The organism is Ferruginibacter profundus (assembly GCF_054783275.1).
The window spans coordinates 1,323,283-1,438,625 of sequence record NZ_BAAGQW010000001.1 but is presented as its reverse complement, the minus strand read 5'-3'; the positions used below and the strand labels follow the sequence as shown (position 1 = coordinate 1,438,625).

Below are 115,343 nucleotides of genomic sequence, written 5' to 3'. Positions count from 1 at the left end.
TGATATCATTTATGTTAAAGAAGAATACCGTGCGGCTGTTGAAAACGTACTGGAGCCTTATTTAAACTACTACGTTGTAAATAATTTAGAAGAAGGCTTGCAGGCCATCCATCTGTTAGACAATAATAAAAAAGGTAAAGCCAATTTCTTTTTACAGGATAAGTTTACCGGTATTGAAGAGCAACATCAGCCGGAAGGAACGATACCTGCATTAAGTGTGGTGGAGATAGATGGAAAATACGCTAACCTTGCCAAACATTTACTGGGCAATGTTTTTATTGCTGAAAATGAAGAAGCGCTGCGTAACAGCAACGGTGCCGTGGTATTGGAAAAAACCGGTAAATACGTAAAAGGTAAATACTCATTAACCGGCGGCAGCGTGGGTTTATTTGAAGGTAAAAAAATAGGCCGTGCTAAAAATTTAGAAAAACTGGCCGAAGAAATTACTGCACAGGAATTGATAGTGCATAATTTAAAAGAAGTCATTCAAAGCCGCCACAACGAAGTGATTGCCTTTAATGAGCAGTTGAAAGAAAATGCCATTAAGCAAACACAGCAGGATATTAATAATTTAACCAACCATGTTTTTTCTTTACAAAACAAGTTGGAAAATTTGCACCACTTAGAAGAAACCAGCAGCAAAAGGATAGAAGATTTACAGGAGCAACTGGAAGCTAACCATGATGCTATTGCAAGCACCCGTGAAGAACTGGAGAAATTTAATACGCAATTAGAAGAGCTGACGGATAAGATGCAATTGATTGAACAGGATTATGCATCGGCAGAGCAGGAATACAATTATGCCACTGCAACCTTTAACGATAGCAACCTGCAGTTTACCAAGCAGCAAAGCAAAGTGGTTTCTCTAAAGCAGGAATTTGAATTTAAGAGCAACCAGTTAAAAGACCTGCAGGTACAGATAGAAAGCAGCAACATACAATTAACTGAAGCAGCAACCAGTATTGCGGATACAGCAGCGGCATTGCAGGAATTGGAAACACTGGTGATCACCATGCTGCAGAATAAAGAAGGAGAAGAGAAAAAATTAAATGAAGCAGACCAGGCCTACTACAATTTAAGGAACGCTTTAACTGAAAAAGAAAGTGAACTGCGCCACAAACAAAAATCCAAAGAAGGTATTGATACTTTACTGAATGAGATAAAGGATAAACTGACTGAATTAAAATTACAGTTAGCCGGGATGAAAGAAAGACTGAACGTGGAATTTAAAGTAGACCTTGATGCTATCATCGACGAACCAAGAACAGGCGATACACCATTAGAAGAATTGCAGGAAAAAAATGAAAGGCAACGCAAGCGTTTGGAAAATATCGGCGAGATAAATCCTACAGCGATTGAAGCGTACACCGAAATGAAAAAACGTTATGAATTTATCCTGGAACAAAAGAATGATTTGGTGACAGCCAAAGAAAGCCTGATGCTGACGATACAGGAAGTGGAAGCTACGGCTAACCAGCAGTTCCTGGATACTTTTAATGCGGTAAGAGATAATTTCCAGAAAGTATTTAAAGCACTATTTACCGAAGATGATACGGCAGATATGGTATTGGTAGATCCTGAAAATTTAGCGGATACCGGCATTGAAATTGTGGCTAAACCAAAAGGTAAACGTCCGTCTTCAATAGGGCAATTAAGCGGGGGAGAAAAAACATTAACAGCAACGGCGTTGTTGTTTGCCATCTACTTAATTAAGCCTGCACCATTCTGTATTCTAGATGAGGTGGATGCACCATTGGATGATGCCAACGTAGGCAAGTTCACCAACATGATAAAAAAATTCAGTGAGAACTCACAGTTCATCATTGTAACGCATAACAAACAAACCATGAGCGCCGTAGATGTAATTTATGGTGTTACCATGCAGGAAGCCGGCGTGAGTAAACTGGTGCCGGTGGATTTCAGGAGCCTTAATTAGGGAATGAATAATTTATTAATGGATAATGGATAATTTTTTTTAACCCCGAAAGCACTTTCTAAAAAATTAAGCTTTTGTACTAAAGACTGTATCCATTATTTTATTATCAGGTTATATTACCTACTATTCTCCTTACATTAAAATTATACAGCTGGTTTTATGCCAGCTTTTTTTATTGCAAAAACAATTTCTCAATCACGGTAAGTGTGCCTGGTTAAATACATATCTCCTTACCTCAACATAGTGCTGAAAATATAAAGCTGCTGCCGGAGGAAAAATTATCCATTATTTCATTATCCATTATTAATTAGAGTATATTTATTATTATTTAACTTTTAAAATAAACATCATGGAAGGAGCAATTGTTTCTTTGGTTCTTGGTGCTATTGCCGGCTGGCTTGGCGGGCAATTGTTTAAAGGTAGCGGCCTTGGCCTTATTGGTAATATCGTTGTGGGTATTCTCGGCGGTATTATCGGTTACTGGGGCCTGGGTAAGTTAGGTGTAAGCCTCGGCACTGGCTGGGTAGGTTACATCTTAACTGCTGCTATCGGCGCCGTTGCATTACTGGCCTTGCTAAACCTTGTTTTCAGGAAGAGTTAAACCTTATCAATTCTAATAAACCTTATCGTAAAAAGGATACTCATTACTGAAGTATCCTTTTTTATTTTTATACAGCATACATGGCCGGTGTCCGCATCCGCGGTCGATGTGGACACTGAACACGGGAGAAAAATCCGGGGTAGGGGCCGTCATCTATGGCCGTTAGCCACACCGACCACAACACAAACCGGTGCCGGTAGCTTTCAGAAGCTTTGTCAGAGCAATGCATATTTTTTCAGTAAATAATAAATAATTAATTTTCTTTTCAATAGCAATTCCCTCCTGAAAAGCGGGGTTTTTTATTAATGGCAAATGTTTTACTTTAGTAGTAATTACATGAAAAGAATTGCTTTGTATATCACCCTTGCTGCCTGGTGCAGTTGTTCACCTTCATCAAAATTTACCGATGACTGGCAATACCAGCGGGGAGCTGTGTTAACGGATATAAAAGCAATATCCCTGGAAGGATTTATGGAACGCTGGATGCAGAATATTAAACTTAAGCCCGGTTGGTTTGATGCCAACCTCAATGAAATGCATAAAGACACCCTCTATACTTATTTCAAAAAGGCAACTCTTAAAACTCCATTATACTATAAAGTAAGAAACGATGATCTGGGTACTGTAGATTATACTGCAGTAGACGGGGAGTTGATTTTTGAAAAATTTAAAAATGAAATTGTACCGCAGGAAGATAAAAATTTAGTAAAGCGTTTTACCCATATGTCCTTTGATGAATCCAAACGCCGCTACAACTGGCATTACAATCGGCAGAACAGGGAGATCATCATTGACTGTTACTGGAAAGAACATTGGGGGTTTAAAAAGATCATCGATAAAAAATATACAGCGGTGTACAGTATTGATAAAAAAGCCTTTCATCCATAACAAGGATTATCAGTTGCAATAACTAATTCTTAACCGGTATAATTCAAATTTAAATAACGGGAATGGTTTAATTTTATACAAAATTTTTATGATCAATAATGATTGATTGCATACAAGGCATCATTCTCTATTCACCATTCACATTATACCATGATTCGCACTATCTTACTCCTTACCGCCTCCAACATTTTTATGACCTTTGCCTGGTATGGCCATTTAAAATATACCGGGATGCCATTATGGAAGGCTGTTGCCATCAGCTGGGGCATTGCTTTTTTTGAATACTGCTTAATGGTGCCTGCCAACCGTGCCGGCTTTGCCAATGGCTTTAATGGTTTTCAATTAAAAATTACACAGGAAGTAATTACACTGGTTGTGTTTGCCGTGTTTGCGGTACTGTATTTAAAAGAACCCTTTCACTGGAAATACCTGGTAAGCTTTGCATTGATACTGGGCGCCGTGTACTTTGCCTTTAAAAAATAATCCTTTACATTTTATACAACTGTTTTTTATTCCCGTTCAGCAGTAAGTTTTTACAGCCCGGCAACATTGGCATTATTACGGGCCTTATTGGTATTAATTTGGTTGCATTATTCTGTGTAACAAAAATCAATCACCGTAAAAACTTTCGTATGAAAAACAAAAAACCGCTGCTTTTTTTATCGCTGTTTCTTTCAACAGTAATTATTGCTTTTGTTTCCTGTAAAAAAGAGGTATCTACCGAAAATGGTTTAACAACAGGGCCTGTACCAGCCGGCAAAGCCGAAATGAAAATCATGCTTACAGATGATCCGTCTGTAATTTTTGATTCCATCTTTATTGATATACAAAGAGTGGAAGTAAAAGTAGAAGATTCTACAGGAGCCGAACACTGGGATACTCTCAGCATCAGGGCAGGAGTGTACAATATCCTTAACTTCCGGAATGGATTAGATACCCTGCTGGCAGTTGGTTTTGTACCCAATGGCGAAGTGGAAAAGATCCGCATTACGTTAGGCACAAGAAATTCGGCCGTATTAAATGGCGTTACCATTCCGCTTACCAACATTGCGCCGCAGATAACGGTAGAAGTGAAAGGCGATGTGGACCATCTCGACTTTAATCATTTACGCATCTGGTTAGATTTTGACGGGCATGGTTCCATCAGGTTTCATAACGGAAGATGGGAACTGAAATTACAAATAGGTCATTTTGGCCACCACAGTTCAGGCGAACTGGAAGGCGAAATAAAACCATCAGCAGCACTGCCGGCAATGGTTGCTGTAGTAGACGGAACAGATACGTTAAGGGCTGTTCCCGATCATGAGGGTGAATTTAAGATACGTGGTATTAAAGCCAGTACAGTAAAAGTGATCATCAATCCGTCGAACGGGTATAAAGATTCAGTGATCAGCAATGTTATAATCAGGCACAACGACGATACCAACCTGGGGAAGATTGTTTTGCATAGGTAGTTCTTATAAGTATCAACTTAGGGCCGGTGATTCTTCACCGGCTTTTTTTATAGTACCAGCCTGCCTATTTTACCATTGCCTGCAAAAAAAACAGCTTTCCCTTTTTTGGCTTTGCGGCAAACATTAAATCCTTCCTTGCTTATCCATGCCCATGTTTTGCCATTGTCTTTGCTGTAATCCACGCCGTTGATGCCGCAGGTAATCCAGTTATCGGCATTCAAGAATTCAACACAACTTCTGTAACCATGCGGTGCAATAACAGGTACCGAAAAAGTATTGCCGCCATCAGTGGTAATGCAACAGTTTTGGGTGGTAGAATCTTTGGTGGTAAAATCGCCGCCCACAATAATTACCGTGGTTTTCTTTTTTACACGTTTTACACCTATAGAATTGGCGCCTGTGGTTTCCTTGCCCTGTATAATGGGCAATTCAATTTTTTTATCACGGATAAACATACGGGAATGTACACCGCCGGTTACAAAAACTGCTTCCTGTAAATTTAATGCAGCAACATTGGTGCCACTGGAAGCAAAGCAGGCTTCGCCTTTTTCTGCCGTAGGAAAATATTTATCGGGCAATGCACGCCAGGTTTTGCCGCCATCAAAAGTACGGGCAATAAAAATTTTATTATCAATCGGGTCGCCAATTACAATGCCACTCATTTCGTTCCAGAATTCCATGGCATCTAAAAACATGCCGGTGGTTTTATTTTCATACACCACATCCCATGTTTCGCCGCCGTCTTTTGTTTTTAAAATATAAGCCGGTGTATCAATACCCATGATGATGGCATTTTTTGCATCAAAGGCTTCAATATCCCTGAAATCAGTTTTTTCAAAACCTTTTACGGTCATCCACGTAAAGGTATCGCCACCGTCAATACTTTTGCCCACGGTGCCCTTGCTGCCGCTAACCCATATCACTTTATCATTCACCACGCTCAGCCCACGCATCGAAGTCTTTTTATCAGACACCAATACCTGCACGGTTTGTGCAATGGAAAAACTAACAACAAAACAAAATAGTAAAAGCAACAATGTTTTTTTCATAACAGCGAAAATAATTTATAAAGTTGAAGTATCAGTATGAGTAATGGCATTTAAACTATCATGATAATCTTTTGAAATGGCTTGTTTTTTCCTGATGGCCCGCCGGCTTAAATATATGGCAATAACAAAGGAAGCCAGGGCGCCGGCAATATGCAATAAAGAATTGCCTAAAAATAAAAAATAATCAAAAGTACCATGGAATACAACCGGCCAGAAAACAGCCTGTATAAAATACCAGTTTCTTTTTACAGGATCAAACTTTGCAAAGCCGGTAAAATATCCCATCAGTACACCGAATGTGGCATGTGCAGGCACGGATAAAAACATCCTGGTAATACCGGTGCCAATACCATGTTCCATTACATAGCCGATATTTTCCAGGGTAGCAAAACCCATACTTACCATCACGGCATATACAATGCCATCAAAAGGGTCGTCGAAAGCCCTACGGGGATAACAGAACAAACGCAATACTATAAACTTGCTGCCTTCTTCGCTTAAAGCCACTACAGCATAGGCAAATATGGCTACCGAAACATAAGAGGCGCTACCTAAATGCTCTGCAGAAATACCAAATGTTTTCTCTATAATAAAGGCGGGGATAATGCTCAGCATGCCTAAAATAAAACTCAGCAACAGCAACCACAAGGGCTCTTTGTTGTATTTATCTTTAAGGTAAATAAAAATGCAGATGGCAAGCCCGGGGGCAATGGCTAAAGCTAATAAGCCCATAATAGAGAATGTTTTTTAGTGTATCAGGTTAAACCTTGCCTGGCTTTTAAAAAGGCCGCTGTTTAAAAGTGGCCCCGTGGCTACTTCGTCACTTTGGGTCTTTGTGGCAACCGTCTTTCGCAGCAAAGTGGCGAAAAATAATTCTTTTGTCATTATAAACCTGGGTTTAAACGTAGTAAATTCTCAAACTTTAAGTCTACTGGTTTTTTAGTTACTTTTGAACAAGTTAAAATAAATTTACGATTAGCCAAAAAATTGCCGGTACATGAGTTATAATTATCTTCCTTTAGATAAAAGCCCTTTGAATTTTCAACAGGTAAAAAACCTGTTAGCTTTTAACCAGTTGGTATCTATTACATTTGATGCACACCACCGCATTACCGAATGCCGTGATTACCTGGATAAAAAATTAGATACCGATGATGCATTGTTTTACGGCATCAATACCGGCTTTGGATATTTACAAAATGTAAAGATCGATAAAACGCAATTGCAGCAACTGCAAAGCAATTTAATACAATCGCATGCCTGCGGGCTGGGGGAGGAAGTGCCGAAAGATATTGTAAAGCTGATGGTGATGCTGAAAATAAAATCGCTCAGTTACGGCCATAGCGGCGTACAGATTGATACCGTAAAAAGATTGATGGAAATGTACAATGCCGATGTGTTTCCCGTAATTTATACGCAGGGGTCATTGGGTGCATCGGGCGACCTGGCACCACTCTCTCATTTAAGTTTACCATTGATTGGCCTGGGCGAAGTATGGCACGAAGGCAAAAAAATGCCATCAGCTGAAGCACATAAAAAATTCGGCTGGCAACCCATTCAATTGCAGAGTAAGGAGGGCCTGGCACTCATCAACGGTACGCAATTTATGAGCGCCTATGGCATGCATAATTTATTAACTGCCGAGCGGTTATTAAAATGGGCCGATATCATTGCCGCTATTTCTTTTGATGCTTTTGATTGTACGATGGAACCGCTGCATCCCAAAATCCATTCTATACGCAGCCATAAAGGCCAGGTAGATACTGCCGCCAGCATCAGCAATATTTTACAGGGCAGCGCTATTGCGGCACAAAAAAAGCAACAGGTGCAGGACCCCTATTCTTTCCGTTGCATTCCGCAAGTGCATGGCGCAACCAAAGATACTTTTGATCATGTGCTGGGTGTGTTCATCAAAGAAATCAATTCTGTAACCGATAACCCCAATATTTTTCCTGAAGATGATTTAATTGTGAGTGGCGGTAACTTCCACGGTCAGCCGTTGGCGTTATGTTTGGATTTTTTAGCCATTGCGATGAGTGAGATTGCGAACATCAGCGAAAGAAGAACCTACCAGTTGATCAGCGGACAACGAAACCTGCCTTTATTTTTAGTGAAAGATGCCGGCCTCAACAGTGGCTTTATGATTCCGCAATACACGGCTGCCGGCATTGTAAGTGAAAACAAACAATTGTGTACACCGGCTTCGGTGGATTCTATTTCTTCCAGTAATAACCAGGAAGACCACGTGAGCATGGGTGCTAATGCGGCCACCAAATGCAAAAGGGTAGTGGACAATGTGGGAAAAGTATTGGCGATTGAATTACTGACAGCCGTGCAGGCATTGGAATTTCGCCGGCCATTGAAAAGTTCTGCGGTGATTGAAGAAATTGTTACGGCATTCAGAAAAGAAATCAGTTTTAATGCAGCGGATAGGATTTTGCATGAGGATATGGTGAAAGCAATTGATTTTATTCGGTCTGAACGGTGATTTGGGTAGATTAAAAAGATTAACAGGATTGTTTGAACGGTGATTATAAAGGAGTAAAAGACTGATAGGGTTACCATTATCATCAGATCCTTTTAATCAAACCCATCCACCCAAATCCCTGTTCAGACAAAAGAGAGTTAAAAAATTAATACTGTTAGTTATGCCACAGTTTAAATTTGAAAACATCACAAAGAAGATAATTGGCGCTGCCATGAAAGTACACTCCACTTTGGGCAATGGTTTCCAGGAAGTGATTTATCAAAGGGCAATGGAAATAGAAATGCGAAAAACAGATGTGTTGTTTGTAAGAGAATTTAACATGCCCATATTTTATGATGGCGAACAAATAGGAGAGCGAAGGGTTGATTTTTTTGTGGAAGGTATTATTAGTGTAGAATTAAAAGCAAGAGAAGTTTTGGAAAAAGTACATTACGCACAAGCCAGAAATTATTTAGAAGCCTATAATCTTGAAGTAGGATTATTATTGAATTTTGGTAACGTGTCCTTAGAATTCAAACGACTTGAAAATCCAAAATATAATCCCAACCTGCAATCTCAAAAATCTGTTTTAATCACCCCAAATCCCCGTTCAGACAAAAAGCAAGCAATATGAAAAAATATTTCTCCATCATTTTACTCCTTTGTATCAGTAGCTCTGCCCTTGCCCAACCCAAAATATGGCCCGCCGCAAAAGCCAACAACTGGTACAAACAACAACCCTGGTTAGTAGGTGCCGATTTTTTACCCAGCACCGCCATCAACCAGTTAGAAATGTGGCAGGCACAAACCTTTGATGCTTCCACCATTGATAAAGAACTGGGCTGGGCACAAAATATCGGCATGAATGTAATGCGGGTGTACCTGCATGACCTGGCATGGAAAGCAGATGCTACCGGTTTTAAAAAACGGATGCATATTTTTTTAGACATTGCTGCCAAACACAATATCAAAATACTCTTTTGCATATTTGATGATTGCTGGAACCCCGATGCAAAAATCGGCACACAACCCGAGCCTAAACCAGGCGTACACAATTCAGGATGGGTGAGAAGCCCTGCGCAGGCCGTACATGATGATCCCACGCAATGGGGTTACCTGCAGGAATATGTAAAAGATATTTTAACCACGTTCAGAAATGATAAAAGAATTTTAATGTGGGACCTTTACAATGAACCCGATAACAGCGGTTACGGGTTAACGTCATTGCCGTTGTTAAAAAAAGTATATGAATGGAGCTGGGCAGTGCGGCCATCACAACCCTTAACGTCGGGTGTGTGGTCGATGGATTTTCCTGAAGTGAATAAATTTCAGCTGGAACATGCTGATGTCATCACCTTTCACAATTACGATGATACGGTAACTATGAAAAAAGCGATCGATAGTTTACTGAAAATTGGCCGTCCGCTTATTTGTACCGAATATATGGCAAGAAAGAACAACAGTACATTTCAAACGCACCTGCCCATTTTAAAACGCTATCATGTAGGTGCCATCAACTGGGGTTTGGTAAGTGGCAAAAGCAATACCATTTTTCCATGGGGTAGTAAAGAAGGCAGCCCCGAACCCACACCCTGGTTTCATGATGTATTTAGAAAAGACGGAACGCCGTATGATGTAAAGGAAACAGAATTGATAAAAGCTGCTACAAAGAATAACACAAAGACACACAAAAAATAACACGGTATTACACAAAGAAGCCTCCGTGCATCACTGTGAAAAAACGCTGTGCATCTCTGTGACAAAAAACAATAAAAGAGTGGCGTACAAGTATTCTATATTTTTTATACTCCTAATGTCGCTGTATGCTGCAAAAGGCCAGGGGAAATATTATCCTAAAGCGCAATGGTATACTTCTTCTCACAAGTTGTTTCAAGTGAAAGCTAAGCCGAAAAAAGTAACCGAATTTTTTTATAATGGGGTAGACAGCCTTACGGGAACAGACCTGAAAAAAATCGGCTCCTACGATGAGTTTATTTATGATACTGCCGGTAATTTGCTATCCCGTAAACTTTTTTTTGATGATAATTTCTGGAACCAATTCACAACAAACTTTAGTTCAACAGGGTTAGTTTCTGCATTTCAGTCAAAATCAAAAGCCGGTATTGAAAATGGAATTCTTATGAAAATAGCACCAGCCGGCGATGGGAGATATAAACAAATAATTTATCGTAATAATAAACCTGGTCAGGTTATTTTTTATACGTTTAAAAATAAGGGCGACGATATTTTGTTGGTTGAACAGAAGAAAATAGGCGATCACACAACCACTAATATTTCCAACCTGCACTATAATGGAAACCAATTACTAAGCGATTCTGTAAAAGTGGTAACAGGAAAAGATACTTACAGTACACAAAAAAAATATTTTTATGGTAAAGACAATTCATTAGACAGCGTTATTACCTATTCAGGAAAAGAAAGAAAGCGTTTGCTGTTCATAAAAAATGAACATGGCGATCCATTAGCCGAAATAGAAATTGAACACAATGATACAACGGAGTATAAGACCTATATTTATCTTTACGATGCAAAAGGAAACTGGATAAGAAGAGTGGAAGAAGATCGTTTGTCTTTTGGACAAACCGTTTTTCAGAATCAGAAGTTTTCGATGATAAGACGTGAAATAATTTATTAATTAAAATGCAATCGTCTGAACGATGATTTAGAAGGAGTAAAAAGATTAACAGGATTAATACAAAAATAAATCCTGTAGATCAACCTCCATCCACCCCAATTCCCATTCAGACAAAAAAAGTTAATCATAAAATATTTAGATCATGAATATAACAAATCAAATCAATCCATTACCATCCACCCCAATCCCCGTTCAGACCCAACACTACGACGCAATAAAATACGCCACCCCAACCGGCAACACCCTTACCTGTAAAGGCTGGATACAGGAAGCTGCCTTGCGTATGCTCTTAAATAATTTAGACCCGGAAGTAGCCGAACGCCCCGAAGATCTGATCGTTTACGGCGGCCGCGGTAAAGCCGCAAGAAATTTTGAAAGCCTTGACTTAATAATAAAAGCGCTAAAAGCTTTGGAGGAAGACGAAACCTTACTAGTGCAAAGCGGCAAACCTGTTGCCATGTTAAAAACACATAAAGATGCACCAAGGGTTTTGATCAGCAATTCGCAACTGGTACCTAACTGGGCCAACTGGAAACATTTTGATGAGCTGGAAAAAAAAGGCCTGATGATGTACGGGCAAATGACTGCCGGTAGCTGGATATACATTGGCAGCCAGGGCATAGTACAGGGCACTTACGAAACCTATTCAGCCATTGCCAATAAACATTTTGGCGGTACATTAAAACATACACTCAATGTAACCGCAGGATTAGGTGGCATGGGTGGTGCACAGCCATTGGCCATAACCATGAATGAAGGTGTGGCATTAGTGGCAGAAGTAGAGGAGTGGCGCATCGACAAAAGACTGGAAACAAAGTACCTCGACGAAAAACATACCAATATAGACGATGCCATAAATGCAGCTATGCATTACCGCAAAACAGGCGAAGCCAAAAGCATTGGGGTATTGTGCAATGCCGTGCATTTGTTAGACCGGCTGATACAAAGAGAAATTATACCTGATACACTCACCGACCAAACCAGTGCCCATGATCCGTTGATCGGCTATGTACCGCATACCCTGACCAACGAACAGGCCAACGTATTACGTGAACAAAACAAAGAAGAATACATCCGCTTCAGTTACGAGAGCATGCACCTGCATGTACAGCTGATGATAGAATTAATGGATAAAGGTGCCATTACATTTGACTATGGCAACAATATCCGTGCAAGAGCAAAGGAATACGAAGAACGTGAGTTGTCAGTGGTGAATCGTGAGAAGAACCCTGGTACTGAGGTTCCACTCAGGGCTCACGGCTCACGTTTCACGTTTGGCCGTTGTTTCGATTTTCCGGGATTTGTACCGGCATACATACGTCCTCTCTTCTGCGAAGGCAAAGGCCCTTTCCGTTGGGCAGCACTCAGCGGTGACGCTGCTGACATTGCAGTAACGGATGAGGTGATACGCAATTTATTTCCGCAAAATAAATCTTTGATACGCTGGTTAGATCTTGCAAAAGAAAAAATCGCTTTCCAGGGATTGCCGGCACGCATTTGCTGGCTGGGCCAGGGCGAAAGAGAAAAAGCAGGCGCTGCTTTTAACGAACTGGTACGCACCGGCAAGGTAAAAGCCCCCATTGTAATTGGCCGCGATCATTTAGATACCGGAAGTGTGGCCAGCCCTAACCGTGAAACTGAAGCCATGCTGGATGGCAGCGATGCTGTTGCCGACTGGCCGATATTAAATGCATTGGTAAATACAGCAGGCGGCGCTTCCTGGGTGTCCTTACACCATGGCGGTGGTGTGGGTATGGGCTATAGCATACATGCAGGCATGGTGATAGTTGCAGATGGCACCGCTGATGCAGCCGCAAGGCTGGCACGTGTGTTACGTAACGATCCGGGTATGGGGGTGATACGTCATGCAGATGCTGGTTATGATATTGCATTAGATACGCTGAGAAATAACAACCTTGATTTCAGAAGCAGGTTACAATAAATTTTTAATGCTGCGCTTTATGGCACAATAATTTTTATGGAACACCAGACATTTATACTGAAAGGAAAAAACATTGCCACATCAGTAAGCGAATTTGTGCGCCACTATTACCAGGAAGCTTTTTTAAGCGAATACCTCGGTGGTTTTTTAATGGTGTATGAAGACTACAGTTTATTAAACGGCAATGATATCATGATCTGCCTGCGCTTAGATAGCACCGCCAGTGAGGAAGGCATTATCAAAATTGAAATGATTTCCGGCGGAGGAAGCGATAACCTGGTAACAGGCGCACTGTTTGGCAGTGAGAAGAGACGGATAAGGCATTTTGCTGAAGCACTGAATGTATTTTGTGCGGAGAAAAATATTGTGCTTGAAACCTGATCAGAGACAACAACAAAAAATAAAAACAATGCTATGAAATATGTACTCTTTGTATGTTTATCGTTTACAGGCTTAGTAGCCAATGCACAAAAGGTAAATCCTGCACTCGCAAAGTCTGCAGCATTTTATAACAAAACAATGGTGCTGATAAAACCTGTGTACAAAAACTATGTTACGCAAACTGCCAAAGCGTTCAGCAACCGAAAGCCGAATATCGACAGCCTGAAGCAAACCATGAAAACGCCGGCCAATTCCATTTTCAGCGATCTTACCGCTGTTGATATAAGTACTCTTGTGCAATTGGTAATGCAGGCAATGGTAGCGGAGAATGAAGCGGATATAAAAAGTATAATGGCAAAAATACAGGAGATCAATAAAAAGAAAGAATCCTTACGCCAGGAAGATGAACGTATCAGGGAAGCTGCTAAAACAGCGGAGTATGCCGGTATAAAGAATATGGCAACCAACATGGACAAGAACCGCCAGCAAAAAGAAACACAACGCAAGACCTCCGATAGTACTAAAATAAAAATACCCATCTATACAGCCGAACAGGCAAAACGTTTGGCTGCAATACAAAAAGAAAAAGATGCCATAAGTGAAATGGGAGAACAGGATCAATTACAACTACAGCAATTAATGGAAAAGAAGAGCCAGTTGGAAACGATGATCAGCAATACCATGAAGGCGGCGGGGGAAACACAGAATAATATTAGTAGTAATCTTAAAGGTAGTTGATGCGGAGAATGAAATTCATATGATGGCGAGTGAAGCTTTGGGTAACCCTTACTGGCCCCCCTCACTGGCGACAGTCTTCTTCCGCAGGAAGGCGACTGGTGTCTACTGATCTTAGCGGTTTTAAACCGCAGCATACATTTCAATAAAACAAAAGCAGCCTGCCACCAGCACCTGCCATTCCTACGGAACTTGTACAGCATCGTATATATTTTTTTACCCACCTCATGTCCTCACTGGCGCCAGTCTTCTTCCGCAGGAAGGCGACTGGCGTCTACTGATCTTAGCGGTTTTAAACCGCAGCATACATTTCCATAAAACAAAAACAGCCTGCCACCAGCACCTGCCATTCCTACGGAACTTGTACACCATCGTATATATTTTTTTTACCCACCTCATGTCCCGATGGGACGGTGGTAATGTATAAAAAATATTTACTTACCTGCACTCCTCACTGGCGCCAGTCTTCTTCCGCAGGAAGGCGACTGGTGTCTACTGATCTTAGCGGTTTAAAACCGCAGCATACACTTCAATAAAACAAAAGCAGCCTGCCATCAGCACCTGCCATTCCTACGGAACTTGTACAGCATCGTATGTATTTTTTTTACCCACCTCATGTCCCGATGGGACGGTGGTAATGTATAAAAAATATTTACTTCCTCACTGGCGCCAGTCTTCTTCCGCAGGAAGGCGACTGGTGTCTACTGATCTTAGCGGTTTAAAACCGCTGCATACACTTCAATAAAACAAAAATAGCCTGCCACCAGCACCTGCCATTCCTACGGAACTTGTACACCATCGTATATATTTTTTCTACCCACCTTATGTCCCGATGGGACGGTGGAGATGTACAAATAGCATTTACTAACCGGCACCTCCATCATTATTCCTCACTGGCGCCAGTCTTCTTCCGCAGGAAGGCGACTGGTGCCTGCTGATCTTAGCGGTTTAAAACCGCAGCATACATTTCAATAAAACAAAAGCAGCCTGCCACCAGCACCTGCCATTCCTACGGAACTTGTACACCATCGTATATATTTTTTTACCCACCTTATGTCCCGATGGGACGGTGGTGATGTACAAATAGCATTTACTAACCGGCACCTCCATCACTCACTGGCGCCAGTCTTCTTCCGTAGGAAGGCGACTGGTGTCTACTGATCTTAGCGGTTTAAAACCGCTGCATACACTTCAATAAAACAAAAATAGCCTGCCACCAGCACCTGCCATTCCTACGGAACTTGTACACCATCGTATATATTTTTTCTACCCACCTTATGTCCCGATGGGACGGTGGTGATGCACAAATAGCATTTACTAACCGGCACCTCCATCATTATTGCTATTCAACCATACCTGTACTAATCATAAAATCCACTAACCCCGCCCGTTAGCCCGGGCTGTTTACAAAAAATGCCGGCAATAAAAAATCCATACCTGTTTTTTCAAAAATTTTATGTTATTTTACTACAGTAAAAGCTGTAAATTTATCATCTAACAAATACTGCAATGACGGATAAAAAAATACACGAAGGCCGCAATATAAAACGCTTTAGAGAAATGCTGGGCATAAAGCAAGAGTATATGGCAGCCAAATTAGGCGACGACTGGAATCAAAAGAAAATTTCACTGCTGGAAAATAAGGAAAGCATTGATGCAGGCATACTGCAACAGGTTGCTGAGGTCCTGAAAATTCCTGTTGAAGCATTTCAGAATTTTGATGAGGAGCAGGCGGTGAATGTGATTGCAAATACTTTTACCAACAGCGATAATGCCATTGGTTTTGTCATCAATAACTACAATCCCATCGACAAACTCGTACAACTTCACGAAGAAAAAATAGTCTTGTATGAACGTATGATAAAAGAGAAAGACGAAATGATGATAAAATTGGAAAAACTTTTAGCAGAGCACAAAAAATAAACCATGCAAACCCGGGGCAAAGCCGTGGTTACTCCGTATCAAAGCCGTACCAAAGCCGGTAGAAGCCGGTAAATACTTCTTGCCAACACTATAGTTGGTCCTTATCCGCCCTTTCTGGTGCAAATATTCTGCCCCTGCTGATTTTAGCGGTTTTAAATCGCAGCATACACTTTAATAAAACAAAAACTGCCTGCTACCAGCACCTGCCATTCCTGCGGAACTTGTACACCATCAATATAATTTTTTCTACCAACCAACCTATCGCCCTGAAGGGACGATGCTTGAATGACTCACTGGCAACTGTATGACCACCTTAAAAAGCAATCAGTCTAAACCAGCATCAAATAAAATCCTCAACTTTTAATTATATATTTACTTCGTGTTACCCAACTATAATAAATATTATTGCTACCAGTAACACTGCCGTATGTTAACCACCAGGTAATGCAATACAAAATGAAAAAAAAATTTTTACTATCACTGCTGTTGTATTTAATTTTCTTTTGCACAGCGGCACAGAGCAGGTTCCGGCAAACTTTATCTAATCGTTTCACAATAGACTTTCCTGTTAAGCCTCAATTCAAAGACACTTTAGGCAAAGATGTGTACTATTCTATAGGCGATTCGGCCTGCTACACTGCAATAGTAGCGGATGATGAAGAAACGGGGGATATGCTCCACTCAGAAAAAGACCTGTATGAATACTATGAAGGGATTATTGAAGGGATATTGAAAGCAGAAAAAAGCAAACTTGTTACTAAAAGCAATATTCAATGGAATGGTGTTAAGGGTATGGAAATTGAATGTTCGTTACCGGTAAAAACCAATATTTACGATCTTAAATTCAAAAGATTTTTCTTTTTCAATAGAAAACTAATTGTTCTGGATTATTCCACATTTGCTCAATACCGTAATGTAACTGAACAGGACAAAGCAAACTTCTTCAGTTCTTTACAACTGGTACAAAAAAACACGGCCGTAAGTCAATACAGTGCCAATGTAAAATCAGGTACGCATTCAACGGCCTATGCTTTGGGTAAAATTACCGGAGTGCTGGTAATGCTTTTAATTTTAGGGTTTATAATCTACAGGGTTGTAAAAAGATAAACTCACCGGCGCCAGTCTTCTTCCGCAGGATGGCGACTGGTGCCTGCTGATCTTAGCGGTTTAAAACCGCAGCATACACTTCAATAATATAAAGCGCCTGCCCTCAGCACCTTTCGTTGCTATACAACCTGCAAACTGTCGTTGTAATTCTTTCTGCCCGCCTTTGGTCTTGATGGTATCGTTACAACCTGCAAAAAAAAGTAACGCAGCTGCTGATAACTGTCATCCCGAAGCTTTCTTCCAATTCGGCTTTTCTCAATACATTTATGCGGTGCCACAATTGCTTTGCAGGCTCCGTTAAAATACCCGGGTAAATGAAAAGTAAAATATTAAACCTGCTGTTGATCCTTACTTCGCTATTAGGTTTTTTACAGTGGGGTAAAGGCAACAAACTATTTTTGTTGCAGGCCGAAGCGGAGATCATTACAAAATTATTCACCCATCCGCTTACTGTGCTGCATCCCTTAACCATACTGCCCTTGCTGGCACAAATACTGTTGCTGGTAACTATCTTTCAAAAAAAAGTAAGCACCACCTTAACCTATTTTGGCATTGGCGGATTAAGTATGTTGCTGCTGCTCATGTTTGTAATAGGGGTAATGAGTGTCAACCTGGAAATCATATGGTCAACCCTTCCTTTTTTAGCAGTGGCGGTGTATACAATCGGTTACCACCGGCAAATAAAAAAGCAGCATGGGTAAAACCATAATGGACTCAGTACTTTTTACTCAGCTGGTATTTTTTACGGTAATGCAGGGTTACAAAGGTTTCAATAATAAAGATGGAAAGTAAAAATATTCTTGCCGTAAAAGAACCCAGTAAACGGTGTACTATAAACGAAACAAAAAAGCAACCTACCACCACAAGGGATGACACTATTTTATAACGGTACAGCGGCCCGGGTATCTCGCTGCTCACCTTATTTTTTTTACGGGCAATGTATACCCACAGCCATACCTGTATAAGGCCGGCCGCCATTACATTTATGCAATAAATAAGATAAGGCTGAAAAAAAATATACTTGCTCATAAACGCAGTGGTAAACGGCATACATACAATGGTAAATAAAAACCAGCCATTAATATTCAGCAGCTTGCGGTTATAGTCGGTTACAAAACCAAACATGGTATGGTGTACCCGCCAGTAATTGCCCACTACAATAAAGCTGATAATAAATCCGATAAACTCAGGCAGCATTTCGCCCATGGCATGCCCAAAGCCCGAATTAAAACCGTCTTTATCGTGCGGTAATGCCGGTACTTTTATTTCTATCACCAGCAGGGTAATGGCAATGGCAAAAACAGCATCCGAAAAAAGGGCAATACGGTCCAGTTGAAATTTAAGGCGTTCTTCATGTAAAGGTTCATGGTTCATGCAGCGTTGGTTTTATAAAAAATAAATATAAAGAAATCCACTCACCGGCACAAGTCTTCCTGCAAACAAAGCGGGCAGGTAAATTTTGCTGTTTAGTGCAGGGTATGCCTTAACAATTCAACTCCGGTTTGGCTGGCGGCACCTGTTTTACTGATACTGATCATTGTGTTGTACCCATATGGTCATTGAAAAAAGAAAACTGTACCAATACTTTTATACCGGTTTTTCATAGGATATTGGATTAAAACGGGGCCGGATTTTTATCCTTTGCCCCCTTTTTTTCTTTGCTGGTAACCATTGCTACGGCCACCACCGGTAAAATATTTTTTTCTTTTTTCAGCAGCACAACTCGTTGTGTATGCCAATCGCAATATCTTTGAATCCTCAACCCGATTCATCGCCACTATATGTTTACCCACGCACTAAAAAATATCCTGCTTGCCATTGCAGTAGCCACCACCATTACCGTAACCGCACAAAAAGTTACAGAACCTCCTTTAACCCGGCCCGAATGGGCAAAGCCTTATGCACCCTTTCGTATTGCAGGCAACCTCTACTATGTAGGCACTTACGACCTGGCCTGTTACCTTATCACTACCAGCAAAGGAAACATACTCATCAATACCGGGCTGGCCTCATCTGGTAGCGTAATAAAAAAGAATGTGGAAGCGCTGGGGTTTAAATTTTCACAGATAAAAATTTTACTCAACACACAGGCTCATTACGATCATATGGGCGCTATGGCGGCTATTAAAAAGCAAACCAAAGCTAAACTGATGATGGATGAAAATGATGCAGCTGTAGCAAAAGACGGTGGCAGGTCTGATTATGCATTGGGTGCCGGCGAAAGCACTTTTGCACCTGTAACACCCGACAGGGTATTGCACGATAGTGATATCATTAAGCTGGGCGATATGCAGTTGATGCTGTTGCATCACCCGGGGCATACCAAAGGTTCCTGCAGTTTTTTATTTACGGTAAAAGATCAGCAGCAGTCTTACAAAGTGCTTATTGCCAACATGCCCACTATTGTTACCGATAGTTTGTTCAGCCATATCAGCACTTACCCTTCAATAGCAAACGATTATGCTTATACGCTGAAAGGAATGAAAAATATCTCCTTCGATTTATGGCTGGCTTCGCATGCCGGCCAGTTCAACCTGCATGATAAACATAAACCCGGCGATGCTTATAACCCTGCGGCTTTTAAAGACCAGGCGGGTTATGATGAAGCCTTAAAAGATTTGCAAAAAGACTATGATGAAAAGATGAAAGAGGAGAAGAAGTGATAGTAGAATATTGATAATGTTTTAATGGGGCAGTAGTATTGGTGACAGGATATAGTGTATTATACTACGCATTTACCTGGCATAACGGGCGCAGCCACACTGCCGGCAATTTTATTTACATTTACTGCACTAAAAAACATGCTATGATATTTAAACAAACGCCATTAAGTGGTGTAAGCCGCAACAGGCTGGTGCCGGCCGTGATGCTTTTAGTGGCAGGCATATTATTTGTTGCATGTCATGGAATAGATAAAAATACCGGTCATATACAAACAGGTGCATCGGGCAGTAAAGAAAAAATACTATTGGACAGGCCCGGTTATGCTTTAACCTATCCCGCCGACTGGCGCATTGATTCCTCTTCCAAACTATATGATATCGATAGCCACTTTACTTTGCATTCCCCGGTAGAGAGCGGGCTGGTTACCTTCTTTATATTCAATGTACTTAAAGATGAAAAGGAAACACTGGAAAAGCATGTTAAAGCACAGCTATCCACAACCATGAAGGATGGTACAGTTTCATATTTTACCAGCTGGGGCAATTACCAGGGGCACGGGGCAAGCCTTAAAGGCAAACTGGATGGCCTCTATAAATCTGAACTGAAAATATTTGTATATGGTTCTGAAACCTGTTCTTTTTTGATTGTCTCTATTTGCGCCGATGGTTACCGGGATGAAGTGCTGCCGGGATTAACGCAGATCACATCTTCTTTTAAAATAAAACATACTAAAGTGGTGGTGCCGGCAAATCACTCGTAGGTTTGGTGAAACGGGAATGGTGAATATTGAATGTAGTGGGGGTAAGGCGATAATTTTTTAGGGCACCTCATTTTGTGCAGGGCTAAAAAAATACCGCAGCTGCTGTATCAACTGCGGTAACAAAAGCAATTATTTAAAAAGAGAATCTTAATTAGCCTGCGCCATCATAGCCTGGCTGTCTTCGTAATTGGGGCCATATAAACCGGGTACTTTATTGCCGCTGGCCCTTAAATGTGCCACCAGCTCTCCTCGGTGATGGTACAAATGATTGAATAAAAAACCTCTCGCCACTACAATCTTAGGCATCGGGGGCATAATGTCCTTACCACCCATTTGCATATGCCATACATTCATAAAGGCAGATTCATCGGCGTTCTCCAGTACTTTTCTTGCAGCTGCTACATTCTCTTCAAATTTAGCAACAATATTTGCTGCCTTGCTGATATCGCCTTTATCATATTTATAACTGCCCATATCAAATACGTCCCGGTTAAATGTGCCTTCGTACCAGTTGTATACTTCTGCAATGTGAGAAGCCAGTTGCCCGATGGACCATAAATGTGGTTGTGGCCTGTATCCCAATGCCGAATCAGGTATGGCCTGTAATAATTTACGGGTGCTTTCAGCTTCATGCTCAAACTCACCCAATAGCGCTTGTTTAATCATTGTTTTTATTTTTAGTGGTTATAAATGTACTGTTTTTGGTTTGCTTTTTTATTATCCTTTTATTAAGAAATAATGCTGTAAAATGCAACCAAGCATTAGTAGGCATATTGATACATTTGGTTGCATACAATTGCTGCGCTTGCGCTTAACCTACATTAATTTTTAGTCTGTACACCCGGCTTATCTTTGCAAAAAATAAATACAATATGGAATTAGGCGTAGGTATGTTTGGCGATATACAACATGATAAAAATGGTAATCTGCAACCTGCAGGCCCACGGTTGCAGGAACTGATTGAAGAAATAAAACTGATGGATGAAGTAGGGCTGGATTTTTATGGCATTGGCGAACATCACCGGCCCGATTATGCGGTATCCACACCCGAAATTATTTTAGCCGCAGCAGCAACCGTAACTAAAAAAATAAAATTAGGCAGTGCTGTTTCTGTCTTAAGTTCGGCCGACCCTGTAAAATTATACCAGAGTTTTGCTACGATAGACCTCATCAGTAACGGCAGGGCAGAGCTGGTGGCAGGCCGCGGTAGTTTTATAGAATCCTTTCCTTTGTTTGGTTACGACCTTAAAGATTATGATGGCTTGTTTGAAGAAAAATTAGACCTGTTGCTGAAAATAAATAACGAAAATCCTGTTACCTGGAAAGGGAAATTCAGGCCGGCATTAAACCAGCAGCAGGTATTGCCCCGTGCAGTAAATGATCACTTAAATATATGGGTGGCAGTAGGCGGCACACCCGAAAGTGTATTGCGTGCCGGTAAAGCCGGTCTGCCGGTAATATTTGCTATCATTGGCGGTAACCCGGCTCAGTTTAAATCCTTGTTTGATTATTATAAAGAAGTGTACCAGCATTTTAAACACGATATGAAAAAATTCCAGGTGGGTGTACACATGCATTCTTTTTTTGGAGAAGATAGTACACAGGTGGCGGAGGAATATTATCCCTTATACTCTTCGCAAATGGACAGGATTGGCCGCAGCCGTGGCTGGCCACCTTACCAGAAACAACAATTTGACCTGGGCAGAACAAAAAACGGCGCTTTAATTATTGGTGATGCCAATGAAGCAGTGGATAAGATTCTGCAAATGCAGGAAATGTTTGGGTTAACCCGTTTTTCTGCACACATGGATGTAGGCGGCCCTTCGCATGCAGCCCTGATGAAATCAATTGAAATATTCGGCACTAAAATAGCACCCAAAATAAGAGCAGCTTTAAAAAAATAATCAAGAAACAGGAAGTTGCCTCCGGCAACAGAGAGCGGAACGCAGATTTTTATGATTAGTTATGATCTGTCTGAGAAAATCATCATCATCATAAAAATCTGCGTACCACAAAAGCACCGAAGGAGCCCTGTTAAAATCATTCTTCCCAACAATTTCTCTTTCATTGCTATTAAATTTAACTTTATGCAAAGCAAAAATTATAATGCAATTCGAAAAATTTCAGCAAAGCCTAATCCATACTTCACCACCGGCAGATTGTTCTGTTTATTTACTGGCCATGTGGCATGATGCCCATGGCGATTGGGATGCGGCGCATCACCTGGTAGATCATTTGAATGATGCTACCGCATGCTGGGTGCACGCCTATCTCCACCGTAAAGAAGGGGATAATGGTAATGCCGGTTACTGGTACCACAAAGCCAATAAAAAAATGCCTGCCATCAGCCTGCAGCAGGAGTGGGAAAATATTGTAAAAGCATTATTGTAAATGATGCAGCTGTAATAAAAAATATAAACCGGCATTCATAACAGTTGTTTTGTAATGCAGCATTATTTTTGACAGGGAATAGTTTAAACCTGCGGCTCTTATCATCTTTCAATTAATATTATGCCAACAATTAACTGGGGAATCATCGGTTGCGGCGATGTGACCGAAATAAAAAGCGGGCCTGCATTTAATAAAGTGCCGGGTTCAAAACTGGTGGCGGTAATGCGGCGCGACGCTGCTAAGGCCGCCAGTTATGCCCAACGCCACCAGGTACCCAAATGGTACAGCGATGCACAGCAGTTAATTAATGATCCCGAAGTAAATGCTATCTACATTGCCACGCCACCCGATTCACACGAAGCGTATGCACTCGCTGCCATCAATGCAGGCAAGCCTGTGTATGTAGAAAAACCAATGGCGTTAAATGCAACCGCCGCAAAAAATATGGCCACTGCTGCAGCAGCAAAAAATATAAAATTAGCAGTAGCCCATTACCGCAGGGAGCAGCCTATCTTTAAAAAAATAAAGCAACTGATTAATGAAGAAGTGATAGGTGATGTACATCTTGCACGCATTGAATTATACAAACCTCCCTTATCGCCGCAGGAGCTTACTACCACACACCACTCGTGGCGGGTAAACCCTGCAATTGCCGGTGGTGGCCTCTTTCACGACCTGGCGCCGCACCAGCTGGACCTGATGTATTATTTTTTCGGTGCCGCAGAAAAAGTTACCGGCATTGCCACCAACCAGGCAGGCAATTATACAGCCGACGACCTGGTAACAGGCTGTATCTTATTTAAGAACGGTGTGGCGTTTAGCGGCACCTGGTGTTTTAATGCTGCGGCCACTACAGATAATTGCGAAATTATCGGCAGCACCGGCTCTATATATTTCAGTGTATTTGGCGGCAACACCATTACGGTAATTGCGAAAGGCATCAGGCAGATTTTTTCTTTTGATACACTGGAACACGTGCAGCAGCCGATGATAGAAAAAGTAGTGCAATATTTCCAGGATGAAGCACCCAATCCCTGCAGCGGGGATGAAGGAGCCGCCGTAATGCAGCTGATGCAGGGCTTTGTGGCCCGGTAAATGCCTTGTTTATTTTTTATTACTTACTTGCAATAAAGATGGTATCTGTTATCTTTGAAAATATAACAGCCAAACCAGTTGCCGTCCCATTTTTACAATACCATTTTTCACTTACGCCATCACGAAGAAATTATCCTGTACAACAGGGTGCTCAATTTTGTGCCCGAAGATGATGCCCTGGTAAAAGAACTACTGGCCATAGAATACGATACTGAAGTATTGAATTATCCCTTTACAGCACCACCGTTTAATGCAACAGCCGCCTTGTGGGCAGCAAAAACCACGTATACTATTTGCCAGTTAATATTATACCGGGAAAATAAAGCCAGTGAGCTGCCGCAGTTATTACCCTTGTATCCGCATGCTATTGATGCAGGGGCCATGCTTTCTGCAGATCTATGCCTGCGTTTTTTACCACAGGTATTAAAGGATACTAAAAATATTGACCCCGATGATGCCCTCATCACATTGGCAGAAGAACAGTTGCAGCAATGGCATTATTCAGGTATCGGGTATCCGTTAAAAATAACAGCAATCAATTTTGATGGTATCACTGATAACGAATGTGTATTGCAATTATACATCAACAGGGTAATTCAAAAAAAAGACCTGCAAAGGGCGCAATTACCTTTATTATACGAAAAAATTAAAGCTGCCATGGGGATGTACAGCTCCCGCTTTTGGAAAGAATTAAACACAGCGACTACAATATGAACAATACAGAAAAATTAAACGAGGTCTTAAAGTTTGTCAAGCATTCTTTTATTGGTAAAGATGAAATCATAGATCTTTTAGGTGTTAGTTTGGTTGCCCGTGAAAATGCGTTTTTACTGGGCCCTCCTGGTACGGCTAAAAGTGCTATCATCCGCATGCTGTCGCAATGTGTGGAAGATGGAAAAAACTTTGAATACCTGCTCACCCGTTTTACAGAACCCAATGAGATCTTTGGCCCTTTTGATATCCGCAAATTAAAAGAAGGCGAACTGGTGACCAATACAGAAGGCATGATGCCCGAAGCGGCAATGGTTTTTTTAGATGAAATATTTAATGCCAACAGTGCCATATTGAATAGTTTGCTGATGGCATTGAATGAAAAGATTTTCCGCAGGGGAAAAGAAACCAGGAAATTACCGGCGCTGATGTTTGTGGGTGCCAGTAATGGCTTGCCCGAAGAAGAATCGCTCAATGCATTGCTGGATCGTTTCCTGATCAGGGTAAAATGCGATTATGTAGATCCGGATAAACTGCACGAAGTACTATTGGCCGGATGGGACCTGGAAAATAACCGGCAGCAGGAAAAACCGGTGATTGCTTCTGACGATATCAGGCAACTGCAGGCAGAGTGCCGCACTATCGACCTTACCGCCATCCGCAAAGAGTATATCGACATTGTACACTCCTTGCGCAATACCGGCATTAAAGTGTCGGACAGGCGTGCCGTAAAACTGCAAAACCTTATTGCAGCAAGTGCTTTGCTGTGTGGCCGTAAAGAAGCGATACTCAGCGACCTGTGGGTGCTGAAATATATCTGGGATACCGAAGAGCAGATTGAAATACTGGAAGGCATCATCAATAATATCATTGAAAAGGAAACTACCGATAAAGCACACCCGCAGGCAATCTTTAACAAAGCACCTAATCCCGAAGAAGTGATAAAGGAAGTGCAGTACCTGGCGGATAAATGGGATAACGGGCATCTGAGTTTTGAAGAACAGAATGTGGTGAAAGATAAATTACGGTACATGCAAACCCGTTGCGGATGGATAAAGAATGTGGAGAAAAAGCAATTCATACAAACTCAAATTGAAAGCTTATGGCAGAAGATACTGCAAACCATATAGCCTGGTGGATGAAGCTGCGTTTGCAACACAAGGATTACCTGGGGCAGGTAAGGCATTGGGATAACCTGAAAATGGCCGCTGATGAAGAATTTATCTGGATAAAGGATATTACAGCAACACAGCTGGAAGCACATGAATTGCGGTCGATACCTTTTGCGGAATTATTTTACAGTAAAGACAATTTGCTGTTTCCCAAAGGAAGTTTATTGCCTGATTGTAAACAACCTTCTTTTTTGTGGACACCTATTGAAAGAGCATTGGCGGTAACACTTGAAGGATTTAATCATAACTTTTTTGGTGTACACCAGCAACAAACTATACAATTAGTTCCGGTTGATGAAGAGCAGCAGGCTTCAGCGCTTCTGGCAACTGTTGATACAGCGGGAGAATATATTGTGAATGCTGCAGCAGTACGATTACAGCATTTGCAATGGGTATTGATCGATAACAGCAACGCATTACTTATCGGGGAACCTTTACTGCCATTGAACGGAAAAGCCTATTGGCAAAAAGGACCTTTTATTTTTCCTGTGGGGTTTGCATTTGAATTTCCCATACTGGAAAAAACTGTAGCACAAAAAATTGATGCAGCCGGTAATGATCTTATATGGTGGATAGATGAGCATAGCTATTGCGTAATACAAAAAGATAAATTGCAGCCATTATCCATTGCATCGTGGCGGCAAACAATACAGCAGGCAATTACAAAAGAGTAATATTTTTTAAAAGCAACATTGCAATGAATTTTTCAGATTACTACCAGTGTTATAATGACTATTTCTGGACCTGGGAAGAGGATGCGGAAGTGTTGTCCATTCCCGGTGGTAGTACTATTGCCTACAGGGAGCATGTAGCCACTATACTTACTGATATTGCGGAACAGGGGCTGCCGCCATTCGGCTCATTTTTGCTGGCCATGATTGCTACTAATAAAACGGTGGATGATTCTTTGCAACTGGTTAGAAGCAGGGTGGCTGATAGTATAGAAAAAAAAGACAACGTGGTTTTCCTGCATATAGATGCTGTAGACCATGCTTTTACTTTTCTGCGGATGCTGGAAAGAATTCCACCGGAATATAAAACCGGAAAAAGGCGCCACATATTATTGCAAACCATTTTCAGGAACGCACACAACAGGCTAAACCCTAGTACTTCAAAAGGTATAGCCACCGGCTTAAAAGATAATATTAAGGGGCGCACCAGGTTATTAAGAAAAAAAGATTTTGATAACAGGATACTCTTAAAAGATTTTAATGTAATTGCCTTATTGATCAGAACATTTCCTACAGTGCAATCAATTATTGATGCCATGGGAGAGTTGCCTGAACTGGAAGAGTCGGATATGCCGTTACTGGAAGACATAACAGTATCGGATACCCACTATGAGGATTTTGTGGAAGAGTTAATGAGCAATCCGCAAACCTTCCAGGCCGGTGCACTTATAAAGCCCATCTGGGCAGGTTTTAATATTCCTATTTTTAATGCACACCCCAGCGAACAGCCATTGGGTGGTGTTTCAGATCTGTCTAATAAAGGCGATTTTGACAAACTGCTGGTATCTGAATTTGCCAACGATGATCTTATTTTTATGAATCGTATTGCCAATAACGAAGCCTTATACCTGCATCGTGAAATGCCGCCTGTAAAAGATAAGCTGCACCGCACTATTTTAATTGACATCTCTTTAAAAAACTGGGGTACTCCCAAAATACTGGCCTATGCCAGTTATATTGCTATTGCCAGGCACCCCAAAGCCTTAACAGAAAGCAGGGCATTTGTGGTGGGCAATTATTGCACACCTGTAGCCTGCAATGATGCAGGGGCAATTATTGATGGCTTACAAAAAGTGGATGCCGGTTTGCATGCAGCAAAGGGCCTGGCTGCATTTTTAGAAGCGAATAAACAGGATAAGCAACTGGAAATATTTTATATTACCACGGCGGCGGCATTGCAATATCCCCAGGTACAGTTGCAACTGGCCACCTACCAATCCTTTTTTAAATACCTCATCACTACTGATGCAGCAGGAGAAATAAATTTTTACCGTAAGAAAAATAATGTACAAAAGCATTTGCAAACTATCCGTTTGCCGCTAAATAAATTATGGGCAAAAAAACTACCGCAACGGGAAGTGCCGGAGACTGTTATAGTACCCAATGATTTTCCGCCATTGTTGCTGTCTACGCCCTACGGGATAAAAAAAATATTGCCGCTTGATGAAGAAGTGTATTGCGTGGCTAACCGTTGCCTGTTACGGCGCAGCAAAGCAGATCATACAAAATCAGGCAAAGGGTGGCAGATGGTATTGAAAAATGTTCCTGTAAATGCGTTGTATGAAATTGGAAAGCAGGAGAGCGGTGAAATATTTTTCCTCATTTTTAATCTTCAAAATAAAGAACTGAGTATAACCAACCTGGATACGCAACAAACTGCCAAAGCTTTATTCAAGGAATGGAAAGGCAAATACCTTAAAGAGTTTTTGTTTAACAAGTATGGAAAATTTATGCATCTTATAACTAACCCGGATGCATTTGTATTTATACCGGATTTTACTACGGGGATTATTACAATTGAAAAAGCACAGCTGACCAGTAATATTTTTGCATTGGATTATCCTGCCAGGCAAAAACAGATCAGCGATTTTCCGTATATCTACTCCAATTCAAGTATTCTAACACATATTGAAGATGTATATATCAATGGAGAAAATTATTTAGTCATCAACGGGCGCCAGTTGCAGATAATGCATGGGGAGCAATTGTATTTTACGCCTCATAATGTTAATCAAAACAGGTCCAAACAATCTGTACGCAAGAACAAGCGCCAGTTTGAGTTTGCCGATGGCAGCACCATTACCATTGATCCCGGTGGTTATTTTATCCTTACCAGCAGCAACAATAAAATACCGCAAATATTTTTCTCTTCCATTTTAGACTATCCAATGGGCATGGCTACGCAGAACAACTTTGCCGGAAATGAATTTTTTAATGATGCAACAAGGGGCCAGGTGAGCGTAGTTTTAACACGCAGAGGCGAAAGCCCGATAGCGGCTATCAGGATCATGAAAACTTATACCGGAATTGGCCTGGCAGCTGCAAAACATATTGTTGATAGTGCCAATGGATTAATTTCAAAAAACATGGATATTGCCGATGCCAGGAAAATGGCTGAAGAATTAAAACAACTGGGCAGTGTTGTAAGCATCTCAAAACCTCAAAGTGCAAAACAGGCCATACAATCGCCTGTAACGTTTTACCAGGAAAATATTGCTACATTTATAGGGCACATCATTAATTATGCAGCTACAGATTAAACCATACCATACCAATACCTTTCCGCTTGCAGGCATTTTGATAAAAAACAAAAGCCTGCAGCACTGGCTGCAGCAATTACAAAACCTGGATGCGGATATACAACAGTTACCGGTATACGCTATACCCGGCACCACAGCCAATACCCTTTGGGGATGTTTTGTGCCATTGCCGCAAAATAGCCGGCAACAAAAACCGCTTAATGCCAACGAACCCTGCCAGCTGGTATACAATACCCTGTATATACCGCAATATGCCACGCTATACCCCACATTACATGCAGCAGAGGTAAGCAAACTTTTTTCTGCTACGCCGCATATCATGCACCCGGAGTTTGGTTTAGTGGCACTGGATACACCCATCGCCTGGAGTGAGCTGCTGGCATTGCCCGCTACAGCTGCAGTAACTATTACCACGCCCGCAGCCGGCGCTTTCATTCCCGAAAATATCCGCCGGCTCGAAATACAACCACTGCCGCCCGAAGAACTGATCAAAGCAATGGAAGCAACTGCTTTTCCTGAAAAAAAATCGTTTAATGATAAACCGCTTAACTGGGCAGAAAAAATAAAACTGGGCCTTTTAAAAACATTATTTAGCAGCAGCCCCCGGCAAGGCAATACAGGCGAAAAGGATGGAAAGGAAAAGACAGGCTTAATGAAAATGCTGGAAAAGATCGGCAATAAAATTTTACCTGCCGATAGTAAATGGGTGAATAACCTGGTGCAGAACCTGGAAGACCTGGAAAAGCGCAATCAATCAGAAATGGAAAAGCTGATGGCATTGTTTAAAAACAATCCTGACGAAGCGCTGAAATATGCTATTCCCCTGGATAATGAAGGTACTAACCGTGGTGGCAATGCCGGGCTTTTTGAATTGAACAGGCGATGGGGCAATTTTGATCTGTTCGGTCGTTCTTCTCAAAGTGGCGGCAGTGGCAATCTGGTTTTCGGTATGGATTCCTACCAGAAATTACAGCAGCAGTATAACAAAACTGCAGAGGACCTGGTGGCAAAAAAAGACTACCAGAAAGCAGCCTTTGTGTACATGAAATTGCTGAAGAATAATCACATGGCAGCCAAAACACTGGAAGATGGAAAACTCTATCCTGAAGCAGCATCGGTCTATTTAAAATACCTGCAAAATAAAAATAAAGCTGCTGTATGTTACGAAAAAGGGCAGATGTATACCGATGCGATTGGCTTGTATAAGGAACTGAAAGAAAATGAAAAAGCAGGAGACCTGTACCTGCTGCAACAAAAGAAGCCCGAAGCATTTGAGCAATACCAACTGGTTGCCGATGAACACATCAGTTGCGGCCGCTATGTAAAAGCATCATTATTGTACCGTAATAAAATGAATAATGCCGCACCTGCGCAGGAACTACTTTTAAAAGGCTGGCGTACTGATAAAGATGCCTTCAACTGCATTAATAATTACTTTAAAAATATTGAAGACCCTAAATTATTATTGCAGGCCATAGAAAATGTATATGCCAAAGACACTACTGATCATAATAAACCTGTTTTTTTAACAGCCTTAAAATATGAACAGCAAAAAGATGGCGCTGTAACCAATCGCACTACAGAAATGGCCTACGAAATTGTAGCCCACCTGGCGGTAACCAATCCTGATATTGTTTCGGAATTAAAAAATTTTAATGACGATCAATCCTTAGTAAAAGATGTGCTGCGCTATAAGGCACAACGGAGGCATGGATAAATAAGAACGGGTTGCTATTTGCTTTTGTAAGCAGATTACATTAATTTGTACAACCTAAACTTTACACATGAAACAACTGCTTTCAGCAATCAGCCTGGTATTTTTTATTGTATCAACTGCTGCCGCACAGGAAACTGTGGATATGGCGATGATGCAAAAAATAAAAGACGAAGAAAAAAATAATTCGCAGGTAAAAATGATAGCGCATAACATCACTGATGTATGCGGCCCACGCCTTACCAACTCTCCCGGTTACAACCGTGCGTTAGATTGGGTTACCCAGATCTGCAAAACATGGGGCTTACAAAACGCCGGCCGTGAGGCATGGGGCGAATTTGGAAAGGGTTGGAGTAACGAGCAGGGAACTCTTGCATTAAAAGCACCATACTACGAAAGTATCATTGCTTATCCTGTGCCCTGGTGCAAGAGTACCAAAAAAGCAGTGAAGACAGAACTGATCATGTTGGATGCACTGGACTCTGCCAATATTGATAAAGCCGGTGCAGCCATTAAAGGAAAAATTGTAATGATAAAACCCGGCGGCACCACCATACCCGATGCCTTTAAAGCCTACGCCACAAGGTATGGCGATAGCAGTTTAGATAATCTGCCTGATGAATACATGATAAGCCGTAAAGAGATTGAACAATTTCTGCCGCTTATTAAAAGCGCTTATTATTCTTCACTATACTTAGAGAAAAAGGGTGCTGTAGGTTTACTCCGCAGCAGCAGGGGCTCACACGATGGTACGGTGTTTGTAGATGGCGGCACCGGTTATGCCACCGGCTACCAGGCAACCTTACCCGAAATGAAAATAAGCGTGGAGGATTATTTTAAAATGATGCGCCTGCTGCAGGATAATAAAAAAGTGGAACTGGAAATGAATGTACAGAATACTTTTTATGATAAAGACCTTACGGGCTACAATGTGGTAGCCGAAATTGCCGGTACTGACCCTGCATTAAAAAGCCAGGTGGTAATGCTGGGCGGCCACCTGGACAGCTGGGCCGGTGGTACCGGTGCAACAGACAATGGTGCAGGCTGTATTGTAATGCTGGAAGCCATGCGTATTTTAAAAACACTGGGTGTGCAGCCCAAACGCACTATCCGCATTGCTTTGTGGGGTGGCGAAGAACAGGGTTTGTATGGTAGTTTCGGGTATGTAAAAAAACACTTTGGCAATCCCCAGGATATGCAATTGAAACCGGAGCAACAAACCATTTCGGCCTATTATAATCTAGATAATGGCAGTGGTAAAATACGGGGCATCTATACTCAAAACAACCCGGCAGTAAGAGAAATTTTCAGGAGCTGGCTGCTTCCTTTTGCCGATATGGGCGCCAATGGTGGGGTAACCAACAGCAATACCGGCAGTACCGATCATATCAGTTTTGATGCGGTGGGTATTCCCGGTTTTCAGTTTATACAAGACCCGTTGGAATATGAAACCCGAACACACCATAGCAATATGGATACCTACGATCATTTAAATATTGCCGACCTGCAACAGGCAGCCGTTATTGTAGCTGCATTTGTATACAATACTGCTATGCGTACGGATATGCTTCCCCGTAAGCCATTGCCAAAAGCTGAGCGTTTTGTGTTTGATTTTGATTTTCCGATATAGGCGTGAGGCGTGAATGGTGAATCGTGAGTGCAGAGCTTCTGAATGTTGGTGTCTGCTTTCACGACTAATGATTCACGCCTTAGGGTAATACGCCTTATTTTTCAATCAGTTAACCTGGTATGCTAAAACTATTTGCTTTATTATTATTATTATCTGCTTCTGTAAAAGCGCAAACAGTTTTTAAAACACCATCAGGTGCTAAGTATCATCTGGCTACCTGCCGTATGGTAAAAAATGTATCAGAAGAAATCAACGTAAGCAAAGCAAGGGAGTTGGGATTGCAACCATGTAAAATTTGTAACCCTCAGAATATTTATAGTTCAGGTATTACACCGCATAAAGCACAAGGACAAAATACTACCGTGCAATGTAAAGGCTTTACAAAAAGTGGCAGCCGCTGCAGGCATATGACGGGTATTGCCAATGGCTATTGCTATCAACACCAACCCGGGTAGCTGATAATGGTATAATTGTTGATAAATAAGGGCATCAGGATATAATCAGCAGCTAAAACTGACGTTATATACCTGATATTTGCATTTATCTGCCTGGCACTTATGCATGTACAAAAAAGTATCTTGAAGCATAGTGCACAGTTAAGTATAATCTTATGAAAAAATCAATTTGTTTAATTGCAGCACCGGTACTGGCAATTCTTTTTTTTGCAACCGGGTGCAATGAAGATGCAAAGGCAAAAGTTGTTGCAAAGAATGAGCCGGTAGTTACACCCGTTGTAACAAAAGCAGACAGCACGCCCGTAGTAACAGAAAACAGCCAGAAGAGCAGCATCGATACAGCCGACTACAATGCCAGGATGAAGGCGTTGAGCAATTACGACAGCACCGGCAAATGGCCTGTAAAAACACCTTATCCTTTAGCAGGCGCTTTATTACCCTACAACAGGATCGTTTCATTCTATGGTAATTTATATTCCAAAAAAATGGGCATATTGGGCGAATTACCGAAAGACAGTATGCTAAAAAAATTACAGGGAGAAGTGGCGCAATGGCAGGCAGCTGACCCTGGTATACATACTATTCCTGCATTGCATTATATCGCTATTACTGCACAGGGGGCAGCAGGTAAAGATGGCAAGCATCGTTTGCGTATGCCTTTAAGCCAGGTTGATACCATGCTCAGCTGGGCAAAATCAATTGAGGCATTGGTTTTTGTGGATATACAGGTAGGGCATAGTACGGTAAAGGCAGAAGTACCTACATTAGAAAAATACCTGGCATTACCCAATGTACACCTGGGCATCGATCCTGAATTTTCGATGAAGGGTGGGGAAGTTCCCGGCTCTAAGATCGGTACGTTTTCATCGGACGATATTAATGATGCCATCGATTTTTTAGCAGAGCTGGTGCGTAAAAATAACCTGCCTCCGAAAGTGTTGATTGTTCATCGTTTTACACAAGGTATGGTTACAGGGTATACTAAAATTAAAACGGTACCGGAAGTGCAGGTGGTAATGGATATGGATGGTTTTGGCTCCAGGATCTTAAAAAAAGGTACTTACCTCAGGTATATTTATAAAGAACCGGTACAGTTTACAGGCTTCAAATTATTTTATAAGAACGATAATAAAACGGATAAGATGTATACTCCCAAAGAGTTGTTACAATTTACTCCCAGGCCCAGCTATATTCAATACCAGTAAAGCGCATCAGCCTTCTTCGAGGCCATTTTTAAAAAAGATGGCTTCGGCATTATGAATGATGATATCAAGGGCGGCTTTGTTGTAAAACCGGCTCTGGTACAGTGTTTCCTGCATGATCTCTATATCTTCAATATCCTGCCGGGTAGCTTTGTATTTTATTTTTTCAAGCCCGTCTCTTAATGCATTGCGCACATACATCCTTACTTCTGTAAAAGCAGTTTTATGGTTGAGTATTTTTTCGGCATCTGTCTTTTTCCAGTTTACATCGGTTAGAAAACGTTCTGTTGTTTCCATATTACGGTAAATATTGGCATTAGCACCTTTGGTACCGCCTTTAACGCAATGGTACACGGTGCGTATTAACGATTCGTATCCCATTGCTCCCATAATTAAAAGTTTAACACTAAAGGTACACCTGATAAACCATTAAGCTGTTTTTAGTTTGTGCCATGCGGCGCAATGCCCGCTTTACCATTATTGCCCATGCCCCCTGATAAAAACTATTACTGCAGTGCTTACCACTTTTTAAACTGAGCCACTTTTTGCAAAAGGCGAGGCTTTTGATTTACGGAAATTTGTAGTACTTTATACGTCTTAAATTTATTATCATGAACGAACAGTTAGAAGAAATAAGGGAGCAGCAGAAACAATCCTGGAATAAATTCTCTTCGGGCTGGAAAAAATGGGATCAGCTTACCATGGAGTTTCTGCACCCGATGGGGCAAAGTATTATTGCTTCCATACAGCCATCGGGTAACAACAGGATACTGGATATTGCTTCCGGTACAGGTGAGCCCGGCTTAACAATTGCGGGTATGCTTAATGGTGGTAAAGTTGTAATGACAGACGTGGCAGAAGATATGTTAGCTATTGCAAGGGCAAATGCTGCACAACGTGGCATTACCAATATAGAAACTGCAGCCTGCGATGTTTGCGAACTGCCATTTGAGAATGATTATTTTGATGCAATCAGTTGTCGTTTTGGTTTTATGTTCTTTCCCGATATGCAGCTGGCCGCTAAAGAAATGGCAAGGGTATTAAAACCCGGTGGAAGAGTAGCCACATCGGTATGGAATGTACCGGATAAAAATTTTTGGGTAACTGCAATGATGGGTACCATTGCTAAAAATATGGAAATGGCACCACCGCCACCGGGAGCACCGGGTATGTTTCGTTGCAGTAAACCGGGGATGATGAAGTCGATATTTGAAAATGCAGGATTTGATAATATACAGGAAGAAGAAGTTGCTGCTACGTTAAATGCAGGCACGGCAGAGGTGTACTGGAATATGATGACAGAAGTGGGAGCCCCGATTGTTGCCGCATTAAGCAAGGCCGATGATGCCATGCGGCAAAAAATAAAAACCGAAGTATTTGAGCTCATCAATAGCAAATATCCCGAAGGAAAAGTGACTGTGGAAGCAAGTGCTATTGTGATCAGCGCAATAAAATAAACGGTGTATTTATTTTGTTACTGTATCCGGCTTTTCATTAGGCCCTCTGAAAGCCGTAGGGTCAATGCTGAAATGACGGGTATAGATATGCGTTTGCTGAAACTGGTTTTTTAAACGGGTTGCCGTTTGCTGGAATGAGGTGCCTACTGCCGTATGAAAATCATTTAGTATTAAACCATTTGCTTCTTTCATCATCATTTCCGGATCATCCAGGTAATAATACAACACGGCTAAATTAAAATAACTGGAATAGCGTATTTTTCTATCGTGTTTTTTGGATGTACTGTAAGTGTTTTTAATACCTTCAAAATAATCAATAACCGGTTTTAGTTTTTCGCGGGCCCCTTCAATGGAGGTACTGGCATTCATACTAAACAATACTTCATTCATTAATTGAAAAGCCTTTCTGTCATCTTCATATTCAGGATGTTTCCTGCTACCGATCACCCACATAAAATCATCTGCCGTAACTTCTGCAAAACCAAAATTATCGGTAATGCGGTCGCTCAGGTAATGCATGGCTTTATTTACGCAATTGCGGTACAGTTCTTTGGTTACTGCTAAAGAGTTCAATACAAAGTATCCTTCTGCCAATGGTTTCAATGCAAATTCAGGACTGGCATAAACCTGTTTGTACTGGCGGTTGGCCAATACTTCATCCATAATATGGGTGCCTTTATAATCGGCAATTTGTGCGGTTGCAGCAAAAGTATACACCACTTCCTGGTAGTACATGGTCTTAGTGCCGGTTACAGCACCAAAACGGTCTCTGGTAACCAGGGAGCGTTCTTTAACCGATACCGATTCCGGCAACAGGTCTTCAAGTTTTACCTGTATATTCAAATGCCCTTCCTGGGGTAATTTGCGCCAGCCTTCTAATGTAACTGTATTGGCAGGGTCGATATCCTGCATAAAAGGCTGCATCATTTTAGTAGCCGTTACTGCAACATTATAGGTACGGTAGGTGCTGTCTAACCTGATATTGGGCAGGGAGCGGAACTGTACTTTAAAATTAAAGCGGTCAAGATCCACTTTTTTTTGAGCTGTAAGTAACACGGGTACAAGCAAAAACAGCAGGAAGTAGTATTTTTTCATGGAACCTGGAATTGGTATGGGGTATTAACGTAAAAAGCTGCGGAATATTTTTCGGCATGCCCGGCCTTTACGGTATAAAGAAGGCAATTTATAGAGAAAGCTTACTATTATTGCACTGCAAAATGCCTTATAAAAAACGGATGGAAAATAACGAGGACGATCTTACAACCGGTATTGCAGCAGGTACAGGAAAAACAAAATGGTTTTACCCGGGCAGAACGGCAAGGGAGCTGCTGATTATGCTTGGTGGTATCATTATACTGGTACTCTTTTTTGTATTGCCGGCCAACAAAACATGGCTGCAGGATAAGATATTGGGGTACTGGAATGATTACCGGGTGCAACACAAACAATTATCTGTTGAAAAAAGAAAGACAGAACGATTTACTGCCATGTACACCTATTCAAAACAAATTGCCGGCTTATTTGAACAAAAAGGCAATAGCAAAAATGTACTGGTGCTTGTTCCCACAGAAGGATATTTTAAAAAATACGGCATTACCTACCCGGTGCCCGAGCCCGTTACCTTTTATTATTTCACCAATCTTAAAACTGTGTGGGCAAAAGATACCGCAGCCATAAAAGCCACCTGGTTGGTAAGTGTACAACATAATAAATTCAGTATCGATAGTATTACCAGTGTACAACAATTAAAAGACAGCATCAGTGCGTTTCAAAAATTTTAATCCTCTATGAGCAGTATACTGGTTATTCTTTTATTAACTTTTTTACAATTACTGGCCGGCTTTGGCCTGCTTACTTTATTCCGTATCATTTTAAAACCTGCTTTTTTTCTGCCCCTGGCAATACTGTTGGGAATAGCCGTTTTTTCAGTGATCCCTTTTATACTGCAGCTCTTTTATATTCCCATTACACCATTGAATGTATTGGCCTTGTTGCTGGCAGCTACACTTGCTGTTAACATAAAATTTATGGCAGGGGTAAAGATGGCGGGTACAATGTTTGCATCGGCACGTTTTCGCCTTACGTTTTATGAGATCCCTTTTTTGTTAGCCATTGGCTTTATCATTTTTGTAAGTGCGTGGCGTTGCTTTTATTATCCGCCCACACCAAATGATGTAACTACCGGCGCCGAAGCCATTGCAGAGTTTACCGTACGTGAAAAAACAATGCTTAACAGTGTTTTTTTGCTGACACAGAACGGCAATACGCTTAAACCCCCGTTCATTACCTGCCTGCAGATCATTTATAAGTTTGCCGGTTTTCCTTTTGGCCAGGTGTGGCTTATCAACGTGTTTACCTGTTTTATCATTATACTGTACCATATTATCGGTACATCACTGCACCGGGTAATCGCAGGTGTGCTGGTTATTTTTTTTATGGCCATACCGGAAATGTATGCGTATACTTTTATGTTATTGTACGATTACAGTAATGCAGTGTTCTTCTTTTTGTCGGTATTTTTTATGATCAGCTATTTTAAAACGCAACAGCTAAATGAATTAGCCTTTGCAGGTTTACTGATGGGCATTGCAGTATATACCAGGCCCGAAACATTATTGCTATGTGGTGCCATGCTGCCGGTTATCTTTTTAAATAACCTGAAGCACAAAACGGGGGGTAAAAAAATATTGCTCGCCGGTTTTAGTTTTGTGCTGCCCGCTGTTCTGTTCTATCTTACCGCAGTATACATTTATATCAATCATTATCTTCCTGTAAGTTATAGTATTGCCGCACAGGTAAATCCGCAGTTAACCAGTCTTACATCGGTGTGGGACCGTTTTGTACAAACCAATGATAACCTGCTCTTCAGCGAACAGGGCATTATTCATTACAGTTATTTTATTTTTATTTTCCTGGCCTTATTTGCTGCGGAACTGATTGTAAAAAGAAAATGTAATGGCATTGCACGAAATTACTTGTATGCAATTGCGGTGGTTTTTGTTTTCTTTCCATTACTAAGCCATGTATTACCGGGCGTATCGATTGATAATACAGTAAAGAGGGCCTTTTTTAAATTATTTCCCCTGATGTTGTTGTATATAAGTAATAACGAACTTTTAATGCAATGTTCAGATTATATCGGCCGATGGGAGCGTGGGGAACAAAATGCAGTGCAATAAAAGAGTTAAGCTTTACTGATGCGGTACATAATGCCCGAATCGGTAATGGCATACAGTTTACCATTAAGTTCAGCAACATCCCTGATCCTTTCTTTTTTATCTTCCAGTAAACTTTCTTCGCCGGTAACCTTATGATCTTTGATCTGCAATCTTACAATACGGGTGCTGGTAAGGCCACTGATAAAAAGATTATTTTTCCATTCGGGGATCGAATCGCTGGTATAAAAGGTCATGCCACTGGGAGAAATTACAGGGTCCCAGTAATAAGCCGGTTGTTCCATGCCTTCTTTTTGCTGAATAGCATCGCCAAAAACTTTGCCATCATAATTTATTCCGTAAGTAATAACGGGCCAGCCATAATTTTTACCCGGCTTAATAAGGTTTAATTCATCGCCGCCACGGGGACCAAATTCCACTTCCCACAAATCTCCGTTTACAGGATCAATGGCAAGGCTCTGCGGATTGCGATGCCCGTAAGAATAAATTTCAGGTTTGGCATTGGTGCTATCAATAAAAGGATTGCCGGGAGCCGGTTTACCTTCTTTGGTGATCTTTAAAACTTTGCCCAGGCAGTTCTTGATGGATTGAGCTTCCATTCTCGATTCCGGTTTTCCCCTTTCACCAGTGGTTAAAAAAAGATAGCCTTCTTTATCAAATGCCAGGCGTGAGCCATAATGTTGTATGCTGTTCCACTCGGGTAAAGCACGAAAAATAACCACCGGATTTCTGATCACAGAATCATTGGGCAACAGTTGTCCTGTAGCAACAGCTGTGAGGTTGCCGTTGCCGTATTTTTCGGAATAGACCCAGTAAATAGTGTTGTTCTTTTTAAAAGCAGGATCTAACACCACATCAAGCATGCCGCCCTGGTCAGCATCATTCACTGCCGGAAAGCCCGTAATTTTTTTTAGTATTTTACCATCGCTGTCATGTAAAGTCATGAAGCCGGATTTTTCGGTTACCAGCAGTTGCCCGTTGGGCATTGGTATAATTGCCCATGGCCTTCCTAAATGTTCTGCTACGGTTTCTACTTTATAAGGGGTAATGGTTTTAAGCGTATCTGCCCGGGTTTGACCGGCAAATGCCGGCTTGTAATGTTGTTCGCCCGGTTTTACGGGGTCGGCCATCCCCCTGTTGCGGTTGCAACCGGTAATGGTTAAAAAAATAAATAGTATTGGTACGTAAGAAAAAGTTTTAGTCTGCATAAAATGTAAGTCGCCATAACAGGCTGTAAAGTCGCAAAAGTAAGGAACTTACCTAATTTTCTATCCTGTACCCTCTATGCTTAATGGTATTTTAATGTCATTTTTTTGTCTTGAAATGTAACAGGGCAGCTGTTTATCAACATTTTCATTTTAATTAAATAAAGCATAATTATTTATAATTTTAAATGATTGATTTAACTTCCATCTGCCATTAATTATGGGGAGAAAAAGAAAAAATATTTTTACTACACTGTTGCTTCTATGTTGCAACATGTTTTTTATTATCAGCTGCGGCAATAATTCCGGAACAGCAAAAATCAACACGCCGGATAGTGTTGGTGAATTTGCAGCGTCTGAATACACAGTTACCAATGGCAATGTTTCAACAACTATTTCAACTGATACCGGAAAATTAGCCCGGCTGATCAGTTTTAAATATTATCATCCCCGGAGTGTAAAATTTCTTTATAGTTTTATTGATAATTCAGGTACGGCAGGCAGGAGTGTGCCCGGCCCTTCGGATTATACACTGCAGGCAGTTTTGTATTTTGATGCTGCAACCTTTAAGAACATTGTTGCAGATTACATGAAACCTGATTGGGTTTCGCCCCGTTATACAAAAGAAGAATTTAATTTTTCCTGGCTGGATACTATTGTAAAAAAAGAATTACTGCAAACAGATTCCTCTTATCACGGGCATACCGATCTGTTCTGGAACGAACCCAATGATCCCAATTGCCATGTGTGGATGCTGCACAATAAATTATTACTGCACCGGTTTACCCAATAGTAAACAACCGGTGCAATACAATTCAGCCTGTTATTTTTTACTGATCCTGAATAAAACCCCGCCATCAGAAACAGCATATAATGTTCCATTCACTTCAGCTACATCACGTATCCTTTCTTTTTGATCGGCTAATAAACTTTCTTCACCCACTACTTTATTATTTTCAATCACCAGCCTTATGATATGCATACTGCTGAGGCCGCCGATAAATAAATTGTTCTTCCATTCGGGTATCGTATCACTGTTGTAAAATATCATGCCGCTTGGAGAAACCACAGGGTCCCAATAATACACCGGTTGTTCAAGGCCGGCTTTTTGCTGGATGCTATCGCCAATTTTATTGCCATCGTATTCTATACCGTAAGTAATTAATGGCCAGCCGTAATTTTTACCCGGTTTAATCAGGTTCACTTCATCACCACCTCTTGGCCCAAACTCCACTTCCCATAAATCGCCTGTGGCAGGATGTAAAGCCAGGCCCTGCGGATTGCGGTGGCCGTAAGAATATATTTCGGGCTTTGCATCGGCCTGGTTAATAAAAGGATTGCCTGGTGCCGGTTTACCCTCTTTGGTGATCTTAAAAATTTTACCCAGTCCGCTGTTAAGCCATTGTGCCTGCTTTCTTCCCGGCAGGATGGATCTTTCGCCGGCACTTACAAAAAGATTGCCGTCTTTATCAAACACCAGGCGGGAACCGTAATGCAATTCGCTGTTAAGTTCCGGCGTGGCACGAAAAATAACCACCGGGTTTTTTATCACGGTATCTTTTTCGGGTAATACTCCTTTGGCTACAGCAGTAAGGTTACCGGTATCACGTTTTTCTGAAAATGACCAGTAGATGATGCGGTTTTTGGTAAATGCAGGATCGAGTGCCACATCTAAAAGTCCGCCCTGCGCTTTATCATTCACCGGGGGAAAGCCGGTGATCTTTTTAACCAGTTTACCTTCTGCGCTATAGATCATCATAAAGCCTGATTTATCGGTTACCAGCAATTGCCCGCCGGGCATTGGTGTTACTGCCCAGGGCCTGCCAATATGTTCTGCAAGCCTTTCTACTTTATAGGGCGTGGTGGTGGTAACGGCTGTAATGTTTTTCTGCCCTTCAAAAGCCGGTTTGTAACTGGTATTAGGCTGATTAGGTTTCAAAGAATCTGCAGCTTTGGCGGGAGCAGTATTGGAATCGTTATTGGAACAACTGCAAATGGTTACTGCAATTACCAGGGACATATAAGACAGGTATTTTTTGTACATAAAACGAGGTTTAAAACGGTTATATGTAAAAATAATGAACTTAGGTGATTAACGGTTATACCGTACAACCTGCATGTATACTTTATTACAAACGGAAAATAATGGTGGAAATCTATTTGCCGGCTTATTATGAAAGCTCAGTAAAATTGCTAGCTTTGTATACAGAAACTTCTTTTACAATTTCGCCGGCTTCTTTTGTAATCATTTAGCACTAACCCACTTTTTAAAAAATGATTACCCTTATTATCTGTACTGACTGAAATCAGTGTTTTTTTTACCCTCGTTTTTACCTTTAATCCGCATATGGAAACGGTTAACCATTGCCGTACATTACTCACACTTAAAACATAAGCTATATGATCACAGCAACACAACAACAACCACTGATCAGCGAATGCAAAACCTGGTATGAAACCCTTGCGCAATACAGCAAAGCAATCAAACAAATGAAATCAGAATTGTATTTTTTTGCACCCGGGAAAACCAATCATGAAACATTACTGGGCGTAGAGCATTTTCATAACCAGTTTCACATCCAGCTCATTAATATTCACGATATGAAACATGAATTGAAACATCATATCAACGAAACAGAAAGGTATCCCAATATCGGGCATCGTGTGCCGCATCACCAGATCAAAGACAAGCTGGCGCTACTGATTGCCGATCTTGATAAACTGGAACAGGAGTTTCATCAATTTGTTAACGCATAACTACTCTTAAATAAACCGGCCAGTCTGAACAGGATTGGCTGGTTGCTTTAAAGGGCATCCTATCACGATAAAAATATTTTTTATGGCAACTTACGATTCAAATCATGTTAAAAATATAGCCTTGCTCGGGCATGCCGGCTGTGGTAAAACTTCCATTGCCGAATGTATGCTGTTTGAGGCAGGCATCACCAAACGCCGCGGTACCGTTACTGCAAGAACCACGGTAAGCGATTACCACGAACTGGAAACAGAAAGGCAAAGCTCTGTATTTGCTGCGCTGATGCATACCAACTGGAAGGAATATAAAATTAATATTATTGATACACCGGGCTATGATGATTTTTCGGGAGAAGTGATCAGCGCATTACGTGTAGCCGATACCGGTATAATGGTACTGAACGGCGCTATGGGGGTGGAAGTGGGTACAGATGTGATATGGGAATATACCGATACATTTAAAACACCCACTGTTTTTATAGTGAACCAGCTGGATAAAAATGAAGCAGATTTTGACAGAACATTACGGGAAGCAAAAGCCCATTTTGGTGCCAATGTGGTGGCCGTACAGTATCCTGTACAAACCGGCGCCGGTTTCAATGGTATTATAGATGTACTGAACATGGCACTGTACCGGTTTAAGCCCGAGGGTGGCAAACCGGAAAAGCTACCGATTCCGGATAATGAAAAAGAAAGGGCAGAACAATTGCATAAAGAACTGGTGGAAACCATTGCCTCAAATGATGAGGGGCTGATGGAAAAATATTTTGACCAGGGCGAACTGAGTGAAGAAGACATGAAGGCAGGGCTGCATACCTCCATGATCAGGCATGATATTTTCCCGCTTTTTTGTGCATCGGCAGAGAAAAATATGGGCATTGGCCGCATCATGAGTTTTATAGATTATGTGTGCCCGGCACCTAATGAAATGCCGCCACAAAAAACAACTACAGGAAAGTTACTGCCTTGCGATATCAACGGGCCTGCCTGTATATTTATTTTTAAAACCATTATAGAACCACATATTGGCGAACTGAGTTTATTTAAAGTATACAGCGGCACTATAAAAGCCGGTAGTGAACTGGTGAATGAAAATACCGGTGTTACAGAAAAATTAAACCAGCTTTTTTTACTGGAAGGGCATAACCGTGTGCCTGTGCAGGAGCTGGTTGCTGGGGATATTGGTGCTACCATAAAACTACGTTCCACTCATGTAAATAACACCTTGCATGATAAAGGTGCTGATATAGAATTGGAACCGATACAATTTCCTCATCCCAATGTTACTGTAGCCATTAGTACAGTAAACAAAGGCGATGAAGAAAAACTATCGCAGGCATTGCATACTTTACAGGAAGAGGATGCCACCGTGCAGTTTGAAGTATCGCCGGAATTGAAACAAACACTGCTGCATTGCCAGGGCGAATTGCACCTGCAGGTGATACAATGGAAAATAGAACATATACATAACCTGGAGGTAAAACTGGACAAGCCAAGGATTCCTTACAGGGAAACCATTGGCCGGATGGCAGAAGCCAACTACCGCCACAAAAAACAAAGCGGCGGAGCCGGGCAATTTGCCGAAGTATTTATGCGGATAGAACCCTGGTATGAAGGAATGCCCGATCCATCCGGCTTAAATGTACGGCACCGTGACGAAATGAACCTGGATTGGGGAGGTAAACTGGTATTCTGTAATTGCATTGTCGGAGGCGCTATCGATGCCCGTTTTTTACCCTCCATTTTAAAGGGGGTCTTGGAAAAAATGCAGAACGGCCCTTTAACCGGTTGCTATGTACGTGATGTGAGAGTGAGTGTGTACGATGGTAAAATGCATCCTGTGGACAGCAATGATATTTCATTTAAAATAGCCGGGCTGCAGGCTTTCAGGCAGGCATTTATGGAAGCAGCACCACAATTGCTGGAACCGGTGTACCAGGTGGAAGTACTTTGCCTTGATGAGCAGGTGGGAGCTGTAATGGGCGACCTGCAAACCAGGCTGGGTGTGGTGGAAGGCATGGAAGCGGAAGGACATTTTCAAAAGATAACAGCAAAAGTACCATTGGCACAAATGCACCAGTATTCTTCATCATTGCGGAGTTTAACGCAGGGGCGTGCCCGATTCAATATGCGTTTTGATTCCTATTCCCCGGTAGCATATGATGTGCAGCGCAGGCTTATGGAAGCTCATAGTAAACACGAACTGGTGTTGCAGGATTAGCGGGAGTTGTAAATGACCGGATTCAATATATTATATGACAACCATCATTAGTATAATGATAGTTACCTTAGTAATTTTATAACAATCACCGATTGTTATAAAATTACTAACCGGGTATAAAGATTGCTATGCACCAATTTGATCCCAAAGAGCGGTATCATAAACTTTCAACTATGCTGCAGGCATACGAGTCTGCCGTAGATGAAGCTGCCATAGTTTCCATTACAAACCTGGAAGGCAGGATCATTTATGTTAACGATAAATTTGTTGAAATTTCCAAATACACTTACAAGGAGCTGGTGGGGCAAAATCACCGTATCATCAACAGCGGGCATCACCCTGATGAATTTTTTAAGGGGATGTGGCAAACAATAAAGTCGGGAAAAGTGTGGCGGGGCGAAATAAGGAATAAGGCAAAGGACGGTACATTTTATTGGGTAGATACGGTTATCAGTCCTGTACGGGATAAAAATGGTAGCATAGTGCAATTCCTGTCTATCCGCAACCTGATCTCCACTCAAAAGGAACATGAAAAAAAACTGCTCAGTTTTCAGCAGGCCCTGCTGAAAAGGAAGCAGCAGTTAAAAGATGCACAGCAGGTATCCAAGACCGGTAGCTGGTACCTGGAAGTTCCGGGTAATGTAATAGAATGGTCGCAGGAAACCTACCGCATATTTGAAATACCTGCTGGTACATCCATGACCTACGAACTGTTCCTGGAAAGTATACACCCTGATGACCGCCAGATGGTAGAAGCCTGCTGGCAGGCGGCATTTAAAAGTAAACGGTACGATATTGAACATAGGATAATTACTGCCAGCGGCGAAAAATGGGTGAGGGAACAGGCCCGGTTTGAACCCGGTGCTTCGGCCGGCAATTTTAAAGCCCTGGGTACCGTGCAGGATATTACCGAAAAGAAAAGGATAGAGGAAGTATTAAGGGAATCTGAAAAGCAGTACCGTAGCCTTTTTAATGACAGCCCTTTTGCAATAGGCATACTGGATGAAAAAACATTGCGTTTTTTAGAAGTTAATGAAACGGCCACAAAGCTATATGGCTATACAAGAGAAGAGTTTTTGCAACTAACGGCCTATGATATACGTATTGATACGCAGCATCATTCGTTGACTGAGCAGATTAAAAAGGGGATTTATACTACAGACAGGTCGGTACGTATACATAAAAAAAAGAATGGGGAGCTCATTATAATTGAGCCAGCCATTAATGCCATTACCTACAAGGAAAAGCCAGCCTTTCTTATTACCATACATGATATTACCGAAAAAGAAAAGATACAGGAAGAGCTGGAGCAGGTTAAAAAAAACCGGGAAAAGGAAATACTGAGAGCGTCATTGGAATCGCAGGAAAAAAGCCGTGCCGAACTGGGAAGGGAGCTGCATGATAATATCAACCAGCTGCTGGTGGCATCAACAATTTTTCTTAAGCACGCCCTGGTTGCAGCTGATAATGATAAAACACTCATTGCAAAAAGCCTGGACATCACGGTTTCTGCTATGGACGAGATCAGGAAACTATCATCTTTATTTGTTCCACCGCCTTTTAAAGTGGAGACCTTAAGTGGTGCCATTGAGCAGCTCACTAAAAATTTTAAACTTACCAATACCGATATTAGTTTTGATATCAGCATTGATGAAGAAAAGCTGGACGAAGGGTTTAAAGTAAATATTTACCGCATCATACAGGAGCAATGCAATAATATCCTTAAACATGCCAATGCTTCAAAGGCTTCCATAAGCCTTACGCAATCACCTGGTATAATACAATTGCAAATAGCTGATAATGGAAAGGGGTTTGACCCGGTGCAAAAAGGCGGAGGTATCGGCCTTTCCAATATTATTCATCGTGCAGATGCTTATAACGGAAAGATATCAATTGACAGCAGTACCGGTAACGGCTGTACTATAACCATTGCATTTCTTCTGCCGGGTAACTAATAAAAAAGTTGTAAAACCAGATTACATAAAAAGCCCGGCAGTAAAAACCGCCGGGGATCTTCTTCTATAACTATAAACTAAAACACAAACTCTTATTAATTACCTGCGCCCACTCTTTGCTGCTCATCTTCTGTTGCTGATCTGCGGCGGCTCTGGCCTTGCTGCTTTCCAAAGCGGTAAGTAAAGTTTACACCGTACTGCCTGTTATCCCACCGGTTGCGGATATCAATATCCACCGTGCCGTAACGGGTAAGGCCGTGGTATTGTTGAAAGTTAAAAGGATCACGGGCATTTAAACGAAGGCTGCCCTTGCCTTTGAGTAAATTATTTTTTGCCAGGCCAATACTTAATTGCCCCATGGGATAGGAGAGTGATAATTGTTCAATGGTTTTATAACGGTAGAAGCCACTGAGCTCTGCACTCCATCCTTTGCCGATGGTGAAGTTATTATTAACATTAAGCGTAAACGAAGTAAAGGCAAGGTCCAGGTCAACAACTTCAGGCTTGCCCGTTTCGTAGCTGATATAGGTGCCGGTATAATGATTGCGGTACACATTGCCATATAAACTGCTGTTCCACCATTTTGCAAATTTTACCGGAGCGCTGATGGCGATGCCGGCATTGGTGTACCGGGCAATATTATCTGATGTAAGAAAACCAATGATCTCCCCGTTGTTTCCTTTTTTACGATTGATGATCTGCGAAATAACATCAGTGGTGGTGGTATAATTCAATGTAGTATTTAATTTACCCTTGTAACTATGTGTCAATTCATAATTATAGGAGAATTGCGGGGTTAAATAAGGATTGCCCTGGCGGTAACTTAACGAATCCAGGAAGAAAGTAAAGGGGTTTAGGTCCTGGTAGTTGGGGCGCTGCAACCTTCTGCCTACCGAAGCGGTAAGTGAATTTTTATCGTTAATGGTGTAGCTGGCAAATGCAGTAGGGAAGAGGCTGATATAATTTCTTTTTACAGATGAATTGTCAATGGCCTGCACGCCTTTGGTGTTGGTGTTTTCTGCCCTTACACCGGTTTGTATATTCCATTTTTTAAATTGTTTGTTCAGGTTAATGTAAGCAGCATTCACATTTTCGGTATAAACAAAATGATTGTTTCTTGCATCAGGTATCCAGGTATTGCCTGCCTTGCGTACATACTCCACCAGGTTATCTGATGTTACATAACTGGATTTAATACCGGTCTCGAATCTAACCCCATTTTTATACGTATGCACAAAATCAGATTTTAAAGAATAGATATCAATTACCGATGGCAGGTGCCCGTTCAAAAACATTGAGTCTGCTGTTTTATTATAATTGCCATCAAAGAAACCGGTGCTGAGGTTCTGGTCGGAAGTATTGTTGTAACGGGAATAATCCAGGTCGAGTGTTAACTCAGTACCGGTGCTGTCAAATGTATGCCGGTAATTAAAATTGGCGCCAAAATTATTCCAGCTTAATTTATTGGTGTTCTCGGTATTCAGTCTTGAAAATGCCACACCATCTAATGTGGTAAAAGTAGTGTTGGTTACCGGGTGTGGCCGGCCTGCAAATAAAAAGCCATTCAACACAATACCGTAACTGTTTTTTTTATCGGGTGTAAAATCTAACCCCGTTTTTAAAGTGTAATTATTATTTCTGAAACGGAAAAAAGTATTTACATTATTGATACTGTCAATGGCTTTGTTATCCCTGTAGTAACGGCTTACAATATTCAATTCGCCCCTGCCTTCACGATAGTTGTATACACCGTTGGTAAAAAAATTGACCTTATTCTTTTTGTAATTATAATTTACAGCAACGTTGGGTTTCCAGGTCATTTCTTCTGCACCGTTTTTTCTGAATAAGGAATTGGTGGTACCAACAGCAATACTGCCATTGGAACCTTTTGCTTTATTCTTTTTTGTTTTGATATTGATAAGGCCCGAATTACCGGAGGCATCATATTTAGAAGAAGGATTGGTCATGATCTCTATCTGGTCTAATGCAGATGCAGGCAGGTTGCGCAATACGTTGGCAAGATCGGCACCGGAAAGATAAGTTGGTTTTCCATCCATCATTATAATCACACCCTGCTTTCCTTTAAGGCTGATGTTGCCATCATTGTCTACGGTAACGCCCGGTGATTTTTCCAATACTTCCAATGCGGTAGCACCTGCATTGGAGGGGGAAGCTTCTACGTTTACTACCATGCGGTCGGGCTTTTGCTCAATAAATTGTTTGGAGGATACAACAGTTACTTCGCTCAGGCCTTTTGCCTGTGGTAGTAATTGTGCATCTGTAATTGTTACAGCTGTATGAGCAGCAGTAATTTCCACCGGCGAAGTGATTTTTTTTGCAAAACCTACAGCCGAAATGCTGATGAGATATTTACCTTCGGCCAGTTTATCAAAAGAAAAATTGCCGGCCTTATCACTTACCGCAATTTTTATGAGGCTTTTATCAGCGGCTTTTAATAATTGTACTGTTGCAGCATCAACTGCCTTATTCTCACTGTTAGTAATGGTACCCGTTATAGAACCGGGTTTTGTTTGTGCCTGGGCTGCAGCAGTGGCCACCACAGCAATAAGCATGGTAATGAGTTGTTTCATGACTACTTTGTTTTGGTATACTTTAATAAATTATGGCTGCACGAAACTGTTACAATAAGCAGGTATAGAAAACTTAAAATGGGATAAAGGGCAATAATTATTTATGGCAGGAAAAATGTAAAAAAAAGACAAGGGTCATTTGGCTGATACCAATGACAGGCGGTAGCAGTATCCATTGCAGCATATAAGATCAAAAAAGGAAAGGGATGTAAAAGAGGAGATAAAAAATTAAAAAAAAGCCGTGTCTTACACAATAGCAAAATATTGAAACCCTTTTTTACCATTTGCAAAGACACGACCTTGCCTGAACAAAACCTGTTATGCTTACATCCTTATTTTCAACGCATATCTGAAGGAAGTTTAATTTCACCTACATCGGTATACTTCGCTTCTTCCACAACGATATTGGTTACTGTTACATCTTTGTAGGGTTTAACAGCCTCAACATATAATTTCCAGTTGGCAGGTTTTACATCTAAAGAAAAAGCACCTGCTGATGGAACAATGGAAACGGTGTCTTTATCGCTGATTGCCCACACTTTCTTAACCATATCTGCCGGCTTGATTGTGCCATGAATACCAGAAGCTGCATGTTGCGGCTCAGTAAAAGAACTGGTGGCGATACCTGCGCTGATTATTGCAAAAGCACAAAGCAACAGCACGATAACTTTTTTCATAACTACGGGTTTAAATTATACACTTAATAGTATACAAAGTACAGGCCATTAATGCAGAGCGGTGTTTCATAATTAGGGGAATGATTTACATTATTCACACATTTATAAAACGGGGCTGTTTTTAATCAGGCCGATACTGTAAATAATAACTCAGAAATTAATTAACTTACAAGAAAATCGCTTGTTGTATGGCAAACCTTGACCCGGCATATAAAGTAAAGGCCAACGAATTTGAATTCTCTTTTAATAAGGAAGAGATAGCTGCAGCAGACCTCATTAAAAAATCTTCCACCGTATTTAATTGTATTGCAGCGCATCAGTCTGTTAATGCCACACTGGTGGCTGCGGATGATACCGGTAAAAAATTAAGCATTGAAATAGAAGGGGAGATTTACCAGGTTGAAATAAAAGATGAACTGGACCAGGTACTGGATAAAATGGGCTTTGGCATTACTGCAACAAAACATATCAAAGATATTAAAGCCCCTATGCCGGGTATGGTTTTAGAAATTGCTGTTACAGAAGGGCAGCAGGTACATGAAGGCGATAAAATGCTGATACTTGGTGCCATGAAGATGGAGAACAGCATACTGGTACCGGTAGATGCCATTGTAAAAAATATAAAGGTAGTAGCAGGACAGGCGGTGGAAAAAGGGCAGGTGTTGGTGGAGCTGGAGTGAGCCGTGGACGTGAGTGGTGAAAAACAGGAATGTAAATTAAGCGTAAAAAATAATACTATGCAAAAAATACTGGTGGCTAACAGGGGTGAAATTGCGTTGCGGATCATGCGTACCATTCGTAAAATGGGACTTCGGTCTGTTGCTGTATATTCAGAAGTGGATAGAAATGCACCGCATGTTTTATTTGCAGATGAAGCGGTTTGTATCGGGCCTGCTCCATCTGATCAGTCTTATTTAAATGGCGATAAAATTATTGCGGTTTGTAAAGCACTCGGTGCAGATGCTATTCATCCCGGTTATGGTTTTTTAAGTGAGAATGCTGCTTTTGCACAACAAGTGGAAGATGCAGGTATAAATTTTATTGGTCCCAGCCCTGCAGCTATGCGTATCATGGGCTCTAAGCTGGCAGCTAAAGAATGTGTAAGTCATTATAATATTCCGATGGTACCCGGTATTGATAAAGCTGTTGAAGATATTCGGGTAGCCGTAGAAGTTGCAGATAAGATCGGTTACCCTGTTTTAATAAAAGCCTCTGCCGGCGGTGGCGGTAAAGGAATGCGTGTGGTGGAAAAGGCAGCCGATATGCAGGAGCAGATGGAAAGGGCTATCAGTGAAGCACGGGCTGCATTTGGCGACGGCGCCGTATTCATAGAAAAATATGTTGGCTCGCCACGTCATATTGAAGTACAGGTGGTAGCTGATAAATTCGGTAATATCATTCATGGTTTTGAAAGGGAATGCAGTATACAACGCCGTCACCAGAAAGTAGTGGAAGAAACTCCTTCAGCAATCATGACGCCGGAATTGAGAGAAAAAATTGGTGATGCAGCTATCCTGGTGGCAAAATCCTGCAACTATACCAGTACCGGCACGGTAGAATTTTTAATGGATGAAAACCTGGATTTTTATTTCCTGGAAATGAATACCCGTTTGCAGGTAGAGCATGCGGTATCTGAAATGATCACGGGGCTTGACCTGGTGGAAGAACAAATAAAAATTGCAAGAGGAGAAAAATTAAGTTTTACGCAAGATGACCTGGTACTTAACGGGCATGCAATTGAATTGCGGGTGTGTGCAGAAGATCCGCTGAATAATTTTTTACCTTCTATTGGTACGCTTACCAAATATGTGAAACCAGCCGGAGAGGGAATAAGGGTAGATGACGGGTATGAAGAAGGTATGGAAGTATCTATTTATTATGATCCCATGATCGCCAAACTGGTGGTGCATGGCAAAACAAGAAGCGAAGCTATTCAGAAAATGTTAGCGGCTATTAAGGAATATAAAATTGAAGGTGTGGCCACCACATTGCCATTCGGCACTTTTGTATTTGAACATGAGGCTTTTTTTACCGGGCACTTTGATACCAATTTTGTAAAAAAATATTTTACTCCCGAAGCCATAAAAGAAAAACAAAAGGCCCATGCTTCCATTGCTGCCATTGTTGGTTTAAGGTATTACCTCGATCAGCAACAACTCATCAGCCCGGTGGAGAATAAATCCACCAGCTGGAAAAGAAGGCTGGCACATTAAAAATAAAGTGTGATCAATAAAAGTATATCAGAGATGAAATCTAAAATTGCTATTTTAAACGAAAAGACGGAAGCAGGCAAGCTGGGTGGTGGAAGGGAAAGAATTGCAGCGCAGCATCAGAAAGGAAAATTAACAGCAAGAGAGCGGGTAACTTTATTAATGGACCCCGGTTCTTTTGAAGAGATAGGTGCACTGGTGATCCACCGCACCAGGGATTTTGGAATGGAAGACCAGCAGTTTTACGGCGATGGTGTTATTACCGGTTACGGTACGGTTCATGGTAAACTGGTATATGTATTTGCGCAGGATTTTACTGTATTTGGCGGTGCCTTATCAGAAACACATGCCGAAAAGATCTGCAAGATCATGGACCTGGCGATGAAGACCGGGGCTCCAATGATAGGGATGAATGATTCAGGCGGCGCTCGTATACAGGAAGGCGTTAGGTCGCTGGGTGGGTATGCCGATATTTTTTACAGGAATGTACAGGCATCGGGTGTTATTCCGCAATTGTCGGCCATTATGGGGCCCTGTGCAGGCGGTGCTGTATATTCTCCTGCCATAACCGATTTTACTATCATGGTAGAAAATACCAGTTATATGTTTGTTACCGGCCCCAATGTAGTGAAGACGGTTACCAATGAAGAAGTAAGTGCCGAAGCGTTGGGAGGTGCATCCACTCATGCAGTTAAATCGGGCGTAACACATCTTACTGCAGCCAATGATATGGTATGCATAGAACAACTGAAAAAACTACTGGGTTATTTGCCACAGAATTGTGAGGATGTGCCGGCAAAATTGCCGTGTACATTGGCTGACGAAACGAGAGAGGTATTGGAAACGATCATTCCGGAAAGTACCAACCAGCCTTATGATATACGTGCTGTGATAGCCGGTATTTGTGATGCGGATTCTTTTTTTGAAATGCATAAAGATTATGCTGAAAATATTGTGGTGGGTTTTGCAAGGCTTGCCGGCAGAAGTATTGGCATTGTTGCCAATCAGCCCATGAGCCTTGCCGGTGTGCTGGATATTGACAGCTCAAAAAAAGGCGCCCGGTTTACAAGGTTTTGTGACTGTTTTAATATTCCCTTGCTGGTATTGGTAGATGTGCCGGGCTTTTTACCGGGCACCGACCAGGAATGGAATGGTATCATCACCAACGGTGCAAAATTGCTGTATGCATTAAGCGAAGCCACCGTGCCACGTATTACAGTGATCACCCGTAAAGCATATGGTGGTGCTTATGATGTAATGAACTCCAAACATATTGGTGCCGATATGAATTTTGCATGGCCCACTGCAGAGATCGCTGTGATGGGTGCAAAAGGTGCCAGCGAAATTATCTTTAAAAAAGAAATTGCCGCCGCTGCAGATCCTGCGCAAAAACTGGCAGAGAAGGAAGCAGAGTATGCTGAAAAATTTGCCACGCCATACCTAGCTGCCGAAAGAGGTTTTATTGATGAAGTGATAGCACCAAAAGATACCCGTAAAAAGCTGATCAAGGCTTTTGCCATGCTGGAAAATAAAGTAGCCAAACGGCCAAGGAAAAAGCATGGGAATATACCGTTGTAGTTTTTTATTACAATTCAAATTCCCACACCGTTCTGTAAGTACCTGATTGTTCAATATAAGTTAAGAAGGCATTGTAAAAAGCATCAGCACCAATAGTTGCACTGTCGCCAATTACAAACAACTGTTCTTTAGCTCTTGTAATGGCCACATTCATCCTGCGGTAATCTTTTAAAAAACCAATATCGCCATCATCATTGCTTCTTACCAGGGATAAAATAATAATTTCTTTTTCCTGCCCCTGGAAACTATCGATGGTACTGATACGCATTGATTTGGGTAAAATTTCTTTTGCTGCAGCAACCTGGCCTGCATAAGGAGAAATGAATGCGGTATGTAAAGGATCAAGGTTTTCAGTCTCCATAATTTTCTGCACCACCTGTAACTCACCTTCGTTTTGCAGGCTGGTGCCATCGCTGCCATGTTTTTCATTAAAGCCCGAGCCGGCAGTATCAATAAAAGTGATATGCGTTGCATTGTTGGTAAGATGCGTGGCAGTTTGTAAAAGCCCCTCATAAAAATAATTGCTGCTGAAGCCTGCAATGGCTTCTCTCATGCGGTATTGTGTGTTGAGTAAAAAAACATTGTTTACCGTAGCAATACTCACTTCTAATATAGAACGGTTTAAACCCAGCCTTGCTGCTTCATTGCTCAACACCGTTGGTGGCAATTGCAAGTGATCGCCTGCCAGTACATATTTTTTTGCTAAAGGAAAAATGGTCCATGCCAATGGTTCAATGCATTGCCCGGCTTCATCAATTACCAGGGTATGAAAACTGAGGTGATTGATCTTTGCATCATACAAACCAACGGGTGTACCTGCAATTACATCTGCTTCAGTGTATAATTTTTCTTCATTGTAAGCCTGTAGTTTTTTTATTTCTGTTCGTATATTTTTTACTTCTTTAAATAAAAGATTACGTTGTTCCCTTTCGGCTTTACCAAAACTGCGTTTGTATTTCAGCGCCATCTTCCTGAATTCTTCTGCCCTTATTTTTAATTGCTTTATTTCTTTCAGTTGTTTGCTGTTGTTTAATTTTCCTTCGGGTGTATGTTGAAAAATGGTTTCATCTACCTTGCTGGTATTGCCCACACGTAATACTTTTACATTTTGTGCAATCAATCCTTTGACAATATTATCTACAGCAGTATTGCTGGGCGCAGCTACCAATATTTTTTCTCCTGCTCTTACCAATTGTACAATGGCTTCAACAAGGGTAGTGGTTTTGCCCGTACCCGGTGGACCATGCACAATTACAATTTGTTCGTTGGTAGTAATGGCGGCAACAGCCTGTTGCTGGCTGTTATTTAAATTTTTATTATTGAAAGCAAGCGGAACAGCCGGTGCAGTAGCTGTAATCCTTCCTGTTACCGCATCGCCGTGCAGTTGCTCAAATAATTCAAATAATTCTTTATTGCCTTCTAAATTATTCAGCACCGTTTTCATGATGGTAGTAGTGCGTTGATCGGGTGCTAATTTTATACCTACACCATCTTCTTCTATCCAATCCGGAAAATCGGGAGCAAACAAGCGGAACTCTCCGCTCTTACCATCTAAATTTATTAATACGCCTTTCAACGGTTCTTCTCCTGCACAAAAACATTCAATGGCAGCGCCATCTTTAAACAAATTCATTTCCGGCGGAAAGTTTAAACGGAAACTGATTTCGGGATAATCGGCATAACCAAAATTCTTCCGGGTTACCACAATAGGATGCAGGGCCAGCCCTTCGGCCTTTAATGATTTTAAAGTGTGCTGCTGATCAAGGCTGTATCTTTTTACCTGTTCTTTTTCTTCCAGGTCGATACATTGTAATAAATTTTTTATCTGCGGATGCGTTACTGGCATGGCGTGAAAATAACAAGGATGGGGAGAATAAAAAAATAGATAACGGAAAGAGATCTTACCATTGAGGCATTTGAGGTATGTAAGTCATATAGAAAACATGAGTTCACTGCATATCTTATGCACTTTAAATAACCCCGGTGTCTTATCTGGTTAATTTAAAATTGGTTCATCTCTTTGCTCTTACATATTGCACCGGCCACGCCACATCTTCATTTAATTCCTTAGCTGCACGCAATGGAAAATAAGGATCACGTAACAGCTCCCTGGCCATAAGAACCAGGTCAGCTTTTTGTAGTTGTAAAATTTCTTCTGCCTGTGTTGCGGTAGTTATAATACCTACTGCACCGGTTAGCATACCGGTTTGCTTTTTTATCGCTTCGGCAAATGGCACCTGGTAACCGGGCCCTGCATTAATTTTTGCAGTGGATGAAATACCCCCGGAAGAAGTATCGATCAGGTCGATCCCTTTCTTTTGCAAGATCATGGCTAATTGTACCGAATCTGCAATGGTCCAGCCACCTTCTGTCCAGTCGCTGGCAGAAATGCGTACAAACAAAGGCAGGTCTGCCGGCCATACGGTTTGCACGGCAGCAATAATTTCTAAAAGAAATCTTATCCTGTTTTCAAAACTGCCACCATATTCATCTGTACGCTGGTTGCTTAAAGGAGATAAAAACTCATTGATCAAATAACCATGTGCAGCATGTAACTCAACTACTTTATATCCTGCTTTTAAGGCACGTGCAGCGGCCAGCTTAAAATCGTTGATAATTGCAGCAATTTCTTCTTTGGTTAATGCATGCGGGGCCAGGTCGGTTTCATAAAAAGGTATTGCAGATGGTGCCACTGTTTGCCAGTGATTTTCACCCGACTTAATTTGTGAACCACCATTCCATGGCAGATCGCAGCTGGCTTTTCTTCCTGCATGCGCCAGTTGTATACCTGCTACTGCGCCATGCTGCTGTATAAATGATACGATCGGACTTAATTTTTCAATATGTTCATCTTTCCAGATGCCGAGATCGCCATAAGTGATGCGGCCTGCGGCATTTACTGCAGTGGCTTCCTGGATGATGAGTGCAGCACCGCCAATTGCCCGGCTGCCTAAATGCACCAGGTGCCAGTCGGTGGCAAAACCATCCACACAGGAGTATTGGCACATAGGAGAGACCACGATCCTGTTTTTTAAGGTAATACCCTTTAATGTTAAAGGAGAGAAAAGTAAACTCATTGTATTGATATTTTAATAAGCTGAGACCAGGTAAGTGGCAAAATTAAATTAAAAGTTGCAACACCAATTCAGCACCTGTTTACGAAATCGGGTACTTTATCAGTAAAGGCCAGGCATAAAAATTAATCATTATCAGTTCAACAACTGACGTAACTCATATCCTTAATGCCGGTTAATTGTCAATTTTAGCATCAGAAATATATAACCCAATTCACCACGATTAAACTTAAATACAATGAAAAAGGAATACTGGATCAATGTTAAACACGTAGATAACAGGTTGGTCATTTTTTTAAACGGAGAAACTATATGGGACAGCGGTATTGTACGCAACGACCCTGAGATGGATGAGTACATTAACATTACCGAACACCTGATACATCATATCAATCATGCTACGGAATTGATATTTGAAGGTTTTAATGATACCTATGATGACGGCGATACACCCGATGGATTAAATCCCTGGCATTTTCAGTACCGCGTATTTGAAAGGGTAGTGGATGCTTATGGAAAAGTGATCGGCGAAGAAAATATGCTGGCACCTTATAATGAAAAGCATTTATCTAATCCTAATATCCGGGCCATTAATAATTGCTACCAGATAGTGAGAAAAGATGGCGTATTTAAAGTAGTATCCAATTCTTTATCTCAAAATTTTTACAACTAGAAGTATTAACGATTGCATTTTATTTCTATACTCACAATTTCAATATTCAATTATGGCACAAATGAAAAAGGCCGCCAAATATGTATACTATTTTGGCGGAGGTAAGGCAGACGGAAACGAATCCATGAAAAATCTATTAGGAGGCAAAGGCGCTAACCTGGCAGAAATGGCAGGGCATCCCAAACTCCGCTTACCGGTTCCGCCGGGATTTACATTGACCACAGATGTATGTACTTATTATTACAGCAATAAAAAGAAATATCCTGCCGTACTGGATGCCCAGTTAAAAAAAGCATTAACGGCTGTGGAAAAAGAAATGGGCAAAAAATTTGGCGATGTAAACAATCCGTTGCTGGTATCTGTACGTTCGGGTGCCAGAAAATCAATGCCCGGTATGATGGAAACAGTACTCGATATCGGCTTGAATGAAAAAACTATTGAGGGGGTTATCAGCCAATCCGGCGATGCCCGTTTTGCTTATGATGCATACCGCCGTTTAATTATGATGTATGCCGATGTGGTAATGGAAAAAGCAGGAGGCATTGAACCCAAAGGCGGCAAAGGCATAAGAAAAGTACTGGATGAAAAATTAGAAAAGATAAAACACAAGCAAGGCTATAAATTTGATACCGATCTTACCGTTAACGAACTAAAAGCATTGGTAAAGGATTTTAAAGCAACGGTATTAAAAGTATTAGGTAAACCATTTCCTGATGATCCCTACGAACAGTTGTGGGGCAGCATTGGCGCTGTGTTCAGCAGCTGGATGGGCAAGCGTGCCTGCGAATACAGGCGCATAGAAAAAATTCCCGACGAATGGGGCACCGCAGTAAATGTGCAGGCCATGGTATTTGGTAATATGGGCGACAGCAGTGCAACCGGTGTTGCCTTTACAAGAAACCCCGGCAACGGCGAAAATAAATTTTACGGGGAATACCTGGTGAATGCACAAGGGGAAGATGTGGTGGCAGGTATAAGAACACCGGCACCGGTAAATGATTATTCTAAGAACGATCAGAGTAAACACCTGCCCACATTAGAGCATATTATGCCTGTTGCATACAAACAATTATTTGAGATACAAAGAAGGCTGGAAAAGCATTATAAGGACATGCAGGATATTGAGTTTACTATTGAAAAAGGAACACTCTATATGTTGCAATGCCGCATTGGTAAACGCAATGGTGTTGCTGCTGTAAAAATGGCAAGCGATATGTACAATGAAAAACTGATTGATGCAAAAACAGCTATTAAAAGAGTAGCACCTAATCAATTGGTGGAATTGTTATTGCCGATGCTGGATCCAAAAGAACAGGCCGCAACAAAAGCAATTGCAAAAGGTTTGCCTGCCGGCCCCGGCGGCGCCAAAGGCCGTGTGGTATTCACTTCAAACGATGCAGTGGAATGGGCGGCCAGAGGAGAAAAAGTGATTTTGGTAAGAGAAGAAACGTCGCCTGAAGATGTGGACGGTATGCATAAATCACAGGCTATTCTTACTACAAAAGGTGGTATGACATCGCATGCGGCATTAGTAGCAAGAGGCTGGGGAAAATGCTGTATTGTGGGTTGTGCAGATATTGAAATTCACAGTGAAACAAAATCTTTTAAAGCCAATGACGGCACATTTATAAAAGAAGGCGACTGGCTAAGTTTGGATGGTACCAAGGGGCTGGTGTACTTAGGAAGTATGGGTCTGGTGGATATTGACCTGGATAAAAACCTGGCGTATAAAAACCTGATGAAGCTGGTAAATAAAACCCGTACATTAAAAGTACGTACCAATGCCGAAACACCGGAGGATGCTGCACATGCCATGAAGTTTGGCGCAGAGGGTATTGGCCTGTTCCGTACAGAACATATGTTTTATGGTGAAGGCAGCGAACAGCCATTGTTCTTACTGCGTAAAATGATCATGAGCAAAACAGAACCTGAAAGGCGTAAAGCATTGAATGATCTTTTTGTTTTTGTGAAGAAAGACATTAAGGATACCATGGAAGTGATGAAAGGTTACCCGGTAACTATTCGTTTGCTCGATCCGCCTTTGCATGAATTTGTACCGCATGATGTGTCTAAATTACAGGAGTTAAGTAAAGAGTTGGGCATAAGTTTAAGCATGTTGCGCCGCAGGGTATTGGCATTGCACGAAAATAATCCCATGCTGGGCCATCGTGGGGTAAGGCTTGGCGTTAGTTATCCTGAAATTACCGAAATGCAGGTGAGGGCTATTTTTGAAGCGACTGCAGAATTACTGAAGTCGGGTAAAAAAGCATTCCCCGAAATTATGGTGCCGGTTACCTGTACCGAGAATGAACTGATCCATCAGAAAATAATTGTAGACAGGGTTTACAAAGAAGTGTGCGACAGTAAGAAGATGAAAAAGATACCTTACTTGTATGGTACCATGATTGAAATACCAAGAGCCGCAATAAAAGCTGATAAGATGGCCGAAATAGCTGACTTCTTCAGCTTTGGAACCAACGATCTTACACAAATGAGTTTTGGTTTCAGCCGTGATGATGTGGGTGGATTTTTACCAAAGTACATGGACCTGAAAGTGTTGCCTGATGATCCTTTTCAAACCATTGACCAGGATGGTGTAGGGGAGTTGGTAAAATTAGGCACTGATCGTGGAAGAAAAACAAAACCCAATTTAAAAGTAGGTATTTGCGGCGAACATGGTGGTGATGCGGAAAGTGTAAAATTCTTTCACCGTGTGGGGATGAATTATGTAAGCTGTTCTCCTTTCAGGGTGCCGATAGCATTGCTGGCAGCAGCACATGCGGCTATAGAATCGGGTAAAGGAAAATAACATCATTTGCTATATACTAAAGCACCGGCCTGAAGTTTTAAGGCTGGTGCTTTTTTGCATGCGGATGAACACAGGTTTCTATTTTGTAAATGCGGATTCCCTGCACTCCGGGGCCAGAAGAAATCATGAAAATTTTACCGGTATGGTGTAATAGATGTTCCGGTATTTTTAAAATACCCAATGCATGGTATTGCATACGCCATTGGAGTTTTCTACATTTATCCCAAAATTAAATGTATGAAAATAAAACCCATCGCCAGGATTATACAGGTTGTGTTCTTCATGATCATACTGTCTTCTGTAAGTAATGCACAAAGCTGCGACCCGCTTAACAGTGCCCAGTTAAAAGAAAAATTAATTCAGTTAGGTAACACAGTTAAAGACCTTACCACAACCCCGGGTTCGGAAAAATATGAAGTGAAGTTCACCACGGCCACTTTTGATGTTCCGGTTGGTTTTGAGATAAGCCCCAGTACAAATTTTGTATGGCTTACTGTTTTCCTGGGAGCACCACGTGCAGATACTTCTGTAATGAACGCCGCATTGTTAAAACAAAATGGCGCCATTCAGCCCTGCCAGTTTTATATTACTGCAAAGGGCAACCTGATGATGGGGCTGGCTGTAGAAAACCGGGGCCTTACCAATGCCATATTAAAAAGGCATAGCGATAAGATTGTTGCGGATGTTTCATCAACAGCATCTTTCTGGCAGCAGAAATAATTATGCTATTACAAAGCGGTAGCCAATACCTTTAATGGTGATGATCTCCAGGGAAGGATCGTTGCGTAAATAGCCACGCAGCTTGGTGATGTACACATCCAGGTTGCGGGAGTTAAAGAAATTATCATTACCCCAGAGTAAATTTAAAATATCCCTGCGGTCGATGATGCGGTCTTTATTTTCGTATAATAATTTTAAGAGTTCACTTTCACGGAAAGATAATTTTTTTTCATCGCCATTATCTTTCAGTACCTGGCGGCCTAAGTGAAAAGTGTATTTACCTATCCTGATATCTTCTTTTTTTTCCGTTGCAATTCTTTCGCCATTGCGGTAGCGCAACGCATTTTCAATACGGATGATGAGTTCTTCCATACTGAAGGGTTTGCGGATATAATCATTGCCACCCAATTGAAAACCTTTCACCAGGTCCTGCGTTTGTGTTTTGGCAGTAAGAAATAAAATCGGCACGGCTTTATCAATATTTCTTATGGCTTCGGCAATTTCAAAACCGTCTTTATTGGGCAGCATTACATCAAGCACACAAACATCGGGTGTATTGCCTGTAAACAGCGGCAATACTTTTTCCCCATCTGTTTCCATCAGCACTTCATAGCCTCTGGTTTCAAGACTTTCCTTTACGATCTTGCCTAAAAACAATTCGTCTTCGGCATATAATATTTTAACGGGCATTTGCTTTAGGTAGTTGAATGGTGAAACTTGTGCCTTTACCTTCTTCGCTCTTAACATCAATAGTGCCATTGTGCTGTGCAACAATATGTGCTACATAGCTCAGGCCAAGGCCATAGCCTTTTACATTATGCTTGTCGCCGGATGGCACCCGGAAGAATTTGTCAAATATTTTATTGGTATAGGCTGCCGGTATACCGATGCCGTTATCAGAAATTTTTAAAATGATGTTAGTTGCGGATGCATCGATAGCAATGGTAACATGAGGATCAGCCTTGCTGTATTTTAATGCATTGTCTAACAGGTTATATACCACACTGGTGATATGCATTTTGTCGGCAGTTAAAGTAAAATCATCGCCGCTTTCTTGAATATCAATAACGGCACGATGTTTTTCAAATTGCAGGCGCATTGAGTTCACTACTTCATTTACCAATTGCTTGATGTCGAATATTTCCGCTGTCAGTTGCACTTCATGTTTTTCAAACATTGATAATTTTAACACCTTATCCACCAGTAAACCCAATCTTTGTAATTCGTTATTGGCAATACTTAAATACTCCTGTGTACGTTCAGGATTTTGCAAGGCATTAAAATGCTGCATCGCTTCAATAGCCACACCAACCGTGCTGATAGGCGTTTTTAATTCGTGGGTGATATTGCCAATGAATTCGTTTTTTATTGCAGTTAAACGGCGTTGCCTGTTTAAGTTCCGGTACAATAACAGCAATGTAAAAATAGTTACGCCTACTAAAAATAAGGAGAAGAGCAAAGGGGATAAGATCTTTTTAAACAGGTATGCAAAAGTATTGTGCAGCTGTAGTTTATAGGTTACCGGATGTGCAAAGCCTATTGTTACTTCATCCAGTTTTTCAATATTCTCCATCATCTCATCCTGTGGAATACTATCGTTACCTGCGTTTACAGCAACCGGGATAACAGAAAATGATTGCGGTAATTTTTCTTCCCGGAATGATTGTTGAACTGCTGTCATAATTTCACTCAACTTCACCGGCTCCTGCAGCGAATCGATACCGTATAATATCTGCACTATTTTTCCCTTGCTGTCTGTTGCAGATGCTGTAGTCTGAATTTTCTCACCATCGTTCCGGTATAACACAGTAGCGTTATTAACTGATAATACCATTTTAGTTTTTTTACCGGTATCTTTTTGCAGGCTGTCTGCCAGTTGCCGGCGCAGGGCATTGGCAACGCCCAGCACCTGTTCTTTAGATCTTTTTATCAGAACCGGGTTATCTTCCCCGTTTTCGGTAAGTACCACTTTTATAGCTGCATGGGTACTGCTGTCTTTGGGTACCGGGGGCAGGTGTAGCTTTTTTGCCTGCATCTCAAATATGGCCGTTCTGAAAATAATGCCTGCCTTACTGGTGAGTAATCTTTTTTCCCGGTCGTAATTATTTTTTACCCAATATACCTGGAAGCCAACGATGATCAGTATCGTGGCTATCATTAATAAAGGATCGGCAATAATTTTCTTTTTCATATATAACAACACAAATGTAAACCATATTGGTATTGGGTTTTACGGCATTAACCTTAATTAACGTTAATGCAAGGATGCTTAACCTGGAATACCGGCGCCGGAAAATAGATTTGTGTAAAATTATGACACCATGAAAAAAATTATTGCCCTTTTAGTGGCCGCTGTAATGGCACAGTATAGTAATGCCCAGGTAAACGAAGGCAAAGTTGCCTACGATGAGATCATTGATATGCACCGCCGCATACCCAAAGAAAATGAAGAGATGAAAGCTATGATACCACAGTACAGAACCAATAAATTTGAATTGAGTTTTGCCGATAATAAATCGCTGTACAAAGCGGCAGAAGAAGAACCTGACCTGAGCGAACAGCAGGGAGGTGGTATTGTAATGCGTTTTGCCGGTAATGATAATATCTTTTATAAAGACTTTACCACGCAGACCACTATAGAAAAGAAAAGCCTGATGGAAAAAGAATTTATAGTGGAAGATTCCATACGCAATATACCCTGGAAACTAGTGGATGGTGAAACTAAAACCATTGCCGGCCATGTATGTAAAAAGGCTACCGGCAAATCGCAAATGGGCCTTGATATGATTGCCTGGTATGCAGAAGATATCGCCTTATCATCGGGGCCTGCACAATTTGGAGGCTTGCCGGGTTTGATACTGGGTATGGATGTGAACCAGGGAGAGTTTGTGTATACCGCAACAACCATTGATAAGACAGTTAAAAAAACTGATCTTAAAGCGCCTGCAAAAGGAAAAAAAGTTACGCCGGCAGAATTTGCCAAAGCAAGAAAGGAATTGATGGGAGATGGGAACGGGCCGGTGAGGATTGTTACGAATTAGAAGTGCCTGTTGTTTGCATTCCTGTTGCGCCAATATTTTATTGGCGCATTTTTTTTATTGCAGCGCCTGGTAATCTTTAAGTACCATCTTAACACTTCTGTATTTTTTACCATCGTTCCATAAATCCATTCCATAGTAGAAAAGTACCTTTTTATTTTTCCGGTGTTCTATTTGTACATATTCCCTGGCATTAAATTGCCGCTTTAAAAAATAGCTACTGTCAGCCTGTACAAAATTTGCAGCTAATAATTTGTTTTTTACTATCGGGTAAATACGGAGGTCGTCTTTTGCTGTATCGTTAGTATAATATACTGCTACCATTGCGCCCAAACTATCTACAGTGCTATTTAATATCTCCTGTATGGATCGGGTAAAATTTGTGGTGATAAAATTATCTGTTGTGTCAATATCTAAACTATCAGGAATGCTGATCGCCTGCTGGTTTACAATTGTATCAGGAGTATCGACGACAGGTTTATGATGGTTGTTAGTATTGCAACTGCTAAAAAGGAATATGAGCAGTATATAAAGCGATTGTCTCATAGCTGTAGTGGTTTTACTCTTTGTTAAGTTGCATTACCAGTTCATAAACCTCCTTGCCTTCATCATTTAACGGAGGATCTGATATTGTATAACCTGGCTTTGAAAAACTAAGTTGCTCTTTTAAAAGTTTCTTATCCACAATGGCAATATAAAATCCATCGGCATTAGTGGTAGCTACAATTTTTGCACCCAGTTTAATATTTACTTCATTGACCGGAGTTTGGTTTTTTTCGATCACAAAACCGGTAATAACAATTTGGTTTTTTCCAATAGCTGTTGTCGGCATATTATAAAGTAAACCCGGTTGTGGCGTCACTTCTATAAGAGCTGTTAAGCCAATCTTTTTTCTCCGTTTGTTTACATGGCGAACGTCTTTTATCGGAAAAAAATAAGGGTTACCATTTGTGCTTACAGACTGCTGTGAACCATAGATCTGTAATTTGCCTTGTCGCATATTAACTCTATCCAGTAAGTAGGCGAATTGCGCCGGTTTTGCATGCCCTTTTTTAACGGCCTTTTTTAAGAGGTCAATATATTTTAACTGGTACTGAATATTTGCATGCTGCACAACAAGGAACAGTGTAAGGTTTGCAGTTTTAGAAATTTGTTTTTCGCTTAGCCAACCGTACTTATCTAATATTGACGCCACGACAGCAATATTTTCAACATCATTCTTAGTGATCAATCTCCATTGTTCGTTCGTCTGAATGGAATTATAGCCATACTGCTGCTGAATGGAATCCAGCTGGTATCTTGGTTCCTGATCTTTTTTATAAATTGTTTCCAATAGCCTGGTTAAACTATCAGATGCTGATCTGGATTGAGCGAATACCAGTATACACGTTGAGGTTAAAAGCAAGGTGAGGAATGTTCTCATAAGTTTGGTGGTAGCAGGCAAAGCTGATGTTATTTTTTCCTGTACTTATTGTCTTTCCATTTATTCGTTCCGGCTTCGCTGTCTTTAATAATTTCATGCAGTCTTTTTAACCGTGTGGTTTCCTGCTTTGCGCTCATTACCCAATGGGTGGAGATTTTTTTATACGACGCCGCCAGTGACTGAAAATAATGCCAGGCTTTTTTGTTGGCTTTAAATTGTTTTTCAAATGCGGTTGCAAATTTTACTGCTTCGCTTTCATGAGCATATATTTCAGACCTGCTTTCTTTTCTTTTGTCAAAACTTGCAAGCCCTGCCGGTTGCATTAATCCTTGCCTGGATAAGGTTTCAATCTTTTTAATATTAACCGTACTCCATATACTAGATGGTTTACGTTGCGTAAAGCGGATCTGGTAACTGTCTTTATCTATAGAAGTGCGAACGCCATCTATCCATCCAAAGCACAACGCCTCATCAACCGATTGAGACCAGCTCATGCAGGGGCGGCCACTACCCGTTTTATAAAAACCAACGATTAATTCGGTTTCTTTTTTATGATTTTTTTTTAGCCAGTTTCTGAAGTCGGATTGTTTTGCAAAAAACAAGGGCGCCATAGTTTATAATTTCAAATGTTGTGGCCGGTAAATTAAAAAAATACACCCCATCTATAAAATATTTTGTTCTGTTTTTTGTGGAGGCATTAATTGCCCGGTATACTCAATAGTAATGTACCCAGGCTTTAATGCACAAAAAATATTTCTTTTTTATGCATTAAAGGCCCGGTTTTTTAGCCGAACCTATCATGTTAACTTCTGTAAGCTCCAGGGATTTAACCATATTCTTAACGGTTTCTTTATACCTTTTAAAATGAGGCGTTTCTATGTGTAATTTGTATGCAGCAGTATCGGCATATATTTCCAATATGGTGATATTTGAAGGATTACTTTTTTCTGCAACAGCATAATATGTTAGTACCCCTGGTTCGAGCCGGATAGCAGTAGCCATTTGTTCTCTTAATGCTAAATTATACTTGTCTAATTGTAATGGGTCAACTTTAATTTTTGCCAGCCTCACCATTTGAGTTTTTGACTGTGCCATAACCTGTTTATTAAACGAAATTGTTAATAGAAATAAAAGAGCCAAAGCCACCAGTAATTTATTTTTAGTTAATGGCATGCCCTTGCCTGATTTTTGTTGTTTCATATTTTTCGTTTTGATGGTAGTGATTCATTAGTTCTTAGCTGCTTTTTTACCCGTTGCAATATGTTCAAAATCTTCTTTTTGGTATAATATTCCAACAGTACTACTATAATTGAGGTGTTATTTATACTGCTTATTTTCTGTGCTGGTTATTGCCCATTATCAATTCCTGTAACAAGAAGTATAAATTTTATAAATGCAATAACACCAAATAATATCCAGGACGGGATAAAAAACAGATACAACCTGATTTCTCTAAACCACAATAAGAAATTCCAACCCGGTAATAACAAAAGCATAGCTTTTGTGAATCCAACATCATTATTTAATCCCGGAATTATTGTCTGCGAAAGAAAAGACAATAGAACAGCAGGGATAAACATAAGGATAAAAAGGAAAAGGCCTCCTATAACCGGAATTTTTGTCGTCTCATTTATTCAGCCCACTTCAGTTCTAACGCCCAAAAACAATAATGCCATCTAAAGTTGCCTGTTTTTTTTGTTATTTAAATCAGTTAAATATTTTGATCCGGAACCATCCCAAAAGCAGTTGATGCATCTGTTGTGCTCAAAATGGTGATTGCAATTATCATAGCCATATATCAAGTGAGCGCATTCGGGGCACAGTTGATTCATTTTAGAAGCGTTTGCATAATATTCGCTTCCGCATTCATCGCACACGTTTACATCTCTGGTGATTATTTTTTCGTTCATTGAAAATCATTTTATAGCTATAAAGCAAATATATGTTGCATCGCCTGTTTAAAACCAGCCACACTTTATTTTGCCGGCATGCCACAACTTTTTCATACGTGTAACTTTGATGGAACAATCAGCATTGGTTCGTGGATTATATAAACTATAATATAGTTCTTTACCCCTGGTGGTGTAGGAAAGTATTAAAAAATTAATGTCCCGGTTCCTGATGTCAAAAATACCTTTGTTTTTTATGGTGTCGATAATAGCAGCCGAAGTATCAATAATAATGGGATATGCTCCGAATAATTTCAAACCACATCTCACTAATTTTTTATTAACATCAACAATTCTTATTCCTGAATCGGGAGGATATTGACTATATACAAAATGGGCTACTGTTTCTGAAGATGCAATAAAGCCCGAAAGCACCTGGCATTCAGAAGAAAAAATTTTGCTTTGTGCCATTGCCGAATGACCAGGCCGCAACAGAAGACTTACTGCTATTAATTGCCTGAGTATTTTTCTGCAATTTATGTCCATGAGTGTTGAGTTGATAAGGTTTGATCTATGCAAGTTTTAGCAATAACTATTTAATTAAATCAAAGCCGGAAAGAATGACTTTACAATATGAAAAGGAGGATATTTTCTGCTCTTAATCAGGAACTATTCTTGCCACTTGTACAAAGCGGTCGTATATCATTTGTAATTCATTATCTTTTAAATGAGAAGTCGCTTTAAGTGCCTTGATAAATCTTGTTAAGTCTTTCGGGTAGTTGGAAAAACCCGATTCTCCATATAATTTTTTCCCGGTTGCGTTTAATATCAGCCAATACGGAACTGCCGTAGTATCTCCTTTATATTGTGCCAATATACTATCACTTCCATGGTTCTCTAAAACCTTTTTAGCTCCCAGTTCATGATCATACAATTCAAGTAGTACATAATTCTTTTCAAAAAACTGCACATTATACACATCATAAAGTCCTCGTTTAAGGTAATTACACGGACCACACCAGGTAGCTGTAAAAAGTATAAAAACATTCTTATGTTCTTTTGTTGCTTTGGTTAACGCTGCCTGGAACAGTTCACTGGCAGGTTGCCCGTTCTGGCTGAATCCATTAGTGTAAAATAGAAGTACAACCACGATTAAAAAAATACTTTTCATAGCGTCAATTTGTTTTGAATTAAAATGGCTCGCCTGCTTTGATTGTTATATGCCAATGCAGTTTTTTATTATTTTATTGCTGTCAACACACGAAACACGCCATCCACCACCAGCCCCATATTTGGAATATTTAAATGCTGCAGTGTATCGCCTTTTTGGTGATAGCTGGTATTTCTATAAAAAGAAGTGTTGGTAACCATTAACGCACTATATCCAAATTTCCAATAGTTACGATGGTCTGACAGGTCGATACCACCAAAAAAAGAAGGGGCCCTGAATGATTTGGTTACAATGGAATTGTTTTCAAAAGCCAGTTCTTTAAATTGTTTGGCGAAACTGCCGGGTAATGATTTTTGCACAATGGTAATGTAATTACCCTTACTGCCGTAAAACCATTTTAAAAATCCCAGCGGATAATCCTGCGAACCTTCCGCGTCAGAAAAATAGCCTATCATCTCCAGGCTGATCATTCCTTTTACCGGTACATTTGCATCATGCAACGATTTGGCATGCACATAACTTCCCATTTGTTGTGTGCCGAAAAACGGGGGCTCTTCCAGAGCATATGCCACCAGGTCTACACGGTATTTCAGCTCATTATTTTTAAGCAGCCGGGCAAGTTCAAGCAAACCGGCGACACCACTGGCATTATCGTCTGCGCCATCCTGTTGACCGCAAACATCGTAGTGGGCACCTACAATAATTCTTTCTCCATCCTCGGGGCCAAAGGAAGCAATGATATTGCTATAGGATTGATCCCTTACGTCAAATTGCTGCGTTGTTATCCTGTCAGAAAATTTTAAAAATTCAAGCCTGATATAATTGGCAATGCTATCAAGCACATCAATATTTTTATAATTCCTGCTTTTCGGGGTATTGATAATCGCTTCTAAATTTCTCCTGATATTGCTGGTATCGGCAAGTCGGGGGAGATCTTTTGGTGCAGAAGATATGGGGTAGTTTTGAAAAATAAATATGCCGATCAGCAGTAGAATTATACCAAGAGTATACTTAATGATTTTTTTCAATCGGGTAGGGGGCTGTTTAATTAAAATATTTATTTTCTTAAAATCTTGTCCATTGTTTTACTTTTTGCCAATTCATCAACCAGCTTGTCTAGATAACGGATCTTTTGCATCAGTTTGTCTTCAATATCTTCCACACGGTAACCACAAATTACACCTGTGATTTTTGAAACATTTGGATTTAGTCTTGGGGCATCAGCAAAAAAGGTTTCAAAATCAGTTTTACTGTCGATATGCTTTTGTAATGTTTCTTTGTTATAACCGGTCAGCCAGAATATAATATCATCCAGTTCAGCTTTTGTACGGCCCTTTTTCTCCGCCTTTTTAATATAATGCGGATAAACACTTGCGAAAGAAGTTTTAAAGATCCTCGTATTATTCATTCCGCAGGTAATTTTATTGAGAGTAATAAGTAAGCCGCTATTCCTGTTTTATCAGTAACATTAATCTTTTGCAATTTTTTTTAGTTCCAGATCTCATTCATTGCAGTAAGTACAATTGGAGCCCCTTCTGTAACAACAATGGTATGTTCGTGCTGTGCCATAAAGCCTCCTTTGTTCCCCACCATTGTCCAGCCATCGTTAAGGGTTTCGGTATATGTTGATGTTGTGGATATAAAAGTTTCGATGGCCACAACAGAGTTTTTCTTAAACCTGGTGGTATTAAAACGGTCCCTGTAATTTGCTATTTCGCCGGGCTCTTCATGAAGGCTTTTTCCTATTCCGTGACCGGTAAGGTTTTTGATCACTTTATAACCACGTTTTTTGGCTTCTGTTTCAATCAGGTAGCCAATATCGGCAATGCGTACACCGCCTTTTATACTGTATACCGCTTTATGTAAAATTTGTTTGGACGCCTCAATAAGCTTTTGGTGTTGATGCAGGTCTTCACCAAGTACAAATGAAGCTCCGTTGTCTGACCAGAAGCCATCCAGTTCTGCAGAAACATCAATGTTGATTAAATCGCCTTCGGCGAGTATTTTTTTGTCTGATGGTATGCCATGACAAAATTCGTTGTTTACACTGATACAGGTATAGCCGGGAAAACCATAAGTTAAATAGGGGGCCGATTTAGCACCCATCTCTTCAAGGAGCCGCCCGCCATAGTTATCCAATTCCTTTGTTGTTATACCCGGTTGGGCAAATTTTCTCATTTCTTTTAACGTAAGCGCCACCGCTTCACTTGCTTTTTTCATTCCGGCTAATTCAGACTCTTTGGTAATTGACATGTTTCTTTTTTTGTTGAGTAAAGTATTTGTTGTTTGCTATTGTTCGTTGGGTTACCTCATCCATGCTCTTCGGTAGTAATAGTTTCGTAATAAATAATACATAGCTATTAAAAGAACAAAAAAGATAAACAGTATCATAACGTGATTGACAATAGTGAATTTACAACTATTCAGCATCTTCCAGTAATATGGTCTGTCATCATCGTTTTTTATATCTCCTTCAAAATAAGTATCATCATCATGTATAGCTCTAAAAATCAGGCATTGATTAACGAAGGAAAGTTTCGATTCGTCACTTATTAATTTTGTACTTTTTGTATTTGGATCACCACCATATTGTGTTGTATGATTTTGTGTAATTGACCATTTACCAAAAAAGTGTAAAGAAAATATGAAGAATAGAAATGCTGTATAAATCATCCAGATTAAAATCTTCAATTTTCGTATTGCCTTTACTTGTTTTTGAATAATCTCGTTAACTGCAAGGTCCTGGTAATGCATGATATGAATGTTCGGTGCTTGTACCGCTGCTATAAACTTGTTTAGATGAAGTTAAGCGGTTAAGCGCAAAAAATAAAGGCCAGCCGGAACAAGCCACTTTTTATTACATGTAAAATGATGAGGTTTTATGCATATCATCGTAATTAACTTTATGGCGCTATTGACAACATTCTTTAAACCAATGATGGTCTATGCCATAAAGCCGATAACCTTTTTTCGTCTCTATGAAATTAAAGACAATTTCCGGAGGATTGTTATTCTTGGTACTTCGTGTTACCAGCATTTGTCTGAACCGATATTGATTGCCAATTTTCAAGATTTCTTTTTTCGCTGTAGAAGTGAAAAGGTTAGCAAATTCAACCTCTGCCGATGTGTATTCAAGTTTTGTTCTATCACTAATTCTTTTCCGAACCTCATCGTCAATCACCTCGTTGAAGCATTTATAAATGAAGTTGTCAGAAGAACGCAGTTTGTCGCAAATCAATAAGGTATCTAAGGCAATAATTTTGAAGGTCGTTAGCTCTGGCTCATTTACTGATGCTGTAAATGTCTTCCAAAATGCCAGGAATTTTAAATCGTCTGCAGTTGGCGGAGTTTTGGATGGTTCTGGTTGAAATGATTCTACCATAAATTCTTCCTGCTCTGGAGTGGCTTTGAATAATTCTCTTGATGTAAGAATGCCAGTTTTTTTTAAGGTAAATAGTTCGTCAACATAATTGCCGTATACAGCAATGGTGCTATCGCCAATTATTTTAAAATAGGGTTTGGGATACTTATCGTTTTTCGGATAAGTGACCCTTTTAGCAAAGTCAATTTTTACAGGTTTTATTTTTGTGCGCTTATTGTATGGATGTTCATAGTCATCTTTTGCATATGCACCCGCCCAGCGTCCGCCTTTAGTTTTGTAAACATCGTTGTATATATACTTTTGATGATAGTACATTCCGCTGTCCGCTGAAACATACAGAAGTACATTTTTAAACTTTGAAAAAGGAGGTAACCCATAATGGTCGTATGTGACAAATTCAATAGTGTCTTCCGGAAAGTAGCCATACACTTTTTTAAGAATTGCGTATTTTGCTTTGAAGCCATTGTCCATAGAGCCTTGCTGATAAGGTAGCGGTTCAATTGATATTTTTTCTCCTACAAAAACAAATAGTTTGTTACTGTCGTTTACGCCATAATTCTTTACAAAGCTTCGGGGCGTGTTAACTAATACTTTGTTGCGGTTACTTATGACAGTATCTTTTTTGGGATTGTTAGTTTTGTCGCCTGACTGACTACCGCAACCTAAAAGTAGTGTCACGGTAATAGCTGGCATGAATTGGAAAAAGAGCGTCATAATGTTACAGCTCAATTGTGTGTTTGTTATTAGGTGCTATAAGGCAAATAAAGTTGTATTGAGAATCAACGCTTTGATGTTATACATTTTGAATTTATCGCTGTGCCAATCACAGCTACCATTTTTCTTACTGAATTTTAAAACGGTTCAAAAACGGCTTCGCCATCCTCAGTCACAAATACCAAGGCGTCATTTCTATTCGTAAATTAAGAATTTATTTAATGAGGGAATAAAATAATTTGGTTATGGCACAAATAAAAAAGGCGCTGCGCTGTCGCACATCACCTTTTGTTTATCATGGTATACCTTTTTAGTTGATGCGCACATTGATCTGCGGTCCGCTGTTGCCCGCCTTACGAAGGTTGTAGGTAAAGCTGGCCATATAAAAACGGTTGAGCACTTTGTAGCTGGCATCTTCAATATAATTTAAGTTGGCATTGCGGCTGATGCCGATGTTCTGGTTCAGCAGGTCAAACACACTTAACTTCAGCGTGCCCCGGTTAAATTTAAATAAGCCCTTGGTAATGGCAGCATTCCACAAAGTCACGTTTTTATTATAGCCCTGGCTGCGGCCACTGTTTACGCTGTAGGAAAATTCGTTGTTGATGGAAATATCCCAGGGCAGGTTAATATTGGCATCAGCTTCATAAGTGTTGCGCCAGTAATTATCATTAAATGCAGGCTGCAGGCTGTATTTAATTTTGTTGTAACCAAATCTGGCGCTGGTGCTGATGTCGAATTTTTCTTTGTAATTATAAGTGATGCCCAACCTTGGTGTAAAAGCAATATTGGTAATGCGGTTTTTTATAGTATTTAAAAAATTATAATTGTTGTATACAATGCTGTTGGCACCAATATTAAAACGGGTATTCAACTTTTTTACTTTAAAGCCGGCTTCAATGCCGGTAAACAAATTATACACGCCGTTCACATTATTGTAGGTGGTAGTACGAGTGCCAAACTGGTCCAGCACATCTGCATTTACGATAGCATGTTGCGATGTATTAAAATTAGCGTACGCAAAAAAGTTACGTTGTGCCAAGGGGCTGGCTGTAAAATAATTCAGGTTGATGTCATGCTGGTATTGCTGCTTTAAATTGGGATTCCCTTCTTTGATATTCAACGGGTCGCTTACATCTTTAACCGGCTGTAATTGAGCAGTAGTGGGTTGTTGTGTAGAGGTGGTGTACCGCACACTCAGGCTTCTGGTTTTAGTAAAATTATAATTGAAATTGGCGGCAGGCAAAAGATTGGTAAAATGCTGGCGTATACTACTATTGTCTTTTAAGCGGCTTAACAACGAAGCGTATTGAACGGCGGCACCAACGCCCATTGTAATTTTATTTTTCTGCGACCGCAGGTTTACACCACCGCCGGTATAAGTGTAGTCGCTTTTAAAAGTATTGCTCAATGCATCATTCATCACATCATGCTTGCCGTTCCGGCTGTTGAGGTCGTATGTTTTTTTGTCTAATTCCCCATTACTTTTATTATAAAAACTATTCATTTCCAAAAGTGTCCTTTTACTAAGTGGTTCGGTATAACTAAGGTTAATGCCGAAACTGCCTGCGGTGGAATGTAACTTATTCACCTGGTCCAAAGTGTCTTTATTATCCAGTGTACCATTGTTGTAAAAACTATTGATAGATTGTAATGTGCCGTTGCTTTTAGTATCGTTATATGCCGTGCTGATATTGGAGGAAAAAGTTCTGCCTTTCTTTTTAAATTTATGGCGCAACAAAAGATTACTGCTGTAATTAAAACCTGTTGCATCTGTAGTGGCATTGGTAAAGCCATTGTTCAGTAATTTATCACCTGCTAACAACGATTGATAAACGCCATTGCTGCGGTATTGATTATGCTGCGTGGTAAACTGCGGCGTAAATTTTATCGAATTAAAAGAATCCGGTTGCGAATCGATAGTAAAATTCATGCGGTTACTTTCACTTTTTTTATTGGTGCTGCTGTTTTCGTTATACACAAAGGGATTAACAGGAGAGAGGTTTTGCCTGGTGGTGCTTTTGTCATTCGCCAGGTTGATATTGTTATAAAAATAACTGCCGTTCAGTTCAGTTTTCTTTTTCCAGGTAGTATTAAAATTGATGCCGCCTGCCATGGTTTGGGCAATGCCTTCGCTGTTGTTCATGCCTTGAACGGGTAAACCAAAATCGGCCGGGCCATTATTGTTAATCACAATTCTGCCACCACCGCCACGCATCATTTTCTGTGCTTCGCCGGTAAAATTTAAAATATCACTAAAAGTAAAACCCTGGCGGTTGGTATTGTTAGCCATTCCAATACCAGAGAGCTGCTGCTCACCATTAAAGCGATTGATATTAAATTGTCCGTCGTACCGGTCCTTTGTTCCGATGCCTGCAGTAACTTTTCCAAAATTCATTTTCTTCCGGTCTTTTTTTAATTTCAGGTTAATGGCTTTTTCGCTGTTGCCATCATCAATACCGCTAAAAGTGGCCTGGTCGCTTTTTTTATCAAATACCTGTACTTTATCAATTGCATCGGCATCTAAATTCCTGGTGGCAATTTTAGGATCGTTGCCAAAAAACTCTTTGCCATTTACATACACACGGCTTATCTTTTGGCCATTCACTCTTATGGTGCCGTCTTTATCCACTTCCACCCCGGGCATTTTTTTCAGCATGTCTTCCACCACGGCATTGGGTTTTGTTTTAAATGCTTCGGCATTAAATTCCAGGGTATCGCCATTTACCTGTACGGGTGGCCGTTGGTTTTGCACGGTCACTTCATCCAGCAGGCTTTTATCTTTCATTGCAATATTACCCAGGTCAATTTCTTTTTCAGTAGTAATCTCAAAAGTCTTCCATAACGGATGAAAGCCCGCCATGGATGCTGATAAACGATATTGCCCCGGTGGCAGGTTGGTTAATGTAAAGCTCCCTTGTGCGTCAGTCCTTGTAAATCCTGCAAGGGAAGAATCACTGATCTTTACTACAGACACTGTGGCATTTTCTATTGTTTGTTTTTGCAGTGTGTCGGTCAGTCGTCCTTTCACTATATTTTTTTGTGCAAAGACTGTTGTAACAAACACAACCAGCATTGCGGATAATAAAATTCTTTTCATACCTGTTGTTTTTCAGGAGCCAAAACTATCGGGTACTGTAAACAAATGCGGTTAACCAACTTTGCATTAATGTTAATTAAGGTTAATGGTAGTGACTGCTTTACAATCGTATTCCTTATTGCTGCAACAGCAATAAGGAAAGCGATATTCACAGTATAAGACACAGTAGACTGATTCCATATTCCGGAAAAAGGATAATATTTTCCGGAATATGGAAAACGCTTGTTGCGCAGGAAAATCTAAATTGTTTGCAATCAGCACTTTACTATACATTTTTGTTTTGGCACAGAACTGGACAATAGGGAGCCAATAAAGAATTGGTTTACGTCATTTATAAAATCTGTCAGGATGAAACAAAAATTTACATTATTACTTTCCATTTTATTCACTGCTACCAGCGCCGTTACTTTCGGGCAAACCGTGCTTAAAATGGGCACCGGCGGTGGTCCAGCAGGCAATGGCCCTGTAACAACTTCGCAAACGGTTACCCTGTACCAGGGTGGTACCACCAGTATTTCACCGGCAACAACGGTAACCTATTCATTGTCTAACCAGCAATACGCACCGGGTGCTGTTGAAGGATTATCCAATAATCACGGAATGAGTTTTGGAGGTAATCTTACCGCAGCTGCAAATAGCCCGATAGGTGCATCAGCCTTATACTCTTTAATGAACGGTATCGGTAACCCGACTAACAATATGTTTACATCCTGCAGCACTGCAACTGCGGGTACAGGAATGAATGTGGCTACAGACCGCAGTATCAGCCTGTTCAATTGTACAGATGCATTGATCAATGCTGCAACAGTAAATCAGAAAGCCTTAAATGCAAGAGTATATTACGGCGATCTTACCATCACTTTTAATACACCGGTTGCTAATCCCGTGTTGCAGATCGTTGGCCTGGGTGGCACGGTAAATTTTACAAAGTCAGGAAAAAACTATGATATGGGTTTTACTACTGAATTTGACCTGGTCAGCAGTAATGTAAGCCTGAGCAAGTTATCCGGCAACACACAATTGAGTGTTACCTCCACACAAATAAATAATGCCGCCACCTGGCTCGGGTCCAGCTCTGCAGGTTCGGCATTGAATGGTGTTAACAGGTATGCGGCTAGCGGTAGTGTGCTGGCTTCAGGAACCAATATCACTTCCATCACTCTAAAAGTGTATGTAAGAGGAGACGGGGGAAGGGTAAGTAATGGTTCTGCGGTAGTAAGTCCATCCGAAGGCGTTTACCCGGTATGGTCAGTTGGTGCTACAAATCCATTCGGGTTATCTTCACCTAATGTGTCAGGCGACATGATGCTTTTTGGGGTATCGCTGCAGAAACCCGTGGCACTCAGTGGCAATGTTTTTAACGATGCCAATGGCGGTAATGTAAATAACAGTACCGGTAGTACGAATATAGTGCCTGCCGGAATGTATGCTAACCTGGCTGATGCCGCAGGCAAAATTGTTGCCACTGCAGCAGTGAATACCAACGGCACTTACAGTTTTGCCAATGTATTTACAGGCAGCTATACGGTAAACATCAGCACAACTTCTGGTGTACAGGGTGCAGCTGCCCCGGCAGTAAGTTTGCCTGCAGGTTGGGTAAATACAGGCGAATTTAACGGTACGCCCAATACGGGTACCGATGCCAGTGTAAATGGCACCAGCGCTGTTTTTACAGTCGCAGCAACAGATATCACCAATATTAATTTTGGTATTGAAAGATTACCCGAAAGCGTTGATCAGTCTTATGTAATTGTTCCAACACCGGTGGGAACATTTGTTACCCTTAATGGTACAGGCACACCGGGTAGCCCCGGCCCGTTAAAAGGAAGTGATCCCGAAGATTATGCCGCAGGTGGTTCTTTAAGTGGTAAAACTGCTGCAATTACACAGCTACCTGTTAATACACAACTTTGGTACAATAATGCACAGATAAAATTTGGGGCAGATGGTGTTACAGCTCCATCGGTGAACAATCCTTTTAAAATCATCAACTACGATCCTGCATTGCTGAAGATAAAAATTCTTACTGCAATGGCGGCTGGTAGTTCTACCTCATTTAAATATGCTTATATAGATGCAGCAGGTAAGATGGATGCAAGCCCCGCAACCTACGTAGTTGGCTGGGCGGTAATCTTGCCCGTGGATAATATCAGCTTAACAACAGTATTGAATGACCATACAGTTGTATTAAACTGGTTTACATTCAACGAAAGCAATACCGCTTATTTTGAAGTGGAACGCAGTTTTAATAATAGTAATTTTATAAAGACCGGTATTACTGTTACAGCCGCAGGCAATGCTGCACTGCAAACTAATTATAATGGCAAAGATGACATCAGCAACCTGCAATACAACGGTACTTTATACTACAGGGTAAAATTGTATGATAACAACGGCAGTTTTAAATACAGCAATACCACAGCCGTTGCTGCAAAAAGCGCTGAAGTAAAAGTATGGCCCAACCCGTTTGTTGAAAAAATACAGGTAACCGTAACCGTTAAAAATGCAGGGCAGGCAGTTATGAGGCTGAGTGATATATCAGGGCGTACAATTAAGATGCAGCAACAGCAATTAATTGCAGGCACCAATCAAATAAGTATTGCCGGCCTTGGCGAATTACCCAAAGGAATGTATATACTTGAAGTGATAAACCCGGCTGATAACAGCAGGAAAAACTATACCATTGCAAAATAATTAAGGAAAACCAGCACTACGGCAGCCTCTCAGCAGGCTGCTTTTTTATTTTAACGGCTATTTATATCGGCCGCAAGCAAAATCAGTAATTACCCGTAGCTTTAATGCTTAAGCACAGAAAATGATTGAAACAACAGATGCCATTGAGCAGACAAAAAGATGGATCAATGATGTGGTGGTGGGGTGCAACTTTTGCCCCTTTGCCGCTAATGTGGTAAAGCAACAAAGCGTTTTTTATACAGTTGAAAACAGTGATGATGCCGTGGTATGCCTTGCGGCATTGCTGGATGAAGCAATAAGGCTGGATGATGAAAAAACCATTGAGACCAGCTTCCTTATTTTTCCGCAATCATTTGAAGTTTTTGACGACTATCTCGACCTGGTGGCGGATGCAGAAGATATGCTGATAGCAAAAGGGTATGAGGGAATTTACCAGCTGGCCAGTTTTCATCCTTTGTATATGTTTGCCAACGCAGTGGAAAAAGATGCCGCTAATTATACCAATCGTTCCATTTACCCGATGCTGCACTTGTTGCGTGAGTCAAGCATAGACAAAGCATTGGAAAATTATAAAGACCCTGAAAATATTCCCGGCGACAATATTGATTTTGCAAGAAAAAAAGGACTGGTATACATGAAAATGCTCAGGGATGCCTGCATGTGATCAAGGGAATACCAGTTTTATTTCAGAAAGGTCTTCTTTAAGGAATTTGGTGTGCAACTCATTATACCTGGTGGAATTGGCCAGTAATGCATCCAGGTGAAATTGTACTTTATATACGTCCGGCTTTGCTGAAGATTGCGCCGCCATTTTATCCAGGTAAGCCAGCGCCCTTGCGGTTTTATCTTTATCAGTAGAGTATTTCATGCTTTTGGTAAGAATTTCTTTCTGCGTGGTATAATAATTTTTTAATGAGATCATTTCATGCCTGATGCTGTCTATTGCCAATGACCTTATTGTACTGGTTTGCTGCAGTTCATTTGTTTCAATGGCTGTAACGGCGCTGCGTAATTTTAAAGTTAATGAGTCTTCTGTTACAGGTTTAATTTCCGGTGTAGCAACAGTAACCGGTGCTGTATCATTTTCTTTTGCATGTTGATTGCAGGACAGGCAGCATAGCAATACAGCAACGGGGATAAGTTTCATAACAATAATAATTGGTAAAATAACTATCCCGAAATTAGCGGGTAAAAGCAATGAGCGTTCCTAAACGAATGTTAACGAGAGGGACTATGTTACCGCATTTTTTTCTGTATCATCTATTGTAATATCGATCTGGAAAATTATGGCTTCAGCAGTTTTTTGTACCCTCATTTTGCCTCCATAATATTCAAGCCGTTGTTCAATATCCATGAATTCATTACTGGTTTCTGACAATAAAAAATTGGTATCATCATGGCTTAATGTTAAACCCAGGTGCGGCTTATTATAGTTTAAGCGGATGCCGATATGTTTGGCAACCGGGTTACGCAGCATCAGGAGTATAAAATTCTGGATGATACGAAACACAGAAAGCTTATCCTCCATGGCGAGGGCTTCAATTTTTTTGTCGTTGTATTCAAATTCGATAGCAACAGGGTGTTCCGATTTAAGGTTCTCGATATAATCTTCTGTGCCAATGATAAATCCAAAATGTTTGATAGCAGCAGGAGTAAGATTAAGGCTGAGTAACTTTAACTCCCTGATAGCATGATTGATTGATTCCAGTACTTTATCATTCAGATCCGGGTCGGATTTTGCCTTATTATGGCTGAGCAATAGTTTGCTGTACACCAGCATCTGGCTTATATTTTCGTTAATGGTATGCTCAATGCTGATCCTTTCTTTTTCCTGCGCTTCAATGGCATGGCGCAACATTTCCTGTTTGGATTTTAATAATTTTGCTTCCAGCTCCTTTATATAAGTTACATCTGCAACATGCACAAAAAAACCTTTTACCTGGTTGTTTGCTATATGGGGAGTATAGGTGGCCAGGGAATGCCTGATACCTTTGCCGGCAACAGGTATTTCCCGCTCAAAAACCTGTTTTTCTCCTGCCAGTGCAGCTTTAATGTGCGGCAGATTTTTTTCGTAAAGTGGTCCCAGTAATTCTTTCATGGTGATCTTACCGATCATTTCTTCCTTGGATTTTCCAAACCATTCAATATAGGCATTGTTGGCAAACCTGCATACCTGGTTGGTATCCCAGTAGGCCAGCATTGCAGTAATATGGTCAGATACCAATAAGCCCATTTCTCCCGGGCTGGTATTAGCAGGGGTTGACAAAGTCATAAAAATTTGCTTGAACACTTCTATAAACAGTGGTCAAAATACAAAACAAAAATATAAATGCGGGTGTTGTATAAATCATATTATTGTTATAAACAAACTGTGGTTTTTAAAGCCGCGATGATTTTTAATCCTGATAGTTTTTCAGATGCACTATTTTGCGGTGTTCAACGGATCAATAAAAATAATTTATGAAGATATTATGGAGATACCTCAGGCCATACCGGTGGCTGGCCATTTTTTCGATGTTGCTGGCGGCTGTTGCACAGGCACTCAATTTCTTTGACCCGGTGATCTTTGGAAAGATCATTGATGGCTATGCTTTGAACCCGGAAAATAAAACTGAAAAAGAACTGGTAACGGGTATCTTGTGGCTTTTACTGCTGGCAATAGGAATTGCATTTGCAGCCAAACTGGCTAAGGCTTTCCAGGATTATTTTTTGCGGCTGGTGGTACAAAAATTTGGTAAGAGCGTTTTTGATGACGGGCTTAAACAAACATTGCGTTTATCGTACCAGGAATTTGAAGAACAAAGAAGCGGCGAAACACTTTCCATTCTGCAAAAGACCAGGAGGGATACTGAAAATTTTCTCAGTTCATTTATCAATATTCTTTTTTCCACTGTAGTAGGGTTGGTCTTTCTTATTTACTATGCCATTACAAAACACTGGGCATTGATACCTGTATTTTTAATAGGCGTGGTGTTGCTGGGCGGGCTTACCGGTTTGCTGAGTAAAAAAATAAAAACCATTCAGCGGAAAATTTTCAGGGAGAATGCCATCATGTCCGGCAATATCACAGAATCATTGCGCAATATAGAATTGGTGAAAAGCCTGGGCCTTACATACCCTGAAATAAGAAGGTTAAAAACATTTACTCAAAATATTTTTAACCTGGAAATGATGAAGGTAAAAAAAGTACGCAGCCTTGGTTTTATGCAGGATGTTACCCTGAATTTACTCAAGCAATCCATACTTTTTATTTTGCTCTGGCTTATTTTCAGAAAAGTACTTACAGCGGGAGAACTGATCTCCATGCAATTTATCATGAATTATATTTTCGGGCCATTGCAGGACCTGGGCACTATTATATTGGCTTATCGTGAAGCAGAAGCATCCTTGCAAAACTTTGACCTGCTGATGCAAAAACCTGTTGAAATGCGCCCCGAAGAACCGATTGAAGTAGGTAACGTGGAAACCCTTGAATTTAAAAATGTGGTGTTCAGGCATAAAACGGCAACAGAAAATTCCATTGATAATATTTCGTTTAAGGCAAGTGTGGGGGATTCCATTGCTTTTGTTGGCCCCAGTGGTTCCGGCAAATCCACGCTGGTAAAATTACTGGTGGGGCTTTACTCACCGGTTACCGGAGACATTTATTTTGACAATGTATCAGTTAAGGATATACGCTATAACAAAGTAAGAAGGCAGATTGGTTTTGTAACACAGGATACGCAATTGTTTGCAGGCACCGTAAGGCAAAACCTGCAATTTATTAAACCTGCTGCCACAGAAGAAGAGATGATCATGGCGTTACAAAAATCTGCGTCCTATAATTTAATAAAAAGCCCGAAAGGCCTGGATACAGTGCTGGGAGAGGGCGGTACCAAACTATCCGGTGGCGAAAAACAACGGTTGTCTATTGCACGGGCACTTTTAAGAAAACCACAGATACTGATATTTGATGAAGCTACGGCATCGCTGGATTCCATTACCGAAGAAGCCATTGCCGAAACTATCAATGCTATTGCGGCAGAAAAGCAACAGATCATTATTTCTATTGCCCATCGCTTATCAACCATCATGAATGCCAGTATGATCTACGTACTGGAAAAGGGCAGGGTTACAGAAACCGGAACACATGAGCAATTGCTGCAACTGAAAGGATTGTATTATGCCATGTGGCGGCAACAGATCGGTGAAAGAAATACCAAAATCACCAATGTAAAAGATAATGACCGACTGGCAACAGGTATAACTGAATATTTATAATGCAGATGGTATTAAGTTCTTTTCAGCCAGCCGGTAACACTCATCCTGCTGCGGTTGGATTGTGCTACTTCATGTTCCATTTCATCACTTTTAAAAAATACAGAAGTCTGAGATTGTGGTTGTATTTTTTGTGCGGTATCGTTTTGGTATACTACTAATTGCCCGCCGTCTTCTTCCTGCCAGTCGTTATTTAAATAACTGATCAGCGAATATTTTCTATCGCTGTCATTCTTGAACTGGTCTTTATGGCGTTTATAAAAACTACCTTCTTCATAAACCGCATAATGAAATTCGTAACCATTAATACCGGTGTAGCAGGTGCGGTTGAGGTATTCAATAAAATCTTCCACCCGTTGTAAAAATTCCTGTTCAAAAATATTGTTATGGCTTTTATCCATCCAGTAAATTTTATCGCCCCGCATTTTCTGCCTGGCATCTTTCACTTCATCATTACCAATACCTGCGACAGTCATCAGGTCGTCTTTTTGCAGTTGCAGGATATTTTGTTGCAGTCCTTTGCAGAGTGCTGCATTTAAAAAGCCGGTATCCACGCCAATATTATTATCCAGGTAACTATCAATCAGCAGGTCAAAGGTGTTGGTCATTCCAGTATTTAAGCTGAACAAGTTAGGCTTTCTGCAGGCAGCAGCAGTATTTATTATTGCAATTGGAGAAACGCTTTTATCTTTACATGCTAATTTTAAAAATGAAAGACTTTAAAAAATACTATATTATACCGGCGCAGCCCGAAGAAGTGTATTTAGCCTTAACCCTGCCGCATACCATAAAATTATGGACCGGTGAAGATGCGGAAATGAGTACCGAACCCGGTAGCGAATTTTCTATGTGGGAGGGTAGTATAGTGGGTATGAATATTGCTTTTGAAGAAGGTAAAAAGATTGTGCAGCAATGGTATTTCGATGGGCAGGAAGAAGCATCAATTGTTACGATCAAATTGCATCCGCATAAACAAGGTACTTCAGCCGAACTGCTGCATACTAATATTCCTGATGAAGTATATAAAGATTTTACAGAAGGTTGGGACGAAAGTTATTTTGGACAGCTGATTGATTTTTATAGCTGATCCCCCCGCAGATAACGCAGAAGTCGCAGAGAGATATTTCTTATCTGCAGGATTATTTCAAATTTTATATGATGAGTTTTAAATTCTCAGACAAAAATATTGCAACTGCAACAATTGCAGATGCTGCTGCAATAACAGCATTACTCAACAGCGCCTATCGTGGCGAAACTTCCAAACAAGGCTGGACAACAGAAGCACACCTTATTGCAGGCAACGTACGTACCAGCGAAAGCCATTTACTGGAAGTACTACAACAGCAAGGGAGTGTATTATTGAAATATACCAATGATGAGCAACTTGCCGGTTGTGTAAACCTGCAGCAACATGGTGATAAAATTTACCTGGGTATGTTAAGCGTATCTCCGCATTTACAAAGCGCAGGCATTGGTAAAAAGTTATTACAGGCTGCTGAAGAATATGCTTTACTGGTACAATGCAAAGCGGTGTACATGACGGTTATCAGTGTTAGAACAGAACTGATCAACTGGTACCAACGCCATGGCTATGGTGATACGGGCGAAAGAAAACCATTTATTGAAGATGGCGAATCAGGTAAACACTTACAACCATTGGAATTTATGGTGATGGAAAAAATAATCAGTCAAAACCCTGTGTTGTAATTTAATATATTCCGGCAGCTGTTAAGAATTTTAAAATATTCTGCAAAATGATTGTAATCATTTGTAGTCTTTGAATATTTCCGGTACTTTGACTGGTGAAAGTAAAAAAAATAACGGCAATACTATTAATGGCGGTATATGTTTTTTCTGCAACGGCAGTTGGGGAATTACTTAAATTGCCATTGCTGGTAATGCATTATTACGATCACCGTGAAGAAAACAAGGCCATTCAATTAACTCAATTCCTGTTTATGCATTATAGCCGGGAAGATGGCACCGACAAAGATGCCAAAGAAGATAGCCGGCTGCCTTTCAAATCATCTGCTGTCGTTACAGCAGCAGGTTCATTCGTTTCAATTATCCCCGATTTAAATTTCACCTTATTAACCCGGCCGGTTAGTACTACCAATTCTTTTGGCACGTATGTTAATTTATTGCTTCCCTGCCGGTATGCTGATGCCATCTGGCAACCTCCCCGCTTTTGCTGATTTTATTTTAAGTGACTACATTTTTTAAACTTTAAATTTTCAGCAATGAATACAGCACACTTTCATTTGCTGCTCAATCATTTTCCTGTGATAGGAACATTGATTGGCAGTTGCCTTCTATTATGGGGCATTATAAAAAAACAAGATCATATCAAATCAATAGCAGCTATTATTTTAGGTGCTATGGCAATAATTGCAGTACCGGTTTATTTAACCGGTGAGCCGGCTGAAGAAGCGGTTGAAAAATTACCCGGCGTTTCTGAAGCCATTATTGAATTGCATGAAGAAGCTGCCGGTATTGCTATCTGGCTGATGGGCATTACAGGTATAGTAGCATTGGTGGCGGTAATATTTGCCTGGCTGAAGCGTAAAACCGCAGGCATGATTTTTATTGCCACTTTTATTATATCGGTTATTTCCTTTGCCGCAATGGCACGTACCGGCTATTACGGCGGACAGATAAGGCATACTGAGATCAGGAACGGGAATCTGGTAAACCAGCAGCATGTAAACGAAGAAGGGAATACAACAAAAGAAAAAGATGATGATTGATAATAAAAAGGTGGCACAGCAGCATGTGCCACCTTTTTACTGATTTACTTCATCCATGGTGATTATGCTGGTCATAAAATAATTGACTAAAAAACTTAAATTGCTTATATGAACAATGCTGTTAATAATGCTAAGGGTTTAACCGATGAACAGGTAATGGTAAGCCGCCGCCATCACGGCAGCAATACACTTGAAATGCAGGAAGACCGTGTGCTGCTGCAGGTATTAAAAGAAATAGTGCTGGAACCTATGTTCATTATTTTACTGGCAGCCTGCATTGTTTATTTTGTGGTGGGGCAGTACCAGGAAGGTATCATTATGCTGGTATCAATATTTATTGTGGCCGGTATTTCATTATTCCAGGAATACAGGAGCAAGAATGCCGTACAGGCATTAAAAAAAATATCCGCAGCCAAGGCAAAAGTGTTGCGCAACGGGGTAATGGTAAACGTAGATACAGAAGATATTGTGGTGAATGACCTGCTATTACTGGAAGAAGGAGAAATAGTGGCCGCAGATGGTTTAATAATGGCGGCCAATGATTTTTCAATCAATGAGTCAATTCTTACAGGCGAATCATTTGCCGTAACTAAAACTGCCGGCGATAAGAACAGTGTGTACAAGGGAACACTGGTAACAAGCGGCAGTGCAACTATACAAGTTACTGATGTAGGATTAAAAACTATGTTCGGTAAGATCGGGTTATCGCTTAAAGAAATTACAATTGCAAAAACACCCCTGCAATTACAGATCCGTTCTTTTGTACGTAGTATGGTTTGGATAGGTGTCATCGCTTTTTTAATTGTGGTAGGTTTTAATTATTACCAGTCGGGAGATATTGTGCATTCTTTTTTACAGGGGCTTACTTTAGCGATGAGTATTTTACCTGAAGAAATTCCTGTGGCCTTCAGCACTTTCCAGGCACTGGGCGCATTTCGTTTATTAAAGAATAATATTATTGTAAAACAACCGCAGTATGTGGAAACATTGGGTTCTGCCACGGTGATCTGTTGCGACAAGACCGGGACGCTTACACAAAATAAAATGAGCATTGCTTATTTGTACGATGCGGTGTCAAAATTATCTGTTCCGGTAAAAGACAAGGAACCGTTGCCGTTAACCCTTATTGAATACGCCATGTGGAGCAGCGAAACCAATCCTTTTGATCCGATGGAAAAAGCGATTCATCAATTGTATGAAAACATTACGGCAACAGATAAACGAAAATCATTTGAACAAATACATGAATATCCCATTGGTGGTAAGCCACCCATGATGACCCATATTTTTAAAGATAACACCGGCGAAATCATCATTGCAGCCAAAGGCGGCCCCGAAGGAATTTTAAGGCAAAGTAATTTATCAATCGCTGCATTAAAACATATTGAAGAACAATCACTGGCTTATGCAAAAGCAGGCTATCGTGTTTTAGGCGTGGGAAAGGGAAAATGGACAGAAAAAAAATGGCCCGTATCCCAGGAGGAATTTGAATTTGAATTTTTAGGATTGATCGCCTTCCAGGACCCTCCAAAAGAAAATATCATGCACACCATACAAACATTCAGGGAAGCTGGTATTTCTGTAAAAATGATCACGGGAGATTATGCCGAAACAGCATTGGCTATTGCAGGGCAAATTAAATTAGATCATAACAGTGAAGTATTGACAGGGCAGGAAGTATTGCATTTAAGTAAAGAAGTTTTACAACAAAAAGTGCAGCAGGTAAATATTTATGCCAGGATGTTTCCCGAAGCAAAATTAAAAGTGATTGATGCGCTGAAAGAAAATGGTGAAGTAGTGGCGATGACCGGCGATGGTGTTAATGACGGCCCTGCATTAAAAGCCGCACACATTGGTATTGCCATGGGGCTGCGTGGCAGCGAAGTGGCCAGGAGCGCCGCTTCATTAATTCTTACCGACGATGACCTGGCACATATGACTGATGCAGTGGCATTGGGCAGAAAGATCTACGACAACCTTAAAAAAGCCATTCAATACATTGTGTCCATTCATATCCCCATCATTTTAATCGTAACATTACCGTTGCTGTTATTGTGGAAGTTCACCGATTTTTTTTCGCCGGTACATGTTATCTTTTTAGAATTAATTATGGGACCCACCTGTTCTATCATTTACGAAAACGAACCGATGGAGCCCGGTACCATGCAACGTAAGCCATTGCGTGCAGGTACATCGTTCTTATCTTTAAAACAATTATTGCTGAGTATTATACAGGGTTTGATGATAACCGCAGGTTGCCTTGCTATTGGTTATTATTACATGCAGCAGGGCAGTGATGAAACCACTATCCGCACAATTATTTTTGTTACGCTTTTATTCAGTAATATTTTTCTTACGCTGGTCAACCGCTCATTTGTGTACACGGTATTTAAAACCATTCGCTATAAAAATAACCTGGTACCATTGATCACCGGTATTACATTGGCTTTTATTGCCATGTTATTATATGTTCCGTTTATACAAAATTTATTCCGTTTACATACACTGCCTTCTGTAACCATTGGTATTTGCGCCGGCACTGCATTGGTAAGTACATTATGGATCGATTTGTGGAAGCTGGTAAAAACAAAAAAGGCTGACAGTATCAACTGATCAACCTTTCAATAAAATATGTGGCAGAAAAATTAAGGGGCTTTTCTCACATTGATAGCGTTGGCACCCTTGGGGCCCATTTCCACTTCAAATGTTACTTTGCTGCCTTCATTCACTTCGTCTTTTAATGCATTGATGTGCACAAAAACACTTTCTCCTGTTTCAATATCTTTTATAAAACCATATCCTTTAGCACCATTAAAAAAGGTAACTGTTCCTGTTCTTATTAAGTCAGCCGGATCTATATCGCCTTGTCTTGGTACACCAATCTCGATATCTTCCAGTTTGATCTTGCGCATTTTTTTAGGATCGGGAGGTGTTGCAGATATGTTGCCATTCTCGTCAATATAGGCCATCATATCATCCATGCTTTTTGCCTTAGGATTCTCCTTGCGTTCCTGCATTCTTTCTTTCTTCTCTCTTTTACTTTGTTGTTTTTTCTTTTCTCTTTCTTTTTTATTCCATGTTTCCGCCATATTGTACTGTTGTTTAGTGATAAAATGAGCTGTTAAGCTGAAGGATAGTAGAGTTAATATCTGGGGAAAAAGTGTTGAGGGATTTCGGCAGATTTATATAAAGGTAAAACTTTTTAGGCGGTCTTTCTAATCTTTCTGATTTATGGAATAGTTAAACCTTTGTTTATCGGGGATACGGCAAGGAAAGAGGGTAAAATGAGGACCGACCAACAGGTAATATTTTAATCCTATAGGCATAAGGCATTCAAGAAAACATTCAGGAACCCTAAATGTCCTTACATGTCAAAATGGTTTAATGGTATTATTAAGCCGGAGCAGTATGCCCGGTGAAGCTGCTAAGCAGTAACTTACTCCACGGTTACTTCCTTTGCAATTGCAATAGCTTTTTCTTTCACTTCCTGTACATCGCTGCCCAAAGCGTCATAAGCCAGTGCCACAGCCATTCTCCTGTATGGGCGGGTAACGGGTTTGCCAAAAATGCGGATATCAGATTGTGCATGTGCCATAGCTTTTTCAAGCCCGGTGTACCTGGGGGCAGTACCATCTTTATCTGCCAGTATCACAGCGCTGGCGCCCACACGTTCCAGCGTAATGGCAGGAATTGGTAAGCCCAGTATGGCACGGGCATGCAATTCAAATTCAGAAAAATTTTGTGTGCCGGCCAGGGTTACCATGCCGGTGTCATGCGGCCTGGGAGATAATTCTGAAAAATAAACACCGTCATCCGCCAGAAAAAATTCAACGCCCCAGATACCGGCGCCAGTTAATGCGGCCGTCACTTTTTCCGCCATTTGTTGTGCGGTAGTTAACTGGCCGGATGCAATAGCGGCTGGCTGCCAGCTTTCCTGGTAATCGCCACGTTCCTGGCGATGGCCAATCGGCGGGCAAAATAAAGTATCGCCGTTTTGTTGTGTTACGGTAAGTAAAGTTATTTCGGAATTGAAGCGTACAAATGCTTCTACTATCACTTCGGTCTGATCGCCCCGTTTGCCCGATTGTGCATAGGCCCAGGCTTTTTCAATATCTGCTGTGGTTTTAATTACGCTTTGCCCTTTACCTGATGAACTCATCAATGGTTTTACCACACAGGGAATACCTACTTTTTGGGTGGCAGCTATCAGTTCTTCCAAACTATTGGCATATTCGTATTGCGCTGTTTTTAAGCCCAGTTCTTTTGCTGCCAGGTCACGGATGGCTTTACGGTTCATGGTAAAATTAGCTGCTTTGGCACTGGGCACCACAGTAATGCCCCGTTGTTCATAATCATAAAACCGCTCGGTGCGGATGGCTTCTATTTCGGGCACAATAATATCCGGGCTATGTTTGGCTACAATACTGTCCAGCGCAGCGCCATCCAGCATATTGATCACTTCTCTTTCATCTGCCACCTGTTGTGCCGGTGCATCATTATAACTATCCACGGATATAACGTATTGGCCTAAACGCTTTAAAGCGATCACTAACTCTTTTCCTAATTCGCCGGAGCCGAGGAGCATTATTTTCTTCATAGTAAAGTGTTTTGAAACGGGGCAAAATTAAGGGATTGCAGGGGTAAGGTTTTCAACTTTTTAAAAGTTGGAAAGCTGCGTGAACAGGGGAGAAGAACTGGTTTGTTTTTTAAGCGGTTCATTTTAGCGGCACATCGTTCAGCTTTACCCTACCTGGTCTTGAAATAATTGTCAAGAGTTAACAATGCAGACTTAAATTCATGAAACCGGTCTCTGTTAAGAATCTTTATGAATGCTTTTTCCAGGTCCTGGTTTGCTTTTTTGAAATCTTCTAAAAATTGATGCCCTTTTTTTGTCAATGAAAGAGTTTCAGACTTTTTATTGTTTTCTGTGGGACTTGCGGTCAAATAGCCATTTTCAATTAATTCGTGATTTAGTTTTGAAATGGCTTGTCGTGAAATTCCCAATTGTTTGGCTACCATATTGTGATTATTTTCTTTTGTATCAATACGGAGCAGTATGCTTACGTGAGTTGTTCTTATGTCAGGGTAGCCAATGTCTGCCCATTTTTGATTGGATGAATTAGTCAGCTGTCTTGACAGGTGATGTATCAGTCCCGAAATATTTTTTTCATCATTCATTTGGAAAAGTCATTTTATCGGCTGTATATTTGTCAATAGTATTGACATTATGTAAATAATACTGACACAAATATAAAACAATAAAGATGAAAATTGAAATTGAAAACATCATTGCCGCCGGAATTAAAGCCCTTAAAATTGCCAATGAACAAAACGTTGCTGTTTGCCTGACTGTTATAGATGAGGGCGGACATATTGTATACCAAAGCAGAATGAATGGGGCAAATTTCATTACCAATGAAGTTTCGTTGTTAAAAGCGAAAACTGCTTTTTTGTTTAAGTGTCCATCGCATATTTTAAGAACGATTACAGAAAAAGTACCTGTTTTGGCTCAGGCAATTCAGCAGGTACCCGGGGATGCCTGTATGCTGGAAGGTGGTTTGCCTTTAAAACTTGATGACCAGTTTGTTGGTGGTATTGGTGTATCCGGCGGAAACTTTGAACAGGATTTATTGGTAGCCAATGCTTTTGTTGAATCCTTAAACGAGCTAAACAATGGAAATTAATATTGAAGAAATCCCTTTTGATGTACGTTACAAATTATTAACCGGAACAGTTGTGCCCCGGCCGATTGCTTTGGTGTCCACTATTTCACCGGATGGTAGCTGTAACCTTGCACCATTTTCGTATTTTAATATAGTAGGTCATAACCCAATGGCATTGTCTTTTTCCGTGGCCGGAATAAAACCAGATAGGAAAAATAAAGATACTTTCACAAACATTATTGAAGTAGCGAAAAGCGAATTTGTCATTAACATTGTCAATGAAGCAATGGCAGTCAGGATGGCAAAGGCAGCAACTGTTTTAGACTATGGTGTATCTGAATTTGAATATTCAGGACTTACAAAAGAAAAAAGTCACACCGTAAAACCATTTCGTGTAAAAGAGTCACCGGTATCATTTGAGTGCGAAACTTTTAAGGTAGTTGAAGTTGGAATTTCAAAGCTGGTTATCGGAATCGTAAGGCACTTATATATTTCAGACGAACTTTTAGAAAATAATTTTAGGATCAATCAGTCTAAATTGAAAGCAATCGGTCGTATGGCTGGTTCAAATTATTGTGTATCTACCAATTTGTTTACGGTAGATGACGAAAAGTTTTTTCCGTTATAATGCAGGAGCCGATGGGTTTAAAAATTCACTCGCCTGCCATCATTCGATTTTTTTTCGGGCTAATATCGCGGTAAATTCTTAAAAGTAATAGCAAATAAAACACCTGAAATTATGAGAACCCCGGTTCCCAATCGGTATAAGAGATCAATCATGCAGCTATCGCCTGATCATGGATGATTTCCCATCAGGATTAAAATTATGCTCCGGAAAGCCCGACTACTGAAATAGAAAAATCTATAGTTAAGTATTTCCACTGATGCTAAAAGTTAAAAAACCACCAACAAACTACCTCCAAATCTTTATTGTCACCCGTACTGTCACTTAAGGCTGTCAAAATATTCAGGAATAGTTACAATTAATTTTATACCGGGTAATGCCTTTTCAATGGTTTGATAATCATCTTTTCTAAGTTCTGCATCAACAATTTTCAATACTTTAAGATTAGTTATTTCCTTTAGCTTGTCAAGTTCCTTTGCAATGTCAAGCTCTTTATTTTTTGAGAGATCAAGTACTTCAAGGCTTGTCAATTTAGTGATAGAATTTGGTAAAGTGGTTAGCTTATTGGAATTAAGGATTAGTGTCTTTAAATTTATCAGTTGCTCAATTTTGACTGGAAGTTCTGAAATACTATTTGCATTGCTATCTTCCATTGCCGAAAAGGGCGGATAAAAAACTATATTGCTGCTGCCTAAATCTAAATAAGTAAGGTCAGTTTTGTCAAAAACAGAGTCTGGAATTGAAGTTAATTTTTGTCCGCTTAAAATAAGCTTTGTCTCATGCTTTGCCATGTGCACCTGATTGCAGGAGAAAATGGTAAATAGCGTTATGATTAGTAATGGTCGCATCTGTGTATACCCGGTTACGTTTATATTTACCATTGCAGCAATGCAATTTATTGAAAATAGTCATATGAATAAGTGCTTCGGATTTCAGTCCGCTTTCTCCCAATATTCCCCTTTTCCCACACCCGCTCAAAATCCACCTTTTTAAGCTACTTTTGCCGTTCTTAAAAAGAGGAGAATTTACATGAAGAATATCAGAAACTTTTGCATCATTGCCCATATTGATCACGGAAAAAGTACCCTTGCCGACCGTTTGTTGGAATTTACCCATACCATTGGCGAAAGGGATATGCAGGCCCAGGTATTGGATGATATGGACCTGGAAAGGGAAAAAGGCATCACCATTAAAAGCCATGCCATCCAGATCAACTATAAGTGGAAAGGTGTGGAATATGTGTTCAACCTGATTGATACCCCCGGCCACGTGGATTTTAGTTACGAAGTGAGCCGTGCGCTGGCCGCCTGCGAAGGCGCCCTGCTTTTGGTGGATGCTTCACAAGGTATTCAGGCACAGACAATCAGCAACCTGTACCTCGCTATTGAAAATAACCTGGAGATCATTCCTGTCATCAATAAAATTGATATGGACGGGGCCATGATACCCGAAGTGACCGACCAGATCGTTGAACTGATTGGTTGTAAACCCGAAGATATTTTGCTCGCCAGTGGTAAAAGCGGTATTGGTATCGAAGAGATCCTAACCGCCATTATCGAACGTATCCCTGCGCCACAGGGCGATCCGGAAGCACCTTTACAGGCACTGATCTTTGATAGTGTGTACAATTCCTTCAGGGGAATTATTGTGTACTACAGAATTTTTAATGGTACACTTAAAAAGAACGATAAAATTAAATTCAGCAATACCGGCCTGGAATATGGTGCCGATGAAGTGGGTATATTAAAACTGGGCATGGAGGCGAAGAATGAAGTGAAGGCAGGGGATGTGGGCTATATTATCACCGGTATAAAAAATGCCAAGGAAGTAAAAGTGGGTGATACCATTACCACTACGGTAAATGGTTCCAGCGAAGCCATACAGGGTTTTGAAGATGTGAAGCCGATGGTATTTGCCGGTATATTCCCTGTGGAAACAGATGCGTTTGAAGAGTTGAGGGATTGTATGGATAAACTGCAATTGAATGATGCCTCATTAACTTTTGAATTGGAAACCTCACAGGCACTGGGCTTTGGTTTTCGTTGCGGATTTTTAGGTATGCTGCACATGGAAATTATCCAGGAGCGTTTGGAAAGAGAATTTAACCAAACGGTAATTACCACTGTACCCAACGTAAGCTTTATTGCCACCACAGTTAAAAAAGAAATAGTCAAAATAAATAATCCCACCGAAATGCCCGACCCTACAAGGATCGATCATATTGATGAACCATTTATCAGGGCACAGATAATTACCAAACCGGAATATATCGGCAATATCATGACCCTGTGTATTACCAAACGTGGTGTGCTTACGCACCAGAGTTATTTAACGCCCACAAGGGTGGAATTAAGTTTTGAAATGCCTTTGACAGAAATTGTATTCGACTTTTATGATAAATTAAAAAGCATGACGAGAGGTTATGCCTCATTTGACTATCACCCGATAGAATACCGGGCCAGTGATATTGTGAAAATGGATATTTTACTCAATGGCGAAAAAGTGGATGCCTTAAGTGCATTGATCCATCGTGGACGTGCACACGAATTTGGCCGTAAGCTCTGCGAAAAATTAAAAGAACTATTACCTAAACAGCAATTCCAGATTGCAATACAGGCAGCCATTGGCGCCAAAGTGGTTGCGAGAGAGAACATCAGCGCCATGCGTAAAGATGTAACTGCAAAATGTTATGGTGGTGATATCAGCCGTAAACGTAAACTCCTGGAAAAACAGAAAGAAGGTAAAAAAAGAATGAAGCAGATCGGTAATGTGGAAGTACCACAGGAGGCGTTTCTGGCAGTGTTGAAACTGAATGATTAAGGGCTTGGTATTGAACATTTGATTATGGACAAGGAAAATGTTCAATAATCATTGTTCAACGCTCAATGTTCAATAAAAGACAAGAGCCTTTATAATGTTGTACCATTTATAAAAGAGGTACAAAGTATGATATAATGCAAGTTTATTGAGCATTGAATAATTCTTTAAATAAAACATTCCCAATTTTACCGCAGTAACGAACCAATGAAAAAGCCTTTTGCCATTATTGCCATCATTTTCAGTCTTACCTTAACCATCTTTCGTGTATCAAGATGCATGCAAAGATTAGATGCTTCGCAAAGAGCCGGTGCCAAACGGGATTATTACGAAGCCTGCCAGAAAAAACTGGACACTGCCTGGATGTATTTTAAACCCGTTGCAGCCGCATTGGAAAATAACCAGCCGGTAAGCGATGCCGTACTCACCACTACCACATCCAATTTATACGATGTGTCTCATGATGTGGTGCAGATAGCTGAATATGATGATGAAGGTGGTTACTATAAAAAATATGTGACAGAGTTTATAGAATTTGAACGTGGTTTAACCTGCTGCTACCTGCGAAAATACCAGGAAGAGCTGTTGAAAAATAAAAAACTGAGCAAAGGCACTTACGCAAACCTTATGAGCTGGCTGGACAGGTTTCCTACCTACAGTACTATTTACGGAGAAGTTACATTCAATTTATATAACCGCAGCGATTTTTCGTTGTTCCGGGCTGCTGTAATGGCCGCTGCCCCGCTGGAACCTGGAAATAAGACTATACCATAAAAATGAAGTGGACAAAATATTTACCTGTTGAAAATTATACACTTTCCACTAAGCTATCTGTTGATGAAGTTCGTGATCTTATAACAGCTCATGTTGCTGCAAAAAGGGGGTTTACACTGGGTTTTTATAATACTAAAGTAACGGAGCCATACGAAGGTGAAGTAAAAGAAAATACATTTACGATAAGCCGGGTTATAAATTACCGCAACTCTTTTTTACCCATAATTAAAGGCAGTATCAGCAGCTTTATCGGCCGCACTCAAATTGATATTACAATGCGTCCTGCCGTTGGCGTATTAATCTTCATGTCGGTATGGCTGGGCGCAGTCGGCATTGCATGCCTGTGTATCATTGTTGTTGCCTTAATGCACATAACAGAGATCGGCAACGTTTTTACACAAGGTTTTTCCCCTGTAGTTCTTATTCCTTTCGGCATGTTTATTTTTGGTTACGTGCTTATTTATTTTGGATTTAAATTGGAAAGTAAAAAATCAAAAGAATTTTTACAAAAATTGTTCGCTGCCGAAGAAGTAAATAATCAATAAAAAGTGGAGTGATTGCAGGTATCTGCAGTAAGAGTAACGGAATCTTTTTTTATCAGCACTTCTCCTGTTTTTGATGGGAACTTATTTACTAAAGGAGAATCAACTGGTGCCACAGGCATTACTTCAATAATTCCTATTTCTTCTCTGGGAGGTTCGGGGATAAAACTAATATCCCCTTTAGTTACTTCTTCAACTATTACCGGAGGCGTAAATCCTATTGTGGTTACAAAGGGTGCAGGAACTTTAGTAGTATCACACGATAATTTAGTAGCGTAGGGCGGCCCCATTGTTTTTGTACTGGTTATTACACCCGTCAAACTATTATCTGTTACATCTCCTGTTACTTTGGTGTTGCAGGAAAATAACGTAGTGCTGAATACTAACAGGCATGCTGCTAAAAATTTCTTCCAGGCCGGCATGCGGATATAAAAAATATTTTGTGGTAATTCAATGGTGATCCGATGCAATTGTTCGTTACGAAAACGGCCACAAACTTTTTCTTCCTTTTTGTTGAGGAAAAAATATTTTACCTCTTCGTCACTCATGTTGGTAAAATCAACCACGGTTTTTACACAGGCGTTGCAATGGCGGCCCTGCGCATCGGGTATCATGGCATCCCAATCTTCATGGCAGGGTGTGGGGATAGAAATGGTAAACATACAATGACAATGATTTTTTTTAAGATGCAACAGCAGCAGGTAATCCATAAACCAGTTGCGGTTAATTTATCTTCCGGTATTTTAAAACTATATGTGATATTTTTTTGTTGTTGTGCATTCTGCCGCTATCTTTAAAAAATATAATTTTTTATCCACCCAACAACAGCTTATGAATCCCTTAAAAAATAATGCCCAACGTGCCAAAGCAGTAAATATTATTTTTATTGTTTTACTGGTATTTAATGTAGTTACAATTATATCGGACCTTATGCAATTAAGCCTGATCAGGGACCTGGTTGCCGGCAAAGCAGATACTGAAGCTGCCAGGACAAATGATATGAGGGTATCAGCACTGGCTATCGGTAATTTAATTGTGTTGATTTGCACCATGGTATTTTTTATTTTATGGTTCAGAAGGGCTTACAATAATCTTCACCTGACAAATGAAGTGAACCTGCTGTACACCGAAGGCTGGGCTGCAGGTGCGTGGTTTGTTCCTTTTTTAAATTTGGTGAGGCCATACCAGATCATGATCGAAATCTGGAATAAGACCCAGGAGGCTACAAAGAACCTGCTTTCATTTAAGGGAGGAACGATCGTGGGCTGGTGGTGGGCCATATACCTTATTTCAAATATTATTACCAATTTTACTTCACGTGTTTTTAATGACAATACTTCACTGGATGGTTTAACAAGCAGTACCTACGCACAAATAGTTAGTAATAGTTTTGAAATTATATCTATTACGCTTACCATTATAATGGTAAAAAAGACTGCAGATATGGAAGCCAAACTTTATGAATCTTTTCAAATAACCGAAGATGATAAAGCGGATTTGATTGGCGTGGTATAACTAAGCTTTTTTCTTTTTTGAAAATGGATTGCGTGCTGCTAATGCTGCGGGTAAAATAAATGCAGTGGCTGGATAAGAATCTTTTGAAGCAGGATCTTTATCATTCCTTTTTGAAGTATCTGTATTTTTTACAGTGGTACTGGTGTCCTCATTTTGTTTAAGTACTTTATAATTTGTGGAATCAAATGGGAAAACAGGAAGAGGCGGCGATACTGGTTCTCCCCCCATATTTCCCATAACCATATCGTCAAAAACTACAATATCCCGATTTGATTTTCTTCTATGTTTTTTCTTCCTAAAATGCTTGTGCTTTTTCTTATCGGTTTTTATTTCGGTTATTTTTTTATAAGACGAAATTGTATCTCCCTGCCTGAATGAAGTGCCGGCCAGCGTGGTATCAATCGCCAAAAAGGTTCCTCCAAAACAAATTAAAAACGCCACTAAAAACTTTTTCCAGGAGGGGAGTTGTATACGGAAAATATTTTGTGGCAGCTCAATTACAATTCTTTGTAATTGTATGTTCTTAAAACGGCCACAAATTTTTTTATCATAATTACTGATGAAATATTGTTGTATGGCTTCATCACTCATCACAGAAAAATCAATCACTGTTTTTGCACAGCTGGTACAAAAACGCCCTTGTTCATTAGGCGTCATATTATCCCAGCCTTCAAAGCAGGGTTTTGGTATGGAGATTTTGAACATAAATTTTCAGGAGCAGATTTTACTGCTCAATGCTGCACTATCCTTTCACCTTTTTTTTAGGCGGTACCGTTTTTGGTTTTACCGCTTTAGGTTTTTCTTCCACCGGCTTGTCGGTGCTATCAGCTTCATTACCTTTTAATTTACTTTCATCCAGGTTGCCATTGATATCCCTTACCGGGTTAGGCACGGGTTCTTTACCCAGTGGCGTTACCTGGTCAAATATTTTTTCTACGTGTATCCATTTGCCGTTTTTCCATTTAAAACCTTCGTAATCGCCATCACCAACCAGGGTCCATTTTTTGGTGGGTTCATTACTTTCGGATACCAGGTGCTCCACAATGATCATATCCATTTCCGGATCGTAATTCAGTTTGGGGCCGTCTGTTTTTTTATACTCCATAATATAACGGCCAATGGAAGTTTTAAAAACTGTATCTTCTTCAAAACTAAAATAGCGGCCGCCAAATGTGGGTTCGCCATTAATAAAATTCAATACTTCAATGATCTTCCTGTTGCTGCGGATATTATTTTCATCAAAGCCCAATAAGGTGTAATAATCATGATTGGCACTTCTTTTCTGCACAATATTATAATACACGGCGCCTATCCAGCCATTGTTATTACCAACGGTATCTACCTGGTTTTTGGTTACTGCCGATTTATCAATAAGGCCATACAGTTTTAATGAGCCATCATCGGTACGCATTTGTATAGCACCATGGTGACGGATCACATTATCGTTAACCACCATCTGCCAGGTAAAAATCTTAAATGTGCTATCCGGCGCATATAGTTTGGATATGGTTTCCAAAGAATCAAAAGCATAGTAGAATGAGTTGGGTACTTTTAATGCCCTCACCAGCATCCGGGTAAGCATACTGTCTGCCGCAAAACGGTCTGCAGAAGTGATGCCGTTGATCAGTCTGGCAGAATATTTTTTTAAGGAGTCTTCTTTAAGCCGTAAAATTTTTGCATCAGCTTTAGTAATAGGCTGCGCAAATGAACAATGATACACCAATACAAAAGCCAGCAAGGCCGGTAATTTCTTCATGCAATAAATTTACTTAATCCTTTTAACAACAGGGGTACAAAATTATTGTATAGTTATAAAATTTAACTAAAACTTAGGAGTGCGCAGGGGATGACACTGAATGGATGTATTGCCACAAATTTTATAAATCCAAAGCAAAAGCGATCAACGAGGGATATACCTCATCAATGCGTTCGTCGTTGGTATCTACTTCGGGTCTTGTAGTGGTAAGAAAAACAGTTTTAATACCAAGGTTACGGCCAAACTCCATATCGCTTAAGGTGTTACCTACCATTATTGCCTTGCTTAAATCAATGTCGGTAAAATCTTTTACTGCCTGTAAGCCCATACCGGGATTGGGTTTGCGGTTGGGGCTTTCCAGCTCGGGACAATAATAAATCGCATCTATCTTTCCGCCTACGGCTTCAATATCGCTGGTCATATTCTGATGAATGATCTTCAGGTCTTCTTCTTTGGTTACACCCTTGCCAACACCACGTTGATTGGTAACAATAATGATGCGGTTGAATTTTTGAGTGAAAATCTGTATAGCTACTTTAGCCCCATCATAAAATTTAAACTCATCCCAGGTATGGATATAGTCTAAATGTTTTTCGTGGTTGATCACACCATCACGGTCTAAAAATAAGGTCCAGGTGTTATCTATTGTTTTTAAATCGATCATAGTTGATTATTTGTGCAGTACCATGTTTATACAACGAAAAAATGCTTTGTTCAATTCCTGATTCCTAATTCCCGCTGTGCTTTTTCATAATCTTCCGGAATACCAATATCAATAAAGTAGTCATCAAAAGCAATACCGTATAATTTATGGGTATCGACATTTTTTTCCAGGTATTCTTTTTCAAAAGAAAAAATATCCGGTAACGGTTCTTTTAAAAATGCTGCTACATTTAAAACATAGATGCCGCCATTGATAAGCCCTTTTTTAAGAAATTGTTTTTCTTTAAATGAAGTGATCATCGCGTTACTATTAGTTTCTGCCGAACCATACCTGCTGAAGTTGGTCATCTGTTTTAATGCAATGGTACATTCGTTTTTTTGTTTGCTATGAATATCGGCCAGTTCCTGCAGATCAATAGCAAACAAAGTATCAGCATTAAGTACGATAACATTTTCTTCCAGTGCATTTTTACAGGCTTCTTTTATTGCCCCACCGGTACCCAACGGGGCTTTTTCTATAACGTAAACTTTATCAAGGTTTTTGTAATGTTCTTCTGCAAAATCAATAATGCTTTCGCTTTTATATCCTAAGGAGAAAATAAAACGTTTGATGCCTTGTTTTTTTAAATCATTAATGATGAATGCAAGAAACGGCATACCATTTACCGGCGCCATGCATTTAGGCACATCACTAACAACACTTTTCAATCTTGTGCCCAATCCTCCCGCCAGTATTACGGCTTCGGTAATCATGCGAAATACTGTGCCTCTACCAGTTCGCAAATAATATGGCCCAGCATGATATGGCTTTCCTGTATTCTTGGTGTATCAGAAGAAGGCACATTCAGCAAATGATCTGAGATGGCTTTCATCTTACCGCCGCTTTCGCCGGTAAAGCCAATGGTGATCATGCCTTTTTCTTTGGCTACTTCAAAAGCTGCCACAATATTTTTACTGTTGCCCGAGGTAGATAAACCAATCAATACATCGCCTTTACTACCGATGCCTTTTACCAGGCGGCTGTAAATAACATCATAACTGTAATCATTGGCCACCGCCGTCATGTAAGACGTGTTGCAGTGCAACGCTTCTGCCGGCAACGCATCACGGTCTAAATAAAAACGGCCGCTGAATTCCGCTGCTAAATGCTGTGCATCGGCTGCGCTGCCGCCATTGCCGCAGAATAATACCTTGTTGCCATTTTTAAATGCGGCTACAATTTCAGTTACACAGGTATTTACGGTTTGCAGCATGGCATCATTTTGTAAAAGTTCCTGTTTAACTTTAACAGATGCAGCTATAATATCTTTTATCTTATTCAACATGTTTTTATATCAATGTAATTAACAAAGGGGTGTATATCAGTGGGCAAAGATACGCCATAAAGAGGGGGCTGCCAAGTGGCTGTAACAGCAGCAGGTATCATGAAATGCTGCTTTATTTGACTTTAACTTTTTTTTGCCAATGGCCCGGGCTGACAGCTTTTCAAACTGTAGTGCTATCTCTTTTTGCTGAAAGCACTGCTACAGCAAGGTGCTACATTTTCCTGCGCAATTATTTCCTTTGTAATCATGTCTTTTACATTAAGGCTGTTCAATACTCCAGGTGGTTAATCCATAATCCACAAACGAATACTTTTTTATTTCCCCGCCAAAACTATTCAGCGCTTCAATTACAGTATTGCGACTATTACCCGGGCAATAAAAAGTCATAAAGCCACCGCCTCCTGCGCCGCTGATCTTGCCGCCTGTTGCACCTGCATTTTTTGCTGCCTCGTAAATGGCTTCAATGGCATTGTTGCTGATATTTTTAGCCATCAGGCGTTTTTGTTTAAAGCCGTAGTCTAATATTTCTCCTAATTCATCCAGCCTGCCCGCAAGTAATATTTCTTTCATTATTTGTGCCTGCTCTTTTAAGTGATGCATGGCATTGATGCTGATTTCATTTTTGGTGAGTACATTGTTTACCTGCTCCGGAATAATATTGGAACTCTCCCGGGAAATAGCAGTGAAATATAAAACCAGGTTATTTTCAAGGGCCTGTAAACAGGCAGCAGCGACAGGCAATGGATTTACAATTACCTGGTCGGCATTGTAAAACTCCATAAAATTAATGCCGCCGAATGTTGCGGCATACTGGTCTTGTTTACCACCTGTTAATTGCAGGTCGTTTCTTTCTATATCGTAAGCATATTGTGCCAGCTGGTATTTGGTTAATGGCAGTTGCAGCATTTCTTTAAACACACCAGTTACCGCTACCGCAAGTGTGGAAGAGGTACCAAGACCCGAACCTGCGGGGGCATCAACAAAAGTTGATAGCCTGAAGCCTGTGCCGGGTAATGAATAGTCTTTAAGAATACGGTTGTAAACACCTTTCTGCAGATCCAGTGTGCCATCTATCGGTAAGGGAATGCCACAGTTGAATTCCTGTTTTTCATTCCTGTCGGGTGCTTCAATAATTATTTTGTTTTCGGTAATGGGCTCAATAGTGGCGTGGGCAGCAAGTGAAATAGCTGCATTGAGTACAGCACCGCCATAGAGATCGCTGTAAGGGCTTACATCGGTGCCACCACCGGCAAGGCCAATACGAAGAGGTGCTTTGCTAAAGAATATCATGGATGTTTTTTACCGTGGTAAGTTACTTACAATTGGCAACTTCAAGTATGGAATCAATTAATTTAGTCCAGCTGAGTTTTTTCTTTTCTTCTATAATATAAGGCAGGAAATAATTCTCTCCTTTATCAAAATAATCTATTATTTTTTGTGCAAGAGATATTGCATTGGGGGCTGCCACCAATCCTGCTTTATTATCGGGCACCAGCGCCGGCAACCCACCAACATTGGTAACTATCATGGGCTTTTCAAAATGATAGGCGAGTGGAGTAACGCCGCTTTGCGTGGCATTGCGGTAAGGTTGTATCACTACATCAGCAGCACACAAAAAATATTTTACTTCGCTGTCAGTGATAAATCGGGTATGTAAGATCAAATGCTCTTTAATGCCCAGTTTTTCTATCTGCTCGTCATATGGTTTACGGTCTTCATAAAATTCGCCGGCAATAAGAAATTTGGGCATTATTGCCTGATCACGGTCTTTTAAAATTTTAACTGCGTCCAGTAATATATCCAGGCCTTTATATTTCCTGATGAATCCGAAAAACAATACTATTTTTTCCTGAACACCGATGCCCAGTTTTTCTCTTGCTACTTCTTTACTAATTTTTTCTCCAAAATTGTCGTACAGGGGATGCTTTACTAATTGTGCAGGTTTATTTTTTTCAAATAAACGAAGGTCGGCCAATACTTTTTCGCTCATTACAATAAATGCATCCACCGGCTTTAAAAAATATTGTGTAAATGGTTTATCTCCAAAACGTTTTTCGTGGGGAATAATATTATCTGCTATGCAGACTATTTTAGAATGCTTATTTTTTTTTACCAGGCGTAAGATGGTGCCCAATGCAGGCCCCATCAATGGCAGCCAGTATCTTACAATTACAAGGTCTGCATTTTCTTTTTTTATCCGGTTGCCCGCTGTTATCCAGTTAAGCGGATTTACAGAATTGATGCAAACTTTTATATCCAGGTCTTTGGGTGCAGGTTCTTCGGAATATTGTGATGTACCGGGAAAAATAAATGAAGGGTATTGCAGGGAAAAAGTATAGATGCTGGTTTGATGGCCTTCCTGCATGAACTGGCGTGCCAGCCGTTCATTAAAAGTGGCCATGCCACCCCCACGCAATGGATGTGCCGGGCCAATGATAATTACTTTCATGATTACTGCAGGCCTTTTTTCTCTTCTATCAAATAGTTATTTCGTTCAGGAGAATTTCTTGCGATAAGTTCGCCTATAAAACCAGCTAAAAATAATTGCGAGCCAATGATCATTATTGATAATGCAATATAAAATACAGGACGGTTGGTAATAGTAAAATCAAAATTTATCAGCTTGCAAATAATAAGATATGCACTGAAGCATACACCAATAAAAAAACAAATGGTGCCCCATAATCCAAAAAAGTGCATAGGCCTTTTACCAAATTTACCTACAAAGGTTATGGAGAACAGGTCGAGAAAACCATTCACAAAACGCTCCCAGCCAAACTTGGTTACCCCGTATTTCCTGGCACGGTGCTCCACTACTTTTTCGCCGATTTTTTTAAAGCCGGCCCATTTGGCAAGTACCGGAATATAGCGGTGCATTTCGCCATACACTTCAATACTTTTAACCACTTTCTTTTTATAGGCTTTAAGGCCGCAATTAAAATCATGCAGCTTTATGCCGGAACTTCTTCTTGCCGCAGCATTAAATAATTTGGAAGGGATATTTTTGGTGAGGGTGTTATCATAACGTTTTTTCTTCCAGCCGCTCACAATATCAAAGCCATCTGCCACAATCATTTTTCTCAGTTCGGGAATTTCATCAGGGCTGTCCTGCATATCGGCATCCATAGTAATGATCACATCTCCCTGTGCTGCTTTAAAGCCTTCGTTCAATGCGGCACTCTTGCCATAATTGCGTTGAAATTTTATGCCTTTGATATTAGTATTGCTGTTGCGCAAATTTTCAATTACCTGCCACGAAGCATCGGTGCTGCCATCATCAATCATAATTACTTCGTAAGAATAATTGTTGGCCAGCATAACTCTTTCAATCCAGGCACAAAGCTCCGGTAAAGACTCTTCCTCGTTAAACAGTGGTATTACAATTGATAAATCCATCGAATACTTTTATAATTAAAAATCAATTTTTATTTTGCGATACTAAAAATCCTGCTGTAACTACCGAAACCAGCACCCCGATAATCAGGTATTTAAACAAATGAATACCTACCATCATCGGCAGAAAAATACTTTTCATTTGTTTTGCATTTTCTGCAATTTCAGCCGGCATATGATTGCCTTCCTTAAGCAACAACTGGTTATTGTTATTGATCCATTCGTCCCTGATGCCGGTATTGATCATATAAAAAATAAAACAGTAAATTACCATTAATAAAGTAACTACAATAAATGTTTTAAAGCCGGCCTGGAAATAGAGTTTAAATTTTTTCTCTTCTGTATTGGCTTTATCAAAAGCTGTTATACTCCACACTATACCAATAGCGTAAATGGTGAGTACTGCAAATTGTTCTTTGCTGTTAAAAGGTATTTTTAACCCGTAATAGCAAATCACACAGGCAATAATCATTAATGCTCCGGTTAATATACCTTTATACGCTGCCGTAATATTTGTCATACTCAATTCAATTCCACTTTACCCTTATTAATAATGCCGATTACTTTTCCTTTTAGTTTTTTACCTGTAAAAGGAGAGTTCTTCGATTTTGACTGTATCATTTTTTCTTCAAAAATATATTCGGCTGTTGCATCAAATAATGTAAGGCAGGCCGCAACGCCTTCTTTTATTTCGGGTATTGCTATGCCGAATATGTTGCGTGGGTTAACACTCAAAAGTTCGATCAGCTTTTCGGTACCCAATTCAAAATTACCCAGTACACCAAATAAGGTTTCCAGGCCTATCATACCTTCTTTGGCATATTCAAACTCACAGGTCTTGCCATCCCAGTTTTGCGGAAAGTGATGCGACGCAATGCAGTCTACAGTACCATCGGCCACTGCTTTCAATAATGCCTCTTTGTCTTTAGCAGTTCTTAATGGCGGGTTCACTTTTAAATTGGTATCGTAGCCCTGCATATCAGCATCTGTAAAATACAGGTGATAGGGGGTAACAGAGCAACTTACCTGGGTGCCGCCTTCTTTTGCCCTTTTAATATATTCTAAACTTTTAGCGGAAGATACGCCGGTAAAATGCAGTTTACTTTCGGCATACCTGGCCAGTTTCAGATCTCTTGCAATCAATATTTCTTCTGCAATGGTGGGTTTGCCCGGCAAGCCCAATCGGGTAGAAATAATGCCTTCATTCATTAACCCGTTAGCGCCAATACTTTTGTCTTCGGGAATTTGTATCACCGTTCCATCAAAGCTTTTTACATATTGCAATGCTTTAAGCACAATACCTGCAGATTGTATGGGATTAGTGCCATCGCCAAAGGCGGCGGCACCGGATTGATGCATGTCGTACATTTCTGCCAGTTCCTTACCTTCCGCATTTTTAGTCACCGCACCAATAGGACGAATGTTTACCGCCAGTGTTCTCGACTTTTGAATGACATATTCCACCTGCGACTTATTATGTACCACCGGGCTTGTATTAGGCAGCACCAGCACATCAGTAAAACCACCCGCAGCAGCAGCTTTGGCGCCGGTTTCCAGTGTTTCTTTATACTCGTGGCCGGGATCGCCAAAGTTGGCAAAAATGTCCATCCAGCCAATACTGGCACATAAACCTTGCTGGTCAATCACCTGGTCGACCTGCTCAGTAATGGCATCGCTGATCTTTGCAATAGTGCCATCAGTTATTAAAATATCCTTGGTTTGTCCGTTAAAAGGAGAGGTGGGGGAGATGATCCTGGCTTGTTTAATTAAAACCTTCATGTAAAAAAAAGTTGCGCAAAGATAATAAGATAAGTTGAAGTTTTTAAAGTTGAAATTTTCAATTACTTTTGCCCTCCGGTAAAATTTAAAGCATCAATTCTGTTCCATATAAACAGGGCTTCAAATTTTCGGTCATTCGGGATGTAGCGCAGCCCGGTAGCGCACACGTCTGGGGGGCGTGGGGTCGCAAGTTCGAATCTTGTCATCCCGACAAAACAAAATCTCTGCATTTGCAGGGATTTTTTTATGCCCCATTTTGCTTATATTCAACCCATAAAATAACCATCATGAACCAATCCCATTCAGACCGTCGTAAATTTTTAAAAAAGGCTTCCTTATTGTCCGGTATGTATTTATTATCAGGATTTCAAAATAAGGTAAGATCAGAAACTATCGTTCAAACAAATACAGCACCGGTTATTGCCAACAGGATAAAGTTTGCTGTTATTAATATCGATCATCCGCATATTTACGGCATGACAGATGCCATTAAAAGAGGGGGTGGGGAATTAGTGGCTTTGTATGCAAAGCAACCCGAGCTGACAGCGGCGTTTTTAAAAACCTATCCCGAAGCAAAACTGGCAAAGAATGAAGATGAAATTTTAGAAGATCCTTCGATTCAGTTGGTATTAAGTTCAGGCATTCCCGATGAAAGGGCACCATTAGGTATCCGGGTAATGAAACATGGCAAAGATTATCTCACCGATAAACCGGGTATTATAACTTTAGACCAATTGGCTGCAGTAAAAAAAGTGCAACAGGAAACAAAACGCATTTATTCCATCATGTATAGCGAACGTTTTGAAAATAAAGCCACCGAAAAAGCAAGCCAGTTGGTGAAGTCCGGGGCAATAGGCCAGGTTATTCAAACCGTAAATTTAGCGCCACACCGCATTAATAATGGTGTGGGTAAAACCGGTTTGGCCGTGCGGCCCGATTGGTTCTGGGATAAAAAAAGATATGGCGGTATACTCACTGATATTGGATCGCATCAATTTGATCAGTATTTACATTTCACGAGTTCTACCGAAGCGGATGTACTGATGTCGCAGGTGGGCAATGTGCATCATCCCGATAAACCCTTATTTGAAGATTTTGGAGATGTAATGTTGAGTGGAAACGGTGGCACCGGTTATATCCGTGTTGACTGGTTTACACCGGATGGTTTAGATACCTGGGGAGATGGCAGGTTAACTATTTTAGGAACGGATGGTTTTATTGAGGTAAGAAAAAATACAGATATCGCTTCAGGGAATAAAGGCGGCAATCATTTGTATATGGCCAACAAAAAAGAAATGGTACACATGGATTGTAATAATGAGGTGTTGCCTTTTGGCCCTTTGCTGGTAGATGATGTTATAAACAGAACTGAAACTGCCATGTCGCAGAAACATTGTTTTTTGGCAACTGAATTAGCATTGAAGGCACAGAAAAAAGCGAAGGCACTTCAATTAAAAAAGGCATAATAAAAACTCCGGGTTTAATAACCGGAGTTTCAATATTTCCTTTTTTTTTCTCCGCCGGTATTACCCGGTTCAGGTATTGGGAGTATGTTCTCGGGCCTGTGTTTACCAGGCTACCTCGGGCCTGAAACTGCTGTAAATAACCATAAAAAAAGATGCCTTAAAATTGTTGCACAATGGTAAAGCCAGGCATGGATCTTTTACCCCTATACCGCAGTTGAGGAATAAAATGCATGGCTAAATAGTGTGGAAGGGTGGTTGTACGTTTTCCCGGTACAGATAATAGTGCAGCAGATTTTTATGATGCGTTTTTCTTTTTCGGAGCCGTTTTTTCAGCCACTGTTTCTTTTTTTTCCGGAACCTTAGCACCCGCTTTTCGGGCCTCAGACAAACCTATGGCTATGGCCTGTTTGCGGCTGGTTACTTTTTTACCACTGCCGCTTTTCAATGTGCCTGCATTCTTTTCATGCATTGCTTTTTCAACCTTTTCACTTGCTTTTTTTGAATACTTTGCCATAAAATAATTTTTAAGTGTGTAATAAAACGGGGGATAAAAATTATTTTCAATTTACATGCCAGTATAAAATGTACAACTTTGCAGCGGTGGGTGCACAACACGGGCTGCATGTGCTATAGCTGTTGGGCGATGTACAAGTAAATAAAAAAGCGATACCAGTTTATTTGCGTTTAAGCGTAACTGTTATATTTAAGGGTTTTCAGTGTATCCGCAGTGATAAGGAAAAAATTACTGGTCGTTGCTTTTATAACTTTTGATCTTGTTATATAAAGTTTTACGGTCAATATTCAGTAATTCTGCCGCTTTGGTCTTATTAAAATTCACTTCTTTTAAAACCTGCATGATAGTTTCGTATTCGGCACGGGATGATGCTTCTTTCAGATCGGCATGAGGTGCTTTGGGAAATACATACTCCGGCTGCACAACATTATCGGTAAGGGGATGGTCTGATGCCCGGCTTATTTCCTGGGGTAGTGTATCCACCGTTATATTACCCTTAGTGGTGAGCAATGCGCATCTTCTTATCACATTCCTGAATTCTCTTAAATTTCCCGGCCAGTTATAACGGATGAACAAATCCATAACTTCGTCATCAAACCCATCCAGTTGTTTGTTTAGTTCTGCAATTGTTTTCTTTAAAAAAAAGCCGGCAAAAAGAGGAATATCATCTTTCCTGTCTCTTAACGGAGGCAGGTGAATAGAGAATTCATTAAAACGGTGGTACAGGTCTTCCCTGAATTTTCCTTTACTGAATGCTACTTGTAAATTTTCATTAGATGCAACAATTACCCTTACATCAGTATCAATTTCTTTATTGCCACCTACACGTTTAAATTTCCGTTCCTGTATTACCCTTAGTAAAGAAGCTTGTATTTCTGCAGAAAGGTTAGCTACTTCATCTAAAAACAAAGTGCCGCCGTTGGCAAGTTCAAAATGCCCTTCCTTATCGGCCAGTGCGCCGGTAAAAGATCCTTTTACATGCCCGAATAATTCACTGCCTGCCAGTTCTTTTGATAAAGTACCGCAATCCATTGCTATAAAAGGCTTACCGGCCCTGTTACTTCTCTGATGAATTGTTTTTGCAATTACTTCTTTACCGGTTCCGCTTTCGCCATAAAGGATAATACTGAAGTTAGTGGGAGCCACCAGGTCTATTTGCCTGTACAGTTTTTTAGATGCCGTATCATGGCCTTCCATGAATTCATTATTTTCCACGGTGCCCGGCGGCCTGCTTTTGTTTTCTTTAAAGGCAGGGTCGGTAGTTGTTTTTTCTCCGTTTAACTGATTAATGGCCTTGCTCAGCACAGCTAACACCTCGTCGGGAATGAGGGGCTTTGTAATATAATCATAAGCCCCGGCCTTTATTACATCCACGGCTGTTTTTATATCGCTGTATCCTGTAATAATAAAAACTATGGTGGCGGGCCGGTGTTGTTTTATTTCCATTAAAATATCCTTACCGTCTTTTTTATCACCCAAACGGTAATCGCATAATACAATATCAAAGATACCGGCAAGAAATTTTTCGATACCCTTAACACCGGAATGTGCTGTATCCACCTCGTAGCCATTCTTAATGAGCAACCTGTCCAGCAGCATACACATATCTACATCATCATCAATAATTAATATCCTCTTTTTCATCCCAATACTTTTGTAATTCAAAGGTACAATTACCCATTCAACCCAATAACAAAAAAAAGGGTTACAAATTCAGATAACTTTCATTGTAAACCCTTAACCCAAAACCGAAACTGTAAACCAATGTCATTTATTTTTATTAATATACGGTACTGTTATTTTATCGTATTATATATCAATCACAAAGAAAATAACCTGCCAGAAATAATAATGGCTGTATCGGGGCAATTATATTTCAGGAGCTGAAAAAATGGGGATTAATTTCCCCGTAATGAGAAAAATATTAGGCAATTGATACTCTAAATAATAGGTATTGCTGAGTATGCAAAACCAATTATTCGTTTACTTCAGGAAATTTGAATTTGATAATAAAGCTGGTACCAATGCCAGGTTTACTGCTTACATTAATGGTGGCCCCGTGATTTAAAATGATATTCTGCGTATTGGTAAGTCCGAGCCCGTTACCATCTGGTTTTGTTGTAAAGTAAGGTTCAAATAAATTATTAAGTTGTTCTTCCGTCATGCCATAACCATTATCGGTAATTTCCACCACGCATTTGTTTTCATCTTCAAAAGTTTGAATTTGTAAAATGCCTTTACCGGGTTGCATAGCTTCTATTGCATTGACAATGATATTTAAAAAAGCAATTTTAATTTTTTCGGCATCAACGAGTATACTGCAGATACCGGCGTCATATTTTTTTATTATGGTGATATGATTTAATTCAAGGCGATCCTTCGCAAGGTCAAGCGACTCATCCAATAAGTTGTTTACAGAAACTTTGGAGAATGTAAGTTCTGCAAAACGTGTAGCAGTAAGTAATTCACTGATTAGCTGGTTGATCCGCTTACTGTTCCTGTCTACCATGTCAAATAATGTGATGGCGTTGGGGTCCTGTACCTGCAGATCGGATTTTAACTGGGCTACTGCCAAATCAATATTGGTTAAGGGATTTCTTACCTCATGCGCAATGGTTCTTGCAATACGGCCTGTGGCAGCAAATTTCTCACTTCTTCTCATTAAAATAAGTTCTTTATTGGCTTTGTCCAGTTCGGCAATTCGCTGCTGCAATTCCAGCTGGTAATTACTTACTCTTTTTTCAGATTCTAATCTTGCAGCATATTCCCTGCGGTAGGTGATAAAACCAAATATTGCAAAAACCAATGCCATAATGAACGATACCACAATGATCACATTAAGTGTTTTGTATTTGGTATCTAATTCTGTATTCCTGGCACCCAGCAGATTTTTTTCATATTGTTGCATAGCGCTTACCGTTGTCCTGATGCGATCCATTTTTGCCTTACCCAGGTAAACAGAAGTTAATAAAGTATCGGTACCAATATAATCTATCTTGCTGTAATTATTAATATCAGATTGCAATTTATCATACCTTTCTCTTATCAATACACTAAGCGTGGGGAGGTGTTCTTTAAGGTTGCTGTTATTTTCAGATTCTGTTTTTAAAACGGTTAAGGTTGATCTTACAACAGCAAGGCTGTTAAGGTAAGGTAAAAGAAAACTGGTATCACCGGTATTGATAAAACCCCGTACACCTGTTTCGGCATCTTTAAGCCCCGACATCAGCATTTCGAGAGAATTGATGGTTGAATTAGTGTTATTTACCCAACCGCTTTGCCTGATCAGTTGCTTGTTACCATATAGCGTAAGTATGTAGGAGATGAGCAGTAATACAAAAGCCGACGAGTAGCCTAACTTAAGCCTGAATTCAAATGCTATTTGTTTTATTGTTTTTACCATTTCAATAGGAGTGGAGTAACTGCTTTTTTGATGCCTGATTTTCAGAAGAGCTACAATTATAGTATAAATTTCGAGCCAGACTTGTTCGGGGTGAAAGCTTTCCGGAAAATTTGCAGAGATAAAGCTAAATAAAAATCCTGCTACCATCAAAACGTCTGCAGAAAACATATAAATATGCTGTGTTTATACAGCAATTTTTGTTACTGGTTTGTTTAAAGTATAAGTAAGAAAGATAAACAGAAAATTTTTTCAAAAACGGTAATGAAATATAACTGTATATAGTACACTAAAATAGTAATGTCCAGGTTTTTTGCAGTAAGGTAGCTGCATAAGTACAAAATCCGGCGCTAGGAGTTATATGTAGCCCTAAGATTGCCGCAATAAATAAAAAATAATACTACTGGCGTGATGATGCATACAAGCTAAAATAAGCAAACAATATAGCAGGCGATAAGTAAGCGGCTGTTTAAGATGGAAACTGGTGCAGGAGGAAATCTATGGTACGGAGAATTGTTTCTCTTGAAAATGGTTTGGAGATAAACAAGTTAGCGCCCTCCATCAGCGCTTTTTTTCTGTCGTCCGGAGTGTCATAGGCCGTTATCATAACCACAATGGAGCCGGGGTGGTTCTTTTTAAGATAGCTGATAAATTCCACCCCTTTACTGTCGGGCAGGTGGTTATCCAGAAAAATGATCTCGGGATTGGTGTTCAGTAATACACGCCTGGCCTCAGTTATGGAATTTACATACTCCGAGGAAATGTTCTTATTAAGGAGTATACTCCTTAATAAATAACAAATATCAATCTCATCATCGATGATTAATGCCTTCACCAGTTTTTATTAAAAGCAGGGTTAACAGGTTATGTAGGTGCATCTAACGGTTAATAACCGGCAATTAACCTGCCAGTTATTATACCGGTACCTTCTATAAAGCTACAAAAGATATTGACTCCCGATAACCCTTGTTGTGCAGAATTTTCCCCGGTGAGGGAAAATTATTCTCATTTTCAATCTGTGTGTTTTGTATTTACCGGGTTTGAAAACATAGCACCAACTTTTTGTATCCAGCTGGATACAGGCCCTTTCATTTTATTGATATTATCATCCAATGTATTATCAAACACCCATTCGCCAGCATGTATTTGTGGTGGCAGGTATAATAAAATTGTAGGCAGCTGTATATGAAAGTAATGTTTCAATTGCTCCGGTGTGGAAATGGAAAGTTGTTCCCTAATGATACGATGACATTCCAGCGCAATTGAATTGATAGCATTCCTCACAATTCTTTCAGACCGGTGCCCGTAAGCAGCAATACGTTCTGTAACCTCGTTTTTGTAGTCATGGAATATGGCATCCACCCAATTAGTATTGGCCACCGGGTTTAAAAAATTTCCGGCGCCTTCGTCTGATTGTATTAAACGATAAAGGCCGGCAAGTGTGGCGGGTATTGCCGCCTGCCCGATATCACTTTCTGTGGGTGTTTTATTTTTTTCTGCCTGAGAAGTATTGGGGTCTATCTTTTGCAGCGGTGGATAATCCAAATTTTTTCTTACTTCTTCTAAAAGATTTACTGACATGATTTTTGTTTTTTAAGTTAGAAAATTTCTTAGCCTCAGATCGCATCCTCTTATGTAATATCAATTAAAAAATGTGCCGTTTATTGATCCGGGTAACAATGTGCACGCTGCTGATGGAAATTATTGCCCGCTGCAATATCCGGGCACGGGCTTTTACTGTATGGCGGTTTGTTTTTGCCGTGGCATACAATTTGTTTCTTGTTATTCAGATAATTACCTCTAAAAGTATCAGGCATCCGAAAAAATTTTTACTTCTTTTTTTTCTTTTATCATTTAAAATCACAACTATCATGAAAAGGAAAGTAATTATTCTATGCGCCGCATTCATTGTATTAATGAGTGCTTTTATTTCACGTAAAAATGCCCCTCGGGTATAAAAGGAATTATCAGCCCGCCGGATGCAGCTAAATCGGTATGGGCAGTTAAAAACAGGGATTCAGTTTCCACTGCACCGGCAGCGGGAAATTTTACCCTTGATCTGAAGCCTGGTAAATGGAAACTGCATGTAACTGCGATAGCACCATTTAAAGATGCTTATGTTGAAGAGGTTCTGGTAGAAGAAGGTAAGTATACAGACCTGGGCGAAATAAAACTAAAAGGAGAAATCAAATAATGGAACAATTATTTGCTGCAGGAAAAAGGATTTTCCTGCAGCAATTGCAAACAGGCAAAGCCGGCAAAAGAATGCCGGCTTTATTACAGTGATATTGAAATTGATTTACCTGAGTATGAGTATAAGTAACAAAATGATAATGATGATTCCTCCTATTGAAATATAGATTTTATCATTAAGGCCATCTGCCTTTTGTTTAAGACTGCGCAATTCCCTGCGTAGTTCTTTTTTCTCGCCGGCGGTAAGATGGGATTTGTCCATGGCCTGTATTTCATTAACCCGGCTTACAATCAGCGCAAATGTTTTGCTATCAGCTAAGCTATCAGCCGGGTTTACAGCAGCAGCAATAATTCGGGTATTTTTTGCCGCCGCATAGTGATGTAGTGGCAGTAATAATAACAGCACTATTCCGCAACTTATGATGGCTGGTATTATATAATTCCTTGGTGTCATTGTATTAAAATTTTGTAGTTAAAAAATATTTTAAGTAATTATAATTGCCGGCAAGTTTATAGGAAAGGTCAAAAAAATCATGCCACTTAATACTGTAAATGCATGTTTGAAAACAGGTATTGCATTACAAAGGCCGGTTTTATAAACCGGCCTTCCCTGTATTCAGCTATAACTTTATTGTTGCTTACACTGTGTTATGGCAATAATGCCGTGGCAATAACATTTACGGTTATGGTGGTATTTATTCCAAGGTCGAGGTTAAGAGGATCCAGGGTACCTGACCCCAATACTACAAGAGTACCTTTAAGTTCTAATATACCATCTGCATTGGTGTCTTTATAACTTGCATAATGTATTTCGTAGGCTCCGGACTCTAAGAAATGTAATTGATAGGTACCATCAGCAGCCACTACAGCACTTGCCACAGCATTACTGAATTCTACATTGCTAGCGCCCTGCCCGGATAATTCAGTAGCTCTGTTGAATGTGCCTTTTTTATAGGCATAAGCTACCTTTTTTCCATACAACGAAAGGCTGTCTGTAAGTTTTCCTGAAATTGTGCCTGTTTTGTTTTCTGCTACTACACGTATATCATGCTGCAATTCAGCATTGGTAGCAAAATCATACATATCGCCGGGGTTGCCACCGCTTTGGCGAACGAGCATTTTGCGCAAATCAAAATCTGCTACCAGGCTGTTAGATGTGCCTGCCTGTAAATCAAAACTCTTTGTAATGGTAATAGTAT

Annotated in this window: 108 protein-coding genes and 1 tRNA gene (2 of these 109 only partly in view); 58 read left to right on the top strand and 51 right to left on the bottom strand. The window is 40.5% G+C overall.

Annotation, left to right across the window (positions count from 1 at the left end):
- The 5 genes from smc to ACYVM0_RS06065 all read left to right on the top strand — a co-directional run.
- On the top strand, window positions 1-1,936 hold the 3' portion of the coding sequence (smc, locus tag ACYVM0_RS06085; protein ID WP_460554032.1) for a chromosome segregation protein SMC. 1,580 nt of this gene lie to the left of the window's left edge; only the last 1,936 of its 3,516 coding nucleotides appear in the window; its start codon lies off the left edge, out of view; the stop codon is at window positions 1,934-1,936.
- 349 nt (window positions 1,937-2,285) lie between these two features.
- Window positions 2,286-2,537 (top strand): GlsB/YeaQ/YmgE family stress response membrane protein, encoded by a 252-nt coding sequence (locus ACYVM0_RS06080; protein ID WP_460554029.1) that lies wholly within the window; start codon window positions 2,286-2,288, stop codon window positions 2,535-2,537.
- Window positions 2,538-2,873: 336 nt separating this feature from the next.
- Entirely contained in the window at window positions 2,874-3,425 is a 552-nt protein-coding gene (locus tag ACYVM0_RS06075) for a hypothetical protein (RefSeq protein ID WP_460554026.1), read from the top strand.
- Window positions 3,426-3,575: 150 nt separating this feature from the next.
- Entirely contained in the window at window positions 3,576-3,908 is a 333-nt protein-coding gene (locus ACYVM0_RS06070; protein ID WP_460554024.1) for a DMT family protein, read from the top strand.
- A gap of 149 nt (window positions 3,909-4,057) precedes the next feature.
- Entirely contained in the window at window positions 4,058-4,879 is an 822-nt protein-coding gene (locus ACYVM0_RS06065; protein ID WP_460554021.1) for a DUF4382 domain-containing protein, read from the top strand.
- 47 nt (window positions 4,880-4,926) lie between these two features.
- Here the strand turns inward: ACYVM0_RS06065 and ACYVM0_RS06060 are convergent, their stop codons facing one another.
- The 3 genes from ACYVM0_RS06060 to ACYVM0_RS06050 are packed head-to-tail and all read right to left on the bottom strand — an operon-like array spanning window position 4,927 to window position 6,813.
- Window positions 4,927-5,928: a WD40/YVTN/BNR-like repeat-containing protein gene (locus tag ACYVM0_RS06060; RefSeq protein ID WP_460554018.1), complete on the bottom strand. Its 1,002-nt coding sequence runs from the start codon at window positions 5,926-5,928 to the stop codon at window positions 4,927-4,929.
- A gap of 15 nt (window positions 5,929-5,943) precedes the next feature.
- On the bottom strand, window positions 5,944-6,660 hold the full coding sequence (locus tag ACYVM0_RS06055) for a PrsW family glutamic-type intramembrane protease (RefSeq protein ID WP_460554015.1): 717 nt from the start codon (window positions 6,658-6,660) through the stop codon (window positions 5,944-5,946).
- A gap of 15 nt (window positions 6,661-6,675) precedes the next feature.
- On the bottom strand, window positions 6,676-6,813 hold the full coding sequence (locus ACYVM0_RS06050; protein WP_460554012.1) for a hypothetical protein: 138 nt from the start codon (window positions 6,811-6,813) through the stop codon (window positions 6,676-6,678).
- Between the two features lie 112 nt (window positions 6,814-6,925).
- Here ACYVM0_RS06050 and hutH point away from each other — a divergent pair, with 112 nt between their 5' ends.
- From hutH to ACYVM0_RS06000, 10 genes are all read left to right on the top strand, one after another.
- A complete protein-coding gene (gene hutH / locus ACYVM0_RS06045) occupies window positions 6,926-8,416 on the top strand; it encodes an HAL/PAL/TAL family ammonia-lyase (protein ID WP_460554009.1) in 1,491 nt (496 codons plus the stop codon).
- 160 nt (window positions 8,417-8,576) lie between these two features.
- Window positions 8,577-9,029, top strand: coding sequence for a GxxExxY protein (locus tag ACYVM0_RS06040; protein ID WP_460554006.1), 453 nt, complete (start codon window positions 8,577-8,579; stop codon window positions 9,027-9,029).
- Window positions 9,026-10,093: a glycoside hydrolase 5 family protein gene (locus ACYVM0_RS06035; RefSeq protein ID WP_460554003.1), complete on the top strand. Its 1,068-nt coding sequence runs from the start codon at window positions 9,026-9,028 to the stop codon at window positions 10,091-10,093. The genes ACYVM0_RS06040 and ACYVM0_RS06035 overlap by 4 nt, the downstream gene beginning before the upstream one ends.
- Before the next feature lie 58 nt (window positions 10,094-10,151).
- Window positions 10,152-11,051, top strand: a complete 900-nt coding sequence (locus tag ACYVM0_RS06030; protein WP_460554000.1) for a hypothetical protein — start codon at window positions 10,152-10,154, stop codon at window positions 11,049-11,051.
- Between the two features lie 142 nt (window positions 11,052-11,193).
- Window positions 11,194-12,993, top strand: a complete 1,800-nt coding sequence (gene hutU / locus ACYVM0_RS06025; RefSeq protein WP_460553997.1) for a urocanate hydratase — start codon at window positions 11,194-11,196, stop codon at window positions 12,991-12,993.
- Between the two features lie 36 nt (window positions 12,994-13,029).
- A complete protein-coding gene (locus ACYVM0_RS06020; RefSeq protein ID WP_460553994.1) occupies window positions 13,030-13,374 on the top strand; it encodes a hypothetical protein in 345 nt (114 codons plus the stop codon).
- Between the two features lie 33 nt (window positions 13,375-13,407).
- On the top strand, window positions 13,408-14,112 hold the full coding sequence (locus ACYVM0_RS06015) for a hypothetical protein (protein WP_460553991.1): 705 nt from the start codon (window positions 13,408-13,410) through the stop codon (window positions 14,110-14,112).
- 1,506 nt (window positions 14,113-15,618) lie between these two features.
- Window positions 15,619-16,032, top strand: a complete 414-nt coding sequence (locus tag ACYVM0_RS06010; protein WP_460553988.1) for a helix-turn-helix domain-containing protein — start codon at window positions 15,619-15,621, stop codon at window positions 16,030-16,032.
- Between the two features lie 456 nt (window positions 16,033-16,488).
- Window positions 16,489-17,139 carry a hypothetical protein gene (locus tag ACYVM0_RS06005; protein ID WP_460553985.1) on the top strand — a complete coding sequence of 217 codons (651 nt, stop codon included), beginning with the start codon at window positions 16,489-16,491 and terminating at the stop codon, window positions 17,137-17,139.
- A gap of 314 nt (window positions 17,140-17,453) precedes the next feature.
- Window positions 17,454-17,840, top strand: coding sequence for a hypothetical protein (locus ACYVM0_RS06000; protein WP_460553982.1), 387 nt, complete (start codon window positions 17,454-17,456; stop codon window positions 17,838-17,840).
- Window positions 17,841-17,853: 13 nt separating this feature from the next.
- Here ACYVM0_RS06000 and ACYVM0_RS05995 read toward each other — a convergent pair whose 3' ends face one another.
- A complete protein-coding gene (locus ACYVM0_RS05995) occupies window positions 17,854-18,513 on the bottom strand; it encodes a TMEM175 family protein (RefSeq protein WP_460553979.1) in 660 nt (219 codons plus the stop codon).
- A 407-nt stretch (window positions 18,514-18,920) separates the two neighbouring features.
- Here ACYVM0_RS05995 and bla point away from each other — a divergent pair, with 407 nt between their 5' ends.
- Both bla and ACYVM0_RS05985 read left to right on the top strand, forming a co-directional pair.
- On the top strand, window positions 18,921-19,802 hold the full coding sequence (bla, locus tag ACYVM0_RS05990) for an MBL fold metallo-hydrolase (RefSeq protein WP_460553976.1): 882 nt from the start codon (window positions 18,921-18,923) through the stop codon (window positions 19,800-19,802).
- 143 nt (window positions 19,803-19,945) lie between these two features.
- Window positions 19,946-20,563 carry a hypothetical protein gene (locus tag ACYVM0_RS05985; RefSeq protein ID WP_460553973.1) on the top strand — a complete coding sequence of 206 codons (618 nt, stop codon included), beginning with the start codon at window positions 19,946-19,948 and terminating at the stop codon, window positions 20,561-20,563.
- Between the two features lie 147 nt (window positions 20,564-20,710).
- Here ACYVM0_RS05985 and ACYVM0_RS05980 read toward each other — a convergent pair whose 3' ends face one another.
- Window positions 20,711-21,229 carry a DinB family protein gene (locus ACYVM0_RS05980; RefSeq protein WP_460553970.1) on the bottom strand — a complete coding sequence of 173 codons (519 nt, stop codon included), beginning with the start codon at window positions 21,227-21,229 and terminating at the stop codon, window positions 20,711-20,713.
- 206 nt (window positions 21,230-21,435) lie between these two features.
- Here ACYVM0_RS05980 and ACYVM0_RS05975 point away from each other — a divergent pair, with 206 nt between their 5' ends.
- The 11 genes from ACYVM0_RS05975 (at window position 21,436) to ACYVM0_RS05925 (ending at window position 34,207) form a co-directional block, all read left to right on the top strand.
- Complete coding sequence (locus ACYVM0_RS05975) at window positions 21,436-22,467, top strand: LLM class flavin-dependent oxidoreductase (protein ID WP_460553967.1); 1,032 nt, start codon at window positions 21,436-21,438, stop codon at window positions 22,465-22,467.
- Window positions 22,468-22,669: 202 nt separating this feature from the next.
- On the top strand, window positions 22,670-22,954 hold the full coding sequence (locus ACYVM0_RS05970) for a hypothetical protein (RefSeq protein WP_460553964.1): 285 nt from the start codon (window positions 22,670-22,672) through the stop codon (window positions 22,952-22,954).
- A gap of 120 nt (window positions 22,955-23,074) precedes the next feature.
- The gene (locus ACYVM0_RS05965) at window positions 23,075-24,049 is read left to right on the top strand and encodes a Gfo/Idh/MocA family protein (protein WP_460553961.1); all 975 of its coding nucleotides are present in this window, start codon (window positions 23,075-23,077) and stop codon (window positions 24,047-24,049) included.
- Between the two features lie 78 nt (window positions 24,050-24,127).
- Window positions 24,128-24,763 (top strand): hypothetical protein, encoded by a 636-nt coding sequence (locus ACYVM0_RS05960; protein WP_460553959.1) that lies wholly within the window; start codon window positions 24,128-24,130, stop codon window positions 24,761-24,763.
- Window positions 24,760-25,890 (top strand): AAA family ATPase, encoded by a 1,131-nt coding sequence (locus tag ACYVM0_RS05955; RefSeq protein WP_460553956.1) that lies wholly within the window; start codon window positions 24,760-24,762, stop codon window positions 25,888-25,890. The genes ACYVM0_RS05960 and ACYVM0_RS05955 overlap by 4 nt, the downstream gene beginning before the upstream one ends.
- The gene (locus tag ACYVM0_RS05950) at window positions 25,863-26,606 is read left to right on the top strand and encodes a hypothetical protein (protein ID WP_460553953.1); all 744 of its coding nucleotides are present in this window, start codon (window positions 25,863-25,865) and stop codon (window positions 26,604-26,606) included. The genes ACYVM0_RS05955 and ACYVM0_RS05950 overlap by 28 nt, the downstream gene beginning before the upstream one ends.
- A gap of 23 nt (window positions 26,607-26,629) precedes the next feature.
- A complete protein-coding gene (locus ACYVM0_RS05945; RefSeq protein WP_460553950.1) occupies window positions 26,630-29,203 on the top strand; it encodes a ribosomal protein L7/L12 in 2,574 nt (857 codons plus the stop codon).
- On the top strand, window positions 29,187-30,920 hold the full coding sequence (locus ACYVM0_RS05940) for a hypothetical protein (RefSeq protein WP_460553946.1): 1,734 nt from the start codon (window positions 29,187-29,189) through the stop codon (window positions 30,918-30,920). Before ACYVM0_RS05945 ends, ACYVM0_RS05940 begins: the two co-directional genes overlap by 17 nt.
- A 67-nt stretch (window positions 30,921-30,987) precedes the next feature.
- Window positions 30,988-32,547 carry a zinc-binding metallopeptidase family protein gene (locus tag ACYVM0_RS05935; protein WP_460553943.1) on the top strand — a complete coding sequence of 520 codons (1,560 nt, stop codon included), beginning with the start codon at window positions 30,988-30,990 and terminating at the stop codon, window positions 32,545-32,547.
- A 119-nt stretch (window positions 32,548-32,666) separates the two neighbouring features.
- Window positions 32,667-33,002, top strand: coding sequence for a DUF5763 domain-containing protein (locus ACYVM0_RS05930; protein WP_460553940.1), 336 nt, complete (start codon window positions 32,667-32,669; stop codon window positions 33,000-33,002).
- Between the two features lie 155 nt (window positions 33,003-33,157).
- Window positions 33,158-34,207: a hypothetical protein gene (locus ACYVM0_RS05925; protein WP_460553937.1), complete on the top strand. Its 1,050-nt coding sequence runs from the start codon at window positions 33,158-33,160 to the stop codon at window positions 34,205-34,207.
- Between the two features lie 6 nt (window positions 34,208-34,213).
- Here ACYVM0_RS05925 and ACYVM0_RS05920 read toward each other — a convergent pair whose 3' ends face one another.
- Window positions 34,214-34,594 (bottom strand): hypothetical protein, encoded by a 381-nt coding sequence (locus ACYVM0_RS05920; RefSeq protein WP_430988384.1) that lies wholly within the window; start codon window positions 34,592-34,594, stop codon window positions 34,214-34,216.
- Window positions 34,595-34,815: 221 nt separating this feature from the next.
- Here ACYVM0_RS05920 and ACYVM0_RS05915 point away from each other — a divergent pair, with 221 nt between their 5' ends.
- A complete protein-coding gene (locus ACYVM0_RS05915; protein WP_460553933.1) occupies window positions 34,816-35,661 on the top strand; it encodes a class I SAM-dependent methyltransferase in 846 nt (281 codons plus the stop codon).
- Window positions 35,662-35,670: 9 nt separating this feature from the next.
- Here the strand turns inward: ACYVM0_RS05915 and ACYVM0_RS05910 are convergent, their stop codons facing one another.
- Complete coding sequence (locus ACYVM0_RS05910; RefSeq protein ID WP_460553930.1) at window positions 35,671-36,756, bottom strand: hypothetical protein; 1,086 nt, start codon at window positions 36,754-36,756, stop codon at window positions 35,671-35,673.
- A 140-nt stretch (window positions 36,757-36,896) separates the two neighbouring features.
- On the opposite strand from ACYVM0_RS05910, the gene ACYVM0_RS05905 reads away from it, so the two are divergent.
- Window positions 36,897-37,442, top strand: coding sequence for a hypothetical protein (locus ACYVM0_RS05905; RefSeq protein WP_460553927.1), 546 nt, complete (start codon window positions 36,897-36,899; stop codon window positions 37,440-37,442).
- Window positions 37,443-37,448: 6 nt separating this feature from the next.
- Window positions 37,449-38,840 carry a glycosyltransferase family 39 protein gene (locus tag ACYVM0_RS05900; protein WP_460553924.1) on the top strand — a complete coding sequence of 464 codons (1,392 nt, stop codon included), beginning with the start codon at window positions 37,449-37,451 and terminating at the stop codon, window positions 38,838-38,840.
- 5 nt (window positions 38,841-38,845) lie between these two features.
- On the opposite strand, the gene ACYVM0_RS05895 is transcribed toward ACYVM0_RS05900, so the two are convergent.
- Window positions 38,846-40,045 (bottom strand): PQQ-dependent sugar dehydrogenase, encoded by a 1,200-nt coding sequence (locus ACYVM0_RS05895; RefSeq protein WP_460553921.1) that lies wholly within the window; start codon window positions 40,043-40,045, stop codon window positions 38,846-38,848.
- 271 nt (window positions 40,046-40,316) lie between these two features.
- Between ACYVM0_RS05895 and ACYVM0_RS05890 the strand changes: the two genes are divergently transcribed.
- The gene (locus tag ACYVM0_RS05890; protein WP_460553918.1) at window positions 40,317-40,835 is read left to right on the top strand and encodes a hypothetical protein; all 519 of its coding nucleotides are present in this window, start codon (window positions 40,317-40,319) and stop codon (window positions 40,833-40,835) included.
- Between the two features lie 30 nt (window positions 40,836-40,865).
- Here the strand turns inward: ACYVM0_RS05890 and ACYVM0_RS05885 are convergent, their stop codons facing one another.
- Window positions 40,866-42,086 (bottom strand): PQQ-dependent sugar dehydrogenase, encoded by a 1,221-nt coding sequence (locus tag ACYVM0_RS05885; protein WP_460553915.1) that lies wholly within the window; start codon window positions 42,084-42,086, stop codon window positions 40,866-40,868.
- Between the two features lie 356 nt (window positions 42,087-42,442).
- Here ACYVM0_RS05885 and ACYVM0_RS05880 point away from each other — a divergent pair, with 356 nt between their 5' ends.
- From ACYVM0_RS05880 to ACYVM0_RS05870, 3 genes are all read left to right on the top strand, one after another.
- Complete coding sequence (locus ACYVM0_RS05880) at window positions 42,443-42,799, top strand: hypothetical protein (RefSeq protein ID WP_460553912.1); 357 nt, start codon at window positions 42,443-42,445, stop codon at window positions 42,797-42,799.
- Window positions 42,800-42,881: 82 nt separating this feature from the next.
- Window positions 42,882-45,017: an elongation factor G gene (locus ACYVM0_RS05875; RefSeq protein ID WP_460553909.1), complete on the top strand. Its 2,136-nt coding sequence runs from the start codon at window positions 42,882-42,884 to the stop codon at window positions 45,015-45,017.
- 128 nt (window positions 45,018-45,145) lie between these two features.
- Window positions 45,146-46,972: a sensor histidine kinase gene (locus ACYVM0_RS05870; protein ID WP_460553905.1), complete on the top strand. Its 1,827-nt coding sequence runs from the start codon at window positions 45,146-45,148 to the stop codon at window positions 46,970-46,972.
- Between the two features lie 95 nt (window positions 46,973-47,067).
- On the opposite strand, the gene ACYVM0_RS05865 is transcribed toward ACYVM0_RS05870, so the two are convergent.
- Together ACYVM0_RS05865 and ACYVM0_RS05860 are read right to left on the bottom strand one after the other, a co-directional pair.
- On the bottom strand, window positions 47,068-49,563 hold the full coding sequence (locus ACYVM0_RS05865; protein ID WP_460553900.1) for a TonB-dependent receptor domain-containing protein: 2,496 nt from the start codon (window positions 49,561-49,563) through the stop codon (window positions 47,068-47,070).
- Window positions 49,564-49,901: 338 nt separating this feature from the next.
- Window positions 49,902-50,240: a hypothetical protein gene (locus ACYVM0_RS05860; RefSeq protein ID WP_460553897.1), complete on the bottom strand. Its 339-nt coding sequence runs from the start codon at window positions 50,238-50,240 to the stop codon at window positions 49,902-49,904.
- A gap of 188 nt (window positions 50,241-50,428) precedes the next feature.
- Here ACYVM0_RS05860 and ACYVM0_RS05855 point away from each other — a divergent pair, with 188 nt between their 5' ends.
- Genes ACYVM0_RS05855 through ACYVM0_RS05845 form a run of 3 tightly spaced genes read left to right on the top strand, consistent with a single transcriptional unit; the run spans window position 50,429 to window position 54,028 of the window.
- Complete coding sequence (locus tag ACYVM0_RS05855) at window positions 50,429-50,920, top strand: biotin/lipoyl-containing protein (protein ID WP_460553894.1); 492 nt, start codon at window positions 50,429-50,431, stop codon at window positions 50,918-50,920.
- 57 nt (window positions 50,921-50,977) lie between these two features.
- Window positions 50,978-52,453: an acetyl-CoA carboxylase biotin carboxylase subunit gene (gene accC, locus ACYVM0_RS05850; RefSeq protein WP_460553891.1), complete on the top strand. Its 1,476-nt coding sequence runs from the start codon at window positions 50,978-50,980 to the stop codon at window positions 52,451-52,453.
- Window positions 52,454-52,486: 33 nt separating this feature from the next.
- Window positions 52,487-54,028, top strand: coding sequence for an acyl-CoA carboxylase subunit beta (locus ACYVM0_RS05845; RefSeq protein ID WP_460553888.1), 1,542 nt, complete (start codon window positions 52,487-52,489; stop codon window positions 54,026-54,028).
- 7 nt (window positions 54,029-54,035) lie between these two features.
- On the opposite strand, the gene ACYVM0_RS05840 is transcribed toward ACYVM0_RS05845, so the two are convergent.
- Together ACYVM0_RS05840 and namA are read right to left on the bottom strand one after the other, a co-directional pair.
- The gene (locus ACYVM0_RS05840; RefSeq protein WP_460553885.1) at window positions 54,036-55,874 is read right to left on the bottom strand and encodes a DEAD/DEAH box helicase; all 1,839 of its coding nucleotides are present in this window, start codon (window positions 55,872-55,874) and stop codon (window positions 54,036-54,038) included.
- A 166-nt stretch (window positions 55,875-56,040) separates the two neighbouring features.
- Window positions 56,041-57,105: an NADH:flavin oxidoreductase/NADH oxidase gene (gene namA / locus ACYVM0_RS05835; RefSeq protein ID WP_460553882.1), complete on the bottom strand. Its 1,065-nt coding sequence runs from the start codon at window positions 57,103-57,105 to the stop codon at window positions 56,041-56,043.
- A 235-nt stretch (window positions 57,106-57,340) separates the two neighbouring features.
- Here namA and ACYVM0_RS05830 point away from each other — a divergent pair, with 235 nt between their 5' ends.
- The 3 genes from ACYVM0_RS05830 to ACYVM0_RS05820 all read left to right on the top strand — a co-directional run bounded on the left by ACYVM0_RS05830 (window position 57,341) and on the right by ACYVM0_RS05820 (window position 61,304).
- Window positions 57,341-57,775: a hypothetical protein gene (locus ACYVM0_RS05830; protein WP_460553879.1), complete on the top strand. Its 435-nt coding sequence runs from the start codon at window positions 57,341-57,343 to the stop codon at window positions 57,773-57,775.
- A gap of 52 nt (window positions 57,776-57,827) precedes the next feature.
- Window positions 57,828-60,584 carry a pyruvate, phosphate dikinase gene (gene ppdK, locus ACYVM0_RS05825; protein ID WP_460553876.1) on the top strand — a complete coding sequence of 919 codons (2,757 nt, stop codon included), beginning with the start codon at window positions 57,828-57,830 and terminating at the stop codon, window positions 60,582-60,584.
- Between the two features lie 237 nt (window positions 60,585-60,821).
- Window positions 60,822-61,304: a hypothetical protein gene (locus ACYVM0_RS05820; protein WP_460553873.1), complete on the top strand. Its 483-nt coding sequence runs from the start codon at window positions 60,822-60,824 to the stop codon at window positions 61,302-61,304.
- On the opposite strand, the gene ACYVM0_RS05815 is transcribed toward ACYVM0_RS05820, so the two are convergent.
- Window positions 61,305-61,994 carry a response regulator transcription factor gene (locus ACYVM0_RS05815; protein WP_460553871.1) on the bottom strand — a complete coding sequence of 230 codons (690 nt, stop codon included), beginning with the start codon at window positions 61,992-61,994 and terminating at the stop codon, window positions 61,305-61,307.
- Window positions 61,984-63,495, bottom strand: coding sequence for a sensor histidine kinase (locus ACYVM0_RS05810; RefSeq protein ID WP_460553868.1), 1,512 nt, complete (start codon window positions 63,493-63,495; stop codon window positions 61,984-61,986). Before ACYVM0_RS05810 ends, ACYVM0_RS05815 begins: the two co-directional genes overlap by 11 nt.
- Window positions 63,496-63,625: 130 nt before the next feature.
- Here ACYVM0_RS05810 and ACYVM0_RS05805 point away from each other — a divergent pair, with 130 nt between their 5' ends.
- Entirely contained in the window at window positions 63,626-64,345 is a 720-nt protein-coding gene (locus ACYVM0_RS05805; protein ID WP_460553865.1) for a GLPGLI family protein, read from the top strand.
- A 54-nt stretch (window positions 64,346-64,399) separates the two neighbouring features.
- On the opposite strand, the gene ACYVM0_RS05800 is transcribed toward ACYVM0_RS05805, so the two are convergent.
- The 11 genes from ACYVM0_RS05800 to ACYVM0_RS05750 all read right to left on the bottom strand — a co-directional run bounded on the left by ACYVM0_RS05800 (window position 64,400) and on the right by ACYVM0_RS05750 (window position 76,021).
- Window positions 64,400-64,888, bottom strand: coding sequence for a hypothetical protein (locus ACYVM0_RS05800; protein ID WP_460553863.1), 489 nt, complete (start codon window positions 64,886-64,888; stop codon window positions 64,400-64,402).
- 13 nt (window positions 64,889-64,901) lie between these two features.
- Complete coding sequence (locus ACYVM0_RS05795; RefSeq protein ID WP_460553861.1) at window positions 64,902-65,573, bottom strand: DUF6624 domain-containing protein; 672 nt, start codon at window positions 65,571-65,573, stop codon at window positions 64,902-64,904.
- A gap of 221 nt (window positions 65,574-65,794) precedes the next feature.
- On the bottom strand, window positions 65,795-66,376 hold the full coding sequence (locus ACYVM0_RS05790; RefSeq protein ID WP_460553858.1) for a YdeI/OmpD-associated family protein: 582 nt from the start codon (window positions 66,374-66,376) through the stop codon (window positions 65,795-65,797).
- A gap of 157 nt (window positions 66,377-66,533) precedes the next feature.
- Complete coding sequence (locus ACYVM0_RS05785) at window positions 66,534-66,965, bottom strand: putative quinol monooxygenase (RefSeq protein WP_460553855.1); 432 nt, start codon at window positions 66,963-66,965, stop codon at window positions 66,534-66,536.
- Between the two features lie 758 nt (window positions 66,966-67,723).
- Window positions 67,724-68,200, bottom strand: coding sequence for a hypothetical protein (locus ACYVM0_RS05780; RefSeq protein WP_460553852.1), 477 nt, complete (start codon window positions 68,198-68,200; stop codon window positions 67,724-67,726).
- Window positions 68,201-68,312: 112 nt separating this feature from the next.
- Window positions 68,313-68,825 carry a thioredoxin family protein gene (locus tag ACYVM0_RS05775; RefSeq protein ID WP_460553849.1) on the bottom strand — a complete coding sequence of 171 codons (513 nt, stop codon included), beginning with the start codon at window positions 68,823-68,825 and terminating at the stop codon, window positions 68,313-68,315.
- 68 nt (window positions 68,826-68,893) lie between these two features.
- Window positions 68,894-69,853: a zinc-binding metallopeptidase family protein gene (locus tag ACYVM0_RS05770; protein ID WP_460553846.1), complete on the bottom strand. Its 960-nt coding sequence runs from the start codon at window positions 69,851-69,853 to the stop codon at window positions 68,894-68,896.
- Window positions 69,854-69,882: 29 nt separating this feature from the next.
- Window positions 69,883-70,233, bottom strand: a complete 351-nt coding sequence (locus tag ACYVM0_RS05765) for a DUF2200 domain-containing protein (RefSeq protein WP_460553843.1) — start codon at window positions 70,231-70,233, stop codon at window positions 69,883-69,885.
- A gap of 80 nt (window positions 70,234-70,313) precedes the next feature.
- Complete coding sequence (gene map / locus ACYVM0_RS05760; RefSeq protein WP_460553840.1) at window positions 70,314-71,078, bottom strand: type I methionyl aminopeptidase; 765 nt, start codon at window positions 71,076-71,078, stop codon at window positions 70,314-70,316.
- A gap of 658 nt (window positions 71,079-71,736) precedes the next feature.
- Entirely contained in the window at window positions 71,737-72,921 is a 1,185-nt protein-coding gene (locus ACYVM0_RS05755) for a hypothetical protein (protein WP_460553837.1), read from the bottom strand.
- A gap of 310 nt (window positions 72,922-73,231) precedes the next feature.
- Window positions 73,232-76,021: a TonB-dependent receptor gene (locus ACYVM0_RS05750; protein WP_460553834.1), complete on the bottom strand. Its 2,790-nt coding sequence runs from the start codon at window positions 76,019-76,021 to the stop codon at window positions 73,232-73,234.
- Window positions 76,022-76,369: 348 nt separating this feature from the next.
- On the opposite strand from ACYVM0_RS05750, the gene ACYVM0_RS05745 reads away from it, so the two are divergent.
- Both ACYVM0_RS05745 and ACYVM0_RS05740 read left to right on the top strand, forming a co-directional pair.
- Window positions 76,370-78,715, top strand: a complete 2,346-nt coding sequence (locus tag ACYVM0_RS05745) for a T9SS type A sorting domain-containing protein (RefSeq protein ID WP_460553831.1) — start codon at window positions 76,370-76,372, stop codon at window positions 78,713-78,715.
- Between the two features lie 121 nt (window positions 78,716-78,836).
- Window positions 78,837-79,379, top strand: a complete 543-nt coding sequence (locus tag ACYVM0_RS05740) for a DUF1415 domain-containing protein (protein WP_460553828.1) — start codon at window positions 78,837-78,839, stop codon at window positions 79,377-79,379.
- Here the strand turns inward: ACYVM0_RS05740 and ACYVM0_RS05735 are convergent, their stop codons facing one another.
- Together ACYVM0_RS05735 and ACYVM0_RS05730 are read right to left on the bottom strand one after the other, a co-directional pair.
- Window positions 79,380-79,862 (bottom strand): hypothetical protein, encoded by a 483-nt coding sequence (locus ACYVM0_RS05735; RefSeq protein WP_460553825.1) that lies wholly within the window; start codon window positions 79,860-79,862, stop codon window positions 79,380-79,382. It abuts the gene before it with no gap.
- Between the two features lie 84 nt (window positions 79,863-79,946).
- Entirely contained in the window at window positions 79,947-80,987 is a 1,041-nt protein-coding gene (locus tag ACYVM0_RS05730) for a PAS domain-containing protein (protein ID WP_460553822.1), read from the bottom strand.
- Between the two features lie 188 nt (window positions 80,988-81,175).
- Between ACYVM0_RS05730 and ACYVM0_RS05725 the strand changes: the two genes are divergently transcribed.
- Window positions 81,176-82,975, top strand: a complete 1,800-nt coding sequence (locus ACYVM0_RS05725; RefSeq protein WP_460553819.1) for an ABC transporter ATP-binding protein — start codon at window positions 81,176-81,178, stop codon at window positions 82,973-82,975.
- Window positions 82,976-82,986: 11 nt separating this feature from the next.
- Here the strand turns inward: ACYVM0_RS05725 and ACYVM0_RS05720 are convergent, their stop codons facing one another.
- Entirely contained in the window at window positions 82,987-83,580 is a 594-nt protein-coding gene (locus tag ACYVM0_RS05720) for a 2OG-Fe(II) oxygenase (protein ID WP_460553816.1), read from the bottom strand.
- Window positions 83,581-83,681: 101 nt separating this feature from the next.
- Between ACYVM0_RS05720 and ACYVM0_RS05715 the strand changes: the two genes are divergently transcribed.
- The 5 genes from ACYVM0_RS05715 (at window position 83,682) to ACYVM0_RS05695 (ending at window position 88,332) form a co-directional block, all read left to right on the top strand.
- The gene (locus ACYVM0_RS05715) at window positions 83,682-84,059 is read left to right on the top strand and encodes an SRPBCC domain-containing protein (RefSeq protein WP_460553813.1); all 378 of its coding nucleotides are present in this window, start codon (window positions 83,682-83,684) and stop codon (window positions 84,057-84,059) included.
- Between the two features lie 68 nt (window positions 84,060-84,127).
- Complete coding sequence (locus tag ACYVM0_RS05710) at window positions 84,128-84,679, top strand: GNAT family N-acetyltransferase (RefSeq protein ID WP_460553810.1); 552 nt, start codon at window positions 84,128-84,130, stop codon at window positions 84,677-84,679.
- 128 nt (window positions 84,680-84,807) lie between these two features.
- On the top strand, window positions 84,808-85,167 hold the full coding sequence (locus ACYVM0_RS05705) for a hypothetical protein (RefSeq protein ID WP_460553807.1): 360 nt from the start codon (window positions 84,808-84,810) through the stop codon (window positions 85,165-85,167).
- Between the two features lie 45 nt (window positions 85,168-85,212).
- The gene (locus tag ACYVM0_RS05700) at window positions 85,213-85,719 is read left to right on the top strand and encodes a DUF2231 domain-containing protein (RefSeq protein ID WP_460553804.1); all 507 of its coding nucleotides are present in this window, start codon (window positions 85,213-85,215) and stop codon (window positions 85,717-85,719) included.
- Between the two features lie 108 nt (window positions 85,720-85,827).
- Window positions 85,828-88,332, top strand: coding sequence for a cation-translocating P-type ATPase (locus ACYVM0_RS05695; protein ID WP_460553801.1), 2,505 nt, complete (start codon window positions 85,828-85,830; stop codon window positions 88,330-88,332).
- Between the two features lie 32 nt (window positions 88,333-88,364).
- Here ACYVM0_RS05695 and ACYVM0_RS05690 read toward each other — a convergent pair whose 3' ends face one another.
- The 3 genes from ACYVM0_RS05690 to ACYVM0_RS05680 all read right to left on the bottom strand — a co-directional run bounded on the left by ACYVM0_RS05690 (window position 88,365) and on the right by ACYVM0_RS05680 (window position 90,897).
- The gene (locus tag ACYVM0_RS05690) at window positions 88,365-88,808 is read right to left on the bottom strand and encodes a cold-shock protein (protein WP_460553798.1); all 444 of its coding nucleotides are present in this window, start codon (window positions 88,806-88,808) and stop codon (window positions 88,365-88,367) included.
- 347 nt (window positions 88,809-89,155) lie between these two features.
- Window positions 89,156-90,316 carry a phosphoribosylglycinamide formyltransferase 2 gene (purT, locus tag ACYVM0_RS05685; protein WP_460553795.1) on the bottom strand — a complete coding sequence of 387 codons (1,161 nt, stop codon included), beginning with the start codon at window positions 90,314-90,316 and terminating at the stop codon, window positions 89,156-89,158.
- Window positions 90,317-90,465: 149 nt separating this feature from the next.
- A complete protein-coding gene (locus ACYVM0_RS05680) occupies window positions 90,466-90,897 on the bottom strand; it encodes a MarR family winged helix-turn-helix transcriptional regulator (RefSeq protein WP_460553792.1) in 432 nt (143 codons plus the stop codon).
- An 86-nt stretch (window positions 90,898-90,983) separates the two neighbouring features.
- Here ACYVM0_RS05680 and ACYVM0_RS05675 point away from each other — a divergent pair, with 86 nt between their 5' ends.
- Together ACYVM0_RS05675 and ACYVM0_RS05670 are read left to right on the top strand one after the other, a co-directional pair.
- On the top strand, window positions 90,984-91,403 hold the full coding sequence (locus tag ACYVM0_RS05675; protein WP_460553789.1) for a GlcG/HbpS family heme-binding protein: 420 nt from the start codon (window positions 90,984-90,986) through the stop codon (window positions 91,401-91,403).
- The gene (locus tag ACYVM0_RS05670; protein ID WP_460553786.1) at window positions 91,393-92,010 is read left to right on the top strand and encodes a flavin reductase family protein; all 618 of its coding nucleotides are present in this window, start codon (window positions 91,393-91,395) and stop codon (window positions 92,008-92,010) included. Before ACYVM0_RS05675 ends, ACYVM0_RS05670 begins: the two co-directional genes overlap by 11 nt.
- Window positions 92,011-92,327: 317 nt before the next feature.
- On the opposite strand, the gene ACYVM0_RS05665 is transcribed toward ACYVM0_RS05670, so the two are convergent.
- Complete coding sequence (locus ACYVM0_RS05665) at window positions 92,328-92,798, bottom strand: leucine-rich repeat domain-containing protein (RefSeq protein WP_460553783.1); 471 nt, start codon at window positions 92,796-92,798, stop codon at window positions 92,328-92,330.
- A gap of 238 nt (window positions 92,799-93,036) precedes the next feature.
- Between ACYVM0_RS05665 and lepA the strand changes: the two genes are divergently transcribed.
- The 3 genes from lepA to ACYVM0_RS05650 all read left to right on the top strand — a co-directional run bounded on the left by lepA (window position 93,037) and on the right by ACYVM0_RS05650 (window position 96,143).
- Window positions 93,037-94,827: an elongation factor 4 gene (gene lepA / locus ACYVM0_RS05660; protein WP_460553780.1), complete on the top strand. Its 1,791-nt coding sequence runs from the start codon at window positions 93,037-93,039 to the stop codon at window positions 94,825-94,827.
- Window positions 94,828-95,031: 204 nt separating this feature from the next.
- On the top strand, window positions 95,032-95,598 hold the full coding sequence (locus ACYVM0_RS05655; RefSeq protein ID WP_460553777.1) for a hypothetical protein: 567 nt from the start codon (window positions 95,032-95,034) through the stop codon (window positions 95,596-95,598).
- A 2-nt stretch (window positions 95,599-95,600) separates the two neighbouring features.
- Window positions 95,601-96,143: a hypothetical protein gene (locus ACYVM0_RS05650; protein ID WP_460553774.1), complete on the top strand. Its 543-nt coding sequence runs from the start codon at window positions 95,601-95,603 to the stop codon at window positions 96,141-96,143.
- Here the strand turns inward: ACYVM0_RS05650 and ACYVM0_RS05645 are convergent.
- Entirely contained in the window at window positions 96,137-96,802 is a 666-nt protein-coding gene (locus tag ACYVM0_RS05645; RefSeq protein ID WP_460553770.1) for a hypothetical protein, read from the bottom strand. The genes ACYVM0_RS05650 and ACYVM0_RS05645 overlap by 7 nt on opposite strands.
- Before the next feature lie 169 nt (window positions 96,803-96,971).
- On the opposite strand from ACYVM0_RS05645, the gene ACYVM0_RS05640 reads away from it, so the two are divergent.
- The gene (locus ACYVM0_RS05640) at window positions 96,972-97,655 is read left to right on the top strand and encodes a DUF4328 domain-containing protein (RefSeq protein WP_460553768.1); all 684 of its coding nucleotides are present in this window, start codon (window positions 96,972-96,974) and stop codon (window positions 97,653-97,655) included.
- Here ACYVM0_RS05640 and ACYVM0_RS05635 read toward each other — a convergent pair whose 3' ends face one another.
- The 10 genes from ACYVM0_RS05635 to ACYVM0_RS05590 form a co-directional block, all read right to left on the bottom strand.
- Window positions 97,656-98,360, bottom strand: a complete 705-nt coding sequence (locus ACYVM0_RS05635; protein WP_460553765.1) for a hypothetical protein — start codon at window positions 98,358-98,360, stop codon at window positions 97,656-97,658. It abuts the gene before it with no gap.
- Between the two features lie 37 nt (window positions 98,361-98,397).
- Complete coding sequence (locus ACYVM0_RS05630) at window positions 98,398-99,411, bottom strand: hypothetical protein (protein ID WP_460553762.1); 1,014 nt, start codon at window positions 99,409-99,411, stop codon at window positions 98,398-98,400.
- Between the two features lie 121 nt (window positions 99,412-99,532).
- Entirely contained in the window at window positions 99,533-100,075 is a 543-nt protein-coding gene (locus ACYVM0_RS05625; RefSeq protein ID WP_460553759.1) for a D-glycero-alpha-D-manno-heptose-1,7-bisphosphate 7-phosphatase, read from the bottom strand.
- Between the two features lie 50 nt (window positions 100,076-100,125).
- A complete protein-coding gene (locus ACYVM0_RS05620; RefSeq protein ID WP_460553756.1) occupies window positions 100,126-100,827 on the bottom strand; it encodes a nucleotidyltransferase family protein in 702 nt (233 codons plus the stop codon).
- Window positions 100,824-101,399 carry a D-sedoheptulose-7-phosphate isomerase gene (gmhA, locus tag ACYVM0_RS05615; RefSeq protein ID WP_460553753.1) on the bottom strand — a complete coding sequence of 192 codons (576 nt, stop codon included), beginning with the start codon at window positions 101,397-101,399 and terminating at the stop codon, window positions 100,824-100,826. Before gmhA ends, ACYVM0_RS05620 begins: the two co-directional genes overlap by 4 nt.
- Before the next feature lie 258 nt (window positions 101,400-101,657).
- Window positions 101,658-102,689: a GHMP family kinase ATP-binding protein gene (locus tag ACYVM0_RS05610; protein WP_460553750.1), complete on the bottom strand. Its 1,032-nt coding sequence runs from the start codon at window positions 102,687-102,689 to the stop codon at window positions 101,658-101,660.
- 22 nt (window positions 102,690-102,711) lie between these two features.
- A complete protein-coding gene (locus tag ACYVM0_RS05605) occupies window positions 102,712-103,848 on the bottom strand; it encodes a glycosyltransferase family protein (protein WP_460553747.1) in 1,137 nt (378 codons plus the stop codon).
- A gap of 2 nt (window positions 103,849-103,850) precedes the next feature.
- Window positions 103,851-104,795 (bottom strand): glycosyltransferase family 2 protein, encoded by a 945-nt coding sequence (locus tag ACYVM0_RS05600; protein WP_460553744.1) that lies wholly within the window; start codon window positions 104,793-104,795, stop codon window positions 103,851-103,853.
- A 22-nt stretch (window positions 104,796-104,817) separates the two neighbouring features.
- Complete coding sequence (locus ACYVM0_RS05595; protein WP_460553741.1) at window positions 104,818-105,312, bottom strand: DUF4199 family protein; 495 nt, start codon at window positions 105,310-105,312, stop codon at window positions 104,818-104,820.
- 2 nt (window positions 105,313-105,314) lie between these two features.
- Window positions 105,315-106,571 carry a dihydroorotase gene (locus ACYVM0_RS05590; protein ID WP_460553738.1) on the bottom strand — a complete coding sequence of 419 codons (1,257 nt, stop codon included), beginning with the start codon at window positions 106,569-106,571 and terminating at the stop codon, window positions 105,315-105,317.
- A gap of 137 nt (window positions 106,572-106,708) precedes the next feature.
- On the opposite strand from ACYVM0_RS05590, the gene ACYVM0_RS05585 reads away from it, so the two are divergent.
- Window positions 106,709-106,782: transfer RNA gene (locus ACYVM0_RS05585), tRNA-Pro, on the top strand.
- Between the two features lie 76 nt (window positions 106,783-106,858).
- Window positions 106,859-108,037 carry a Gfo/Idh/MocA family protein gene (locus ACYVM0_RS05580; RefSeq protein ID WP_460553735.1) on the top strand — a complete coding sequence of 393 codons (1,179 nt, stop codon included), beginning with the start codon at window positions 106,859-106,861 and terminating at the stop codon, window positions 108,035-108,037.
- Between the two features lie 295 nt (window positions 108,038-108,332).
- Here ACYVM0_RS05580 and ACYVM0_RS05575 read toward each other — a convergent pair whose 3' ends face one another.
- The 7 genes from ACYVM0_RS05575 to ACYVM0_RS05545 all read right to left on the bottom strand — a co-directional run.
- On the bottom strand, window positions 108,333-108,551 hold the full coding sequence (locus tag ACYVM0_RS05575) for a DUF6496 domain-containing protein (RefSeq protein ID WP_460553733.1): 219 nt from the start codon (window positions 108,549-108,551) through the stop codon (window positions 108,333-108,335).
- Window positions 108,552-108,779: 228 nt separating this feature from the next.
- Window positions 108,780-110,195 (bottom strand): sigma-54-dependent transcriptional regulator, encoded by a 1,416-nt coding sequence (locus tag ACYVM0_RS05570; RefSeq protein ID WP_460553730.1) that lies wholly within the window; start codon window positions 110,193-110,195, stop codon window positions 108,780-108,782.
- 331 nt (window positions 110,196-110,526) lie between these two features.
- Window positions 110,527-112,122 carry a CHASE3 domain-containing protein gene (locus tag ACYVM0_RS05565; RefSeq protein ID WP_460553727.1) on the bottom strand — a complete coding sequence of 532 codons (1,596 nt, stop codon included), beginning with the start codon at window positions 112,120-112,122 and terminating at the stop codon, window positions 110,527-110,529.
- Between the two features lie 298 nt (window positions 112,123-112,420).
- A complete protein-coding gene (locus ACYVM0_RS05560) occupies window positions 112,421-112,786 on the bottom strand; it encodes a response regulator (RefSeq protein WP_460553723.1) in 366 nt (121 codons plus the stop codon).
- 176 nt (window positions 112,787-112,962) lie between these two features.
- The gene (locus tag ACYVM0_RS05555; protein WP_460553720.1) at window positions 112,963-113,532 is read right to left on the bottom strand and encodes a hypothetical protein; all 570 of its coding nucleotides are present in this window, start codon (window positions 113,530-113,532) and stop codon (window positions 112,963-112,965) included.
- A 718-nt stretch (window positions 113,533-114,250) separates the two neighbouring features.
- The gene (locus ACYVM0_RS05550) at window positions 114,251-114,598 is read right to left on the bottom strand and encodes a hypothetical protein (RefSeq protein ID WP_460553717.1); all 348 of its coding nucleotides are present in this window, start codon (window positions 114,596-114,598) and stop codon (window positions 114,251-114,253) included.
- 194 nt (window positions 114,599-114,792) lie between these two features.
- Window positions 114,793-115,343: the 3' portion of a DUF4382 domain-containing protein gene (locus ACYVM0_RS05545; protein WP_460553714.1), read on the bottom strand. It continues 418 nt past the right edge of the window; the window shows 551 of its 969 coding nt (coding positions 419-969); its start codon lies beyond the right edge, outside the window; the stop codon is at window positions 114,793-114,795.

What these genes read in the sequence shown, in the direction of transcription:
- ACYVM0_RS06080 (WP_460554029.1), top strand. Translation starts at nt 2,286, where the DNA reads ATGGAAGGAGCAATTGTTTCTTTGGTTCTTGGTGCTATTGCCGGCTGG.
- ACYVM0_RS06075 (WP_460554026.1), top strand. Translation starts at nt 2,874, where the DNA reads ATGAAAAGAATTGCTTTGTATATCACCCTTGCTGCCTGGTGCAGTTGT.
- ACYVM0_RS06070 (WP_460554024.1), top strand. Translation starts at nt 3,576, where the DNA reads ATGATTCGCACTATCTTACTCCTTACCGCCTCCAACATTTTTATGACC.
- ACYVM0_RS06065 (WP_460554021.1), top strand. Translation starts at nt 4,058, where the DNA reads ATGAAAAACAAAAAACCGCTGCTTTTTTTATCGCTGTTTCTTTCAACA.
- ACYVM0_RS06060 (WP_460554018.1), bottom strand. Translation starts at nt 5,928, where the DNA reads ATGAAAAAAACATTGTTGCTTTTACTATTTTGTTTTGTTGTTAGTTTT.
- ACYVM0_RS06055 (WP_460554015.1), bottom strand. Translation starts at nt 6,660, where the DNA reads ATGGGCTTATTAGCTTTAGCCATTGCCCCCGGGCTTGCCATCTGCATT.
- ACYVM0_RS06050 (WP_460554012.1), bottom strand. Translation starts at nt 6,813, where the DNA reads ATGACAAAAGAATTATTTTTCGCCACTTTGCTGCGAAAGACGGTTGCC.
- hutH (WP_460554009.1), top strand. Translation starts at nt 6,926, where the DNA reads ATGAGTTATAATTATCTTCCTTTAGATAAAAGCCCTTTGAATTTTCAA.
- ACYVM0_RS06040 (WP_460554006.1), top strand. Translation starts at nt 8,577, where the DNA reads ATGCCACAGTTTAAATTTGAAAACATCACAAAGAAGATAATTGGCGCT.
- ACYVM0_RS06035 (WP_460554003.1), top strand. Translation starts at nt 9,026, where the DNA reads ATGAAAAAATATTTCTCCATCATTTTACTCCTTTGTATCAGTAGCTCT.
- hutU (WP_460553997.1), top strand. Translation starts at nt 11,194, where the DNA reads ATGAATATAACAAATCAAATCAATCCATTACCATCCACCCCAATCCCC.
- ACYVM0_RS06020 (WP_460553994.1), top strand. Translation starts at nt 13,030, where the DNA reads ATGGAACACCAGACATTTATACTGAAAGGAAAAAACATTGCCACATCA.
- ACYVM0_RS06015 (WP_460553991.1), top strand. Translation starts at nt 13,408, where the DNA reads ATGAAATATGTACTCTTTGTATGTTTATCGTTTACAGGCTTAGTAGCC.
- ACYVM0_RS06010 (WP_460553988.1), top strand. Translation starts at nt 15,619, where the DNA reads ATGACGGATAAAAAAATACACGAAGGCCGCAATATAAAACGCTTTAGA.
- ACYVM0_RS06005 (WP_460553985.1), top strand. Translation starts at nt 16,489, where the DNA reads ATGAAAAAAAAATTTTTACTATCACTGCTGTTGTATTTAATTTTCTTT.
- ACYVM0_RS06000 (WP_460553982.1), top strand. Translation starts at nt 17,454, where the DNA reads ATGAAAAGTAAAATATTAAACCTGCTGTTGATCCTTACTTCGCTATTA.
- ACYVM0_RS05995 (WP_460553979.1), bottom strand. Translation starts at nt 18,513, where the DNA reads ATGAACCATGAACCTTTACATGAAGAACGCCTTAAATTTCAACTGGAC.
- bla (WP_460553976.1), top strand. Translation starts at nt 18,921, where the DNA reads ATGTTTACCCACGCACTAAAAAATATCCTGCTTGCCATTGCAGTAGCC.
- ACYVM0_RS05985 (WP_460553973.1), top strand. Translation starts at nt 19,946, where the DNA reads ATGATATTTAAACAAACGCCATTAAGTGGTGTAAGCCGCAACAGGCTG.
- ACYVM0_RS05980 (WP_460553970.1), bottom strand. Translation starts at nt 21,229, where the DNA reads ATGATTAAACAAGCGCTATTGGGTGAGTTTGAGCATGAAGCTGAAAGC.
- ACYVM0_RS05975 (WP_460553967.1), top strand. Translation starts at nt 21,436, where the DNA reads ATGGAATTAGGCGTAGGTATGTTTGGCGATATACAACATGATAAAAAT.
- ACYVM0_RS05970 (WP_460553964.1), top strand. Translation starts at nt 22,670, where the DNA reads ATGCAATTCGAAAAATTTCAGCAAAGCCTAATCCATACTTCACCACCG.
- ACYVM0_RS05965 (WP_460553961.1), top strand. Translation starts at nt 23,075, where the DNA reads ATGCCAACAATTAACTGGGGAATCATCGGTTGCGGCGATGTGACCGAA.
- ACYVM0_RS05955 (WP_460553956.1), top strand. Translation starts at nt 24,760, where the DNA reads ATGAACAATACAGAAAAATTAAACGAGGTCTTAAAGTTTGTCAAGCAT.
- ACYVM0_RS05950 (WP_460553953.1), top strand. Translation starts at nt 25,863, where the DNA reads ATGGCAGAAGATACTGCAAACCATATAGCCTGGTGGATGAAGCTGCGT.
- ACYVM0_RS05945 (WP_460553950.1), top strand. Translation starts at nt 26,630, where the DNA reads ATGAATTTTTCAGATTACTACCAGTGTTATAATGACTATTTCTGGACC.
- ACYVM0_RS05940 (WP_460553946.1), top strand. Translation starts at nt 29,187, where the DNA reads ATGCAGCTACAGATTAAACCATACCATACCAATACCTTTCCGCTTGCA.
- ACYVM0_RS05935 (WP_460553943.1), top strand. Translation starts at nt 30,988, where the DNA reads ATGAAACAACTGCTTTCAGCAATCAGCCTGGTATTTTTTATTGTATCA.
- ACYVM0_RS05930 (WP_460553940.1), top strand. Translation starts at nt 32,667, where the DNA reads ATGCTAAAACTATTTGCTTTATTATTATTATTATCTGCTTCTGTAAAA.
- ACYVM0_RS05925 (WP_460553937.1), top strand. Translation starts at nt 33,158, where the DNA reads ATGAAAAAATCAATTTGTTTAATTGCAGCACCGGTACTGGCAATTCTT.
- ACYVM0_RS05920 (WP_430988384.1), bottom strand. Translation starts at nt 34,594, where the DNA reads ATGGGAGCAATGGGATACGAATCGTTAATACGCACCGTGTACCATTGC.
- ACYVM0_RS05915 (WP_460553933.1), top strand. Translation starts at nt 34,816, where the DNA reads ATGAACGAACAGTTAGAAGAAATAAGGGAGCAGCAGAAACAATCCTGG.
- ACYVM0_RS05910 (WP_460553930.1), bottom strand. Translation starts at nt 36,756, where the DNA reads ATGAAAAAATACTACTTCCTGCTGTTTTTGCTTGTACCCGTGTTACTT.
- ACYVM0_RS05905 (WP_460553927.1), top strand. Translation starts at nt 36,897, where the DNA reads ATGGAAAATAACGAGGACGATCTTACAACCGGTATTGCAGCAGGTACA.
- ACYVM0_RS05900 (WP_460553924.1), top strand. Translation starts at nt 37,449, where the DNA reads ATGAGCAGTATACTGGTTATTCTTTTATTAACTTTTTTACAATTACTG.
- ACYVM0_RS05895 (WP_460553921.1), bottom strand. Translation starts at nt 40,045, where the DNA reads ATGCAGACTAAAACTTTTTCTTACGTACCAATACTATTTATTTTTTTA.
- ACYVM0_RS05890 (WP_460553918.1), top strand. Translation starts at nt 40,317, where the DNA reads ATGTTTTTTATTATCAGCTGCGGCAATAATTCCGGAACAGCAAAAATC.
- ACYVM0_RS05885 (WP_460553915.1), bottom strand. Translation starts at nt 42,086, where the DNA reads ATGTACAAAAAATACCTGTCTTATATGTCCCTGGTAATTGCAGTAACC.
- ACYVM0_RS05880 (WP_460553912.1), top strand. Translation starts at nt 42,443, where the DNA reads ATGATCACAGCAACACAACAACAACCACTGATCAGCGAATGCAAAACC.
- ACYVM0_RS05875 (WP_460553909.1), top strand. Translation starts at nt 42,882, where the DNA reads ATGGCAACTTACGATTCAAATCATGTTAAAAATATAGCCTTGCTCGGG.
- ACYVM0_RS05870 (WP_460553905.1), top strand. Translation starts at nt 45,146, where the DNA reads ATGCACCAATTTGATCCCAAAGAGCGGTATCATAAACTTTCAACTATG.
- ACYVM0_RS05865 (WP_460553900.1), bottom strand. Translation starts at nt 49,563, where the DNA reads ATGAAACAACTCATTACCATGCTTATTGCTGTGGTGGCCACTGCTGCA.
- ACYVM0_RS05860 (WP_460553897.1), bottom strand. Translation starts at nt 50,240, where the DNA reads ATGAAAAAAGTTATCGTGCTGTTGCTTTGTGCTTTTGCAATAATCAGC.
- ACYVM0_RS05855 (WP_460553894.1), top strand. Translation starts at nt 50,429, where the DNA reads ATGGCAAACCTTGACCCGGCATATAAAGTAAAGGCCAACGAATTTGAA.
- accC (WP_460553891.1), top strand. Translation starts at nt 50,978, where the DNA reads ATGCAAAAAATACTGGTGGCTAACAGGGGTGAAATTGCGTTGCGGATC.
- ACYVM0_RS05845 (WP_460553888.1), top strand. Translation starts at nt 52,487, where the DNA reads ATGAAATCTAAAATTGCTATTTTAAACGAAAAGACGGAAGCAGGCAAG.
- ACYVM0_RS05840 (WP_460553885.1), bottom strand. Translation starts at nt 55,874, where the DNA reads ATGCCAGTAACGCATCCGCAGATAAAAAATTTATTACAATGTATCGAC.
- namA (WP_460553882.1), bottom strand. Translation starts at nt 57,105, where the DNA reads ATGAGTTTACTTTTCTCTCCTTTAACATTAAAGGGTATTACCTTAAAA.
- ACYVM0_RS05830 (WP_460553879.1), top strand. Translation starts at nt 57,341, where the DNA reads ATGAAAAAGGAATACTGGATCAATGTTAAACACGTAGATAACAGGTTG.
- ppdK (WP_460553876.1), top strand. Translation starts at nt 57,828, where the DNA reads ATGGCACAAATGAAAAAGGCCGCCAAATATGTATACTATTTTGGCGGA.
- ACYVM0_RS05820 (WP_460553873.1), top strand. Translation starts at nt 60,822, where the DNA reads ATGAAAATAAAACCCATCGCCAGGATTATACAGGTTGTGTTCTTCATG.
- ACYVM0_RS05815 (WP_460553871.1), bottom strand. Translation starts at nt 61,994, where the DNA reads ATGCCCGTTAAAATATTATATGCCGAAGACGAATTGTTTTTAGGCAAG.
- ACYVM0_RS05810 (WP_460553868.1), bottom strand. Translation starts at nt 63,495, where the DNA reads ATGAAAAAGAAAATTATTGCCGATCCTTTATTAATGATAGCCACGATA.
- ACYVM0_RS05805 (WP_460553865.1), top strand. Translation starts at nt 63,626, where the DNA reads ATGAAAAAAATTATTGCCCTTTTAGTGGCCGCTGTAATGGCACAGTAT.
- ACYVM0_RS05800 (WP_460553863.1), bottom strand. Translation starts at nt 64,888, where the DNA reads ATGAGACAATCGCTTTATATACTGCTCATATTCCTTTTTAGCAGTTGC.
- ACYVM0_RS05790 (WP_460553858.1), bottom strand. Translation starts at nt 66,376, where the DNA reads ATGGCGCCCTTGTTTTTTGCAAAACAATCCGACTTCAGAAACTGGCTA.
- ACYVM0_RS05785 (WP_460553855.1), bottom strand. Translation starts at nt 66,965, where the DNA reads ATGAAACAACAAAAATCAGGCAAGGGCATGCCATTAACTAAAAATAAA.
- ACYVM0_RS05780 (WP_460553852.1), bottom strand. Translation starts at nt 68,200, where the DNA reads ATGGACATAAATTGCAGAAAAATACTCAGGCAATTAATAGCAGTAAGT.
- ACYVM0_RS05775 (WP_460553849.1), bottom strand. Translation starts at nt 68,825, where the DNA reads ATGAAAAGTATTTTTTTAATCGTGGTTGTACTTCTATTTTACACTAAT.
- ACYVM0_RS05765 (WP_460553843.1), bottom strand. Translation starts at nt 70,233, where the DNA reads ATGAATAATACGAGGATCTTTAAAACTTCTTTCGCAAGTGTTTATCCG.
- map (WP_460553840.1), bottom strand. Translation starts at nt 71,078, where the DNA reads ATGTCAATTACCAAAGAGTCTGAATTAGCCGGAATGAAAAAAGCAAGT.
- ACYVM0_RS05755 (WP_460553837.1), bottom strand. Translation starts at nt 72,921, where the DNA reads ATGACGCTCTTTTTCCAATTCATGCCAGCTATTACCGTGACACTACTT.
- ACYVM0_RS05750 (WP_460553834.1), bottom strand. Translation starts at nt 76,021, where the DNA reads ATGAAAAGAATTTTATTATCCGCAATGCTGGTTGTGTTTGTTACAACA.
- ACYVM0_RS05745 (WP_460553831.1), top strand. Translation starts at nt 76,370, where the DNA reads ATGAAACAAAAATTTACATTATTACTTTCCATTTTATTCACTGCTACC.
- ACYVM0_RS05740 (WP_460553828.1), top strand. Translation starts at nt 78,837, where the DNA reads ATGATTGAAACAACAGATGCCATTGAGCAGACAAAAAGATGGATCAAT.
- ACYVM0_RS05735 (WP_460553825.1), bottom strand. Translation starts at nt 79,862, where the DNA reads ATGAAACTTATCCCCGTTGCTGTATTGCTATGCTGCCTGTCCTGCAAT.
- ACYVM0_RS05730 (WP_460553822.1), bottom strand. Translation starts at nt 80,987, where the DNA reads ATGACTTTGTCAACCCCTGCTAATACCAGCCCGGGAGAAATGGGCTTA.
- ACYVM0_RS05725 (WP_460553819.1), top strand. Translation starts at nt 81,176, where the DNA reads ATGAAGATATTATGGAGATACCTCAGGCCATACCGGTGGCTGGCCATT.
- ACYVM0_RS05720 (WP_460553816.1), bottom strand. Translation starts at nt 83,580, where the DNA reads ATGACCAACACCTTTGACCTGCTGATTGATAGTTACCTGGATAATAAT.
- ACYVM0_RS05715 (WP_460553813.1), top strand. Translation starts at nt 83,682, where the DNA reads ATGAAAGACTTTAAAAAATACTATATTATACCGGCGCAGCCCGAAGAA.
- ACYVM0_RS05710 (WP_460553810.1), top strand. Translation starts at nt 84,128, where the DNA reads ATGATGAGTTTTAAATTCTCAGACAAAAATATTGCAACTGCAACAATT.
- ACYVM0_RS05705 (WP_460553807.1), top strand. Translation starts at nt 84,808, where the DNA reads ATGGCGGTATATGTTTTTTCTGCAACGGCAGTTGGGGAATTACTTAAA.
- ACYVM0_RS05700 (WP_460553804.1), top strand. Translation starts at nt 85,213, where the DNA reads ATGAATACAGCACACTTTCATTTGCTGCTCAATCATTTTCCTGTGATA.
- ACYVM0_RS05695 (WP_460553801.1), top strand. Translation starts at nt 85,828, where the DNA reads ATGAACAATGCTGTTAATAATGCTAAGGGTTTAACCGATGAACAGGTA.
- ACYVM0_RS05690 (WP_460553798.1), bottom strand. Translation starts at nt 88,808, where the DNA reads ATGGCGGAAACATGGAATAAAAAAGAAAGAGAAAAGAAAAAACAACAA.
- purT (WP_460553795.1), bottom strand. Translation starts at nt 90,316, where the DNA reads ATGAAGAAAATAATGCTCCTCGGCTCCGGCGAATTAGGAAAAGAGTTA.
- ACYVM0_RS05680 (WP_460553792.1), bottom strand. Translation starts at nt 90,897, where the DNA reads ATGAATGATGAAAAAAATATTTCGGGACTGATACATCACCTGTCAAGA.
- ACYVM0_RS05675 (WP_460553789.1), top strand. Translation starts at nt 90,984, where the DNA reads ATGAAAATTGAAATTGAAAACATCATTGCCGCCGGAATTAAAGCCCTT.
- ACYVM0_RS05670 (WP_460553786.1), top strand. Translation starts at nt 91,393, where the DNA reads ATGGAAATTAATATTGAAGAAATCCCTTTTGATGTACGTTACAAATTA.
- ACYVM0_RS05665 (WP_460553783.1), bottom strand. Translation starts at nt 92,798, where the DNA reads ATGGCAAAGCATGAGACAAAGCTTATTTTAAGCGGACAAAAATTAACT.
- lepA (WP_460553780.1), top strand. Translation starts at nt 93,037, where the DNA reads ATGAAGAATATCAGAAACTTTTGCATCATTGCCCATATTGATCACGGA.
- ACYVM0_RS05655 (WP_460553777.1), top strand. Translation starts at nt 95,032, where the DNA reads ATGAAAAAGCCTTTTGCCATTATTGCCATCATTTTCAGTCTTACCTTA.
- ACYVM0_RS05650 (WP_460553774.1), top strand. Translation starts at nt 95,601, where the DNA reads ATGAAGTGGACAAAATATTTACCTGTTGAAAATTATACACTTTCCACT.
- ACYVM0_RS05645 (WP_460553770.1), bottom strand. Translation starts at nt 96,802, where the DNA reads ATGTTTACCATTTCTATCCCCACACCCTGCCATGAAGATTGGGATGCC.
- ACYVM0_RS05640 (WP_460553768.1), top strand. Translation starts at nt 96,972, where the DNA reads ATGAATCCCTTAAAAAATAATGCCCAACGTGCCAAAGCAGTAAATATT.
- ACYVM0_RS05635 (WP_460553765.1), bottom strand. Translation starts at nt 98,360, where the DNA reads ATGTTCAAAATCTCCATACCAAAACCCTGCTTTGAAGGCTGGGATAAT.
- ACYVM0_RS05630 (WP_460553762.1), bottom strand. Translation starts at nt 99,411, where the DNA reads ATGAAGAAATTACCGGCCTTGCTGGCTTTTGTATTGGTGTATCATTGT.
- ACYVM0_RS05625 (WP_460553759.1), bottom strand. Translation starts at nt 100,075, where the DNA reads ATGATCGATTTAAAAACAATAGATAACACCTGGACCTTATTTTTAGAC.
- ACYVM0_RS05620 (WP_460553756.1), bottom strand. Translation starts at nt 100,827, where the DNA reads ATGATTACCGAAGCCGTAATACTGGCGGGAGGATTGGGCACAAGATTG.
- gmhA (WP_460553753.1), bottom strand. Translation starts at nt 101,399, where the DNA reads ATGTTGAATAAGATAAAAGATATTATAGCTGCATCTGTTAAAGTTAAA.
- ACYVM0_RS05610 (WP_460553750.1), bottom strand. Translation starts at nt 102,689, where the DNA reads ATGATATTCTTTAGCAAAGCACCTCTTCGTATTGGCCTTGCCGGTGGT.
- ACYVM0_RS05605 (WP_460553747.1), bottom strand. Translation starts at nt 103,848, where the DNA reads ATGAAAGTAATTATCATTGGCCCGGCACATCCATTGCGTGGGGGTGGC.
- ACYVM0_RS05600 (WP_460553744.1), bottom strand. Translation starts at nt 104,795, where the DNA reads ATGGATTTATCAATTGTAATACCACTGTTTAACGAGGAAGAGTCTTTA.
- ACYVM0_RS05595 (WP_460553741.1), bottom strand. Translation starts at nt 105,312, where the DNA reads ATGACAAATATTACGGCAGCGTATAAAGGTATATTAACCGGAGCATTA.
- ACYVM0_RS05590 (WP_460553738.1), bottom strand. Translation starts at nt 106,571, where the DNA reads ATGAAGGTTTTAATTAAACAAGCCAGGATCATCTCCCCCACCTCTCCT.
- ACYVM0_RS05580 (WP_460553735.1), top strand. Translation starts at nt 106,859, where the DNA reads ATGAACCAATCCCATTCAGACCGTCGTAAATTTTTAAAAAAGGCTTCC.
- ACYVM0_RS05575 (WP_460553733.1), bottom strand. Translation starts at nt 108,551, where the DNA reads ATGGCAAAGTATTCAAAAAAAGCAAGTGAAAAGGTTGAAAAAGCAATG.
- ACYVM0_RS05570 (WP_460553730.1), bottom strand. Translation starts at nt 110,195, where the DNA reads ATGAAAAAGAGGATATTAATTATTGATGATGATGTAGATATGTGTATG.
- ACYVM0_RS05565 (WP_460553727.1), bottom strand. Translation starts at nt 112,122, where the DNA reads ATGTTTTCTGCAGACGTTTTGATGGTAGCAGGATTTTTATTTAGCTTT.
- ACYVM0_RS05555 (WP_460553720.1), bottom strand. Translation starts at nt 113,532, where the DNA reads ATGTCAGTAAATCTTTTAGAAGAAGTAAGAAAAAATTTGGATTATCCA.
- ACYVM0_RS05550 (WP_460553717.1), bottom strand. Translation starts at nt 114,598, where the DNA reads ATGACACCAAGGAATTATATAATACCAGCCATCATAAGTTGCGGAATA.